Raw genomic sequence first — 106,755 nt, 5'->3', positions numbered from 1 at the left:
GATTCCCGGCAGGAAGGCGGCGTAGCATGCGCTAGAATGACGGCATTCTAGGTGATTCTCGGCTCCTCGGGCAGCCTGCGGCTACCCTCGAGAACCGAGCTCTACACCAACATTCGGGACACTACCGCGATATCACGCGCGATGTGAAGATAACCTCAATTCGCGATATCGACCGCGCCTTCGAGGAATTCGTCACGCGCGGATTCGGCGGCACCGATTTCCGCCCCGTGTTCAAATACGTCGACGAGCTTGTTCGCACACGCGAGCTCGCGAACCTGAAGGGGCTCATCTATTTCACCGATGGCCTGGGAAAATACCCCGTAACCCCACCTGCCTACGAGACGGCGTTCGTGTTTGTGGACGACACGCCGCGAGAAAGGAAGGTGCCACCTTGGGCAATGAAGGTAATCATGGACGAAGACGACGTATTCGAGCTGTAAGGAAAGCTCGGCAAAGATACCGACAACTAGGCGCCCTCCGCGCCGCGATGCGCGACGCTGGGCGGCCATTCCGAAAGGAGTTCCCTGTATGAACATCGCAGAAGCGAAAAACCAGATTGAGGAAACCGTCGAGGGATACCTCACCCGCGATGAAACCGGCGCCTATCTCATCGCGCCCGAAGCACAGCGTCCCTTGTTCCTCCTCGGCGCACCCGGCATTGGGAAAACAGCCGTGGTCGGACAGGTGGCAAGAGAGCTCGGCATCGGGCTTGTGTCGTATTCCATGACGCACCACACGCGGCAAAGCGCGCTCGGCCTGCCTTTCATCGTACACAAGCGCTACGGCGACGAGGAGTTCGACGTCAGCGAGTACACGATGAGCGAAATCATTGCATCGATTTACGATTACCGCGAGGAAACAGGGCATGACCGGGGAATTCTTTTTCTTGACGAGATCAACTGCGTGTCCGAGACGCTCTATCCCTCGATGCTGCAGTTTCTGCAGTTCAAGACTTTTGGGCGACATAAGATTCCCGACGGATGGATTGTGGTGTGTGCGGGCAATCCGCCCGAGTACAACCGGTCGGTGTACGATTTCGACGTGGTGACCCTCGACCGACTGCGCAAGATTGCCGTCGAGCCCGACCTTGAAGCCTGGCGCGCCTATGCGCTCAAAACAGGCGTTCATCCTGCGATTTTGTCGTACCTCGAGGTGAAGCCCGACCACTTCTACTCCGTCGAATCGACGCCCGATGGCAAGTCGTTCGTCACTGCGCGCGGTTGGGACGACCTGTCGCGCATCATCAAGCTTCGCGAGATGAAGGGCAAGACGGTCGACCGCATCCTCGTCGACCAGTTCCTGCAAGACGACTCGATTGCCGAGCGATTCGCCCAATACTACCTGCTGTTCACGAAATATCGCTCCGACTATCAGATTTCGGCGATTCTTGCAGGCAGCGCCCCCGACGAGATAAGGGAGCGAGCGAGAGCGGCGCGCTTCGACGAGAGGCTGGCGCTCGCACGTCTGATTCTCGACGCGCTCGACGCGCACACCGGAGCAGTCGTCGAGACCGAGCAGGTCGTGCGCGTGGTGCGCGACGCGATCAGGGAGGAAAAGCCCGCTATTCTGAGCGGCGAAAACGCGCAGGACGCACTCGAGGACACATCCTGCGCGCTCATGCAGCGAGCCGCGCTCGATGAAAAAGCAGGGGCACCCGCAAAGAAGCTGCGGCCCTATCGCCTTGGCGCAACATGGCTTTCCGAGTTCGCAGGCGCATGCGAAGGCGAGCGCGCGCTTTCCGGAAAAACGGCATTCTCCGTTATAGAGCGCGCCTATTCGGCTCGCGTGAGAGAAATGAAAGAGCGCTCCGAGGCATGCGCACGGGAAATTGAGTGCGCGTTCGGATTCATTGAGAGCACTTTCGGGAATGGGCGGGAAATGGTCGCCTTCGCCGCCGAGTTCGCCGCACGCGAGGGAACCTCGCAGTTTGCAAGCCGTTTCGGAAGCGAAGCCTACGCCGAACACGGGAAGGATGTTCTCGCCGCGAGCGGTCAATCCGACCTGGAGAAACGTCTCCAGGCAATCGACCTAGACGCACTCGCGACCGCCGACGAGGAGGCTCGCAAAGCCGAAGCATCCAAGAAATCGTGCGGGTGCGGAAGCTGCAGCGGCTGCTGACGCTAGCAGAACGCGGACGAGGAGCCACCCCATAAGCGCCCGTCGCCTGGGCAAAACACGAGCTCGCGCCCGCGGCAAAAAAGAAGAGACGCGCCTTCTTTACGGGGCGCGTCTCTTCGCGGAAAGAACTATGGGCCGCCAAGCTACTCGGCGGAGGATGCCTTCTGCTTCTTCGCAGTGGCGACAATCGTCTTCACGCCCTTCACAGCAAGCACGATAGCCAGCACAAACAGCAGCACGGCGAGAATCGCCTGCAGCACCGGCGCGAGCGCGATGCCGCTCGTCATGATGGTGGTGACCTTCTGGTAGAAGGTGATAGCAAGCGACGTCAACGTGGCGAGCAGCATAAACGCCATCGGCACGAAGAACATCTTGTTGTTGCGCCCGGCGTTGCCGAGCCATGCGCACACAGCAAGCAGGGCAAGAGCGGCGAGCAACTGGTTCGCGGCACCGAACAGCGGCCAGATGATGGAGTAGCCCGTCATGCCCAGGATGATGCCGATGACCACGGTGATGATGGTGGCCACGTAGGGGTTCGCCATGAACTTGTGCACGCCCGTGAGCTCCTCGGGCTTCTTGTCAACCGGCGTCCAAAGCTCCTGGAACATGTAGCGTGCAAGGCGCGTCGCCGTGTCGAGCGAAGTCAGGCAGAATGCGGAAACAGCAAGGATGAGCAGCGCATATGCGAGTCCCTGCACATCGGCAAGACCGGGGATGCAGGCGAGCATCTGCGAAAGGCCGTCCGCAAAGACCGCCGTCGGGGACGCATATCCGCCAGCCGCGTACTTGCTCCACACGAAGCCGACGGCACATAGCGAGATCACCGCGAGCACGCACTCGATGAGCATGCCGCCATAACCAATCGGCTGCGCCTGGCCCTCCTTGTCGAGCTGTTTAGACGTGGTACCCGAAGCGACGAGGCTATGGAAGCCGGAGATTGCGCCGCACGCGATGGTGATGAACAGCGCCGGGAACAAAAAGCCGGAAGCGGCGGCCTTGTTCGTGATGGTCTTGCCCGCCTCGTCGACGAGCTGCTGGCCGGTGGAGGTGTCGAAAGCGGCGTTGGAGGCGACAAAGCCGGTGAACGCCGGAATCTGCAGGTCGGTCGCGGCGCCCATGATGCTTGCGCCCACGATGCCGATGATGGCGAGGATGATCATGCCGTAGAGCAGGTAGCTTGAGAGGTAGTCGCGCGGCTGCAGGAGAATCCACACCGGGGCAACGGAGGCGACCAGGATGTACACGCCGAGGATGATCATCCACGTGTCATAGTCGAGCGAGATCGCAATGCCCATAAGCGGCAAGCTGTATCCGATGGCAACCATGATGACAATCAGGATGATCGCAGAGACAATGTTCACGGGGCCGGGGATGTTGCGGCCGCGCGTGACGAAGCCGTAGACGACGGCGACACCGATGAAGATGACCGAGATCATGGCCGTCTGCTCGTTGGCGAGGTTGGTTGCCGGGGCCGCCGAGGCGGAAACGACGAACGTATTCGCAACGATGGAGGCGAATGCAGCCACGACCAGCAGCAACGTCAAGTACGCGAAGATGCAGAAGAGCTTCTTCGCCGTATTGTCGATGTTCTCCGCGACGACGACGGCAAGCGTCTGGCCCTTATGACGAAGCGAGGCGAACAAGGCGCCGAAGTCATGCATGGCGCCGAAGAAGATGCCGCCAACGAGCACCCACAAAAGCACGGGCACCCAGCCAAAGACCGCCGCCTGAATCGGGCCGTTGATCGGGCCTGCGCCGGCAATCGACGAAAAGTGGTGGCCGAGCACCACATAGGGCGGCGCCGGCACGTAATCCACGCCGTCTTCCAGCTCATGGGCCGGAGTCGGGCGCTTTGGATCGACTCCCCATTGCTTGGCAAGCCAGCCACCGTAGCACACATAGCCGATGACCAGGATGACCATAGCAACAAGGAAGATAATCAATGCGTTCATTGAAGGTTCCTTACGTATGTCTGAAGTGCGTTTACGCCAGGCGCAGATTAGCCTCGATTGTCGAAGCCACCTGCTTCCCAGCAGCGTTCGCATAGACGCAACGAGTTGAAAGGTCGGCTACAATCACGCGAAGATCCGCCCAACCGCGAAACCCGAGAGCGAAGTTCTTTCGAAACCGAACCCTCCGGACCGCGCGCTTCGCGCCTTCCGTGCAATTATCGGCGATGACTACGAGGGCAAGCCCCGACGACATATGATTCGGCTCGGACGTAACCTTCTCAAGGCCGCGCTCCTTCATAAACCGAACCCATTTGTCGAGTTGGGCTTCGTCAAAGGTTTCCGCATAGGTGAAAAAGAGATACTCATGAGAGTTTGCTTCCCACAGCTTTGCGCGTTTGACCAGCACATATTGCTCGCCAAACGAATGAAATTCAGCAAAGCCGGGAAATGATCTCCCTGCGAACTCGTAATCCCGATGCACATCGAAGAATGCTTCATGTGCAGCGAGAATACGTTTCAGCACCAGCTGCTTTTCGTCCTGTGCCTTCAAAGCCTCGTCTGAAGACCGAAGGGCTGGCTTTCCGTCCGATGCGGCGACATGTTCGGCCACCGCCCTTTCGAAGTTGTCCGACGAACCTGCCTGTTCGACCTGCTCGCCAGTGCCTTTGGCATCTGGTTGAACTGCTGAACCCACGCTCAAGAAATCCGAAAACCTTTCTGCTCCGCAATCGTCGCACCCCACGCCTCAATGCGAACGGCTTATTTTATGTCCTAGGTAACCGCTCGGTAACATAAAAATCGGCATTTTTTTGCGAATGCACAAAGATTTTTCCCAAAAAGAAAGCGCTTGGGGTGAAATCCACTCCCAAGCGCTTTCATAACGTGCTTGCCGTGCATCAACTGAGCCCTCTGAGGCGAGCAAGCTCGCCCGCATCGACGTGCCGACGCGGCCTGTCGGCTACAGGCTGAAATCCTTCTCGCCGTTGAACACCGCAAGGGCGTCAGCCACTGAATAATCAGCCAGCGTAATGGCGCTGATCGCCTTCGTGAGGCGCACTGCCTCGTCGAGCGAACGCTGATGGATGTTGCGACCCGTTGCGTTTCCGCAGGCGCCGCCGACATGAATCTGATCGTAGAGCTGCGTCAGGAACGTCTTCGCGTCAACGGTCGAACCGCCTGCGCACACGAGACCCGTGCGGCCCGCGGCCATGGAGGCAACCTTCAGGGCTTCGGCGGGAGTGCGCGTATCGTCACCCTCGGGCTTCGGCGGGTTCACCTTCACGAAGTCGGCGCCGAGGCAAAGCGCCACACCGGCAGCGCCCGCGATGAGGTCGGGATCCTTCTCGGCGGTGACGGCCTTGCCGCGCGGGTAGATCCACAGCACAACGAGCAGGCCGTTCGCGTGCGCCTGCGCGATGAGCTCGCCAGCCTCGGCCATCATGGTGGACTCGTACTCGCTGCCCAGGTAGATGGTGTAGCCCAGGCCGACGATGTTCACGCCCGCTTCGCGCATGGCGAGGATGGCGTCCAAATCGTAGAGCTGGGGCGAGTAGGGATCGTCCTGCGAAGTCTTCACCAAGTTGGTCTTGGAGTTCATCTTCACGAGGTAGTTGATTTCGGGGTAATCGGCAGCATACTGGGCGATAAGACCACGTTGACCAGCCAAAACACCGCACACGCCCTGACGGCCGATCTCAAAGAGATGCTCGGGCTCGGCGTCGGCCAGGTCGATTCCCTCGCCGTAGAAGTCCTTGTTCAAATGCTCGATCTTCTGGTCGCATGCGAAGAGCATGAGTCGACCGGTTCCACGCGTGGCCTTCAGGTAATTGTCGATGTATTCCTCGCGGGACTCGGGCATGACGTCTGCGGGAACACGAACCTGATCACGGGTGATTTTCGGCATGTTGATCCTCCTTTTAGGATGCGATATAAGGCGCCGCGGCCGAAACATCGGCGATTCGTCGGGCGACGCACGGAAGATATTCTAGCAAAAGGGAGGCCCGCGCGCCGCGCGCGTCGGCAAGCGATATGCGACGCAGGCAAAAGCAGCCGGTGCCTGCCGTTAGAACCATTCCTTCTTATTGAAGACGTAGATTTGCTCGAATTCTGTCTGCGATTTGGAGAGGTACAGCACGCCTTCGACGATGGAGATGACCACCATGGCAAGGCCCGCGAGCCCCAAAGAAAAAATGCTGCCCACGATAGTGACGGCGAGCATGATGAAGCCCGGCGTGTTGTAGCCCAGGTAGAACTTGTGGATGCCGAGACTGCCGAGGAAGATGGCCAAAAGCCCCGCCGCTACATGGTCTTTCGTGTTTGGGGCAGCCTGCGCGTAGGGCTGCTGGTACGGCTGGCCATAGGGCTGGGAGTACGCCTGGTTCGCCTGCCAGGGACCTTGCGACTGCTGGTAGGCTTGACAGTTTGCTTGCCAGTGGGTTTGCCCCCAGACGTCGCTCGCCTGTTGGGAGGACTGGCTCCAAGCGTCGTGGCCTTGCTGGTAGGCCTGGCTCCAGGCATCGTGGCCCTGCTGATTCGACCGGCCTGCCCCGCCTGGCTGGTCCACCCCGCCGATTTCGCTTGATCCCTCGGGCTGGCCGCCTTGAGCCTGCTTCTCGCGCGCCACGCGAAGGCGCTCCTGCGCTTCTTTCAACGCCGCTTCGGCGGCGGCAATCTCATCGTTCGTGTTGTTGGAATCGCTCATGGGAAAACCTTTCGACCTGCGTCCTCGAACTCATGATAGCCGCAGGTAGGCGCAACCCGCGATTGCGTTACGTGCCCGTTATCGAGCCGACACCTCGCGGAATACCGGCGTCCACAGGCGTCACGCACTTGCCGCCTGCACCGACGTTATCAATCGTTTTCGCCTTTATCGTGATGGAAGAGGTTCATGATCTTGTCGCGGAAGACAATCGCAACGATTGCGATGACCGCAACGACCGCAAAGATGATGATGCTTTGCGTGATGTTACCGTCCACCAGGCCGTTTGCCGCATAGGTTGAGATGACGATACCCGGGATGCGGCCCACGTTCGACAGAACGAGGAAATCGCGCATGCGCATATTCGTGAGCGGGACCAGGTACGTGAACGTGTCTTTGGGCATTGCGGGAATCAAGAACAAGATGAACACCACGATGGACAGTTTGCCGCTTTCCTCGAAAGCGTTGAATTTGTCGAGGTATTTCGTGGGAACCATATCCCGCACGAACGGCGCGCCCAGACGATGAACGACCGCGAACACAAACGCGCTCGAGATGATGCATCCGAGCAAGACGACCGCGGCACCGAGCCAGGGGCCATACATCATGCCCGCTGCCATCTGAACGACCTCACCGGGAATGAACGCCACGACGATTTGCATGAACTGCATAGCCAAAAGGATGAGAAACCCTAGGGGGCCCGCGTTGCGCACGTCGTCGATCACGCGGCTGAGCCCGCCCGGCTCGAACGCCTCATGGATGTAAGGCCAAATCAGGATGACGACGATGACCATCAATGCGAAAAACGCGATAAGCCCGCCAAACTTGAAGATATCGCCGCGCGTCATCTCGCGACCGCGAACCGTAGTGACCTCCTGCGCTTTCTCGCGCGCGGCCTCGCGACGTTCGTGGGCACGCTCTTTCACCGTCTCGCGGTGCTCGCTTGCGCGCTCGGGCTGAGCCGGCGTCTCCACCTGTGCTCCTTTTCCACCCGACGAGGCTTTCACCTGCGGATTTTTCAGGCTGATGCTTCCATTGCTCACTTCAGAATCGCTTTCTGCATTGCTTTGCACGCGTCTCACCTAGTCGTCACGACGAGCTTTGTCGAATTCTTCTTTGAACGCCGAGAACATGCCGCCGGCAGCCTTGAGCTGGCTGCCGACCGCGCGCCCGATTCCCTCTGACGCCGAATCCTGAGAGGCCTTCTTCGCCGGCTTCTTCTTCGGGACCTCATCGGGGACGACCTCGGTTGTGTCCTCTTCAACGTCGTCAACGGCAAGGGCTTCCTCGTCGGTTGCGCGGTTCTTCTCGGGCTTGGGGCCGCGCGCCTTGTCGTATTCCTCTTTAAACTCGGAGAACATGCCCGTCGCCTTGCCGATTTGCTTGCCGGTCGCATAAGCTCCCTTGTTCACCGCGTCGCCAGCAGCGTGCGCAGCTTCGTTGACCTTGGGCTTCACCTTGTCGACCGCGGTATGCGCCTTGTCCATGGCGACGGCGGTGGCGGCGCCCGCCTTCTCGGCAGCGCCCCCTTCGATCGCGATTTCGGCCGCCTCATCCTTCACCAGAATGGCACCGAGGACGGGGTTCTCGTCCGATCCCTCGTATTCACCCGAGAGGGCGCATCCGATGCCGCGACGGAAGCCCAGCACGAGATCGCCTGGGACCGAGCGCGTGCCCAAAAGCGCGTTTGCCGTCGCCCCCGTATCGACCAAGAAAGACTCAACCTTGCCTGTCAACAGGCTAAACGTCACCACACCAACGGTGCCAAGCGTCGCGCCCGACTCGGTGACCACAGGCATTCCGCCCCAGATGACGCAGTCGTCCAAACGCACGTCAATCGCCTTGCAAGCCGCTTTGTCACGCGTTTTCGAGTCGTCTGACAAAACGACGCGCCCGTCCTCGAACTCGAAGCCGTCAAGCGAGACGAACAGGTCCTTGCGGTGGAACATCCAGAGCAAGTCGGGGCGCTTGACCATGATGCCGACGCACCGGCGCTCCTTGGGATGATAAACGAACGCGCGCACTTTGCCGATGCGCTTCGTCGCGTTCTTCCCGCCCATGACGCGAACGTTGTGGAGTTCCTTGGTTGTGATGAGATTGCTTGCCATTTTGTCCCCGGAAAATCAGAGGGGCGCGCTGTATGCAGTGGAAACCGCACACGAGCATGCGCCCTTTCACATGCGCTCTTGGTGCGAGCGCGTCGTCCTGCTGTTGGTTACGCCTGTTCGCCTTCGGAGGCACCCGCAGCCGGCGCCTCTTCCTGAGCGACCTCGACCGGAATCTCTTCGGAGGCCGCAGCCGCAGACTCCTCGGCGTTCTTGGCGACTTGCGCGGCGATGCGGGCACGGGCGGCCTCGATCTTCTCGCGAAGGTCATCGGTGCCATCGGGAGCAGGCTTCACACCGCTTTTCGCCTCCTGCACGCGGGAAGCAGCTGCGCCGTAGATTTCCTGCCCCTTCGAGGCGACGGCGGAAACGACGTTCTGTCCCTTGGCGACGGCGTCCTGCGCGAACGACTGAGTGCGCGTAGCAGCCTCAGGACCTGCGACTTCTTCCACAACCTGCTGTGCGGTGGAGGCGGTTTGGGCTCCCAGCTCCTGAGCTTCGCCCCACACGGCATTCGCCTTCTCAGCAACCATGTTGCGAGTCTCGCTGCCCGTGCGCGGTGCGCACAGAAGCGCTGCGACTGCGCCGACAAGACCGCCTGCCAGAAAAACTCCGAGTTTGTTGCCCATAACGGCCTCCTTCAAGACGTTTTCTCGATGCGCTCATTATAGGTGCTCACGGGGCAGCACCGCCCAAAATCGCGACCCCTCCACTATTCGGTTGCCGTTTCGTTGACGAGGGGCGGACTTTGGGTACAAGAAAGGCCCGCGAACGGGCCTTTCCCCTAAAACGATTAGTGTGCCAGCAGCTCGCCTAGCAGAAGACGGCGCCGCGCTCTTTCGCGTTGCTGACCAGCTCGTTCAGTACGGCTGACAGGCTCAAGCCGCCCGCCTTGCAAGCTGCGGGGAACAGCGAGGTCTCCGTCATGCCCGGGGACACGTTCGTCTCCATCACGCGCGCCTGCGCGCCGTCCCAGATTAAGTCGATTCGGCCCAAGTCGCGAAGGCCGTACGCGCGATACACCTCCAAGACCGCACGCTCGATCTCCGCGCGAATCGCCTGGGCATCGGCCTCGTTCGAGGACAAAGACTCATTGCGCACCGGCGCGTAGTAGTCGACCAAGCTCGCGTCCATGCGGGCGGCGGTGTCGTAGAGCCCACGCTTGGGAACGATTTCCACCGGAGGCAGCGCATGCGCGTCCCAGCCGGTGCCAATAACGGAAACTGCCAGCTCAACGCCTTCGATCCACTGCTCGATCACCACGTGGTCGTCGTAGGACAGCGCATCGAGGATCGCCTCGCCCAGATGGTCAATGTCGTCGACGCGGTGCACGCCCATCGCAGAACCGCCGTGAGCCGGCTTCACCGCCACGGGATAGCCGCCGTGAACGCGCTCCTCCACCAAATCGAGCGCCGTCGCGGCACCCATATCCTTGAAGGCATCTCGCGCGATGCAGATTCCCTGCGGCCACGAGGCGACCGCAGGCTCATCGGTGAGCTCGCGATATGCCTCCATCGTCGCGTGCAGCGAGTCCTTGTTCTGAGCACGACGGCACACGAGCGCATCGGATCCGACGTAGGGGATGCCCAAAAGCTCGAGCAGGCTTTGGATGGAACCGTCCTCGCCGTGCTTGCCGTGAAGCGCGCTGTAACACACGTCGGGGCGCTCGCTGCGCAGCGTGGGCACCAGCTCGCGCGTCGTGTCGAGCGGAACGACCTTATGCCCGGCTTCCTCGAGCGCGGCGCATACGTTCTTGCCGCTAGCCAGCGAAAACTCTCGCTCGAACGAGGTTCCGCCCATCAAAACCGCAACTTTGAGACCCATATTGCTCCCTTTCGATAGCGCCGTTCGCCCACGGCGCGGAATGTCTGCCGCTATTCTTCCGGCACCTTGATGGCGCCCGCATCGATGAACGCACGGTAAAGCTCCAGGCGCTCCTCGATCACCTTCGCCAGGCGACGAATCGCCTCCGTGATGTTCTCGGGCGTTTCGTAGCTGAAGTTCAGGCGCATGCAGTTTCTGCCCGTCACGCCGTCGACGTAGAAGCTATCGCCCGGGCAGAACGTCACGCCCGCCTCAAGCGCGTCGGCGAGCATGCTGCCCGTGTCCACGTACTTCGGCAGCGTAACCCACAAGAAGAAGCCACCCTCCGGGTGCGTCCAGGATGCCTCGGGCGGGAAATATTCCTCGAGCGCGGCGAGCATGGCATCGCGGCGCTCACCATAGGTCTTGATAAACTTCTGCAGCGTGCGCTGCCACGGCGTGTCCGTGAAGTAGTGCTCGACCACGACCTGGTCAAACGTCGAGCCGCACAAGTCGGCGCCCTGCTTCACCAGGCTGATGCGAGCGAGCACGTCGACAGGCGCGCAAATCCAGCCGATGCGAAGGCCCGGCGCAAAGATCTTCGAGATGGTGCCCAGGTAGATGACGCGATCGTCCTGCGCCTTCAGCGGGACCATGTGCCCACCTTCGTAGCGCAAACGGCCGTAGGGGTCGTCCTCGATGATCATGAAGTCGTACTCATGCGAGAGCTCGATGAGGCGTTTGCGGCGCTCGCCCGTCATGGTGACGCCGCCGGGGTTCTGGAAGTTGGGAATGGTGTAGAGCATCTTCAGGCGCTTGTTTCCCTTGCCGATGCGCTTGAGCTCCTCTTCCAGCAAATCCATGCGCATGCCCTCGTCGTCGAAAGGCACGGAGTGAATCTCGGGCTCGTAGGCGTTGAACGCGGAAAGCGCCGTTAAGTAGGTAGGGCCTTCTACCAAGACGATGTCGCCCTTGTCGAGAAACGTCTCGCCGAGCAGGTTCAATGCCTGCTGGGCGCCGGATGTGAGCAGCATCTCCTCGGGCTTCACGCGGACGCCGATGTCGCGCATGATGTCGCAAAGCGCCTGACGGGTTTCCAGTCGGCCGTTCGTCGAGCCGTACTGCAGTGCAACGGCGCGCTCGTCGGTGATGGCGGCGTGCACCGCCTTCTGGATGGCGCGCTGCGGGAGAAGCGACACGTCGGGCATGCCACCTGAAAGCGAGATGATGTCCGGGCGAACCGCCGCGGCAAAAAGGTCGCGCACGGCGCTCGAGCGCAAATTCCTCACACGGTCAGCGATTTTGTCGCTCGTTTGGTCGAATTTCATGTGTGCCGTAGTCATGATGCTTAGAGTACCACCGCCTCGTTAATCGCGCAGAGGGCATCCTTAAAAGCACGCAGGGCCACCAAATCGTCCGTGAAATTCACTTCCACGCGCGCGAGGCCTCGCTGCTCGTCGAGCCACTGCGTCGTTCCGACGTACGTAAAGCTTTGTGACAGAGTACCGCTTTTCTCGGCCACCACCTGCAAATCGATGACGAGGTGCTCAAGCAAGTGGGGCAACGGCGTATGATCGATCACTGCACCGAAAGTGGGGCCCTCGTCGTTCACGCACGCATGGTGCACCAGGTTGGGAAATCGCGCGCAGATTCGCGCGGCGAGCTCGGGCGTCGTTGTGCGGAATCCAGCGGCGACGTCGATGTTCGCCTCGATTCGCCGTGGGCGCACACAGATGCGCGAGGCGCGGATGACTTCCATCACGCGCCCTGGGATGCGACCTGGGATGCTGCCGCCCCAGACGCGCCCTCCGACGATAAGTCCTGTGGCGTGCGGGTGAGGACCATGGTCGAATCGCCTGAAAGCTCGGGGCTCGCCTGTTCTCCTTGGATGGCGCGGCCGAGGGCGGCGATTGTCCAAGAGATGTCCTCGGAGAGCGAATTTCCCCAGGTAGTTTCCCCATCACGTAAGGCAAGCGTCTGCCTGTCGAACGAGAAGCGATAGCGCGCCTCGCCTTCCATGTTGCCGAAAGAGATAGAAAGCGCCTTCGCGCCCTCGTCAATCGTGTAGGAATACGTGACGTCGTCGGCGAGCTTGATGCCGTCTGCCGTGACGTCGACCGTCTTCTGCGTGCCGGCGATGTACCACGTACCCTGGATATCCTGCGCGTCGTTCGCAAACGTCCAGCGCCAACAAGAGAAGGCGACGACGACGGCCGCCACAACGAGAACCACAGCACCAGCGACGACAAAAGGCCACTTCCTGCGCTTTTTCGCGGAAGAAGGGCGGGAGGCGCCCCCGCGATCACGCGACGATGCGCCCCCCGTGCGCGCGGACGAGCGAGCGCCCGCGCGTTGTTGATTGCGAGAATCCACGCTCGTTATTCCACCGGCTTGATGACGTCGGTGCCCATGTAGGGAACGAGCACGTCAGGTACCTTGATGGTGCCGTCGGCCTGCTGGTAGTTCTCCATGATAGCGGCCATGGTGCGGCCCGCGGGCAGGCCGGAGCCGTTGAGCGTGTGCAGGTAGCGCGAGCCCTTGAAGTTCGCCGGGTCGCGATACTTGATGTTGGCGCGGCGCGCCTGGAAGTCGCCGCAGTTCGAGCAGCTGGAGATTTCCTTGTAGCCGTTGTAGCTGGGCAGCCACACCTCAACGTCGTAGGTCTGGCGCGCGGAGAAGCCCAGGTCGCCCGTGCACAGCGAGATGACGCGGTACGGAAGGCCGAGCTGCTGGAGCAGGTATTCCGCCTCGGCGGTCATGCTCTCGAGCTGGTTGTCGGAATCCTCCGGCGTGGCGAACTTCACCATTTCAACCTTGTCGAACTCGTGCTGGCGGATGATGCCGCGCGTGTCGCGGCCCGCCGAGCCCGCCTCTTCGCGGAAGCACGGGGTGAACGCGGTGTACCAGCGCGGCAGCGTGTCGGCGTCGAGCACCTCGCCCGCGTGCAGGTTCGTGAGCGTGACCTCGGCGGTCGGGATGAGGAACATGTCGCCCGACACGTGATAGGCGTCGTCTTCGAACTTGGGCAGCTGGCCGGTGCCCACCATGGTCTCGCGCTTCACGACCACGGGCGGCCACCATTCCTTGAAACCGCGGGAGGTATGCGTGTCGAGGAAGTAGTTGATAAGCGCGCGCTCGAGGCGTGCACCCGCACCGCCGAGCACGGTGAAGCGGCTGCCGGAGATTTTGTTGCCGCGCTCGAAATCGAGGATATCGAGGTCAGTGCCGAGGTCCCAGTGGGGCTTGGGCTCGAAGCCCTCGGCCGCGAAGTCGCGCGGGGTGCCCCAGCGACGGCGCTCGGGGTTCTCGGTCTCGTCCTTGCCGACGGGCGTCGCGGCGCAGGGGATGTTGGGCACATGCAGCATGAGGTCGTGCAGCTCGGCGTCGATGGCCTCGCGCTTCGCGGAGATCTCGTCGAGCTCCTCGTTGATGGCGCGGACGCGCTCCTTGGCGGTCTCGGCCTCGTCCTTTTTGCCCTCGCGCATCATCTCGCCGATGGACTTCGACGCGGCGTTGCGCTCCTGCTGAAGCGCCTCTTCCTTCACGATGGCGGCGCGGCGGTTCTCGTCAAGGCTTGAGAAGCGCTCCGCATCCCATGAAGCGTTGCGGTTCTTCATCGCCTCGGCGACTGCTTCTTGGTTTTCGCGGACGTACTTGATGTCTAACATGAGACGCGCTCCTTCTTGCCTTCGGGCCGTCGCTGCGCACACCTCGCGCGCAGCCTTGTTTTACACGGTCGAACCAGTATAGCGCAGCGAAAACCCCACGGGGCCACATGCCCAAGCCTTCACGCGAAACGAAGACGTGAGCGGAGACATGGGCACAGACGGGGGCGGGAAGGCGAAGGAGGGCCCGCGGGTTTCACACGCAACCGCATGGCGGGCGAAGGGAGGACAGGCAAGCTCATAGGGAGACTCGCACGATCTTCCTTGTTGGCGCGTTGCATAAGATGAGCTCGAAATCGCGATCTGCGCCTACGGGCATGCGCAGTTGCCGGTCGTATTTCTCAAGGTAGCCTGGATTGGAAACGTAGCAGAAGGGAATATGCGTCACGAAAGACGTCCCCTTAACCAGACCGAAACCTCCAGAAAACCCGCTTTTCAACTGGGGTTCCGTCGAAAGCCATAACTGCTCATCGTAAGAATAGGCGACGTTTTTTCGCGCGGGAATCAATCGTTGGTTGTAAAGGGCAATGCCCCCGTTTTCGTTCGAGTCGTTACGAACCTCGTATTCCAGCACAACGACGTCGGCATCGGGTCCAATCGATGTGTTTTTGACCTCGACGTTCTCGGGGACCTCGGGATCGGCACTATAGCGAGCGAGATATTCGCTCGCATTCATGGCCTCGGCACTTACGATGCGAAGGGCATAGCCGGCCATGTCCTCGCCCGACAACTCGTTGAAAAAGCAGCCCGTCAGATCAGCCCATTCTCCTAGCGGGTAATATTCGGTTGGGATTGTCTCGGCATTCGCGTTTACAACGCCAATCCGGCACGCGATGAGCCCGAGCGCCGCCGCCCCGCCAAGCGCCAGGAACGACCTTCGCGCAACAGATTTGCCACCAAAAGCGTTGCCGCGAGCCTTGGCGCGGGCATCCTCAGTTTGATTACGCCTCATCGAAGCCACCTCCTTGGGAAATGGGCGTGCCCACAAAACTCACGATTCGCCCCTCCCGCAAGGTATGCACCTCGTCGGCGATTCCGTGCAGAAAATCCTTATCGTGGCTCGCAACCATGACAAGCGAGCCCTTCCCTTTCGCTTCAAGAATGAGCCGCCTCACCAATTCAGTCCCTTCAACATCGAGCGCATTTGTCGGCTCATCCAATAAGATGAGCTGCGGAAATCCCATTATTGCCGCAGCGATTCCCAGGCGCTGCTTCATTCCGAGCGAGTATTTCTTGTATTTCCGCTCGTCATCGGGATCGAGCCCCACCATACGCAGAGAATCTCGTGCAGCTTCCCGGAGCGAGGAGGAGTCAAGTCCACCCCGCTTCGTTGCTTTCCTCATCGCGCCAAGAATCATCAGGTTGGCAAGCCCCGTTCGCGATTCAAGAAATGCGGGGTTCTCAATAAGGATGCCGATGCTTTGGGGGAAGGGTACGTCTTTCCGCAGGCGCTTTCCGTCAATGCTCACAAACCCGCTAGTTGGTCGTATAAGCCCAGCTATAGCGCGAAGAAGCATCGTTTTACCCGAGCCGTTCACCCCTTCAAGACCCACGATTTCACCACTGGAAAGCTCCATGTTTATCCCGTCGAGGACAACCGAACCCTTCATCTCCTTTTTCAAATCCTGAATAACGAGCTTCATTTGAACCTCTCTTTGTCCGTAATGTCCATCCAGGAAAACAGCAAGCCACCCGCCAAAATAGAAGCGCCCGCAAGAGAAGAGGCAATGCACGCGCCGGCAAAAACCGAAATCCCGCCCTCCATCAGGCAATCGGATCGCGCAAGCATCATCGAGTTGCCGATGAGCAGCGGATCGAAGTAAAACGCCGACAGAAAGATAATCGAAATCGAGCAGGCAAAACTTATCACCGGGCCCGTGACCAGCGATAAGAGCAGCTGAAACAACGCGAGCGCAGCCAGCGAAGCGAAGGCGACGGCAATTGACGAGCCTATCGAGTAAGGCGGTTCAGCAAGCTGTGATTCCCGCAGCCCAAGCAAGAAAGGCATCTCCTCGGAAACAGTCAAAGAAATGCAGCCTCCGACAAGCAACGAGGACGTCGAAGCGACAACGAAAGCGCACAGGCAGAACACAGCAATTGCAACAACGACCCAAACGCACTTCGCAAACCACCACCGCCATCGGCTTCCCCCGACTACGACCGCCGCTCTCCCAAAGCCGAGCAAGTCGCGATAGGGATACCACAACACCAGGTAAAGCGCGAATAGGCAGACGAAAGCCCACATGACGGGCAGCCGAAACGGATCGCCGCCGAAAGCGAAAAATTGACTCGTCCCAGCAAAATAGTAGAGAAGGAAATCTCCGACCGAAAGGCTCGCAAGCGACATGCCGAGCGTCAAAGCCTGCAAAACCAACGACGCGGACATCACAGCAAACAGCGCCACTGCGCCTATATACCACCGCCAAAGCGACCAGAATCCTTCTGCCAAGTCAACAAGAAGAAGCCTCATAGCGCATCACGCTTCCCCCAGAAAACCCAGAACAAGCCCGTCATAAAAAGAAACGCAACTATTTCGCCCACGATGATCCAGCCGTTTTGAATATACATCGAGCAGCTTCCATGCAGGTTCTCGAAAAGGCTCAGCTGAAAACCCCTAACTTTCCCAATAGCGAAGAAAATGTTCTCATTCACGAATTGAATGGCAAGAAGGGCCAAGTAGGGGGCCGTAAGCAGAATAACTCGGTTGTGCACGACAAGCGATAACGCAAGCACAAAACCCGCCCATGCGCCGCAGAGCAGAAAGTCGATGAGCATGTACAGCGCAACGTAGGCAAGGGGCAAGTTGTAGAACAAAAACGACCCGACGCTTTGCCAAAATACTGGCGCGTAATAATTAGCATCTTGAATAGACGGCACATACCCCGGAAAAAAGCAGGCAAGCGTCATGAGATTGAGAATCTGCGGAAGAACCGCTACTGCACCAGCGGATAGAAACACCGCAACGTATTTTGAGAAAAAGTATTCGCCTCGCCCGACCCGCGTGTACGCGTGTGAAATATAGCCGTCTTTCCTTTCGGAAGCGAACGACCATGCATAGGGAATGACGCAAAGCAGCGGAAGCACTTGATAGAACAACAAAGCCCAAGACGTCGTATCGACGGAAATCCACGCGTTGAAACAGCTCTGGCTTGTTGGATGGTAAAACTTATCCGGATTGGGAACAAATGTCGAAAAGATGCTCGGAATAGCGTAGAGTGCCGCACAGCCAAGACCGAACGCGCAGCCGATGATGAGGGCGACAACAAACCACCCGTTGCGAAATGCCTTGCTTAGCTCTATCCGTAAACACGTAATCATTATCGGAATCACCCCTTTTCCTCAACGTCGAGCGGTACCGAATACTTGCCGGTTGTTCCCAAGAACGCCGTGTACGGCCCGCCGTTGTCCGGCACAAAAAATCCAACATGCAGCAGTAGCGACTCGCCCTTCGGAAGCTCGAAGCAATAAGCCTCGTGAGGCGTGGCATCGCCGAGAGCGCCATCGAAATAAGGGATGTCACCGTAAGGAGGAACTTTGAGAAAAGTGATATTGAAGACTTTCTCCCCTGTTGCCTCCCGCTCATACTCGCCCTCGGCGTTAATGTTAGAGATTTCGACCTCCAGCAAAAGAAAGCTTGTCCCCTCAGGCTGGGACAGGTACGACGAATCGGCGAGCCCGGCAGAATCGACAGATGGGTAAAGCTCCGCGTGCTTTATCGCGATGTCAACTACCCCCTCCCACGGCAACCCCGCCGAGGCAGGAACGCTTGAGTACGGCGCGACGTCCGACTCATCAACCTGAGAGTCAAGACGAATCGTTTCGTTCATGGAAAACGACTCTTTAACTGAGTCATAAAACAATTCTCTTTGCTCGGCTTTATATGATTTTACGAGGCTGTGCACACCGCAAGAAATACCGACTATAGCAATAAGAACAATTGCAACCGCAATCTCCCTGCGAGACAGCTTTCGAGAACGCTTTTCGCTCATTGCAGCCCAATCCGCCGACGCCCCTCTCAAAGAGAAGGGCGTCGACTTTATTCGCGACTGGTCGATTTTTTAATCGTTGATCTTTGGATAAGTCCCCCAGCTATCAGGGCTCCAATAGCCAGACAGTTCTCCAGGCTGAGAACATGCCCAGCCTGTAAGCCGCGCATATCCGAGCCCATTTTCATTAACCTTATTCATAATCCCAAATTGCCCCGTTGAAGTCACACTGCACGAATTGCCCGTGGCAGAGCCTGACCAATACGAAACCTGATTACTCCAGGGTCCATCGATGGTTCTTCCCCCATCGATATAAACCTTGCAATAGTCCATTGTCATAGTTATGACTTGAATATAGGCAGAGCTTGAATCCTCTTTAGCGCGCCCGCTTGTCGCCCATGTCGACCCGCTCTCGCTAAACGGGAAGTTGTACCACGTGTCTCCCGTATTGCTTCGTACGACGATTACACCGTCGTCTTGAACGGACGTAGATTCAATCACCGACGACCCCTCAGCCGCAAAAGCCATCTGAGCAGGCAGCGCCATGAGGGAGGCTATTGCTATTGCAGTGCCGATTTTTGTCTTTATTTTCATGTTGATCCCTTCTAAAAGACATTAAAAGCAGGGCGGTTGCAACCTCTTCCAATATGTCTTTTATCAGGGATGATGTCTGTAGTCAGCCGATATGCTGTTCAATAACCTATCGTGATTACGAACTGATGTTCTTGTCAAGAAGCTCAATAAGTTGGATTCGGCTGTTTACTTTCAGCAGCTTATAAATTGCCGCCCTTGCAGAGTTGATTGTCCCACGCGCGTAGTTTAGCTCTTCCGAGATCTGCCGCGATGGCATGCCCCTCGCAATGCGCATGGCCACCTCAACCTGCGTGGAAGTAAGCCCCTTGCTGTAAAGATAGTGCTCAGCCCGATCGCTGAATTTCGTCGAATCGAAGCGGACGATTTTTACGAGCTCAAGCGAACCCCGCGCTTCGTAAAGAGTCGTCAGGTGGAGCAACCCCGAAGCAATTGCCGCAACCCCGAAGCACATGGAAACGAATTGCAGCACGACATTGCGACCGCCCATATCGTCCATCCGAAACTGATTGAAGAAGAACACATCGGTAAGCATGTCCATTCCAACAAGAGCGGCGAGGCACCCCAGCCCGAAGCAACAGCAAGTCAACGCGATATCGCAGGGGCGAAAAATCGAACTCCGAAGCTCCAAGGCGACGACTCCGCAAAACGTAAGGACGATAAGCATCGCCATCGCGGGCAGGCACCCTTTCGCGCCAAGCACGAGCGCGATAAAAGCAACTGCAACAAACGCAATTCCGCCCTTTTTGCTAACGCTGAACCAAAAAATGGTGCACCCAACAATTGAAATCGCCCCGAACACGAGAAGGGAGCTGCTGGCAAAAGTTGGCAATGCGTGTCGCCACAGACTCTCAATCAGAGCGCCCAAGGTGAAAAACGCCAAACCATGCAAAAGGCGGGATGGCGTTACCTGGCTAGAGCGCACCTCGCAGAGAGAAAGCCGAAACAGCAAGATGCAGCTCAGAGACAAGGAGAAAAACAGGCTTCCTGCGAAAGCGGCCGAAAAGAGCCCACCAACGTCCCCGAAGCCAATCCCAAAAAATAAGACCACCTTATACGAGACAACAGGCACCGCCGACACAATCGCAGCACACGCAAGAACGACCAGGATTTTGGCACTTCCCCAAAAATGCACGCTCATTGCATCCAGGGAAAGAAATGCGGCTCCCGCTAGCGCAAAACCAAGCCCTGCGCCGAATAGCACCGGTCGCCCCTCGCCCCATGAACTTACTTCCCCAAACGGAACAAGGAGGGCGATGGCCAGCGCGATTCCGGCAATCGAGATAACCTGGTAGATTTTCGCTACGCGAGGACCCAGCTCAGATTGCCGAGAATCACTCGGATTCTCGCTCTTCGCTCTGTCTTTAGCTATTGAGCCCGCAAACCCCAAAGCGAGCAGCCCTTCTCGACTGGAGATACCCATCTTGCGATAAATCCGTCGTTGATACGACCTAACTGTAGGAGCTTTTATCTGGAGTTTGACAGCAATCGAATCCGATGTCGCTCCCGAAGCGGTTAGCACAGCAACCTCGGCCTCTCGTTCCGACAGGCCGTGTTCAGCGGCGATTGCCAACCAGGCCTCCGGCAAACCAGATTGAGGCTCACCTTCTATCTGAGCGCCTGCGTCCTCGGTCTCCTTCTGGAAAAAACGCAGCGAAGCAAAAGCAACGCATACGCCGAGCACAAAGAGAATGCACGCTATGACGGATATTTCGACATGGCTCGCGAGATTCATACCGCCAACAGGAATAGCCCTTGTGATGACATTCCAGGTCAAAAGCCCTACGGGAAAGGAAGAGAGAGAAACTACTCCGGCAATCCTCCGTTTCGCAGACAGGTTACCGTTCACGATTCGAGCAGACACTAGGCAGAGGATGGCCACAACGAACAGGGCAAGGGGAACCACCCAAAGGAGCAGAGCGGAAGTTCGCACTTCCGCAATCGAAGCGTCGGCGCCTTTCGCCACGAAGGGGACGAACAACGCCGCAGCCGCCGTTTCCGTCAATCCGCAAACAAAGATGGCGACCGTCGCAACTAAGACGGAAAATTCGCTTGCATCGCTTCCGCCAACTTCCCAACTCGCTTTCTCGCAGGCATCCTCTTCCCCGCCAGGACGATGAGGCGACTCCAATAACGCAACCGCCCCTGAAAAGGCGCAACAGCAACCCACTAGACAAACGAGAGGCTTTTCCCACTGCATAAGTAAACGGAGCTGATGCAAGGGAAGAACCTCGAAGCAGCCCGAGAAATAAGCCGGCAACGCGAGCCATTCATAAGCAAAAACGACAATCGAAAGGGCAGCACCGCAGATGGTGGCAGCAAATGAAACGGGACGAATCGTCGCAGACGCCAAGCGCGAGACAATCCCATAAGCGACAAGGCCCAAAAGAAATCCCAGCGCGCAATAGGCATAAACGCCCGAAGCCAAAGCTCCCGAGTACGGTTGCAACCTAAAATACGGCGTTCCGAAAAGGAGGGCAAACCAAACCGCCCAAACAACGAGGGCAAACTTCTTTTTTCCGCAAATCAAGCTTGCTCCAATCCCTAAACATATCTTCCGTCGATTTTAGCAACAACACCGCCAAGCGGCTAAGCATATGCCCGCCTGTCAAATAACCATCCATCGGAAATCGTTCATAAACATTTCATTTGTCTAGTATATTGAACAGCTTTGTAGCTTAAATTCTCAACAAAAAGCCCAACGAGGGGCGCTCGCTGCCCAGACCTTCCCCGAACGTGGAATCTTCGCGCGAGGCGTGCGCGGTATACTGGTTCACGTTATGCTTATGCGGTTGCGACAACGAGCCGCAACGCGCCACCTCCGAAGAAGCAACGAGGCCAACATGGATATTACCGAGCTGTACCATTTTCTTTTCGAGACACCTGAAGGTGTCGGATGCCTGGTCGGCATCTGCCTGGTGCTGAGCCTGATCGTCTGCGTGATCATGGAGCGCCGCACGCGCAAACGCTTCGCGGATCGCCCGAAGGGCGAGGACGATTGGTCGATCTTCGACGATGACGACGAGGACGAGGAAAAGGAAGACTAGCATCATGACAAGCGCGAACGACCTGCATCTCTACGAGCGCCGCGACGACTACATTCCGCGCGTCGCTGCCGTCCACGACCTGTGCGGGTACGGGAAATGCTCGCTCGGCGTGGCGATTCCCGTGCTTTCCGCCGCAGGTTGCGACGTGTGCCCCGTACCGACGGGGCTGTTCTCCAGCCATACCGCCTTCCCTGGCTGGTACATGCACGACACGACGAGCATCATGGAAGATTACACGAACGCGTGGAAGGGCATCGGGGTCGAGATCGACGCCGTGTACTCCGGCTTTCTGGGCGCGCCCGAGCAAGTCGATCGCATTCGCGATTTGTACGAGACCTACCCCAACGCACTGCGCGTGGTCGACCCCGTCATGGCCGACCACGGCAAGGTCTACCCCACCTACACGCCCGAGCTCTGCGACGCGATGGCCGAACTTGCCGCCGGCGCCGACATCCTCACGCCGAATCTCACCGAGGCCGCCATCATCTTGGGCGAGCCCATCGGCGACGACTGGTGCGGCACCGACATCTCCGACGCGGAGGCGGCGCGCATGATTGATGCGCTCGTCGCGAAGGGCGCCAAGCATGTGGTGCTCAAGGGCATCCAACGCGAGGGCGAGAGCGTCATCCGCAACTTCGTGGGCGGCGTGGACTGCGACATGTTCAAGGCCGCGAACGAGTATCTGCCCTACATGCTGCACGGCACGGGAGACCTGTACTGCTCCTGCCTGATGGCGGCCGTCATGGCTGGTCGCAGCCTACGCGACGCCGTCGTGTTCGCGGGCGACTTCACGCACGACGCGATGATCGTGTCAGCCAAGCAGCCCGATTTCAAGAACCGCGGCGTGAGTTTCGAGCCGCTTCTGGGGAAGGTTGCCCAGCTTTTAGGGTAGAAGCGCGCGACCTACTGCCTGATTTTGTCGGGAATGCCCAGGGCGGCAAGTACGACGCCCACAAGTCCGGGCACGATCGATCCGATGAGCGCCATCGTGCTCGGCGGCGTCCACGACGCGGGGTTCGCCGCCCACGCGGCAGCGCAGACGCCCAATACGAGGACGACAGTCCCCACGAGCGCAGCCGCGACATCAACCTTGCGCGACATCCCCCAGCGGGAAAGCGCACTCATCGCCGCCGCAGCGATGACCCAGCTCGCGAACACGCACCACGTGCCCGGCTTCAGCAGCATGCCGCCAAGGCGCGCCTGCGTCTGCGCACCGATCCCCGTACTCGAAAGCACCGCCGACGCTACCGCATCGGGGTCGGCGACGGCGTTGCTTCCCGCCGAAACCGCGCCCGACATCGTTGCGTAATCCCAGTACATCGGCGCGTTCCAGTCAATCATGCCCGATGTGCCCAAGCTGCCGAGCGCAAGCGCGCAAAGCCCGGCGAACGCCGCCGTCGCCGCCGCGCGGGCAACCGAGACGATGAGGCTGCCCGCAACAACCGGCGAGAGCGGCGCGAAACCGACCGCCCCCGAAAGCGGGCCCAAAAGAGCTGCGACCGCAGGCGCATCAGAACCGCGCGCGGCGAACCACCACCAGGCGACGGTGCCGAGGAAGAGAAGGATCCCCGGCGCGTAGGCGCCGTTCGCCGTGAGGGACACTCCCAAGATGGCGAACGACGCGAGCGCTCCCACATGGGGTTTTATCGCCGCGAGCACGCACACCGCCGCAAGCAGGCCCCAAAACACCGGGTTCGAAAACACGCCAGGGCCGAACGCGGGGAAGTTCACGAGCGCGACAGCGCCCACCAAGGCTGCCGCGGCGACGGACACCACGCGCGCAACCACTGCCATCACGCGGGGCGTCAAGTGGTCGACCAAGGGGACGCGCGGCGCGGCGGGCGCAGGTTCCCCTTCGCCGTCCTCGTCTTCCCCTTCCCCATCGACTCCGTTGACCAGGCGCGATAGTTCCGCTTTGCCCGCCTTCACATCGCCCAAGTAGGGCATGAGCTCCTCGTCGAATTCCCGTACCGTGGCGTAACGTTCCGCCGGGTCAGGGTCGAGCGCATAGAACATCACATCGTCGATGCCCTCTTCCACGTCGTCCCAGCATAGCGAGGGAAGCACGAGCTCGGCGTTTTCAATCGCCGCCGCGGCGCGAGGCAGGTCGCGCGCGAAGAAGGGATTGTCACCCACGAGCATCTCGTAGGTCAGGCTCGCGAGCGCCCATTCGTCGCAGCGAACGTCGAGCGCCTCGGAGCGCATCTGCTCGGGCGGCATGTAGCCGATCGTGCCGCCGCCTGCACGCCCCGTGCCGTTGGCGTCGGCGAGGGTCGCCAAGCCGAAGTCGGTCACCTTCACCTCGCCCTGGCGGTTGATCAGCACGTTTGCGGGCTTGATGTCGAGATGCAGCACGTTGTGGGAATGCGCGACCTCGAGCGCATGCGCGATGCTCGAGAAGACGTGCGCAACCACATCGAGTGTGAGGTCGCCGTCGTGCTCGCGCAAGAACCGTTCGAGTGTCGTCCCCTCCACGTACTCCATGATGAGGTACGCCGTGGAATCCTTGACCTCGAAGTTGTACACCGTGACGATGTTCGCATCGCTGAACTGGGCAATCGCCCGAGCTTCCGCGAGGCCGGGGATGTCGGAAGCAAGGGGATCGTCGAGAGAGCAGAAATCTTCGGGGCCTTCATTATTTTCGAAGTCGCCAGAGCCGACGGGGCCACAGTCCGGCCCGAAGCCCGAAGCAAAATCCCCCGGCAAAGCCGCGAGCGCGGAGGGCGCTGCCGCCCCCGCATCTTCGGGAACGTCTTCCCAGGGGGGAATGTCCTCAAGGCGAGCGACCTGCGTCGGCGCCGATGGCGCGGCCTCGCCTTCGACACGCGTATGACGGGCCGCCTTCGGCTGATCGGCGGGCGCGACCTGGTTCGAGGAGTCAGGCGACACCTTCGGCAGCTCGATGCACTTGATGGCGACCTTGCGGCGCATCTGCGTATCCCATGCGACCTGCACCGTCGCAAAACCACCCGCGCCGGCTTCCGACATCGGGCGATAACGATCGAGTATGAGCTGTTTGCCTGCCATGCGACTCCGAGTCCGTTTAAGCTGAGTTTGCTATCGAGAAGTATAGCCAAGCCGAGCCCGCGCGTCCCCTTCGAAAGCGAGATGCGACAGCGCACCGCCCTGAACACCAAGACGACACGAATGCGCGAACGCACCTCGCTGCGTTGGAAACCGCCTCGCCCCGCTACGGCACCGCGCACTCCGAAGCCCCTACATCAGGAGCAGACAGGCAACCACAAAGGCAATCGAAGCCAGCGCGAATCCTCCGACGATGACCCACGTCGCAGGACGCGCCCAGTTCATCGTCCAACCTACGCCGAAACGTTTGGGCAGAATCAGGCTCGCATCGTCTTTGTTCCAGTAGAAGACACCCGCCTTCCAGTGCTCGTCGTTGTCGGCGATTATGTCGCCGTTCTCTTCCAAGCGCTTGACCAGGCGCGACCCCGATTGTCCGTAGACAACGGAGACGGCGATCGTCGCGCCAACGAAAATCACAGTCACCGCAAAAATAAGCGCCATGGTCACGAGCAGCGACAAGACCTCCGTCATCATCAAAATCATCACGATTCCCAACACCACCGTAAGCACCGATCCGCCAACGAGAAGCAGGATGCATTCGGCGCGGGCAAAAGCCCCGTAGGCATACGCCGAGATGGCGGGTCGTGCAGGGTCGATGTCTTTCTTCGACCGAATCGTCATCCAGTGGCTGAAAATGAAGCACGCCGCCATGAACACTTCGAACAACAAGGGGAACGCGATGAGCGCAGGGCCTTTCGGCGTCCACTGGTTCACATTTCCCGCGAAGTCAAAATGCGTAGGGACCATATCGGGAGCGGACGGGTAAAGCGCAAGGCCAATGGCAAGCGTGATGAGCACAATGGGCACGTATACCACGTTCCATGCGAGCGATGGCGGCACGGGCGCCCCCTCAAAGCCGATGAGCGCAACGGCCTCATCGCGCTCGGCTTTCCAGCCCTCCTCCCTCTTGATGACCTCGACTCTTTTGCGATAGTGAAGCATCAGGGCAAACGATACAACCGGGGGCACCGTTGCCGCCACGACGATTGCCGCAGAGAGGATTGCGTTCGATGAAGCGGCGCTGGCTGCCGAACCCATCTTCCCGAGGGGGACGCTGGGAACGATGGCAAGCGCGAACGCGCAGATAAGGGTCACCGCGAGGACCGCCACCGCATAGCGCTTCCGAAAGGCGAGAAAGCGCACGTCGGCTTGCGCCGATTCGGGGATAGTCACCGCGAAGCACTCGTTTTTCTTCATGAACCATGGCGTTGCGGCGAGAAGCGCTCCAGAGAGAAAGACAATCGCGATGAGAAACGCCACAAGGATGAGGGAATCAGTCATTGCCGACCTCCTTTGGGGGCAAGTTGCCTTTGCTATTTGAGGGATCTTCGATCTCGAAGGCATGCGCGACCTGGGATTTCGCGATGGCCATAAAGCTTTCGGGCGTGCCACCTCGCGCGCGGTGTTCGAGCGCCAGACGGTAGATCCCACTCGCCATTCGCTCGTCGTCTATCGTCTGATGGCTTGGCGCGCCGATGCTTTGCGCGTTTGCGATGAAAGCGCCCTTGCGTCCCCGCATGGCAACGTACCCCTCGTCCCGCAAAACGGCATACGCCTTGTTGACCGTGTGGAGGTTGATGCCCAAATCGGCCGCAAGTTGACGAACGCTCGGCAGACTGTCACCCGGCGAGAGTTCGCCACGAGCGACTCCCTCGATAATTTGATTGCGAATCTGCAGGTAGATGGGGGCTTCGTTCGACTGATCGATCCGAATGACCACAGGTACCTCCTCGTATATTTGATGGGTTTGACTTTGCTGGCCGAGTCGTTTCTTCCATTGTCTTTTTTGTTCTATTGGTAATATAACAGATAGAACAACACTGCACAACCAGGAAGATGCGAAGGGGCAGCGTCTCAAACAATCGCGCCCCACTTTCGCCGCACAAGAAGGCCTAGTGGATTTCCGGGGAAGAAGGCAGCAGTGCGGCAATGCGGTTTCCGAGCGCAATTTCCGCCGGGGATGCCGCCTCGGCGCGGCGCGCTCCGCAGCCCTACACGAGAAGCATGCCAACTTGGGATATGCCAGCTTAACTTCTTGCTTGAAATCGCCCCGTCGTGGACAAAGACCGTCGATATGTGAGGAGTTAGTTTTGGGCAACTCGACCTTGAAAAAACCGACCTGGGCAAACGCAGAACTTTACGGAGGCAACCACTCGCATCGCGCTTTTCAGACTCACATATCGACGGTCTTTGTCCACGATATTGGATTTCCGCGAAAAAGGGGTCGCGTCGGTGGCCTCCCGAATGACGATGCATCAACCCATTTTGAAGGGAGGACGAGGGGTGGGCGACTGGCGGGCTTGCGGTTGGCTGGCAGGCTGGCTGGCGACAAGCTGGCGGCTAGCGGCGAGCGAGCTAACAGCGGGAGGCGACAACCGGGCAGGCGGAAGACAGTCGAACGCGGAAGGCCCCGCCCCACGCCCGACACAGAGCGAACGACAGAGCGCCCGATCCTGCCCTATGCCATGGTGTAGGGCGCGACGGCACGCACGACGGCATCCTTCACGAGAGAGTGCTTGTCGCCATCTTCAACCCACACGATGAGGCTCGCGCGGTAACCGCACTCCATAGCCTCCGTGAAAAGCACCTGCGGCTCTTGCGACATGCCTCCACCCACTTTTTGCGCTGCTTGACCTGCAGCTTTGACGATCTTCGCAGCAACGGCACCAAGGTCTGCGCCACCCGTGGTGACAATCAGGGGCACCACCACCTTTGTAAGCGGCGGCAGATGCGTGAGCGACGACTTGTTGATCACCGAGTTCGGCACCACGACGCGCTCGCCCGAAAGCGTCTCGAGCGAGGTGTGGCGCCACGTCACATCGTGCACGACGCCGCGCCGCCCGCCGACCTCGATATAGTCACCCGGCTCCACGAGCCCGGTGATGCTCACCTGCACGCCGCCGATCAGGTTCGAGAGCGTGTCCTGGAAGCCGAGCGAGATGGCGATGCCGCCGATACCGAGCGCGGTGATCGCCGCTGAGACGTCGATTCCGAAGCAGCTCGACAGCACCACGCTCACGCCGACGGCCCACACAGCGATGCGGGCGATATTGACGAAGATGCTCGACGAGGGCAGCGGCGAGTTGTCATGTGAGAGCACGCGGCGCAGCACCTTCGTCACGGCGCGAGCCACAAGCGCCGTGAAAGCGAGCGCAATCGCCACCGTCAGCGCAGTGGAAAGCCACTCGACATGGACGACGCTCTGGATGATGCCATAGAGGTCGGATGTCTGCTCTTCGGGATCCATCTTCTTCCCCTACCGACGCAGGGTTTCCGCGTCGCTCGCAGCGACCTGGGACTTCGTCTGGGCGGCGCATCCTTCCAAGAACAGCGTCACCGTGGTGCCTACCCCCAGCTCACTTTGCACGTCCATGTAGGAGTTCGGCCCGAAGAACCCGACGATGCGGTCGTGCACGTTCTTCACCGCGATGCCGATTCCCTTAGTTTCCTTAGGGTGCATGATACCCTGACGCGCTTCCTCGGTCATGCCCGTGCCGTTGTCGTTCACGCGCAGGTACACGTCGTCGCCATCGACCTCGCCGGTCACCGTGATGGTGAGCTTGCCTTCGGACGGCATCGCGTGCTGCACGGCGTTTTCCACCAACGGCTGAACGAGGAACGACGGAACCAGCATGTTCTCGCATTCGGGCACCAAATCGACGTCGAGCTCCACGCGCTCGGCACCGAAGCGCGCCACCTCAAAGGAGAAGTAACGCTGCGTCTGCTCCACCTCGCGCGAGAGGTAGATGAGGCTGTCGGAATTCTCCAGCGTGCGGCGGTAGAACACCGCGAACTCGCGCAAAAGCACGCGAGCCTCGTTGGGACTCGTGCGGATGAGCGAGGCAATCGTATTGATGGTGTTGAACAGGAAGTGCGGGTTGATCTGGTTCTGAAGTGCCTTGAGCTCCATGCTTGTGGCGAGGCGCGCCTGCTCTTCGAGCTGCGCCGCGGCCATTTGGGTGGACAGCAGCGTGCCGAAGCCCTCGGCAATCGACTTCTGCGTCTCGCTGATGCGCTTGGCGGAGCGATAGTAGAACTTCAGCGTGCCCACCACGTCGCCGCGTACCAAAAGCGGGACAACGATGGCCGCCTTGATCGTCGTGGCGTTTTCCGGGAAGCCGATGTCGATGCTGGTGAACAGCACGCGCATGTTGCCGTCATCGAGCGTCGCCTGCGTGGCGTGCGTGCGGATGTTACCACCAGCGGGGTTCTCGGCCTCCAGGTACCCGGCATAACCGAGGATCTGTTTCTTGTCGGTGATGGCCACCGCGATGGCAGCCGTCGAGGGCAAAAGCAGCTGGCAGATTTCCTGCGCAGATTCACGGTTCAGACCGTCTTGCATGCTTTCGAGCGTTTTGCTCGCCAGGCGCAACATGGCGTCAGATTGGCGTGCGCGCACCGAATCCGGGTCCATCGACAGGCGGATCACCAGCACAATCGAGAGCGTGAACATGGCGCCTGCGGTAATCATGATGGGGATGCTGTGGGAGGGGGCGAGCGCCGTCCAAAGAAGCGTTACGCCCGAGAGGACCGCTATGGTCGCAAGCAGCATCTCGACCGTGAACACACGTGCGACGCCTTTCTTCGGGGGGATGGTCCCCGGTGCCGCCGCATCGATCGAATTTTCCGCTCCGCTATCCTGCATGGCCGTTTCGCCCATCGTCTCGCTCCCCTATCGTCAGTTTGCGATAAGTATAGACGATTACCCGAAGATGCCGACCTCGTTCAACACAAGCATGACCGCCGCCACAATAAGAAAACACCCGAACAGCAGCCGAAGCGTACGCTCGGGCACCTTCGTCACGAGCCTCGCGCCGATGACGGCGCCGGGAATGGTACCGATGACGATGGCGATGCCTGCGAGATAGTTGATGTTTCTGATGATCCCCTGCTCGATCACGCCGGGGATGGCCAAAATCATGACCGCAATGAGCGAAGTGCCCGACGCCTTGCGCATGGGGATGCCGATAATCGAGAGCATGAGCGGCACCATGATGAACCCGCCGCCGACGCCGACATAGCCAGAGGCCAAGCCTGCGACCAGGCCGATTGCGGCGCCCTGCAAGAGCTGCTTTCGGGAAAGGGAAGAATCATCGGCGGTGGGAGCCGAAACCGCCGGCTCGCCCAAGGAAGTCAGCGAGGGTGTCGCGCTCGAAGAGTCACTGGTCGCCGAAGAGTCAGCGAGGGTTTCCCCAGTGCCCGAGATTCGGGCGGTCGCGGAGGCGACGCGTACTTCGGTACGCGAGCCTTCGGGAGCGCCCGAAGATTGGGTGCTGGGGGAAGCCGCAGCGTCGGCCCCTTCCGCGGGCTGGCCAGCCGGCCGCAACTTAAAGGCCTTCTTGAACATGTTGATGGCCGAATAGCCGATGATGAGCGCCGCGGCGAGCATCACGAGCCAGTCGGGGGAAAGCTGCGCGAGCCACACCCCCACAGGCGACAGACACGCACCTCCGAGGCCCGCGGCGATGCCGAGCGCGGGAATGCAGGTCTTGCCCTTCACGTGCGAAATCGCGCCCGAAATGGACGTCGGGATGATGGCGAACAGCGAGGTCGCCGTGCTCATGGTGGCGCTCATTCCGAACGCGAGGCGAAAAATCGGCACCATGACCGTGCCACCGCCGATACCGAGCAGCCCCGAGGCGATACCGATCAGCACGCCGACCAGAGCGGGAGCAACAAAATGAACGAGCACTTCCACCATCGTGTCTTTCTACTGCAGATTCACCCCAACAGGGCGCACGCCAAGGCCACCCCCAACGGGAGGCTTTCCTCGCATGCAGTGTATCGCCGAAATGCGCACCGATCCGCAGCGAGAAGCCGACCGCGCACATTCGCCATTAATCGGCGAGGTTCAGGCGAATCTCACTCGTCATGCCCGGGTCGATATTGGAATATTGGGCTGCAAGCTGCTCGGGAACGCCCGCTTGGGGAGCTGTAGGAGCCCCCGCTTCCACCACATCCCCCGCCTTCTCGACGCGGGGATCGCGCTCGGCAACTCGGCCGTTCGCATTCGCGCCCGCCACAGCCTCCGCGCGCGACACAGCGCTGCGGACAAGGGCGGTGCTTAAGATCTGATCGCCCTCGATGCGCGACATGAGCTCCGACCACACGAACTGGAACTCGAAGTACTTCGTGCAGTTCCGCTGGGCATATTGCGCCGCCTCGGTGCGCGCCGCCTTCGCCGCCTTGCGATACGCCTTTTTGTCGGGGCGAGCAAGGCTGCGCAGAAACGCCGTGATGCGGATTCGCCGCACGATGCTCGGCTCCAGAAACGGCCCCGGGTACGGCTCGAGGGACGAGGGCTTCACCTGCATGAGGTCAATCTGGGTGCGGCTGTACTCCATCTTGCGGTATTCGTAGAGCCAGCGATAGATGTCCTGGCGGAAACGCGTGCCCTCGCTCGCCGATTCGGGCGGAAGGTGATGCAGACTCCATTTGTTGTCGAACCAGATGTCGGAACCGTACATGCGCAGATCAAGCATGTAATCCAAGTCCTCACCGCGCGGAATCCACGGGTCGAACGACAGGCGCTTGAACGCCTCCTTGTGAAGCGCGAGGCACCCGCCGCACACGTGGTTCGAGCGCGAAAGGCGCGGCGCATTCATGGCCCGCTCGATCCATTTGTTGAACGCGCTTCCCTGCTGCCAGAAGCGGTTGTACCACTTGTTCTGGCTCTTTGACAGATAGGAGCCTTCCGAATTGTAGTAGAAACCCGTCTTCGCGAGAATGGGAATGCCCTTGCGCGTGAGCTTCCCCAAGCCGTACATCGCACGGCGCAGGAAGTCGGCATCAGTCACCACCTCGTCGTCGTCGAGGAACACCACCGCGTCGAACCCGAGCGCGCACGCCACGACAAGACCGAGGTTGCGAACGGCGCCGTAACCCGACAAGCCCACTTCACGCGTAAGTTTCCCCAGGCCGAGCTGCTCCATGCGCTGCTGCACCAGACCCGCCTCCGCGGCGCCAATGACCGCGATATGCAGTTCGGGAAAGCGCGCGGCGATGGCCTGGGTCTTCTGCGCGGCCTTGTGCGCGATGGAGGGCTCCGCCGCGACGAGCACGATAATCTGCCCGATGCCCTCGACCTTGGTGAGCGATTCGAGGCAGCGCGGCAGCTCGCCTTCCTGCGACAGGGGCGTCGGGTGATCGTATGTGGTGATGATGGAGCCGCCCTCGCGTTGCGAGCGCGTTGAAACAAAGGTGGGAATGACAACAACCGGGTTCATATGCTTCCTTTAAAGTTCGATGAGTCGGCCCCGTTTGGCCTGTTCACAGAAGCGCCTAGCGAACACCGCGGCGGATTTCACCATCCCGCGAGGGAAAGGCCCGCCACACGCCGCCCGCAAGCGAACCCCATGAACCGATTCATTATATCGCTACACGCTTCCCATGGCGAAAGCGCGCAAGCCCTTCCACCGAAAGCGGAAAACGGGAAACCTGGCACGGGAGGGGAATTGCCCGCTCGCGTCAGGCTTCTCGCGGCGAGCGCCGGAAACCCGCTATTGCGAGACGAGGCGATACCCCACCCCGCGCACCGTCTCGATGAGGGAAGCATGCTCACCGAGTTTCTGGCGCAGCGTGAGGACGTGCATGTCGACCGTTCGGCTGCCGCCCGCAAAGTCCCACCCCCACACGTGCTGCAGCAGCGCATCGCGGGAAAGGGCGACGCCTGGGTTTTCCATGAAATGAAGGAGCAGGTCGAACTCGCGCGCCGTGAGCGAAAGCGGCTCGCCGCCGCAGAACGCCTCGTGGCGCATCTCAGAGATGGAAAGCGGCCCGATCGTTATCTCGTCGCTCGACCCCTGGGGCGCTTCGTTACCCCAGTCGGGGGCGCGGCGAAGCAGGGCGCGCACGCGGGAAACCATCTCCATCATGCCGTAGGGCTTGGTGAGGTACTCATCAGCACCGCCGTCGAGGGCGGTCACGATGTCGAGCTCGGTGCTTTTCGCGGTCACCATGATCACGGGCACGCGCGAAAGACCTGGGGTGTTTCGGATGCGATGGAGGATTTCCAGGCCATCGGCGCCTGGCAGCATGATGTCGAGCATGACCACATCGGGAAGCCGTCGCGCGCAAGCCGCACGGAACTCCACGTCGTTCGCCATGCCCTCGGCCTCGATCCCCGCCTGCGTAAGAGCGTAAAGCGCCAGCTCGCGAATGCTCGCGTCGTCTTCCACGCAGTACACCATTGCTTGCCGCCTTCTCTCGCCGAAAACCCTTATTGGATTGATTATCGCACAGAGGGAAGGGTCCAGGCGAGAGGCGGTTCGCCCGCGCGTCGGGAGGGACGGGAGGCGGACGGCGAGCCCCGGTCGAGCCCACGCGGCTGCGTGGCGCCCGTGCGGAGCTCGGGGCGATGCGGGGCGGGAGGCTATTCGGCCGGAATCTCCCCAACCTTCAAGTCATGCGTGCCGGTCAGGCGGAAAATCGCCCACTTCGCGATGCGCTCGGCATCGTCGCCCATGCGCTCGAAGTACTTCGCGGCCATCAGCAGCTCGGGTAGATGTGTCGCGTCGGCATCCCCCTTGCGGATGAGATCGACCACCACCTGTTCAGCGCGCTCGTAAAGCGCATCGACCTCATCGTCGGAAGCGAACACCTCTTCGGCGCGGTCGCGGTCGGCGTCAGCGAAGCTCTCGAGCGCCGTCTTCACCATGTAGGCGACCTTGCCGGACGCCGTGGCGATCTCGGTCTCAATCGCGGAGGCGACCTCATGGGGAATCTGAGTTGCCAGATAGGCTACGTCGCGCGACTTCGAGTCGATGTGAGCCAAGTCGCTCACCAGGCGAAACGACCCAGAAACATAGCGCAGGTCGTCGGCGACGAGGGGCTGCTGCATAAGCATGATGTCAAGGCACGTGTCCTCGATTGTCGCACGAAGGCGGCGCATGCGCATCTCGCCCGAAATGACCTCCTCGGCGGCTTCAGCGTCGCCCTTCGCAAGCGCAAGACCAGCCGCCGTCACGTCGGCAATCGTCTTCTGGCCCAGATCCTCCATAGCGACAGACAAATCGTCAAGTTGCTTCAAATATTTCGAACGGGGAACCAACATTAGCTGAACCTTCCTGTCAGGTAGTCTTTCGTGCGCTCCTCGCGCGGTTGCGAGAATAGCTGCTTGGTTGGGCCTTCCTCAATGAGCTCGCCCAGATAGAAGAACGCGGTCTTGTCCGCAACGCGCGTCGCCTGCTGCATGTTGTGCGTCACAACGACGACGGTGCGATCGCGCGCCAACTCGACCATGAGCTCCTCGATGAGCGACGTCGAGATGGGGTCGAGGGCGCTCGTCGGCTCGTCCATGAGCAGGACCTGCGGCTCCACGGCAAGGGCGCGCGCGATACACAGGCGCTGCTGCTGACCGCCGGAGATGCCCAGCCCATTCTGGTCGAGCTTGTCCTTCGCCTCGTCCCAAAGGCCCGCATCGCGCAGGCATCGCTCCACGATCTCGTCGCCTTCCGCCTTCGAAATCTTGCGCATGCGGCGCGGCCCGTACAAGATGTTGTCGCGAATGCTCATCGGGAAGGGATTCGGGTGCTGGAACACCATGCCCACCATGACGCGAAGCTCGTTGGGCTCGGTCGCGAAGATATCGCAGCCCGCAACCTCGATGGTTCCCTCGGTGCGAACCGTCGGCACGAAGTCGCACATGCGGTTGAACGTACGCAGAAGCGTCGACTTCCCGCAACCCGAGGGGCCGATGAACGCGGTCGCCTTGTTCTTCGGAATCTCGAGCGAGATGTTCTTCAGCGCCTGGAAATCGCCGTACCACAGGTTGAAGTTGCGAATCGAGATGACCGACTCGCCCTCGGCGACCGAGAGCATGCTTGCCTGGGAATCCGACAACGACCTGCTCTTTTCCGTATTCTTTCGTTCCACCATGCTCATTAGCCAAACCTTCCGGTGAGATAGTCCTGCAAACGCTGGTCTTTCGGCGCCGAGAAGATCTGCTTGGTCGGGCCCGTCTCGACCATGTCGCCCACGTAGAAGAACGCGGTGCGGTCGGAGACGCGCGTTGCCTGCTCCATGTTATGCGTGACGATGATGGCGCAAATGCCGGTCTGCGCGATTTCGCGGATTGTCTCCTCGACCGAGAACGTCGAAATCGGGTCGAGCGCCGAGCACGGCTCGTCGAAAAGCACCACGTCAGGATGCATGGCGAGCGTGCGCGCGATGCACAGGCGCTGCTGCTGGCCGCCGGAGAGGGCGTGGGCGCTCTGATCGAGCTTGTCTTTCACCTCGTCCCACAGCGCACCCGCGCGCAGGGCCTCTTCCACAAGCGCATCGCACTCGTCTTTGCCCTTCACAAGGCCGTGGCGCTTCGGCGCGAACAGGATGTTGTCGCGAATCGACTTGCGAAACGGCGTCGGCTGCTGGAACACCATACCGATGGATTTGCGCAACTCGAAGAGGTTTTCCGAGCGCGTGTTGATATCGCGGCCGTGATAGTCGATGCTGCCGCCGACCTTGCACTTGGGAATCTCGCGGTTCATGAGGTTTAAGCAGCGCAGGAAGGTGGACTTCCCGCAGCCCGAGGGGCCGATAAGCGCCGTGACCTGCCCTTTCTCGAAGGTGAGAGAAGTCTTGTGCAGAGCCTCGAAAGTGTCGTAGGTCACCGTGACGTCACACGTGCGCAAAAGCGGTTCGGCACCTTCCCGTGCAGAAGCCTCCGCCCGCGATGCGACGGCAGGCGCACGATTCCCTTTTTCAGCGAGGGGTTTCTCTTGCGTCATCATTCGCTTGTCAGCCTCCTTTCCAGAAGCTTGCCCACGAAGCGGGCGATCAGGTTGAAGGCCAGGATGCACACCATGAGCACGGCCGCGGTGCCGTTCGAGATGGCCTCAAGATCGGGCACGACGCCTTCGGAGTTGATCTTCCAGATATGGACCGCGAGCGTCTCGGCGGGGCGGAAGATGTTCCACGGGCACGACGGACTCGAGAGGTCAAAGCACGTAAAGTCGAGCACCGGCGCGCTCTGACCTGCAGTGAAGATAAGTGCCGCAGCCTCTCCGAACACGCGGCCGGCGGAAAGCACGATGCCAGTGACGATGGCGGGCATCGCGGCGGGCAGCAGCACGTGGATCGTGGTCTCCCAGCGCGTGAGCCCCATGGCGAGGCCCGCGTCGCGCTGCGAGCGCGGCACGTCTTCGAGCGCCTGCTGGCAGGTGCGGACAAGGATCGGGATGTTGAACATCGTGAGCGCGACCGCGCCTGCGATGACCGAGAATCCCCAGCCCATAGTCAGCACGAAGAACAAAAAACCGAACAGGCCGACGACGATCGAGGGCAGCGACGAGAGCGTCTCGATGATCGTCTTCGCCACGTTGGTCACCCAGTTCTCGGGCGCATACTGCGACAGGTAGATCGCCGCGCCAAGCGAGAGGGGCACGCTGATGACGAGCGTCAAGAACAGCAGATAGAATGAGTTGAACAGCTCCGGTCCGATGCCGCCGCCCACCTTGAACTGCTGCGGCTTGGAGGTGAGGAAGCTCACATCGAAGAGCTTGCCCGCGCCTGCGACCAGAATGTAGATCACGATAGCGGCCAAGATGAGCAGCACGAGGCCCACGATGGCCGTGAGGATTCCCGTGGCAATCTTGTCCTGCGAGTTGATGCGACGAACGTGCGCCGCCATGTCGAACTTAGCCACGCTTGGTCCCTCCCTTGTGCCCAATCAGGTGGATGATCAGGATGAACACGAGCGACATGAGCAGCAGTAGCAGCGCAAGCGACCAGAGCACGTCGTTGTACACGGTGCCCATCGCCTCGTTGCCCATGCCCATGGTGAGCACGGATGTGAGCGTCGACGCGGGTGTGAACAGGCTCGTCGGCATCTGGATTGCATTGCCGACGACCATCTGCACGGCGAGCGCCTCGCCGAACGCGCGGGTCATCCCCAAGATGACCGCCGTCATAAGCGACGGGGCCGCCGAGCGCAGAACCACGTTCCACACCGTTTGCCAGCGAGTGCAGCCAAGTGCATAGGAACCTTCACGATATTGATTAGGCACCGCAGCAAGCGCATCGATCGAGAGGCTCGTGATCGTGGGGAGAATCATCACGGCGAGCACGATAGCGCTCGAGAAGATGCCGAAACCGGTGATGGTCTGGCCAGCCGCTGCAGCCATATCGCGGGTCCACGCCACCACGACGGTGAGGCCGATCAGCCCGTAAACGACCGACGGGATTCCCACCAGAAGCTCAATGAGCGGCTGGAACACGCGACGCCCAAACCGGGGGGCGATTTCAACGACGAAGATCGCCGAGCCGATGGCGATCGGCAGAGCGAACAACGTCGAGAGCAATGTGACCGCAAACGAACCGGAAATCATCGGCAGCGCGCCTACCGTCGGCATGCCGTTCACGTCATCTTGATGGGGGTTCCATGTGGTGCCGGTGAGGAATGCGCCCAAGTCGATGCCGTCAACGGCGAATGTCGCGATGCCGCGTTGCGCGACCATTGCAACGAGCGTAACAACAAGAAGCGCCACGAGCGCGATGCACGCACCCGTGACGCCCTTGCCGATAAGCTCGACGCGATGCTTTGGCAACTGAGCCATAAAGCCGCGTCTCCTTTCGAGTTATTTCTTAGTGACCTTGCCGGAAGCGTCCTTCTCGACCTTCATGCCGGAGACGGGGATATAGCCCTGCGCCTCGACGAGCTCGCCTTGGACATCGTCGCTCATCATGTACTCGATGAACGCCTTGGTGGCCTCGTCGGGATCGGCGGCAGTGTACATGTGCTCGTAAGCCCAGATGGTCCAAGAGTTGTCCTCGACATTGGCCTCCTTCGGCTCGACGCCGCCGACTTTCAGGGCCTTCACGGTGTCGTCGTAGTAGGAAAACGCCAGGTAGGAGATGGCGCCCGGGGTGGAAGCAACCATCTTCGCAGCGGTGCCCGAAGAATCCTGCTCCTGGGGCTTGAAGGTGTCGGGGACCTTGGTGTCGCCGAGCACGGCGGCCTCGAAGGTCGCGCGGGTGCCGGAACCGGATGCACGGTTGATAACCGTGATGGCCGCATCAGCGCCGCCGACCTCCTTCCAGTTGGTGACTTCGCCGGTGAAGATGGACTTCAGCTGGTCGATCGTCAGGTCGTCGACGGTGACGTCCTTGTTGACGATCGGGCCCATGCCGACGATGCAGACCTTGTTGTCGGCGATCTTCTTGAGATCGGCGGTGTCCTTCACCTTCGCCTCGGCGAACACGTCGGAGTTGCCGATCTGCACCGCGCCCTGGGTAATCTGCGTGATGCCCTGGCCGGAGCCACCACCCTGAACGGTGATCTGAACGCCGGAGTTCTTCTCCATGAACTGCTCGGCAGCAGCTTCGCAGAGGGGCTGAAGCGCCGTGGAGCCGACGGCGGTGATGGTGCCGGAGAGAGCCTTCGTCTCGGCCTTGTCTTCCTTCGCGTCGGACTTCGTGTCGCCCGAGCCGTTCGAACCGCAGCCGGTGAGGCTGAAGGCGGCGACCGTTGCGGCGGTGGCCGCGGCGGCTCCAACGAAGTTACGGCGGCTCATGAGGTTGCCCTGCATAGTTTTATTCTCCCTTCGAGATTTCCTTTTTGGCGAGCGTTGGCGTTGAGTTGGGTTTCGCCGTTTCTCGCTGATGAGAATAGTAGGGAGCAAATCCGCCCGATGGGAGCACAGCGGCAAGCCATGACGCAAGCATGACGCAGCTTTACCTGAGCATTACCCAAACATGCAGGAATCGCTTACATTGGGGAGCACAAGGTGGCCCGGGACGGGACGTGAAGCGCGCGTCTGGCGAGGCCGCGGGTCCGCGGGCTCGCGCTACTGGCCGTACTTTCGCCAGCTTGAGCCGCCGCTGCCTCGGCCCGACTTGTTGCGGCGCATCTTCGACGAGGCTGCCGATGTCTTTCGCCCGCCCGCGCTGCCGCCCGTTCCCGCCGCGCCTCCCGAACGACGGGAACCGCGCAATCCCGCCTGGGCCTGCTCGCGCTGCATCCAGCGCGCCTGCTCGCGGCGCTCGCGGACGACCTCGGTCTCGCGCTTCAGGGAAACGTAGGACTCGAAGCGCTCCCGCGCGAGATCGCCACGCTCGACAGCGGCGCGAACGGCGCAACCAGGCTCGTTCTCGTGTTTGCAATCGCGGAAGCGGCACTGCTCGGCAAGCTCTTCCACGTCGGCGAAGGCAACGCCGATACCTGCGTCGGCATCCCAGAGGCCCAAACCGCGCACGCCTGGCATATCAACCACATAGCCGCCATGGGGAATGGCCACCATCTCGCGGCTCACCGTGGTGTGACGGCCCGCACCATCGGTCTCACGCACCGTCCCCGTCTCTTGCACATCACGCCCAACAAGCAGGTTGACCAGGCTCGACTTGCCCACGCCGCTTCGCCCGATAAGCACCGCCGTTGTCCCCTCGGGCACGAGCGCGCGCACGGCTTCGACGCTTTCGGGCATCGCTTCCGACACGACGAGCGTCTCCACATCCGCGCCGACAAGCGCCCGAACGCGCTCGCGGACACGCTCGACCTCGTCTTCGCTTTCGGCGAGATCGGCCTTCGTGAGCACGACGGACACGGCGGCACCCGTTTCATGGGCAAGCACCAGCTCGCGCTCCAGCCTGCGCATATTCACTTCCACTGAAGGCTGCGTCACGATAACGCGATCGAAGTTGGCGGCAAGCACCTGGGGAACGGCACGCTCGGTGGGGTCCTTCCGCACAAGTTCGCGCGAACGGGGAAGCACTTCGACGATGAGCGCCTTGTCGTTTCGCTCGGCGAACGAGACGCGCACCCTGTCGCCGATCACCGCGCGGACGCGCTCTCCCTTCACGAGCGACGTTGCGTGCTTGCAGCGAAGCTCAGCCCCGTCCTCAAGACGCACCAAGGGGAACCCGCGGTCGAGCTTGACGACGCACCCGATAGCAACCGTTTCTTCCAACAACTTCCCCTAACGCTGGCGTTCCCGCAAGTAGCGGAACAGTCCCATGAGAGCAAACCCGACGACAGTGAGCGCGGCACCGACTGCAAACGCCTCGGGGCGGAACTCCTCGACATGGTGCGACCCTTTCGCAGCCACAGCAACGCTCGTCGCATGCACGTCGCTCAATCCCTGGTCTTCGGGGCAGGCGAGGTGGAACACCCCGCGAACCTGCAGCATCGTCCCTGTGGTGCCATAGCGTCCGAGCGTGTCGATATGCGACGCGGACTCGCGCGTCATCAGCACCGAAACCGATGCGTTGCTCGAGTTCGAGGCCTCGACGAGCGTGACCCAGACCATGCCGTCGCGCGCATCGATGATGTCTCCCACCGCCTCGCCGGTAATCTGCACGGTCTGCTTGTCGTAGTAGGAATCGGCGTTCGACAGGTCGATGATCGACGAATCGTAGATGAACGACGAGTCGGGTCGCTGCTGGGGGTTTATCAGGTTGGAATCATCTTCGCCGTCGCCGTCGTCCGCGAAAGCGACAACAGGCATGCATGCGAACAGACAAAACGCTACCGCGAGCGCAACCAAGAGCGCGCGTCCGAAAAGCGAGGCCCAAGGTGTCGTATCGTGCCTGCTCATTGGCGCACCCTCCTTTTTCGGGGAGCAAGCGACGCGATAATCTCGGCCAAAACGGCGAGCAGCGTGACGAACTCAAGACGGCCCGCCCACATCTGGAAGATGTAGAACGCCTCAAGGGAAGGCGACATGCCAGGCGTCACAATGCCGGTGATGATTCCGCCGTTCGAGGTCATGGAGACCGACTCCATGATGGCCTGGGATGCCTCGTACCCGTGCGCGATGCCCACGAGCGCGCCGACCGAGTACGTAATCACAAAGAGCACGAACACGGTCATCGCCTCCTTTACAGCATCGGAGGAAAGAACGCGTCGTCCCAGATGGTTATAGGAAACGACAACGCGAGCAGACGAGGGAGACACCGCCTCTTTCACCGTGGAGACAATCGACTTGAAGATGATGCCCACCCGGTGGAGTTTCACGCCGCCTGCGGTCGATCCCGCCGAGCCGCCAACCGCCGCAATCAGCGCGAGCGCGAGGAAGGCGCCCGACGAGAACACCGTCGTGAGCTGATTGGTTGTGACATTTTGGAACCCAGTGGTAGAGAAAGCCGACACCACCATGAACAGGCCGCGGCGAATCATCGCGGGCAGGTCGGAGAACAGGGCGCTCGCCGAAAGAGACGCTGCGACGACAACCGTCATCACGAGCAGCCAGATGAGCATCGTGCGAATCTCGATATCGCCGAAGAAGGATTGCAGGCGCCCCTTCCACACCTCGGCATGGACGACGAAACTGATCGAGCCCAAGATCATGAGCAGCATGAGGAATACCTCGATGGGAATCGAGTTGTAGTAGGAGACGCTTTCAGCCATCGGTGCGAAGCCGCCGGTGGTGAACGCGGAGATTGCCAGCCAGATCGATTGCAGCACAGCGCGGACAGGCTCCATGCCGATCGAGATGCACAGCGCGGTGAGCACCACCGCGGCGATGAAGATGATGACGAGCGTGATGCGCAAAATGAGCTGCGTCGTCTGGACGACGTTGGGAACCACGTGCTCGCTTCGGCCCTCGGCGGTGTAGAGCGACGACCCCGAACGCTTGCCGAAAATGCCAAGCGAGAGCGCGACGACAATGAGTCCCAAGCCGCCGACCAGGTGCATCATGAAGCGGAACATGTTGTCGGCGTTGGAGAAGTGGTCAATGTCGAGCGCGACGGTGGCACCTGTCGTCGTGAGGCCCGAGACGCCGTCGAAAAGCGCATCCATGTAGGTGGCGTAGTGCCCGGACAGGAAAAGCGGGACCGATGCGAAAAACGCGAGCACGATCCACGCGAAGCCCGTGACCGCAAGCGCTTGGCGGCGGCCCAAGCGACCAGGCTCGATGCGCAAAAACTGCAACAGCGTACCGACGACAAGCGCGATGCCAATGCCCAACAAGTAGCGCTCGGCGGGCTCCCATTCCTGGAACACGAGCGCCGTTATGAACGGCACCGCCATAAGCGCCGCAAAGAGCTGAGTGAGCGTACCGAGGTAATGTCCGATGACGCGCAGGTCGTAAAGCGAGAACCTCTGCCACATGGCGCTACCCCATCAGCACGCGAATGACGCTCACCAGGACCACCATCGCAAGAAGAAAGCACACGAGGAATAGCACGACGATCGTGAAGCCCATGAGGGGCGTCGTGATGGATTCGCGTATGTCAGACCAAGACTTTTGCATGGGGCATATTCTAGTACATTTGCCGAAAAAGGCACGTCAGGCGCGATGGGTTGTCCCATAGCGGACACAATCTCCCCCTTCAAGCGCAAAAGAGCCCGGATGCTTGAGGGTGCATCCGGGCCATAAGGGGATAGATCCGCCACATCTCAGACTGCGGCGAGGATCATTGTGAGGAATCGGAGCTCGATGGCTCCCTGAATTCTGCCGTTCCCTGCCAATCGGGATTCGGGACAGAACCCTTGATAAACTTTCTCTTGGTGCAGCCGCACTTCGGACAAGAGGGAATGCCGGGCGGCATGTCGGCACCACATTGCGAGCAGACAATATCAATCTTCGGAATCAATTTCCGACATTTGTTGCACTTGATGCAGGGAAAACATGTCATGGCAAAACTCCTTTCCCGAATCGTAGGGATACGGTTGCAACGCGTACCGCCAATCTTTCCTTCACGGCACGCAGATAAATCGGAGGGAGTGCGAGGACTCAGCGCTCGTTCGAAGGATGCGCCAAGCCCTCGCCAAATGGATTGCGGCCCAACCTGTGGAGAGTGGCCAGACCGCAATCGAACGGAAGAGACCTGCTAGTTGTTCGCAGCCCACTTCGCCTGGACGGTTGCCGCACGCGGCATCGCGAAGGCGATGAAGCAGGACACGATCATGGCGACGGCAACGATGACGAACGCGTAGGCGGTCTGGCCGGTTGCGTCGATCACGATGCCGGCAACCCACGGACCGAGGTAGCGGCCAACGATGTTGATGGTGCCGATCATGCCAGTGCCCGTTGCACGGCACTCATCGTTGTAGTACTCGCCAGCGCCCGACATGATAACCGTGATAACACCGGTGGATGCGCTGATAAGGGCAATGAAGAAGTAGCACGGAATCAGATCCGGAGCCGGGGTGTTCAGCAGGTAGATCGCATATCCCGCAGAAAGGACGCCCGTGCAAGCCACCATGATGCCAATCATGTTCTTGCGCTCAAAGCGGTCGGACAGGCTGCCGACGACAAGCTCGGTGATGATCGTGAGCACGCCGCCGATGGTGAGGGAGAACGCAGCGGTTGCCAAATCAAAGCCGTTGCCGGTCATCGACACGACATAGTACTGCGTTGCGGCCATGTAGCCCAACTGGTACACCGCGTAGAACAGGCCGAAGTGCCAGGTGATACCCATTCTCGCAACTTGACGCAGCGGGGAGACCTTCTTGCCGGAAGCCACAGCCTTCTCCTCAAGCTTCGGAGCAGGAGCAGCCTGGGTGCCCTTCGGAGCGCCATAGGGAGCAAGGCCCTTCTCCTCGGGGCCCTCGCGGAACGTCAAACCGACGAACACGGTGATAAGGGCGAAGTAGATGCCGAACGCCACATAAGCCATGTTCCAGCCGAGGCCGTTAATGACGAGCGGCGCAATAACGCCGAGGATGAGCGCTGCAAAGTTCGCGCCAGGCGTGCACAGCGACATGCCGAAGCCACGCTTGTTCGGCGCAAACCAGCGAGAGATGATCTTCGGGAGAATCGCCATCAGAAGGCCAGCGCAGCCGATGCCGCAGATGGACCACGTGACGATTGCGGCAGCAAGGCTCGTGCCGCCGAACAGACCGAAGAGAATCGTACCGACAGACGACAGAGCGCACGCCAGCGTCATCGCCCAACGCGTGCCGATCTTATCGCCAAGCATGCCCCACACCAGCGACAGGCCGGCGTAGAAAATCATGAACACCGAAGTGATCAGGCCAACCTCGGCGTAGCCGACGCCCAACGTCTGTCGCACGGAATCGAGTGCGATAGACGGTAGACGTTGTGCCGCCAAAACGATACCAGACAGCAGAAAGCCGCCCAGGCAAATCACGAATGCGTAGTGCAAGCCTCCTGATTTCGCTTGCAAATCTTGCTCAGTTTGAAGCATACTCACCCCTTTTTTTTGGGATCCTTTAATCCCACTCCTTTATTTGCACAGAAGAGCCTTGAAGAAACCCTTCCTGCGCTCAGCTTTCCGCTGGGAATTCCTCTTCTTGTTGGCAAGAGCCTCCTCATTAAAAGCGCGCGCATTCTCTTCCCCAGCAACGATTTCGAGCTCGGCGCATTCGCGAACGCGAGCCTCATCCGCTAATAGAGAAGCGGCCTTCTTCTTGAGTTTGGCGGGAACATAGATATCTACGCCGTAGTTCTTGTCCCTCTGCATGGGAATTCCCATTGCCATGATGGGGTGGTTCATCTTCATGGTTCCGCGGTCGATACCGTAGATGGGAATACGAGCCTCACGAAACAGATATGCCATGCCGTCATATTCCCAGGTCATGGTAATATTCTTAAGGAAGCTCCACGTTATCGTCTTGAACTCTTCGATATCGGTGAGCGTAGTCCATCCACGTTGCCTCTTAGCCATGCCGTCCCCCTCTTTCACAGCACTAGCGCGGTACTAAATCGGTTGCGCCCCACGCGTCTCGAATGGGGCGCAACCTCGATATCGTGGCGCGAGCGGACGAAGCGCTCGCCCGCACCACGCGAGCAATGCCTTTAAATCATGAAGATGGCGGTCTTGTCGCCGAGCTCCTCGGCTCGCTTCGCCATTTCCTCAGGCGTGCCATACTCCATGCAGAACGACTGGCAGTGCTTGACGCACGCCGGCTTCTCCCCCGCTTCGACGCGCTCGGCGCACTGATCGCAGAGCTTCGTGGGAACGGGAACATAGTCCCAGTTCCAGTCACCGGGATGGGCCTCAAACGGCTGGATCTCGGTCAGCTTGATGCCCCACTTGCCCAAACCGCACTGAAGGTGGTTGCGGCAAGCGATTTCGCAGCTGTGGCAGCCGGAGCAGTACTTGTAGTTGATAAGAAGTGCCTTCTTGCTCATTTTCTTCTCCTCTCTTTTCTCGGCTACCGACTAGTCGTCCAGGCCGGTGACACGGCGGATATTGCACATGTTCGATTTGTAGGGGCTGCCCTTGTACATGCGCCCGCAGCTGTCGTTGGGAAGCAGCGTGTTGATGTTCGACTTGAACGCGCCGAAGTAGTTCGGAGCCTCGCCGTCCTGCTCGGGGAACCACCATGCATGCGTCGCGTGCACCATACCAGGCTTGATAACCGGGGAAACCTTCACCTTGAGGCGTGCCTTGCCGGTGTCATTGAAGACCTCGGCCCAGTCGCCCTCGGAGATGCCGTATTCCTTGGCGGTCTCGGGGTTCACGGTCAGCACCGGCCACGGATCGATCTCACGCATACCCTTGACCTGACGCCATTCGGAGTGGAACTGCGTCCACTTGCGGCCGCCGGTGGTAAGGATGATCGGGTACTTCTCCGCCATCTCGGGGTTGGATTCCTTGCTGAAGGGAACGGGCTCGATCATCGGCAGCGGCTCCTCGCCCCAGGATTCAAGCTGCAGAGAGTACAGCTCGATCATGCCGGTGACGGTGTTGAAGCCGGGCTGGCCATCGCTGCGCAGCTCGCCGGTTTCGTACTTGCGATAGTTCCAACCGTTGAAGGAGAGGATGCCCTTGTGACGCAGCTCATCGAACGTCATGCCCGTCGGCTCGATCTGGTTGTCCATGAAGTCTTCGATCGTTTCGTACTCGGCCCAAGCTTCGGGGTTCAGGCGCTTGCCGAGCTCAAAGGTGACTTCCAGGTCGGACTTGGTCTCGCCGTAGTCGATAGCCTTCACCTCGGCGCCGAGGTAAGGGGTGTGGCGGCCGTAGTGAATCTGGACGACGCCGTCATGCTCGATGAACGTGGAAACGGGGAGGAACAGATCGCACAGGGCCATCGCCGTCGGCGTCATGAAGAGGTCCTGGACCACGTTGAAGTCCATCTTCTGGCAGGCGTTGATCCAGCGCTGCGGCTCTGCGGGCATGCACACGAGAGCATTGCAGCTGTTGAACCAGATCATGTGCACCGTACGCTGATCATCGGGGAGCTCGAGCTCAGGAAGGATGGCGTCGGACTGGACGTTGGAAAGCGCGTTGCGCTCGATCGGCTCGCGGTCGTTGCCGATACGGCTCTGCTTCTCCTTTTCCGCAACCCACTTGATCTGCTCGTAGCGCCACGCACCCGTGAAGGACGCCTTGGGGCCGAGCACGTTGCCGCCGGGAACGTCGACGTTGCCCGTGATGGCGATGAGGCTCAAAACAGCCTGGATGTCGGAAAGCGCGTCGGTCTGCATCTCCATGGCAACGCCCATGAAGATGGAGCAGTTGCGGCCGGTGCCGTCGGCGGTGGCGTATGCACGGGCGACCGTGCGCATCTGCTCGGTCGGAACCTGCGTCAGCTTCTCGATCTCCTCGTAGGAGTACTTGTTGATTCGCTCGACGAGCCAATCGAAGCCGTACACCCACTTCTCGACGAATTCCTTGTCGTAGATGTCCTCATCAACGATGACCTTCAGCATGCCGATAGCGAGCGCCGCGTCAGTGCCCGGGCGAAGCTGCAGCACGTGCTCGGCGCGAGAGCCCATCCAGGTGATCTGGGGGTCGACGACGATGAGCTTCGTGCCCATCTTCATCATGTCGATGATCTGGTGGCCGAAATAGCCCGCCGGATTGGAGACGAGCGGGTTCGAACCCCAAACGATCATGTACTCGGGGCGCTCGAAGCGCGGGTCGTTGTACTTGTCGTCGAAGAACATGCCGCTGTCGACCTCGGGATAGCCAGAGCCGAAGATGTTCGCCGCCATCATGCAGCGAGGGCCGTAGCAGGAGTCGCCGGAGATCGGCGCCGCGACGTTAGCCGAACGGAAGTCGGCGAACGAGATGACCGGGTAGAACATCGTCGCCTCGCGGCCGGTGCCACCAAGGGTCAGAACAGCATTCGGGGTTCCCGTCTTCTCGACAACCTTGTTGTAGTTCTCCTCGATGAGGTCGTACGCCTCATCCCAGGTGATGCGCTCCCACGCGTTCTTGCCGCGATCCTTCGGGTCGCGCTTCATCGGGTAGATGATGCGCTCGGGATGATACTCGAACTCAGTCATGTTCAGGCATTTGATGCACAAACGCCCCTGCGTGATGGGATTGCTCTCGTCGCCTTCGATGTCGACGAACTTGCCGTCCTTGATGTGGAGGATAGCGCCGCACGCTGCACCATGGCAGCCAGGTGCCGACCACACATTCGTGCGAACGTAGTAGTCGTCATCAGTGCCGACTCGATATTCCCCTTCTGGAATCTGCATTCCATTCCCCTCTCTCTTCGTCTTGGAGTGGTTTTTGCAGATGCCATTATGGGAAGCGGCGACGTCATGGGCTAAGCGATGAATATGCGCCCTCGAAAGAAAAAACGACGCCACTTGACGTCGTTTTGATTATTCTTCAGGCGGGATTAATGACGAAACGGAATAAATCCTCGTCAAGCGCCCATTCCGTTTCCTCTCGGTTGAGGCCGGGGTCGTGCGCCGCCGCCCTCATTCGCCGAAGCCGAGTGCGGGAGCCCTTAGCAGGTCCTTAGCGGTTCTCATCGTCGGCAAGGAACGCGCGGAACTGGGAGAGCGCCTCGTTGGTCTCAGCGTTGCGAACCGCCACGCAACAACGAACAGCAAACGTCTTGTCGTCGAAATGGCGCAGCACCATGTCATCGCGCAAACGGATGCGCTCGTCATTGCGCAGTTCCGGCGTGAAGACATAGACACATTCTGCCGGCGCATCGAAGAAAAACGACGCTTGCGACGTGGGGTTGAAGCGATAGAACCGCGGCTTGAACCCCCTTTGCGCACACATCTTCGTTATCGCAGTCGCCAGGGGATGGGCAAGCTCCATGCTACACATGATGGGCACACCTTTGAGGTCTTCGGGGAGCAGCTGCTCCTTCCGCGCAAGCGGATGCTCCTTCTTGCACCACAGTACAAGCGGCTCTTCCATCAAGCTGAACTCGGTAATTCCCTGAGGCGCCTCGCCCTCTGCTCCGAAAGGATGATAGCCGATGGCAACATCGACCAAGCCTTCAGCGAGCGACTCACCCGGAGTCTTGTACGCCTCGTTTCTCAAGGTGAAGTGGAAAGGAACCGAGCACTCTTTTGAAAACGCATGCATGATGCGCTCCAACTCGCGCATAGCACCCGAGAAGACGAAGGGGTCCCAAACGATGATCTCGTAGTCGGTCCTCTCCGCAATCTGCCGACTTTCCTCGACGGTCTTGTTGAGCCGTTCCATCACGTCGACGATGCCGTTGTAAAAGCGCACGCCCGCAGGAGTCAGGCGACCCTTGTCATGGCGATTGATCAAGCTTATCCCCAGTTCATCCTCAAGCGCAATGAGATGCTTGCTCAACGTGGACTGGGAGATGTGCATCTCCTTCGCCGCCGCCTCGATCGTCTTGCTCTCCGCCCAGACGATGAATTCCTGAAGCATGTCTGTTCTCACACAATCCCCCTTGTCCGCCTCGCGATACGCTAAACGGCTCAAGCGCACGCGTCAATCCCCTCTGCAACTCCGTATATATAGAGTATTGGCAGGGAGCAAAGCAATAACAATCCGAAATGGAACACTATCATTCCATTTCGGAATCCTCGAGTAGCGAAAAGTGCGCCGAGAAATCGCGCGGACCCGTTGCCCTAAACGAAAAAAAGGCTGCCAGGTCATTGAACCTGGCAGCCTTAAACTAACTATCGACCCTCAAGCCTTTACTCCACCGGCACGGCGTCCAAATCGAGCGGCGCCTCAACGCGGCAGGTGTAATCCCCCGCGGTGTCGTCGATATCGACCAGCACATGGCTGCGGTCGAGCAGCTTGCCGCGAACAGCCGCGTCGGCGATGCGATCGACCACTTCACGCTGGATCAAGCGCTTCAGCGGACGAGCGCCATACACCGGGTCGAAGCCGTCGATTGAGAGATGCTCAAGCGCCGCGGGCGTCACGTCGAGCGACACGTGGCGGTCGGCCAGGCGACGGCGCACGTCTTCGAGCTGGAGCTTCACGATAGGCTCCATCGACTCGATCGACAGCGGCTTGAACGTGATGATATCGTCGATGCGGTTCAGGAACTCGGGCTTGAACGTGGCACGCAGCGAATCCTGAATCCTGTTCGTAAACTCGGCGAGCTTCTTCGACGCGGTGGCCACGTCGGCCTTCAACATGCCTTCCATCATCTCGCCCATCGACTCGTTCTCCTTCGCGAAGTCGCGAATCTCCTGACTGGCGATGTTGCTCGTCATGATGATGATGGCGTTCTTGAAGCTAACCACACGCCCCTGGCCGTCCGTCAGGCGGCCGTCATCGAGCACCTGCAAAAGCACGTTGAACACGTCCGGGTGCGCCTTTTCAATCTCGTCGAGCAGCACGACCGAATAGGGCTTGCGGCGCACCGCCTCGGTGAGCTGGCCGCCCTCGTCGTAACCCACGTATCCCGGAGGGGCACCGATCAAGCGCTGGACGCTGAACTTCTCCATGTACTCGGACATGTCGATGCGCACCATGGCCTTCTCGGAATCGAACAGGTACTCGGCGAGTGCCTTGGCGAGCTCGGTCTTGCCAACACCCGTGGGACCCAAGAACATGAAGCTGCCCACCGGGCGGTTCGGGTCGGAAAGCCCCGCGCGGTTGCGGCGAATGGCGCCCGCCACCGCATGCACGGCCTCGTCCTGGCCGACGACGCGCTCATGCAGCTTGTCTTCCAAGTCGGCGAGCTTCTCCATCTCGCCCTGCATCATCTTCTGGACCGGGATGCCCGTCCACGCGGACACCACCTCAGCGATCTCGTCTTCAGACACCTCCTCCTTCAAGATCGCGCCGTCCTTCTGCTTGCCGACAAGCGTCTCCTCCGCCGTCTTCAAGCGCTGCTGCAGCTCGGGGATGGTGGAATAACGCAGCTCGGAGGCGCGCGAAAGGTCGCCCTCGCGCGTGACGCGCTCCTCTTCGGCCTGGGCGCTTTCCAGGTCGGCCTTGAGCGTCTGCACGTTCTCGATGACGTCTTTCTCGTTGCGCCATTCGGCCTTGCGACGGTCGAGGTCCTCTTGCGCGCTCGCGATGTCGCGGCGCAGCGCCTCCAGGCGCTCCTTCGAGGCGTCGTCGCTCTCCTTCATGAGCGCCTGCTCCTCGATCTGCATCTGCGTGAGCTTGCGCTCTGCCATGTCGACCTCTTCGGGCATCGAATCGATCTCGATACGCAGGCGGCTCGCCGCCTCGTCCATCAAGTCGATCGCCTTGTCGGGGAGGAAGCGGTCGGAGATGTAGCGGTCGGAAAGCTCCGCCGCGGCAACGATGGCGCCGTCGGTGATGCGCACGCCGTGATGGATCTCGTACTTCTCCTTCAAGCCGCGAAGGATGGCGATGGTGTCTTCCACCGTCGGCTCGCCGATCATGACCGGCTGGAAACGGCGGGCAAGCGCTTTGTCCTTCTCGACGTACTTGCGGTACTCGTCGAGCGTGGTCGCGCCGATGGCATGCAGCTCACCACGCGCGAGCGCGGGCTTAAGCATGTTGCCCGCATCGAGCGTGCTGTCGCCCGAGGAGCCGGCGCCCACGATGGTATGCAGCTCGTCGATGAACAAGATAACCTTGCCCTCGGACTGCTTCACCTCGCGCAGCACCGCCTTCAAGCGGTCCTCGAACTCGCCGCGGTATTTCGCGCCCGCCATCATCGCGCCCAAGTCGAGCGACACGATGTCGCGGTCCTTCAGGCTGGAAGGCACGTCGCCTGCGACGATGCGCTGCGCAAGTCCCTCGACGATGGCCGTCTTGCCCGTGCCCGGCTCGCCGATGAGCACCGGGTTGTTCTTGGTGCGGCGGGAAAGCACCTGGATGGTGCGCCGGATTTCCTCAGAGCGGCCGATCACCGGGTCGAGCTTGCCCTCGCGCGCCTGCTGAGTGAGGTTTTGACCATACTGCTCCAAGGCTTCGAACTGGGCTTTCTCCTGCTGATCGGTCACGCGCGTGTCGCCACGGAGCTCTTCGTAGGCCGCCTCGATGTTCTTGCGCGTGATGCCCACGCCGTTCAAGATGCGCCCCGCTGGGCCCTTGTCCTCCGAAAGCGCGATGAGCAGATGCTCGCTTGTGGCGTAGCTGTCACCGAGCTTCTCGGCTGCCTTCACCGCGTTGTCAATCGTCTTCATGAGGTCATTGCCCGGCATCGGCATGGGCATGCCGCCCTGCGACTTCGGGCCGCGCTCGACCTCTTCGTTCACGTTGCGCTCAAGCTGCGCCGGGTCGGCGCCGATGCGCTTGATGATTGCCGCGAGGTTGTTCTCATCGGCATCGAGCAATGCCTTCAGGAGGTGAATCGGCTGGATAACCGCCGATTCGGCATCGCTTGCCACGCCCATGGAGTTCTGGAACGCCTCCTGGGCGGTGATTGCTAGTTTGTCTAACCTCATAATCTAAGCCTCCTTCGTAAGGAGATGGTTTGCCATTTAAGAGAGGCGCCGAAGGACGATAGCGCCCGGGGTGACGCCGCCGACGTCGTTTTGCACGAGCGAGTTCACGCTTTCGCGCGTCTCGAGCTCATGCACGCGATCGGCCAAGCGGCGCACCCGCTTGTGCAGGTCGTCGATTTCCTCGTCGCGCGCGTCCAAGCGCCCTTGCAAATCGAGGATGCGCGTCACGCCCGCAAGGTTGATGCCCTCGTTGGTGAGCTCGTTGATAAGCCCGAGCCGCTCGATGTCGGCCTGCGAGTACATGCGAGTGTTGCCGCTCGTTCGCTGCGGCGTGACGAGGCCTTTCTGCTCGTACGCGCGCAGCGTCTGGGGATGCACTCCCGCAAGCTCCGCTGCCACGCTGATCATGTACAGGGGTCTGTTGCGGTCGTCCATTACCATGTCCTCACGTCCTCGCTCGTCGCAGCCTGGAATTCCTCCAGGGCCCTGCGTTGTCCATCGTTCAAATGCTCAGGAACCTTAACGACAACCTTGATCTTCAGGTCGCCCGAGCCCTGCCCCTTCACTCGCGGTGCGCCCTTGCCGCGAACCGTGAGCTTCGTCCCACTTTGCGTTCCGGCGGGAACCTTCACGCGCACCTTTGAGCCATCCGGCGCGGGAATGACGACGCTGCCTCCGAGCGCCGCCTCCGCCACGGTAACCGGCACGTCGACGAGCACGTCGGCGCCGTCGCGCGAGAAGTACGGATGGGGTTCGATCTTGGTGGTGATGAGCAGATCGCCCGCCTCGCCGCCGCCTGTGCCCAAGCCGCCCTTGCCGCGGAAGCGAAGCCTGCCACCGTCGACGGCCCCTGCGGGGACCTTCACGGTGAAGGTTTCGGGGGCGTCCTTGCCGGGAATGCGAACAGTCACGCGCTTCTCGGTACCGCAGAACGCCTCATCGAACGTCACGTTCAGTGTAACGTTCATGTCCTTGCCCTTCTGCGGGCGAGGGCCTCGACGCCCACCGCCACCGAAGTTGCCGAAATCCCATTCCGTTCCGAAAGCACCCTCGCCGCGGCGAATGCTCTCCAGAATGTCGGCCCAGCTGCCAGCGCCGCCCATGCCGCCGAAGATGTCCTCGACGTTCACGCCCTGGCCGCCGCCCCAGCCACGCGGAATCTGATTCTCATTCGCCGTGCCGTACTGATCGTAGAGCTTGCGCTTCTTGTCGTCGGAGAGAACCTCGTACGCTTCGTTGAGTTCCTTGAACTTGGCCTCGTCGCCGCCCGCATCGGGATGGTACTTGCGCGCAAGCTTGCGGAATGCCTTCTTTATCTCATCGGTGGACGCCGTGCGCGGAACGCCCAGCGTTTTGTAATAATCCGGAGTTGCCGGCATACACGACCACCTGCCTTTCTCACTTGAAAAACAAGGGCGGGCTCACGCGCCCGCCCCCATACATTACTCTTCGGTTTCGTCCTCTTCGGGCTTGGGTCGCTTCGGGCCGCCGGTGGTCACCGTGACCATCGCGGGCCTGATGACCTTCGCCCCAAGGCGGTACCCTTTTTGGTACACTTCGTGGACCGTCTCGTCGAACGCCTCCGTATCGGGAACAGTCGCGACCGCCTGAGCCTCCAACGCGTCGAATGCCTCGCCGGTCGGATCGATCACTTCCACGCCGTCCTTCTCGAGCACGCCGACGAACTTGGAGTGCACCGCGCGAACGCCTCCAAGCAGCTCGCCTTCGCCGTTCTTCTCAGCATAGTCGATCGTGCGCTCGAAATCGTCTATCACGGGAAGCAGGCTCGTGACCAACTTCTCCGCGGCGCGGGCCTTCTCGGCTTCACGCTGCTCGTTCGTACGCCTGCGGTAGGTGTCCCACTCGGCGTGAAGGCGCATGAACTTGTCTTTCCACTCGGCAGCCTCGGCCTTCGCGGCAGCAAGCTCGGCTGCTGCCTTCTCCGCCTCGGCCTTCGCATCGTCGGCAGGTTTCTCGCCCTCGGCACCCTCGGCGGGCTTTTCCGCTTCCTCGGGCTCGCCCTCGAGCACTTCTGCCTCTACCGGCTCGGCGGCAGCGCCCTCCGCAGCCGACTTCGCATCGGCCGCGGTGGCGCTATCGTTGGCGCAGGTTGGGGAGGAGGAGGGAGCCTCTGCGCCCGTGTTGGCATCATCGATGGGAATACTCACGGCGTCGTCCTTTCCAGATTTCGCCATAGCGATTACTTGCCTTCTTTCTTGTCGTCGTCGACGACTTCGTAGTCAGCTTCGATCGTATCGTCGTCGGCAGGAGCCGCGCCGCCCTGGGCACCAGCCGCTGCAGCCGCCGCAGCCGCGGGGTCGCCGCCGTTCTGCGAGTACACAACCTCAGCGAGCTTGTAGCCAGCCTGCTGCAGCTTCTCGACCGAAGCCTTGATGGCCTCGATGTCGTTACCCTCGAGCGCGCTCTTCGCCTCGGCGATAGCGGACTCGGCAGCTGCCTTCGCGTCGGCCGGCGCCTTGTCGCCCAGCTCATCGAGGGTCTGCTGCGTGGCGTTCACCAAAGAGTCGGCGTTGTTGCGCGTCTCGACTTCTTCCTTGCGCTGAGCATCCTCGGCGGCGTGCGTCTCAGCGTCCTTCACCATGCGATCGACTTCGTCGTCGGAAAGCGCGGTGGAGCCGGAGATGGTGATCTGCTGCTGCTTGCCCGTGCCCAGATCCTTAGCGGAAACGTTCACGATGCCGTTCGCGTCGATGTCGAAGGTGACTTCGATTTGCGGGACGCCGCGACGAGCAGCCGGGATGCCGGAGAGCTGGAAACGGCCGAGCGTCTTGTTGTCCTTGGCCATCTGGCGCTCGCCCTGCAGGACATGGATTTCCACAGACGTCTGGTTATCGGCGGCAGTGGAGTACACCTCGGTCTTGCGGGTCGGGATGGTGGTGTTGCGGTCGATCATCTTGGTCATGATGCCGCCCATGGTCTCAACGCCCAGGGACAGCGGGGTCACATCGAGAAGCAGGATGCCCTCGACGTCGCCGGCGAGCACGCCGCCCTGAACAGCCGCACCCATAGCGACGACCTCGTCGGGGTTCACCGACATGTTCGGCTGCTTACCCGTCATGCTCTTCACGAGTTCCTGAACGGCCGGCATACGAGTGGAGCCGCCGACGAGGATGACCTCGTCGATGTCGCCCTGGGACATGCTCGCGTCGCGAAGCGCCTGCTCAACAGGCTTGCGGCAACGATCGAGCAGATCCTTGGTGATGCGCTCGAACTCCGCGCGGGTGAGCGTGTAGTCCAAGTGCTTCGGGCCGGTGGCGTCAGCCGTGATGAAGGGCAGGTTGACGTTCGCCTGCGTGGTGGAGGAAAGCTCCATCTTCGCCTTCTCGGCAGCTTCCTTCAGACGCTGCAGCGCCATCTTGTCCTTGCGCAGGTCGATGCCGCCGTTGTCAGCCGCGAACTTGTCGGCCAGCCAATCGATGACGCGGTGATCCCAGTCGTCGCCGCCGAGCTGGTTGTCGCCAGCGGTCGCGGCAACCTCGAAGACGCCGTCGCCGAGTTCCAAGATGGACACGTCGAAGGTGCCGCCGCCGAGGTCGAACACGAGGATCTTCTCGTCCTTGTTGGTCTTATCGAGGCCGTAGGCCAAAGCAGCAGCCGTCGGCTCGTTGATGATGCGGAGCACTTCGAGGCCGGCGATCTTGCCAGCGTCCTTCGTCGCCTGGCGCTGCGCGTCGTTGAAGTACGCGGGCACGGTGATGACTGCCTGGGTGATGGGGCTGCCGACCTGCTTTTCCGCGTCAGTCTTCAGCTTCTGGAGCACCATTGCCGAGATTTCCTCGGGAGTGTAGGTCTTGCCCTCGATGTCGATGACCGTGCGGCCGTCCTTGCCCGCCTCGACCTTGTAGCTGACCTTGGCCTGCTCAGCCTTCGTCTCGTTGAAGGAGCGGCCAATGAAACGCTTGACGGAAGAAACCGTGTTCTCCGGGTTGGTGACCGCCTGGTTCTTCGCGGCCTTGCCGACGACGCGCTCGCCGTCCTTACGGAAGCCCTCGACCGACGGAGTGGTGCGGTCGCCTTCGGCGTTCACAAGGATTTCAGGCTCGCTGCCTTCCATGACCGCCATTGCAGAGTTCGTGGTGCCCAAGTCAATACCGAGAATCTTAGACATTATGTTTCCTCTCCTTTTAGAGATAGTTACCGTGGTTTCGAGGGGAGGCTTTCGGAAGAGCCGCTCCGAGTTTTCGCGGCTGCCCCATCGACCTACCCGTTCGATACTGCGTACTATAAAATCTAAGTGCGAAGCTGTCAAGTTTGCTTCTGGATTTCGCTAAGGTTTTTTGCAAAACTAGTGCTCAAACGATTGACCTGCGATAACGCAAATTATGGTATGCAGGAATTGTGAAGATATCACATACGAAATCTAAGTCAGGAAGACTCAAGGAGGCCAATCAAAGCGGGGGAAGAGTGCTTAAAGCCGAGGCGCTCCGACGAAAGGGGGCTCACATCCCCACGGTGAAGAGGAAGCCCCCTCGCGCCCCGCGGCTGCGAGCATTCCTCAAGCCCGCGGCAAACGAGGGCCCCGCCTCGCGCGGCGCTACGGCAAGACAAGTTCTTCGATGTTGAGGCTCTCGCAGTTGAGCGCGAAGACCGACTCCCCCGCTTGAGCATCTGACCAGGCAAGAGGGCCTTTCCCCAGGAAGGCAAGCTGCACGCCCGCCGCCTGCAGTGCCCCCACAACGCGGTCTTGCGTGCCTTTGCGCACGCGCATCGAGAAGTAAAGTCCCCGGTCGAGCCCTTCGAACGCGACTTCCTGCGCAAGGGAGCTCTCGCGCACGCGGCCCACCAGCCCGTCCTGCAGACGCTTCACATGGGTACGCAGGCGGTTCACATGCCGCTCGTAATGTCCCTGCTCGATGAAGCGGGCGAGGGCAAGCTGCTCGAGTGGGCTGACCGTGTTCGAGTAAAAACCCAGTTTGAGCTCGAATTGCGCAGCGAGGTCCTCGGAGAGGGCCATATAAGCGATGCGGAATGCCGCACCGAGGCTTTTCGTGAACGAGTTCAAATAGATGACGCGCCCCGCCACATCGACGCTCGCGAGCGGCGCGATCGGGCGCCCCGACATGCGGAATTCCGCATCGTAGTCGTCTTCGATGATGAAGCGGCCGCGCGGCCCGTCGGAGGAAAACGCCCGCGCCGCATCCATTCGCGACCAGTTGAGCAAATCGCGTCGGTGGGCGGCGGACATGACGACCCCCGTCGGGAATTGGTGAGCGGGCATCACATGCGCCACACTCGCGCCGCTTTCCCTCAATGCAGCGACGTGGATGCCTCCCGCCGCAAGCGGAACGCTCGCGCAGCGCACGCCCTGGGCATCGTACATGCGCTCGAGCAGCGGATACCCCGGGGATTCTATCGCGAAAGCGCGGTCGCGCCCCAGCAGCTGGATTATCAGCTGATAGAGCGTCTGCGATCCCGCAGCGACGACGATGCGCTCGGCGGGGACATCCATGCCGCGGTATTCGCGCAGGTAAGCGGCAATTGCTCGACGCAAACGCGGAGACCCAGCGCCGAGAGCGGCTTGCGCGAGCGTTGCGGAAGACTCCTCCGCAAGCGTCCGTCGCATCACGCGAGCCCAGGTTTGGTAGGGGAAAAGCGCCGTTGCCGCCGACTCTGACGAAGGTGCGGGGGTCGCCGGGCCGCCTCCCGAGGCGAAGGCCGGAACGCCCTCGACCATCCGCGCCGAAGTGCCTGGGGACGCGAGCCTTCGCTCTGGGGAGGCAGCGGGAAACTGCGTCAAGCCCGCAGAGGCGGGAGAGGGCCGCCGAATCGCGTTTTCGGGGATGCTGTCAGACGCCGCAATCCCGCGCAGGTGGTCTCCGCCGCGCTGCCCGTCACGTTTCCCGCCGCATTGCCAGCCGCGCGCAACGGGGGAAAGCTCGCACGCGAAGTAGCCCCTGCGCTCTTCGGCGCGCACATAGCCTTCCGCGATGAGCTGAGCGTAGGCCGCTTCGATCGTAATGACGCTCACGCCGAGATTGCGCGCGAGCGCCCGCTTGGAGGGAAGCTTCTCGTCGGGCAGGATGTTCCCATGGGCGATATCGTGGCGAATACGCCGATAGAGGTAGTCATAGCGGCTCGCGTTTCCTCGCTTGCCCATATCGTAGGACAGCATTTCCCGTCATCACACCAATCTGGTCTTATTAATTACTCGTAATTTGACCATATTAACAGGATCAAGTTCGACGTATGATGCCAAACTATCAAATGCCGATAGAAGGAGTAGGAAATGTCAGAATCGCAAACCGCAACCGAACGTGTTGCGTTGAATCGCCAGCTCGCCCAGATGCTCAAGGGCGGCGTCATCATGGACGTCACCACACCCGAGCAGGCGCACATCGCCGAAGAGGCCGGAGCCTGCGCCGTCATGGCGCTCGAGCGCATTCCCGCCGACATCCGCGCGGCGGGCGGCGTGTCCCGCATGAGCGATCCGAAGATGATCAAAGGGATCCAAGAGGCCGTGTCCATCCCCGTCATGGCGAAGTGCCGCATCGGGCATTTCGTGGAAGCGCAGGTGCTGCAGGCCATCGACATCGACTACATCGATGAATCCGAGGTGCTCTCCCCCGCCGACGACACCTTCCATATCGACAAAACCCAGTTCAATGTCCCGTTCGTGTGCGGTGCGCGCGACTTAGGCGAAGCGCTGCGCCGCGTTGCCGAGGGCGCCACGATGATCCGCACGAAGGGCGAGCCGGGCACTGGCGACGTCGTTCAGGCCGTGCGCCACATGCGCATGATGAACGCCGAGATTCGCCGCGTCCAGAACCTGCGCACAGACGAGCTGTTCGAGGCCGCCAAGCAGTTGCAGGTGCCCGTCGACCTCGTGAAGTACGTGCACGAGAACGGCAAGCTGCCAGTCGTGAACTTCGCCGCCGGCGGCGTGGCGACTCCGGCAGACGCCGCGCTCATGATGCAGCTCGGCGCTGAGGGCGTGTTCGTGGGCTCGGGTATCTTCAAGTCCGGCAACCCCGCCAAGCGCGCGCAGGCGATTGTGAAAGCCGTGGCGAACTATACCGACGCCAAGCTCATCGCCGAACTGTCCGAGGACCTTGGCGAGGCGATGGTCGGTATCAACGAGAACGAGATTGCCCTGCTCATGGCCGAGCGTGGCAAGTAAGCGGCCCCTCGAACGTCGATATCGCCTGAAAGGTTTGCATATGGGAAAGAAAGTTGCCGTCCTGGCTGTTCAGGGGGCGTTTGTCGAGCATGAGCGCGCGCTTTCGAAGCTGGGATGCGAATGCGTGGAACTGCGACAAGGGCCCGACGTTCGCCAGCCTTTCGACGCGCTTGTGCTGCCGGGCGGCGAGAGCACGGTGCAGGCGAAGCTCCTGCGCGAGCTCGGCATGATCGACGAGCTGCACCGCCGCATTGCGGACGGCATGCCCGTTATGGGCACCTGCGCGGGGCTCATCCTCCTCGCGAAAACCGTCGAGGAAGGCGTTCCCGGCGCAGGTGACCCTACCGCGGAAGTGGTCGGGGGAGCCGTCGCGCCAGGAGCTTTCGGCACGCTGCCCGTGACCGTGAGGAGAAATGCCTACGGCCGGCAGCTGGGGAGCTTCCACGCGAAAGCACCGTTTTCAGACATCGAGGGCGACGTCCCCATGACGTTTATCCGTGCGCCCTACATCGCCGAAGTCCACGAGGGCGCGACCCCGCTCGCCACGGTCGATGGACGCATCGTCGCCGTGAGAGCCGGCAACCAGCTCGGCGTAGCCTTCCATCCCGAGCTCGACGACGACCTGCGGATTCACGAGCTGTTCGTGAGCCTTATCGGGTAGGAGGGACGTCCTGCAAACAGAAAGGCCGGCTGCCCAATTGAACAGCCGGCCTTTTCTCGCTTTGTCTGTGAGGTTTATTCCTCGACAACCTCGGGGATAGCGCCCATCGGGCACTCCTCGACGCAATCACCGCATGCGATGCAGTTGTCCTCGTTCACGGGAGCCGCAACGCCGTTGACGACCTCGAGAACCTCCTGCGGGCAGGCGTCAACGCAAATGCCGCAGCCGATGCACTCATCTGCATCAATAACCGGGTGAGCCATGTCAAACTCCTTCTCGTCTCATTCAGATGAAAGCGAATCCCGGCGCCCTCTCGCAACTGACCGCCGCGCGCTCGGGAAACTACTGCCCGAAAAGATACCATTGCAGCCGTTAAATGCAAGAGAAATCGAGCGTTTTTCAGGGTACGGCGCGAATTGATACCGAGACGTCAAGATACGCCGAGCAAAGTCGGACACGCCTCGCGGCGCGTCCGATGATTATTCCCCATTTTGGGATGAAGCGCTCCATCCCGCTGCTTGAGGATCGCCGGAGGACGGGTTCGCGGCAGAGGCTCTCGCTCGCAAGGGCTCAGAAGAAGCGGCCCGCTAGCAAGGGTCGCTGGAGGGCAGGCTCACTAACGAGGATTCCCCCGGCGAGGACTCGCAGCTGGGGCTCGCTAGCGGAGAGTCTGCCGGCAAGGGCCTACTAGCAGATGCGCGGGAGCTGCTCGCCCACCAGCATGTCGAGGATGCGCTTGCCGCCGAAAGCCGTGCGCAGGTAGACCTTCGGCCCGCGCTCGGGCTGCATCTCGCCAACTTCGCCGATGATGGCCGCATCGACGCCGTACTTGTTCGCTCGCATGGCGCCAAGCGCGGCATCCGCCTCGTCAGCGGGGACGACGCAAACCATCTTGCCCTCGTTCGCCACTTGGAGCACATCGTAGCCGAGCATCTCGCAGGCGCCGCGCACCGCGTCCTTCACAGGCACGGAGTCCTCTTCGATGGTGATGTCGACCTGCGCCTGATCAGCGAACTCGTTGAGCGTCGACGCCAAGCCGCCGCGCGTCGGATCGCGAAAGCAGCGCGTATTGGGCGCGACTGCGAGAACCTCAGCGATCAGGTGGTTCAGCGGAGCCGCATCGCTTTGCAAGTCGGCCGAGAAGCTTAAGCCCTCTCGGCAGCTCATGACGGTGATGCCGTGGTCGCCCAAAGTGCCGCTGACGAGCACCTTATCGCCCGGTTTGCACTGCTCACCGCCCAGGCTCACCCCCTCGGGAACAACGCCCACACCCGCGGTGTTAATGAACACGCCATCACCGTGGCCGCGGTTCACAACCTTCGTATCGCCCGTGACCAAACGCACGCCCGCCTCGCGCGCCGTTTCTGCCATCGTGGAGCAAATGCGCTTCAAATCAGCCATGGGATAACCCTCTTCAAGGATGAAACCGCAGCTCAGATAAAGCGGGCGGGCGCCCGAAGTGGCCACATCGTTCACCGTGCCGCAAATCGCGAGCCGCCCGATGTTGCCACCGGGGAAGAACTGAGGGGTCACGACGAAGCTGTCGGTGGAGAAGGCCAGCCGCTCGCCAGGTTTGGGCGCCGGCAGAACCGCCGCGTCGTTCCCCTGCAGAAGCTCGTCGTTTCCGTAGGCCTCGTAGAAAACCTCATCGATGATGCGCTTCATCATCGATCCGCCGCTGCCGTGCCCGAGCATCACTTTCTCGTCCATGAGGACTCCCTTGTCTTCGTCGCCCGCCTTGCGCTTATCGCGCGCGGGGAAATCGTTCGTTTGCCCCATCATACGCCAGAACGCGCGGCGGAGACGCAATCGCCGCTCGGACAGAAGGCAAACAGCAGAAACAGGGCAATCGGCCAGCGCGGCAACGGCAAGAGCGGCACAGTATCACGCCTGCTTGAATGCCAATCCATGCTAGTTTATATAGGGAACTGCCTCATTAATGCATACCCATTCGATAGTGTTTCCTCAGATCATCCACTACCTATGCAAGATAAATAGTAACGTTTTAAATTATTGTTATATGTCTAATGCTGGCTTATGTGCTATATGTGAATCATGTCTTTATAGGGAACATCCCAACAAGCCAAGGAGGAACCGCATGGTCCAAACCATCGACAACCTTTCTCGCCGCACCTTCGTCAAGGGCGCGGCAACCGCAGGAGCACTCGCAGGCATCGCCGCCCTCGGCGGATGTGCAAGCGAGCAGAAAACCGAGGACAAGTCCGAGGCGAAAACCGACGCCCCCGAAAGCAAGTACGACAACACGATTTCGGCCGACATCGAAGACCTCAACATCGTGCTTCTGGGCAAGGACTCGAAGATCGCCGCCATCATCTTGGCCCTCAAGAAGGGTTACTACGAGGAAGAGAAGCTCAACGTCGCCACGCAGACCGTGTCGGGCGGCTTCCCCGAGGCAATGCCTGCGCTCTCCAACGGCACCGCCGACGTGCTTCCCTTCGGCTCCATCCCTTCCTGCACCTATATCGGACAGGGCGATGACCTGGTCATCTTCGGTGGCACCGTCGCCGATGGCTCCGAGTGCGTCACGCTCATCGAGAACAAGGACGCCTATAAGAAGCCCGAGGATTTCAAGGGGAAGAAGATCGGCTGCTTCCGCATGGAGACCGGCCACATGATCACCAAGAGCTGGCTGCGCCAAAACGGCATCGAGGACGGCAAGGACGTGGAATTCATCCTGCTGGAAAGCTCTGCTGCCGAAGTTGCCGCAGTTGAAAACGGCGAGATCGACATGTGCTTCGTGAACAGCGGCTACGGCTACGTCGCAACGCAGGGCGGCAAATGCGCCGTGGCGTTTCGCCCCAACGAGCTGACGGGCAAGGAGTTCCCTTGCTGCCGCCAGACCACGAATCGCAAGGCGTTCGAGGAGAAGCGCTCGGCGCTCATCAAGTTCGAGATCGCCAACCTGCGCGCCCTCTACGACATCGAGAGCGACCACGCGGGAACCATCGCAACCATCGTTGAGTACTCCGGCCAACCCGAGGAGTACATCGAGAACATCACGTACGGCAAGGGCGACTACGTTGCCGCGATGAAGTTCGAGATGGACCCCTACACCGACGACGTGAAAGCGTTCTACGGCGACATGGTCGACAACGGCGACATCGACGACACCAACAAGGAGCTCATCGTCGAGCACATGGACTCAACCATCTACAAGGCAGCGCTTGATGCGCTTATCGAGCGCGGCGAGAACAAGGACTTCTACGAGAAGCTCGCTGCCGAGTATGCGAAGCACAACACGCTCGGCATCTAACTACCTTCCCCAGCGCGCCCGCAGCCTGGCTAGCGGGCGCGCTTCTTTTCCATCCGATATCGCGAGGACTCCATGCCTGCCATCTCATTCAAAAACGTGAGCTACTCCTACGTCGACGGCGATGAATCGTTTCTGGCGCTCGAGGACATCGACCTTGAAATCGCCGACGGCGAGTTCGTATGCCTCATCGGCCATTCAGGATGCGGCAAGTCGACGCTGTTGTCCCTGCTCGCGGGCCTGTCGATGCCAACCGCGGGAGAAATACTCATCGATAATGTACCAGTTTCAGGGCCTGGGCCCGACCGGTCGATCGTGTTTCAAAGCTACTCTTTGTTCCCCTGGCAGACCGCCCTTAAGAACGTCATGTTCTCGATCCGCCAGACGAACAAGGACATCTCCAAGGAGCAGGCGAAGGTGCGCGCGATGGAGCTACTTGCCCAGGTAGGCATGGAAGACGCAGCGAACCGCTACCCTTACCAGCTCTCGGGCGGCATGCGTCAGCGGGTGGCAATCGCACGCGCGCTGGGCATCGATGCGCCCACGATGCTGCTCGACGAGCCCTTCGGGGCGCTCGACCCGCTCATCCGCGGCAAACTGCAAGAGCTTTTGCTGCGCCTGTGGAACGAGGGCGAAGGCTGCTGCAAGACGGCGGTCTTCGTGACGCACGACATCGACGAAGCGCTCATTCTCGCCGACCGCCTCATCTTCATGGAGCCCCGCCACATCACGCGCGAGTTCATCCTGCCGAAAGACCGCGCTCGCAGTGCCGATGCCATCGTGGAAGATGTGCGGCTGCGCGATGTCAAACGCGAGGTCATGGAGCTGTTCGACGCCACCGCAACGGGAAAGGAGGACTGCTGATGCCGTTCGGGAGAAAACCCGTCGCGGACGATTCCCCCCTCGCCGAAAGCGAGGCCACAAGCGTCGCGATGCCTTCGGTCGCACGCACCACAACACCTGCGCCCAGCTCGACCAAAAGCTTTGCACGTCAGGTGCTCACCGTGCCGTTTGTCCTGGCGAACGTGTTGTTCCTGGCGCTTCTCGCAGCAATCGCGATCCCAGGCAAGGTCCACCCGAAGACGAGCGTCCCCTTCTACGTCGCCGCGGCGATCATCGAGGCGCTGTTCTTGTGGCGCTATTTCGCGGGCGGGCGGAAGCGTTCGACGTGCCACATCGCGATCGTCGTGTTTCTGCTGCTCATCGTTTGGGAAACCGTCTCGACCGACTTAAAGCTCACGCACCCGGTGCTCATCCCCAACCCCGAGAACGTGTTCGCTGTGTTCCCCGCGCGATGGGAGGAGCTCCTCAAGAACGTAACGTCATCGATGATCCTGCTCGCAGAGGGCTTCATCACCTCGCTTATCGCCGGCAACATCATCGGGCTGTTCGTGGGCTGGATGCCCAAGGTGCGCGAAGCGGTCTACCCCATCGCGCACGTGCTCGCGCCCGTGCCAGCCATCGTGTTCGCGCCGTATCTGGTGATGCTTCTGCCCTCGTTCAAAGCCGCAGCTGTTGCCGTCATCTTCCTCGGCATTTTCTGGCCAACGCTTTTGAACACCATCCTGCGCGTGGAGTCCCTCGACAAGCACATCCTCGACTCGGCGCGCATGATGGGGCTTTCCACGCCCACGATGATCTTCCAGGTTCTTCTGCCGTATCTGTACCCCACGGTTGCGACCGGGTTGAAAACACAGCTGCCGACCGCCATGTTGATGCTGGTCATGGCCGAGATGTATGGCGCCACAAGCGGGCTTGGGTACTTCGTCATCAACTACACGAACTACGCGAACTACACGAACGTCGTCGCGGGCATTATCATGGTCGGGATCGTTGTCACCATTTTGGACTTCCTGGTGGGGCTTCTCGTTCGCAAGACAGTGAAGTGGAGCTAGCCTGGTAAAGGCAAGAGAGAGGGGATTTATGTCAGCAGGAAAGGGAATTTGCCTGGTATGCGGGGAGCCGCTTGCCTACTTTAAGGAGGCGCAAGACGTCACCTGCCAAATCTGCGGCAAGAAGGAGACGGGGCATTCCGTCTGCGTCGAGGGCCACTACGTGTGCGACGCATGCCATCGCGCGGGCGGGGTCAAGCATATCATGGCCGTATGCCGTGAAACCGACTCGAAGAATCCCATCCGCATCGCGCAGAAGATCATGAGCGACAAGTCGATCTACCCGAACGGGCCCGAGCACCACACCCTCATCGGAGCTTCGCTCATGGCCGCTTACAAGAACGCCGGCGGCGACATCGACTTGGAGAAGGCGCTCGCCGAGCTACAGAAGCGCTCACTTCTCGTGCCAGGCGGCACCTGCGGGTTCTGGGGCACATGCGGCGCCGCGACAAGTGCCGGGCAGTGGTGGTCGATCGTTTCCGGGTCGACGCCCATGACGCGCGACCCCTGGGCGCAAACACAGCGCTTGACCTCACGTATCTTGGGGAAGCTCGCCGATTTGGGAGGCCCGCGCTGCTGCAAGCGCACGGGATTCACGGCGATTCTCGAGAGCGTCGCCTTCGCCAAGGAGATGCACGGCGTGGAAATGGAGACTCCTGAAAAGGTGACCTGTGCGTTTTACGCGAGAAACGCCGAATGCCTCAAGGAAGGCTGCCCGCACTTCCCGAGCAAGGAGTAGCGCGAACAAGACGAAGCGCCCAGGCTACGACCGAACAGGCCGCCCATCTGGGCGCTTCTTGCGTCTTTTCCTTTATGGGAGCTCCTTGCGGGAACCCTCTGCAAAGTCCCCGACGAAACTCTTTGAGAGAGCCCTTCGCGGAAACTTCGCAGAACCTTTCACGAAAGCCCCTCTACAATCCTTCGCCCGCGGTGGTGAGGACCAGTCGCCCGTTCTTCACGCCCTTCGTGCCAAGGATCAGGTTCGCGATGGTCTGCACGAGCCCGGTCTCGCCACGCAGAATCACCACTTCCAAGCAATGATGCTGGTCGAGATGCACATGGAGCGTGGACACGATGTTGCCGAAATAGTCGTGCTGAATGTTGTGCAGCTTCTCCTGCACATCCGACGCATGATGGTCGAACACGATCGTCAGCGTGCCCATCACCTCCACGCCAGGAGTCGCGCACTCGTCCTCGACGAGCGCATCGCGCACCAGGTCGCGCACCACTTCGCTGCGGTTCTTCGCCAAACCACGGCGAGCGACCAGCTGGTCGAAGCGCATCAAAAGCTCCTCGGGCATCGCCACCGAGAAGCGCATGAGGTCATTGCTCATGATGCGCGCCGCTTACACGAGGTTGACGGTGACACCAGGAGCGTTTTCCGCGTCGTCCTCGAGCGCGTCTTTCGCCTCGTCGAGCATGGCGCGCACGTCGTCGAGCAGCGCCTGCACGTTGTGGAGCTTCTCGTTCGTCTGCGCAAAGCCGGCATCGCCCGCCTGGTGGGCAAGCATGTGGGCCCAGCGGCGCTCCAGCTTGATATGATCGTCGATCTGGTCGATCATCTGGGAGAATTGACCCGTGTTAATACCGTTCGTGCACATAAACAGCCTCCTTCATCGCGCCAGGCGGACAGGCGCACCTCGCGCATAATCGCAAAACCAGCACTTTGTTTCTTGCTATCATGGGTTCAGGTATACCCCTTCAAGCCACCCAATGGGGGATTGATGTGAAAGAATCCACAAGAAGTAACATTTACGAGGCGAACGGCAGCCTCGTTTGGGACCTGTACGCCGACTACGTGTCGGGATCGCACTCGACGCTCGCCTGCGCAATCGGCTCCCGCGAAGCAAGCGAGGCGGCACGGCATGCCCTTGAAAGCTCGATGGCTGCCCTCGGCTACGGCGGCGCGCTGGCCTTCGTGACCCTCGACGTCGACGATATCCCGCTCGGCGATGTCGACCTGTTCACCCTTGTGGAAGGAATCGATCCGCTTGCGATCGTGGCGACGGATGCCGCGGCAGCCGCCCGGCTCTCGCGCGCTTATCGGCAAAACATCCCAGTCGACGAGGCCTGCCGCATCTTCTGCCGCAACGGCGTGGCGTTTCGGGATTTGGAGGGCATGCTTGAGACCCCCGAGGGAAAGCAACACGCCTGGGCGCTGTTCAAGAAGCTTCCCCGCCTGGGGAAATAGAGGAAGGTCAATCGGCGCGCGAGGCTGCGCACCTGCCTGCCTCGTACATCCCCCACCCGCCTGCCACGGCGCGCCCACCGCGCGCATCCCGCGTCCGCGGGCATTCCAGCCCTCGCGACTTGTCTATCACTCACACTCTCACCGCGCACGTGCGCAAATCATCCCCAGAAACGAGAAAAGGCCGCGGGGGAGGCGGCCTTGTTCTCGGACGAGTGGAGTGAGGAGAAATCTTTGGAACGATTAGAAGAATACCCCTTTAATTATTCCAAGTCAAGAATATATTTATCCTCAAGACGAAATAGGACACATCAGACCGAAGCGTTCCGCAAATCGCAGAACGCTTCGGCCCTCGAAGCCCGTTAACCTTACAGAGAGGTCGATGAGAATCCCGAAGGTTCCTTACGAGAAGAACGTGGCGTTCAACCACGGGCCGTATTCGCCTGTCCACATGGAACCGAGCTGATCGAAGACGACCGCCCAGTCGATGGTCTGCCCGAAGAACAGCTCCAGGTAGTTATGACTGTCGATCACGCGCTCGGGCGCTGCGGACAGGTTCTCCTGCGCGATGGTGTACGTGCAGGTGGGGCACATGGTGACAAGCGTGTTCGCGCCCGTCGAATGAGCTTCGTCCACCACGCGCATGACACGGCGCTTCGTGATGTCGGGATCGTAGCCTGCAACGGCGCCACCCGCCCCGCAGCACAGCGTCTGCTTGCGGCGCTCGTCCATCTCGCGAATCTCGACCTGCGGCATATAGCGGCGCAGCACGCCGCGAATCGCCCGGCCATGGCGCCCGTCGTGACGGTCGTGGCACGAATCGAACACGGTGACGGAAGGCACGTTCGAAGGAGAAAGCCCCGCCGCCCGAACCGCCGCGTCAACATCTTGCGGCATGCCGTCGGCGCGCAGTGCGACCCCCGCCGCGCGCTCCATTTCGCGACCGCGCTCCAAGATGAGCTCGGGCAGCGGGATGATGTCGATATCGTCGGCCATAAGCTCGGCGAATTCCTCACCGCAACCAGGGCAAACGGTTACCATGCGCGTGATACCCGCGGCTTTTATCTGCTCGAAAATCTTCTCGCGATGCGCCGCAGCGCGATCGAAGAAGCCCGCGCTCATGAGCGGACTTCCGCAGCAGTCGTCGGACATGCACCATTTGAATCCCGCGGCGGTGAGCCATTCGCCCACGCGACGGGTCAGATCGGGCGCGTAGCTCACCAGCGAGCACCCGGGAAAGAACACCGTGTCGAACGTTCCCAGCTCGTACGCCGCCGCATCGCGCAGTGCGACGATTTCGGGATACCCTATGCCGAAGATGGCGCGGTAGGCGCTGAAGATGTGCCATTCGTTGTCGACCATCGTGAGCTTTTCGGGCTGGTAGAGCCCCGATTGCATGAACAGCTCGCGCCAGTCGCGCATACGGTCGGGAGCGAGCATGTGAACCGCGCAGTCCGCCGTGCAGTAACCGCAGAAGCAGCAGCGGCGAAGCGCATGGTACATGTCGTAGTTCGACTGCATGAGCTCGGCCACCGCGGCGGGGCGTTCGTCAGCGGGAAGGGACATGACGCGGTCGTACGCTTCCTGAACCGTGCCCACATCGAGGCCAGGCTCCTTGAGCACCTCGCAGCGAAGCGTGCAGCGCTTGCAATGCGCGCACTGCATCTTCTTGTTTGCCCAGCGCGAAAGCATGCTGAGCGCAGGAGAGGCCGCCTGGTCGATCTCGGCCAGCTCGTCTGCGGTCAATTTCCGCACCCTCGTTTGTTTGAATTGCCCCGTTTTCATGAGGAACAGTGTAGCGCACAAGAAACCCGAAGCATGCGAAGAAACGCCGCGAGAGCAGAGCAATCTCGCAAAAGGATAGGAAGCGAACCCGAATGCGGCTCCAGAAGCGAATGCGAGCGCCTTTTTTATCGCGCACGATTGCGCGCAGAGAAATCACGCGGCGGTAAGGGGCACGATAGTTTGATACCATGCAGCCATGAATAGACTCACGAACAAGGCAATCGTTCTCGCATGCTGCCTGGCGGTTACAAGCGGTGAACTTTCAGGAGAATGCAGAGACGCCACCGAGATCGCAAGAGGAACCCGCGAGCTGGCGCTTTCCCTCGCCGTCGAGCATCGCAAGGAGCGCGCATAGCATGAATAAAGCAGGCGTCATCCAAGACGCGATTCCGCAAGAAGACTTCCTCGAAACGAGCGGCCCCAACGAGGCGGGCATGGTCGCACAGCACTTCTTCGCGTTCAACACCGCGATCACGCTGCAGGCGTTCGCGCCCGAGCAAGCCTGCCTTTCGGCGTTCGGGCGCGTGCGCAAGGAGGCTCGCAGGTTCGAGCGACTCTTCTCAAGAACGCTTCCCCATTCCGATATTTCGCGTCTGAACAGGGCGGGAGGTACCCCTGTCGAGATTTCGCGCGACACGGCCGACCTTTTGGAGTGCGCGCTTTCCTACTGCGCCGACGGCGACGGGCGCTTCGACATCACGATGGGCTCGGCCGTGCAGCTGTGGGACTTGCGTCGCGCGATCATTCCCTCGCAGGATGCACTTCGCGAAGCTGTCGCCCATGTTGACTGGCGCGGCGTCCGCGTACGGGAAGAGAGCGGGCGCTATTTCGCCCAACTTGCCGACCCGCAAGCGGCAGTCGACGTCGGAGGAATCGCCAAGGGGTGGATCGCCGACAAATTCACGAGCGTGCTTCTCAAAGAGGGCTTGGAGGACTTCCTCATCAACCTCGGAGGCAACGTGGTGGCGCACGGGGAAAAGCCCGGCGGCATAGCGTGGAACATCGGAATCCGCGACCCACGCGACGAGAACTCTATCGTGGGAGCGGTGTCGCTTTGCGACGCATCTGCGGTGACGAGCGGCATTTACGAGCGCTGCTGCGAGGTCAACGGGAAGTTCTACCACCATATCCTCTCGCCCGAAACGGGAATGCCCGTGCAGACCGACGTCGCAGGAGCAACCGTCATCGCCGATCGGTCGATCGACGCCGAGGGATATTCCACCACCTTGCTCGCACTTGGCACCGTGCGGGGGCTCGCCTTCGCCCGCAAGCACCCCGCCATCCGCAAGGCAATCTTCGTCACGAGCAATGGGGATGTGCTCGAATCGTAGCGGAGCCCGCCGACGCTGAATTTCACCCCCTCGCGTTTCGCTCGAGAGGAGTGCGTTTGGATCGTGACGAGAGCGGAAAAGCCGGAAATACAAAAGACCCCGCCGAAGCGGGGCCTTGAGTTTATGGTGGTCAGAGGGGGACTTGAACCCTCGGCACGCGGATTTTCAGTCCGCTGCTCTACCAACTGAGCTACCTGACCATACGTGCTTGCCTTTCGCGGAGAATCCGTTCGAGCAAACGCAAGATAGTATTTTATGGCAAATGGCAAAGCGCGTCAATAGCTTTTTTCAAAGTATCGAAGCTATTACGACACCCACAAGAATCGCCGGGGCAAACGGGAACGTCTGGGAGCCGATTCCCTTCCCGCCTTCGCGAAAGCGCGACGCTATCTGTATCACAAAGACGACGAGACACGCCGCGAACAGGCACCACAGCCCCCGCTCCCAGCCCAGGAACAGTCCGACCACCGCAAGCAACTTGATGTCCCCGCCTCCCATGGAGGGGCGTTGGGCTAAGCGCTCGAACGCGATCGAGACCGCAAGCGAGCCACCCCCGAGCACAAGCGCCCCCACAAGCCCGTCGCCAAGCGTCAAGCCGAAGGGGGATACCCTTATCGTCGCGACGGATGCAGCCGACGCCGCATTTCCCATTTGTGCGTCCACGCCGAAGGCGCCGGCAGAGCAGGCGGCCGCCATCGCGGCAAGCAGAACGCGCACGGCAAGCCAGAGCACCGCCATCGCTGCCACTAGCTTGTTGGGAATCCGCCTCTCGCGCAGGTCGATCGCGCTCGCCCAGGCTAGCAGCACCAAAAAGAGCGCGAACGACGCCCCACCCGCATACGCGGGGGCGTTGCCAAGGACGACCGATACGCTCATCGGGCTCTCTTTCTGTAGGAGTACCGCGACTTGATGGACAACTAGAAGAGTTATGCGACGTTTTTCAGGCCTTGTTTACCGCGATTCGCGCCAAACAAAAGCAAAACCCCAGGGAAAAGCGAACGCCGGCGCACTTTTCCTGGGATTCCGCCTCGCAAACCAGTGCACAACTCGCTCAGTTGAACCAACTACCAGTTATGCTCCACGCGGCCGCTCGAATCGACGCTAGCAGCCGAACAGAAGCTCCTTCTCCTCGCCCGGAAGCGCCGCGCGCGCCTGATCGCGCAGATTGTTCACGCCGATGAAGAACTGGCGCATCATGACCACCATGAGATAGCGGCCCTTCGGCGTCAGCGTGATTTCCTCGTCGTTGTTGGTGGCAAACGCTCCCGCCGCGGTCATGAATGCCATCTCAGCGGGGAGGCCGGCCTCGATTGAGCAGCCGAAATCCTCCTTGAACTGCTTCTTGTCCAGGCGAAGGCCGAACAGCTGCATCATGAAGCGGTAGCGCATACGGTCGTGCTTGGAGAAGTGCGTTTTGCCCATGATGGACATGCGACCGCTTTCGATCTTCTCGTTGTACTGGCTGACGGAGAAGGTGTTCACGTACATGTTCTCGCCCAAATACGTGATGCCGCCCGAGCCGATCGCCGGGTACTCCTCGTAATCGACCACGTACTCGTCGATCATCGCGTCCTCGCCCGCAGCACCCGTGCCCAGGCGGTTGAACGTCCATGCGCTGCCGTTCTCGAACAGCGGCTTGTCGCCGCCGATCAGAAGCTCGCAGATGATCTCGTAGAAACGCTGCTCGCGCTTGTAGTCAACCTTGCCCACCGTGCGCGCAAGCGAGCGCTGCACGCTCGGCGACGCCATGAGCGGGTAGAACGTGGTTTGGCTCGCTCCGCTTTCGATTACGCGCTCGATGTCGTTGATCAGGATGTCCTCGGTTTGCGCCGGGAAGTTGAAAATCATGTCGGCGTTCATGGACACGAAGTACGGGCTTGCCTCCTGGATGCGCTCCATGATTTCCTGACCGCAGCCGTACTTTTCGTAGCGATCCATCTGCTTGAGCAGCCCGTCGTCGAAGCTCTGCACGCCGACGGAAAGGCGATCGACGCGACCTTTCAGCTTCTCGAGATAGCTCGGAATAAGATGGTTCGGGTTGGTCTCCGACGACACTTCCTTGATGGAGAAGTTCTCGCGCGCCATGTCGATCGTCTCGCACAGCTCATCGATCATGATGGTGGGCGTGCCCCCGCCGATGTAGACGCTCTCGAAATCGTAGCCCAAGTCCTTGAGCATCATCATCTCTTTGCGCATGTTGGCGAAATAGGGTTTCGCGCGCTCCTCCTTGAACGGGAAGCGGTTGAACGAGCAGTACGGGCACAGGCGCTCGCAGAACGGAACGTGCATATAGAGCATGTAGCGCTGCCCAGGCTTTGGCGAAGCGACCTTCGCGTCGTCGGTCGGCGTGAGCTTCAGATATTGGTTTGAGCACGCGCGAACCACCGTGCTCAGCATTCGTTCAGAAAGCATATTCTAACTTCTTCCCTGCTATTTCGCCTTTGGCCCCTTCGCGCTCGCAAAGGGGCCAGAACCAGACTCCGACCCTTGCACCACGCGCAGTTCCGCACGAGCGCGAACAGCCCCGTGGGCCGCTCGCGCAAGTCGAAACCGCCCGAGCATGGCGAAAGCGTCGGAGTCAAAGTACGTAACGTTCTTATTCCCAGGCGGAACGGCCGCGCGCGGCCTTCGCGCCGATGTCGGTGCGGAACTGCTTGCCCTCGAAGCTGATGAGGTCGCAGGCGGCGTAAGCACGCTCGCGGGCCTCCTCGAAGGTCTTGCCGAGCGCCACCACGTTGAGCACGCGCCCGCCTGCCGTGACGAGCTCGCCGTCGGCATTGTGGCTGGTGCCCGCATGGAAGACCGACACGCCGTCGAGCGCCTCGGCCTCGTCGATCCCCAGGATGACCTTGCCCTTCTCGTAGGCGCCCGGATACCCGGCGCTCGCAAGGACGACGCACACCGCCCATTCGTCGGCCCATTCGAGCGACAAATCGTCGACGCGGCCCTCGGCCACGGCACACATCACATCGACCAGGTCGGTCTTCAGGCGAGGAAGGATCACCTGCGTCTCGGGGTCGCCGAAGCGCACGTTGAACTCCACGATCTTCGGCCCCGCGGGGGTCAGCATGAAGCCGCCGTAGAGCACGCCGCGATAATCGCGCACGCCGTCGGTTGCCGCCGTGGCAGCTGCGGCCTTGTCCATGATGGCCACCATAGATGCCATCTCCTCGTCGGTCACGATGGGCACGGGCGAGTAGACGCCCATGCCGCCCGTGTTCGGGCCCTCGTCGCCATCGAACGCACGCTTGTGGTCCTGAGCAGGAGCCATGGGAAACGCCTTGCCGTTTGCCACGAAGGCGAGCAGCGAGCATTCCGGCCCCGTCATGCACTCCTCGATAAGGACGGTCTTGCCAGCATCGCCGAACTTGCCGTCGAAGCACTCGCGAACGGCGTCCTCGGCTTCTTCTACCGTCGAAGCGACGACGACGCCCTTGCCGGCCGCCAGGCCGTCGGCCTTCACCACGATGGGAGCGCCCTGCTCGAGAATGTAGGCGATCGCGGGATCGCACGAATCGAAGGTGGCGTACGCCGCCGTGGGGATGTCGTTCTTCTCCATGAACGCCTTGCTGTGCGCCTTGCTTCCCTCGAGCAGCGCGCCTGCGGCGTCGGGGCCGAAGACCGAGATGCCCGCGTCGCGCAGCTCGTCGGCAACGCCCGCAACGAGCGGAGCCTCAGGGCCCACGACCACAAGGTCGACACCGTGCTCGCGCACGAACGAGAGCACGGACGAGCCGCTCATCATATCGACGTCGTTGACGTTGGTCGCAACCGCAGCCGTGCCGCCGTTACCAGGGGCAACGAACAGCTCGTCGCACCGAGGCGACTTGGAAAGCGCCCATGCGATCGCATGCTCGCGACCGCCACTGCCAAGCACCAAAATGTTCACAACAAACCCTTTCTCTCAGGTTCGCAAATAACAAGCAAGGGGAAACACACGCGCCAAACCGCAAAGCCCGCAGGTTAAGCAAGAGTCAGCGAGCGCAGCTCTGGCGAGTGCAGATGGCGTGAAGAGATTTCGACGCGTACTTTAAGGTACGCAAGAAATCTATGGAGCGCCAGCTGCGCCGCCAGAGCCGCGCGCAGAGTCGGCTCATTGCGCGGGCCGCAAGGCCCGCGCAACCCGAAGCTTACCAACCGCGCATGATGGTCTGATCGCGATCGGGGCCGACGGCGACGATTGAGATTTTCACGCCCGTAATCTCCTCGAGATGCTCAACATATTTCTGCGCGTTCTCGGGCAGCTCCTCGAAGGACTTGCAAGCCGTGATGTCCTCGCCCTTCCAGCCAGGAAGTTCCTCGTAGATGGGCTTCGCGTGGAACAGCACGCTTTGCTGCATGGGGAAGTAGTCGTAGCGCTTGCCATTGCATTCGTAAGCCACGCACACCTTAATGGTGTCGAACGCCGAAAGCACGTCGAGCTTGGTGAGCGCCACGTCGGTGAGGCCGTTGACCTCAGCAGCATAGCGCGCGATGACCGCGTCGAACCATCCGCAGCGGCGCTTGCGGCCGGTGGTCACACCAAATTCGTGGCCCACAGAGCACAGAAGCTCGCCGGTTTCGGCCTCTTCGCCCACGCCACCGTCCTCGGGGAAGCGCTGCTCGGTCGGGAACGGGCCACCGCCAACACGCGTCACGTAGGCCTTTTCGATGCCGAGCACACGGTCGATGTTCACCGGACCCACGCCCGAGCCCGTCGCCGCGCCACCCGCGCAGCAAGAAGAGGAGGTCACGTAGGGATAGGTGCCATGGTCGATGTCGAGCAGCGTGCCCTGCGCGCCCTCGAACAGCACCGACTTGCCCTCGCGCAGCGCGCTGTTGAGCATGTGCGCGGTTTCAGCCATGTAGGGCTTCAGGATGCGCGCGTAGGGCAGATACTCCTCGCAGATTTCCTCAACCGTGTAGGTATGGAGACCGTAGATCTTGCTCAGGACGGGATTCTTCTGCTTGAGCGCAGTCTCGACCTTCAGACGGAAGATCTTCTCGTCGAACAGATCCTGGATACGGATGCCCTTGCGGGCGGCTTTGTCCTGGTAGCACGGGCCGATACCGCGCTTGGTGGTGCCGATCTTGTGCTCGCCGAGGCTCTTCTCATCGGCGCCGTCGAGATCTTTGTGCCACGGCATGATGACATGTGCATCGCAGCTGATCTTCAGGTTCTTGCACGAAATGCCCTCCGCCTGGAGCATCGCCATTTCCTTCACGAGCACACCCGGGTCGACGACGACGCCGTTTCCAATGACGGGAATAGCATTCTCGTACATGACACCCGAAGGCATCAGGTGCAGCGCCAGTTTCTTGTCACCGTGGACGACGGTGTGTCCCGCGTTGTTTCCACCCTGGTAGCGCACGACGTAGTCGTACTTGCTCGCAATGAGGTCGGTGATTTTACCCTTGCCTTCGTCGCCCCATTGGGCACCGACGAGAACTGTACTGGGCATGAGCTTTCATCCTTTCGCCGCCCCGCGCAAGCGAGGCCGATCGGCATTCTTCCTGCAACCCTTGCATTATAAGGTATGGGTTACACGGCGAGTTCGATGACGTTGGTAGCGTCACTAACTTCGCGTAGAACGGAAACAACCTCTTCGTGGCAGGTAAACATGATGACTTGGCGCGTCTTCGCGAGCTCGGCCAAGGCACGCGCGGCCCCGCGGCGGCGGCGGGAGTCGAAGTTTACGAGAATATCGTCGGCGAGGATGGGAATCGCACGGCCCACGTTGTCGGCGGCGAGCAGAAGCGCAATGCGCAGGCTGAGGTAGAGCTGCTGGCACGTGCCGAGCGAGAGATGGACCGGATCGCGCTCGGTATGCACGGAGTCGACGACGCGCAGATGACCGTCGGCCGTCATGTACACGCGCACCCAGCGGCCCTCGGTCATAAGCGACATGAGCTCGCTCGCCTGTGCATACACCTCGGGCTGGCTTTTGCTCTCCCAGGAGGATATCGCCATCTCGAGCATGCGACGGGCGAGAAGAAGCCTCGCGAAAGTTTGCAGCGACTCGTTGTAACGCGTTCGGATCTGCTGATAGGTCATGCGGACCTCGTCGAGCGTATGCTCGCCGCGCGCCGTCGCAAGCTCTTGCTTGAGCTCGCCGTACGCTCGGTTCGTGCTCTCAAAGGCCTCCATGAGGTTAGTGCGCTGCGAAACCTTGCGCGCGATCTTCGCGTCGAGCGCCGCAAGCGTCGCGTTCTCGCTCGGCAGATGCGCCTGCGTGTAGGCGCTCGCAAGTGCGTCGACGTTGCGCGCGATCTTCTCTTCGAGCGAGGTCAGGCGCGCAGTGAGCGCCTGGGAGCGCTGCTGGAGCAAGGCCATGTCACCGCGAGCGTCCTTCGCCTCGTCGAGAATCGTCCGCGCACGGCGCAAGTTCGATGAGGCCTCGCCCAGCCCGCGACTCTCGAGAAACGCACGAATCTCCCCCGAGAGCGCCTCCTGCTCGGCAAGGCACGACTCGTATTTCTTCTTGTCCTGCAACATGACCCATTGCGCGCTTTGAAGCTCGGCCTTTCGCGCTTCCTGCTCCTTGCTCGGGCGGAACAGCATCACAAGCGCCCCCGCAGCGAGAAAGACCGCCATGGCGACCAAGCCCAAACCGAGCGCCGTGAACGACAAACTCGAAATTTCGCGCCCATGTACCACAAGGGGAACGCCGGACCCGACGAACATGAGCGGCAGCGCGATGGAGAGCACCGCCTGCGCCGTGCGCTGATGGCGGGCACGCAGCTCCATCTCGCGCGTATCGGGGGCCTCGAGGCGCACCTCATAGGCCGCCTTCGACGCAGCGTAATTCGATTTCGCCAGTTCAATGCTGTGCGAACACTTCGACTCCTTGTCTGAGAAGACGTCGATGCGGTCGCGCAGCTCGCGATCCTCGGCAGCCGTCATGTCCATAAGCTCGCGGGAGACCGCATGTCTCCCGCGCCGTCTCGCGAGCGCCGCTTGCGTTTGCTCCTCGACAAGGCGCGCGTGCTCCTCGGTAATCTCCTCGCGCTCCGCCGCGAGCTTCTCGATGCGCGCGCGACACGCGGTAAGCTCCTCGATGCGCGCATTCAGTTTCGACAGGCGCGCGCTGAGCGACTCGCGCTCGGGCTCCATCTCGTGGAATTCCTTGTCCTTGCGACGCAAGCTCTCGGCTACCTCAGCGGCGCGAGCCATCTCCTCTTTCGCGTTCGCAAGCTGCGAGCCCAAGTTCACAAGCGATTCCTCGGCACTTGCGGCGCGCGAGGTGCAGGCAGCAAGGCGCCCTTGCACCACGGAGAGCGCGTGCGCGGGGGATGTCCCCGTGCCCGACCCCGCTGTGAGCAGGCGCGCCGTGACATCGGTGGTGTTGCGCAGGCGGCGCAGCTCGTCGCTGGTGAGCGAGAACATGGTAGAGAACGTCTCGCGATCGATATCGTGCACGAGGGAGGCGTCGCCCTTGAGGCCTTCTGCATTGCGGCTTCGGGAAAGCTCGATCTCGCCGCCTTCGCCATCGTCGAAGAACAGCGAGCCCGCGCGGTCTGCGGCCTGCGGCTTGTAGGTGTTGCGCACCCCGCGCGCCTCTTCCCAACCGAAGAGCACTCCGCGGACAAACGAGGCCGTCGTCGTCTTACCCGCCTCGTTCGGACCGAACACCACGTTCAAATGGGGTCCGAAGGGGCCGACAGCCTTGCCGGAAAACGCGCCGAAGCTTTCCATCTTAACGTGCTTCAAGAAGGGACTCATTCGTCATCGCCTCCGCACAAAAGGTCGATGACCAAGTCTTGCGCCTCTTCGGCAAGCGTCGGGATACTCTGCACGAGGGCGCTCGGCAGCGCGACGTTGCTTTTCAGGAACTCGTCCTGAAGAAACGCCGCCTCGCCGGCCTCGTCTTCGCGCATCGATTCGGCAACGCCGAGAAACACCGCAGGGAACATCCCCTCGCGGCGCGCCGCTTCGCGATCAAAGGGCCGACGCGTCTTGTCGATAAGCGCGTCACAGAAGAACTCCGGATGGGAATCGTTGATCTGGTTGCGCAAATCGTCGACCAGCCCGGGCCGCTTGAGCACCTCGTGCAGGGGCGTCGTGCCGCAAAGCACGATGCGCGTGCACATCTCCCCGCAGTGCGCCTTGCCGTTCACGCGGAAAAGCTCACGTGTGACCAGGTCCGACACATCGGGAACCGTAACGCACTCCGAGATGTCCACCTTCATGCGCTGCCAGACGACGCTTGCCGCGGGGATGAACTCGACCACGTTGCGTCGCCCCTCCTCGAGCGTGACCAGGTTCACGCCGCGCGGCCCCGTCTCCTTGATGTCGCGCCCCTGGATACAGCCGGAAAATGCGAGGCGCGGATTGTCCTCGGTGTAGATCAGGCGTTTGTGAACATGCCCGAGCGCCCAGTAGTCGAACCCCGCACGCAAAAGCTTCGCGGGCGCCACGGGGGCCTTGTTCGGATCCAGATCGAGCCCGGTGTGAATTACCCCGATGCCGAAGGGAGCCGATGCCGCGTCCTCCCCGAGGGCCTCGTTTGCGGCAGCTCGCGTAACGCCCTCGGCGATGCAGGCATCCCCAGGCCACGTTTGGTTGTAGTAGCCGCGCCCGCCGAGCACGCACGCAGGCTTGCCGTCCCGACGGTAAAGCGCAAAGCTCGGCTTGTCGGCGGAGAACATGGTCACGTTGCTCGGCAGGTTGAACAGGTCGCGCTGCCAGGTGGTATAGGGATCGTGGTTTCCCGTGCACATGTACACCGGAATGTCCTCAGCGTCGAGGCGCGAAAGGCCATCGAAAAACGTGAGGTAGTCGGCATAGGAGGGCCGCGCCGTATCGAAGATGTCGCCGGCAATCACCACGAAGTCGACACGATTGTCGATGGCGGCGGAAACCACGCGCTCGTACGCTTCGGGAATTGCCTCGACGAGACGGCTCGCCCAACGCTCGGAGAGAGCCCGAAGACCGCGGAAGGGGGCTCCGATATGAAGGTCAGCAGCATGGATGAATGTCAAGCGTTCCGCCATCGGCAGCCGCCCCTTACGCGTATCCGCCGACACGCGAGTCGTCGATGAGATCCATGAAGCGCGTGTACTCGGCGTTGAAGGCGAGCGGGATGTCGCGCGTCGGACCGTTACGGTGCTTGGCGACGATCAACTCCGCCGTGCCCCAATCAGGACGGTCGTCGCTTTCGCCCTCTTCCTCGTTCATGCTTCGGTCGATGAACATGACGATGTCGGCGTCCTGCTCGATGGAGCCCGATTCACGCAGGTCGGAAAGCATGGGGCGCTTCTTTCCTCGCATCTCGACGGCACGGGAGAGCTGCGAGAGGGCGATAACGGGCATGCCCATCTCCTTCGCGAGGATTTTAAGGCCACGGGAAATCTCGCCGACCTCGACGGCGCGGTTGCCGTCACGGCGCGTTTGCGGGGGCTGCATGAGCTGCAAGTAGTCAACGATGATCAGGCCGTTTCCCTGGGCATGGCGCAATTCGCGACGAGCCTTCGCGCGAGCTTCCAGGATGGACAAGCCCGGCGAGTCATCGATGTACATATCGAGCTTCGAGAGCGCATTCGACGCATCGGCGATGGCGCCCCAGTCCCCTTCCGCAATAAAGCCACCGCGAATCTTCGAGAGGCTCACGCGCGCCTCGGCGCACAGGATACGTTGCATAAGCTGGCTTGCAGACATTTCCAAGGAGAAGAAGGCAACCGAAGTGCCCGCCTTCGCCGCGTTCACGGCAAGGTTCAGCGCGAACGACGTCTTGCCGACGCCGGGCCTTGCAGCGAGGATGACCAGGTCGCCCGCGCGCAGGCCGTGGAACAGGTCGTCTGCGTCCTTGAAGCCCGTCGGAACACCCGCCATGTGGCTTTTCTGCTCCGCGAGCTTCGTGATTTCCTCGAACGCCTCAGTGAGCAGGGTGTCAACGCGTGCGAAGGTCGAGGACACGCGCTTTTCGGTGACGTTGAAGAGCGTCTTCTCGGCGGTCTCCACTACCTCGTTTAAATCGTCAGGGGCATCATAGGCAAGCGCGTTGATCTGCGCAGACGCGAAGATGAGCTCGCGCAGGATGGCCGTGCGCTTCACGATGTCGGCATGGTTTTGCCAGTTGGTAAGCGCGAACGTGTTGTCCGCAAGGTCAACGAGGTACGCCTTGCCGCCGACCGCCTCGAGCTGCCCCGACGCATTGAGCGTGTCGGCAAGCGAGATCTGGTCGATGGGGATGCGGCGGATGTTCAGGTCGCATATCGCCTCGAAGATGATGCGATGGGCAGGACGGAAGAAGTTCTCAGGCTTCAGCTTCAGCACCAGCTCCTCGACAGCCTCAGCGTCGAGCATGCATGCCGCCAGAACGGATTGCTCCGCTTCGATGTTCTGGGGCAATGGTCTGTTCTGCGGCGTTGACTGCGGCGCAAAATCTGAGTTGCGCGGAGTGTTGGAGCGGTTGTCGGGCATATGCGATGGCTTCCTTCTGGGTGCGTTGATGAGCGTCTTCGAGAATTCGTTTAACCGTTGTATCTTACCCCACCGCGAGCGCTCTTAGCGAGAGGTACCCCAAACACCAAGAAACCCCTCGCCCAAACGGGCAAGGGGTTTCGAAATAAGCGTGTTCGCAATGTGCGATGCGCTATTCGGCTGCAGCCTCGGTCTCTTCAGCAGGAGCAGCTGCTTCCTCGGCGGGAGCCTCGACAGCCTCTTCCTCTTCCGGAGCCTCGGGGGCCTTGTCGCTCACGACGCTCACGGTAACGGTGGCCTTGATGTCGCGATAGATGGAGATAGCGACAGCATGCTCGCCGGCAACCTTGATCGGGTTGCCAAGCTCGACACGACGACGGTCGATCTCGACGCCAAGGTTCTCCTTGATTGCGTCGGCGACGATCGAAGACGTGACGGAGCCGAACAGTTGGCCCTCTTCGCCCACGTTGGCAAGAACCTTGACGGTTGCACCATCGAGCTTGGCGCGCATAGCCTCAGCGTCGGCAAGGCGAGTCTCCTCGCGCTTAGCGATGTTGTGCTTGCGCTGCTCGAGCTGCTTGAGGTTGCCCTTAGTCGCCTTGATGGCGTAGCCCTGGGTCAGCAGGTAGTTGTTGGCGTAACCATTGGCAACTTCGATAACGTCGCCTTCGCCGCCCCTGCCTTTCAGTTCTTTAAGCAGAATGACTTTCATGGTACCTCCTTCGCCTAGCGGTTGCGGCGGTCGCCACGGCCGCTCACGGCGGGAACCGCGTAGGGCATCAAAGCCATTTCGCGGGCGCGCTTCACGGCGTTCGCGATGTCGCGCTGATGCTGGGTGCAGGCACCCGTCACGCGGCGCGGCTTGATCTTTCCGCGGTCGGTCACATATTTGCGCAGCATCTGCGTGTCCTTGTAGTCGATGTACTCAACATCGTCCTTGCAGAACTGGCAGAACTTGCGACGCGGCTGCTTCGCGTAATCTGACGTTTTCTTCAACTTACTCTTCCTTAGAACGGGATGTCTTCATCGTAGACAGAAGAAGAGGCATCGATCGTCGGTGCCGGCTGGGGCTGGTAGCTCGCCTGAGGTGCAGGCTGATAGCCGCCTTGTTGCCCATAGCTTTGACCGGAAGAATACTGTGCATCGCTGTTGCGGCTCGACATGAACTCAAGCTCGTCCACGATCACTTCGATCTTGGAGCGCTTCTGCCCGTCGCGTTCCCACTGGCTCCAGCGCAGCTTACCCTCGATCGCGACCTTCGTACCCTTGGACAAGTACTTGTTCAAGGCGTCGGCGCGAGCGCCGAACATGGTGCAATCGATGAAGTTGGGGTAGTCCTCCCATTCGCCGGTCTGCTGGTTCTTACGACGGTCGTTGACCGCCACGCCGAAACCGAGAACGGAAGTCCCGCCCGCAGTGCTGCGAAGCTCAGGGTCGCGAGTCAAATTACCGCTGATGATAACTCTGTTGATGCTCATAATTCTTGCCTCTTCCCATGTGCCGGACGCCAAAAGCGCCCATTAAGCTCCAGTTAGTCGCGGTCTTCGCGCTTCACGATCATGTGGCGGACCACAGCATCGTTGATGCGCAGAACGCGATCGAGCTCGGCAACGTTCTGAGGATCAGCGTGGAAATTGACGAGAGTGTAATCACCGTCGGTCAGACCATTGATCTCGTAAGCAAGTTTGCGCTTGCCCCACTCGTCGACGTTGTCAACCTTGCCTGCGCCCTCGGCGATCGTGGTCTCGATTCGCTTCATGACGGCAACGCGATCTTCGTCGGAAATGGTCGGGGCGACAAAAAACAGCAGTTCGTAAGCCTTCATCAGCTCACCTCCTTTGGACTTTACGGCTCTGGGTCTGGTGAAGGCATTCACCCAGAGCAGGATATAGCCTGACCATATTAACGTAGGCTTCCCGCTTCGGGTAGACTAAAGCTGTCTCCCATCACCTGAACCACACATCTTCTCGAGCCGCCGAGCTCGTTTTGGGGGCATCCTAGCATGTAAACCTGGCAGAATCCTTCCCGATTCCTTCCCGAATTTCGATGCGAGTTCTCCCAAAACGAAAACGAAAGCCCCGTGCATTTGCACGAGGCTCTCGCAGAAATTCAATCTAAGAGGAGGATTTATTCTCCGTCGGTGTCGATTCCCGCCGAAGGATCCTCGTCGACTTCCGTCAGATACTTCTCGTCGATCTCGTCCTCACCGTAGTCGACCCCGCTCTTGAGCTTCGCCATAAAGTTCGGAGCCTCGCCGATGTAGGCAGCCTCTTCCTCGAAGGTGTAGCCACCCTCATCATCGACGGTATAAAGGTAGCCAACCGCATAGCCGTCCTCCGCGCCCGGCACGCCGCCTTCCGCGATGATAACGTCTTTCGTGCCATCGTCGGTCTCGACGTAGCCGTCATAGCAGAACGCATACGCGTCTGCGCCGCGTGCGCCTTCCACCGTATGCTGCGCGAGGTTGTAGCATTCCTCGGAGGAATCGCCTGGATGCGACTCGATGAACAGGTTCTCCTTGACGACGAGCGTCGTGAACGGAACGAGCTCAGCGCCCTCCTCCATCTTCTCCTTCGCCTCGTCGAGCGCGAACAGAAGCACGTTTTCGAGCATCTCCGGAATCTCGGGGACTTCCTCAGATGAGTTTTCAACAGTGCGATCGGCCATAAGGTCGCTCCTTTGCTTTCGATAATCGATTGTCACAGTGTAGTCCACCGTATTCGCTTTGGGGAGGGGAGCACAGAAAAAGCCCCCGCGATTGCGAGGGCTTGTCGGTTCGTGGCGGAGGAGGAGGGATTCGAACCCTCGTTACCCGGGTTGCGGGCAAAACGGTTTTCGAGACCGCCGCATTCAACCACTCTGCCACCCCTCCGCATGGGGTGTGGGGCTTGTGCCCCTGATATGTGAAACGCGCCGAAGCGCGTTACTTTTTCTGGCGGAGAGATGGGGATTCGAACCCCAGATACCCTTTTGGGGCATACACGATTTCCAATCGTGCTCCTTCGGCCAGCTCGGACATCTCTCCGTTTTGCCAATTGCAGCAGCTAAATATTATACATAAGACCCTGTCTGTCCACAAGGATATTTTTCAAAAACTCGCAAACCCGCCCGCTGCGGCGGATCAAAACGAAAACGCGCACTCTACCAGGGCGTTCGCGTTTAGTACTCGCTTGTCAGCGAGTAATGGCCAGGCGTCACCTCGGCAACGCTCATCGGAACATCGAACAGCGAGGACATGGCCTCATCGCACAGGAGCTCCTCTTTCGACCCGTCCGCATGCACCGATCCATCCTTGATCAAAAGCAGCCGCTCGATTTCGGGAATGATATCCTCGGCATAGTGGGTGACCAGCAGGATCGCGCGCCCAGATTGCGCGATCGCGCGCATGGAGCGGCGCACGTAGTGCATCCCCTGCGGATCAAGACCCGTGCACGGCTCATCGAGCACAACGACGTCGGGGTCGTGAACGAGAGCGCGCGCAAACAACACGCGCCTCGCCTGCCCTGTGGACAGCGTCATCACGTCGCGATCTGCAATCGACTCGACACCAAGCGTCGCCATCGTTTTTCGGCAGCGCGCATAGTCGTCCTCACTCGCGTTCACCCGTTTCGGCACGCCGAGCGAACCGTACAGACCGCCCGCGACCACCTCGATAGCGGGCATGTGCACCGTGATCTGATCCTGCATCGTCGATGACACAATGCCGAGGCTCTTCTTCACGTCCTCGAGCGTCGCACGCGCGTTCCCGCGGAAAAGCACTGGCGGCTCGTCCTGGTAAAGCGGGAGAATCTCACGCGTGATCAGCTTGATGAAGGTCGACTTGCCAGCACCGTTCGGGCCGAGCAGCGCCATGCTCTCCCCCTCGGCAAGCTCGAAGGAGCCGACGTGCAAGATAGTTTTACCCGACCGTTTCACGATTGCATTGTTCAAGCAAAGAAAGGGAGGGCGCGAATCCGCTTCGCACCCTCCCTCGAACTGACTGTCAGCCATGTGGTTTATGCTGCCTTCTTGGTCTCGGAGTCACCGCTGTCCGAAGCAGTATCGCTCGAAGTGGAAGAAGCGTCAGTTGCGCTCACCTCGTTGTCGGCGGAGCCGCTGCTCCCATCGGTGGAGGAGCTATCGGAGGAGTCATCGCTTTGATACTTCGACATATCGAGGTCGTAGGGCAGCCCGCTCGGCATGTCCTTGATCTCGATGTCGGCGTTGTCCTTCGCATCTGAGAGCCACTGCTGGTAGGCCTTCGACTGGTTCGAGGACTTGAGCGAGCTTCTGAACTGCTCGACGAACTCGGAGGGCAGCTGATCGAGGCTCGTCAGCTCATCAGGAGCGTGGAACTCGTCGGTGCACTTGATGATATGGATGCCGTAGCTGCTCGTGACAAGGCCGCTTACCTGGCCCTTCGAGAGATCGGCAAGGCCTGCGGTGTATTCGCTCACAAACGAGTTGAGCTTATCCCAGCCCACATCGCCGCCGTTTTGGGCAGAGCCGTCCTTGGAGTAGGTCTTTGCAGCCTCGGCGAAATCGAGCGTTCCAGCATTAATCTGGTCGAGCACGCTCTGCGCCGTTTCCGTGTCGTCGGCGTCGAAGAGGATATGGGAAGAACGCTTCGCGCCATCGAAGCTGGAAATGTAAGTCTGGGCATAAGAGAGAACGTCCTCGTCAGAAGGATCGTCGCCCTCGAAGGACTTCATGAGGCCCTGCTGCAGAAGGGAGGTCTTGATGTTGCTCTTGTACTCGTCCTCGGTCATGCCGACCGCCTGGAGCGCCTCGTTCCACTTGTCGTCGCTCGCGTAGTTCTGCTTCATCTGGTCGACGTAGGACTGCACCTCGTCATCGCTCACTGTGACGCCCTTCTCCTCGGCGCCCTGGATAATCAACTGCTTGGTCACGAGGGAATCGATGACTTCCTCGCGCACCTTTTCGGGGGTGTAGTCGTATTTGACCATCCACTCGCCCCACGCGTCCTCGTCGGTCAAAGACATCTGGGAGCGAATGCTTTCGACGGAGGCCGTAACCTCTTCCTCTTGGATTTCGGCACCGTTGACGGTCGCCGCCACGCCTCCGACACCCTTCGATCCCGACGTTGAATTACCCGAGCACGCCGTAATGCCGACCACGCACAAAGCGGACAGGCTCACCGCGCAAACGGTTTTAGCGATTGTAGAAGCTTTCATGAAACCCTTCCCTTTACATGAAAACGTGCGGCAGCGGCAAGCAAAGTCGCACATGAGACGTCGATTCCGCACGAGATGTAATGCCGCGAAGTATTTTCGCATAGGAATATTTGGAAACATAAGGTCGCACAATTTGCCCACTTATGTTTCACAGAACGCAACACGTGACGCGAAGAGCTACGCCTCGGCCATGGCCGCCTTGAAGTCGATGATTTTCTGGCGGCAGCCATCGCAATTGGTGCCGAGCATCTGCACGGCGAGGATGGCGGCGTTCTTTGCGCCGTTGATGGCGACACAGGCAACCGGCACGCCGGAGGGCATCTGCACCATGGAAAGAAGGGAATCAAGACCGCCCAGATCGCTTGTCTTCATGGGCACGGCAATGACGGGGTCGGGCGTGTAGGCCGCAACGACGCCACCGAGGTGCGCGGCCTTGCCCGCTGCCGCGATGATCACCTTGATTCCGCGCTCGTGTGCCGTTGACGCCCATTCGTGCACTTCGAGCGGCTTTCGATGGGCGCTCGCTACTTTCACCTCATAGGAGATTCCGAATTCATCGAGCTGCTGCATGCACGGCTCCATCGCCGGCATGTCGGATTTGCTGCCCATGATAATGCCCACAACGGGCTTTTCGTCTGCCATGTCAAGACCTTTCACGCGTCCGCTAATTTGCCTTTTCAGTATACGCGCGGCGCGCAATCGATCGCGAAGGAGAGGGCGATAACGCGGAGTCTGCGCAAAGCTAGCTCGCGGCCGTGCGCATCAAGCGGGCTATGGCCTCGTAGCCGGAGCGCCCGCGCACGAACTCCTCCGTCAAATCAAGCAGGGGAATGTCCTCGGGAACGACGATCGAAGGGTTCTGCTTGAGGATTTCTATACGCGGAACATGGCAGTTGAACAGGCGACATACCTGCGGGCGCGCCTCCCAGATCATGCAGCCGCCTTCAGGGGACTGCAGCGGGCAGCGCTCGCCTTTGCGGTCGATCGGGTGCACGTGTTTGCGTTCGATGCACTCGTGCATGGCGTCGAGCTCTTCGGGCGTGATGGCCAGCACGTTCAGCCCACAGCACTGTCCGCAGCAAGTGCAATCGGGGTAACTATTATCGCCGTCGAAGCGCAACGGCTCGTCGTTCGGGGTGATTTTCATGGCTTGCCTTCTGATGGAACTCACGAATGGGACTCGTCTTTTGTTCGATGATAGCGCTCGTTGCGCTATGCAAGTATTTCGTTGTCGCAGCATCGACAAGCGGCCCGGAAACGCAGGGAAACGAGAGGAGAAAGCCACGAAGTCGCAAGAAGCACAAGGGAAGGGGAAAGGGCGCCCCAAGGACAAAAGTAAAGCGCGGCCCGCCTCTTCAGCGCAGGAAACACGTAGAATATGGAGCCTTCCGGAAAACCTTCTATCCCTTTTCGGATGCTTAGGGTATAATCCGAAACCTGATGCGGGTGTCGCCAAGTGGTAAGGCCCGAGCTTCCCAAGCTGGTATCACGGTGAAGCATTGCGAAACACGTGAAATGTGCATTCGCTAAATCCCCAGTTCAGAACATGCTTTTTAGAAACCTCTGAACGTCTTCGATTTCCTTCTCGATTTCTGCAACCCCGAATTTTCCAGTACGCTTCCAGTATTTGCGAAACGTACGGTTCATTCGCACATTCATTGAATGGGTTGTCTGACCTCCACGACGTGGCACATGCCACAGGAATGGAGGCGCATCATGACGTGCAAAACAATAGCGGTAGCGAATCAAAAAGGAGGGACAGGAAAGACCGCCACAACGCTCAGTCTCGGCATTGCCTTGGCAAAACTCGATAAGCGCGTGTTGCTGGTGGACACGGATCCCCAAGGAGATCTGACCAAATCGCTCGGCTGGTCAAACCCCGATTCTTTAGAGATCACCGTTGCCAATCATATCCAGGCGGTGATTGACGGCATAGATCTGCAGGCCAGGGAAGGAATACTCAGCCACAAAGAGGGCATCGACCTAATGCCTGCCAACATCGATCTTGCCAGCATGGAGATGGGTATCTTCATGGCGATGTCACGCGAGCAGATTCTCAACACCTGGCTTTCCTGCATCAAGGATAGCTACGATTACGTCCTTATCGATTGCGCGCCGACGCTCGGTATTTTGCCCGTGAATGCGTTCGTCGCATCAGATAGCGTGCTCATTCCGGTCTCGGCTGAGTTCCTGCCAGCATCCGCGATGACCGAACTCCTGAAGACCATCAACAGGGTCAAGCGGCAGATCAACCCCTCTCTTGATGTCGAAGGGATACTGATCACGCTCTTCGACACCAGAAACAACCTTGCTCGCGAGGTGGAACAGACCATCCGCAACCAATACGGCAATGCCTACCGCGTATTCGATTCAATCATCCCCCGGGCCGTATCAGCCGCAGAAACGCCTGCCGTCGGCGTAAGCATCTTCGCTTATGACAAACGGGGCAAAGTTGCGACCGCCTTCACCAGCCTTGCGGATGAGGTGGTCTGCAATGGTTAAGAAGAAAGTGAACATTAGCCTTCCGTCAGTAGACGAGCTCTTCACCTCGCAGGTCGAGCGAGACTCGAAGGGAAGTAGCGTCGTCCAGCTACTGCCTGTTGCCTCAATCGTCCCGTTCCCCAACCATCCCTTTGGCGTGCGCGACGACCAGGACATGGAACAGCTTGTAGAGAGCATCCAGGAACACGGCATCCTGTCACCCCTGACCGTGCGTGCCGCAAGCGATGGAACGTTCGAACTCATAAGCGGCCACAGGAGAAAGCATGCGGCTGAAATAGCGGGGCTGGTCGATGTGCCGTGCATCATCAAAGACCTCACCGACGATGAGGCCGTCATCGAAATGGTGGATTCTAATCTGCAAAGGGAGACCATCCTGCCGAGCGAACGGGCATTCGCTTATTCGATGCGCCTTGAAGCCATGAAGCGACAAGGTTTCCGCAGCGACCGAACTTGTGCGCAACTTGCGCACAAGTCGGGCGGCAGGAAGTCGAGAGATATCTTGGCTGAAGAGCTGGGCGTTAGCAAGGATATGATCCGGCGCTACATTCGCCTTACCAATCTCATACCGGAACTGCTTGCTCTCGTGGATGAGGGGCGCATGAAGATGCAGCCAGCGATAGCAATCAGCTACCTCAAAAAGGACGAGCAGCAATGGCTCCTCGAAGCGATCGGCTCTCAAGCCTGCACGCCGTCCCATGCCCAAGCAGTCAAGATGCGCCGCTACTCGGAAGAAGGAACCCTAACGTCAGCGCTTGTCCACTCCATTATGGAAGAGGAAAAGCCCAATCAGGTTGAGCAGTTCAAGATCCCAAGGAAGAGCATCTCGCGCTTCTTCAAAGAAGGCATGAGCAATATGGAGATGAACGCGCGCATCATCAAAGCCTTGGAGCTACTTGAAGCAGCCGAGACAAAGCGCGACTGCCTGGCCGAGGAAGAGGTGCATGATGGGTAACATGATGCACCGTGGGAAAGGATCGTTTACCCACGTCGAGAACACGGTCTTCTTCGATCACACCCTGAGCCTCAAGGCTAAGGGAATCTACTGTCAGATTCGCTCACTTGAGAACAACCCAGAATGGGTCTTCACCATTCGCGGCTTCGCAACGCTCGTTAAGGATGGAGTGGATGCCGTGACAGCCGGGCTCAAGGAGTTGGAGGGCGCTGGTTACATAATCAGAGCGAGGCGGCGAAGCGAGAACGGGCGCTTCCTCAAGGCCGAAGAGGCCACATGGATCACGCTCGATGACCCGGCTATGTATGCGAGCGTTGCTACCGAATTGAAGGAAGAAGGATACGCGATCCTCTCCGAATTCAAGCACGACCCCGCCAGCAACGTGGAAGTGGAATGGAAGAACACTCTTCCTGTTATGGATAAAGATGACCCCAAGAATGACCAGGTCAGCACCAGAACGGGAAATCCCGTATCTGGAAATCCCGTATCTGGGAAAACCATATCTGGGAAATCAGATCCAATAAATTACTTATCCGATAAACGAACTGATGAAGATAAACCCCTCTCTTGTCCCCCCAAAGCCGAGCCAGAGTCAGACCGCAAAGAGGAGAAGGGCGATTTTACAGCTTTCAGGAAGGGAGAGTTCACGGAGCCTTTCGAGGAGCTGTGCGAGATGTCCATCAAGCCGGTCTCCTCGCTCAAGTTCAAACGCGATTGCTTTGAGGCATGGAAGCGAAAGGTTGCAGACGGCTACACTCCAGAGCAGATAATCCACGCTTACGACGCCTACGCGAAGGCATACTGGATGAGAAATGCAGACGACAAGAAGCTTGCGAAGAACCTCATTCGCTGGCTCGAAGGAGAGGGCGGTCTCGAAGCTTTTGCTGACGAGCCGATACCGCCGAGCCTGCTTGGGCATGACGGCAAGCCGCTCACCATGGAGGAGCTTGCCGATGCCGACCCGGATTTCGCGCCTCTCTGGAACAAGCTCAAAAGCGCCCGCTGCGTCGTGCTTTCGCTCATGATCGCCGAGACGGAAGAGCGGCCTTCGCAAGAGGAGCTGGATGCAGCATGCGACAAAGACAGGCAATTCCAGCGATGCCTGGCAAAGTGCAGAGAACGATACGAGAGGTACCTGAAGCTCTTCGAGCTATTCAATGAGAAGTGTTCGGATAGTGATTAATCGATGTTTTCGGCTTCCGTATAGCCATGCATTCCGTGTCGCTTGGTGCACCCGAAGCGCATCGGCAGACCAATCGGGAATATAATTGATAGGTCACGCTAATTGAATACGTACACCAAATACCGGACAGAGGGGCATCTGCCGTATTGGGTATTTGGTGTACATTTCCCAACAGCGTGACAACTGAGGTGGATGCCTCTCTTTTTGAGGACAACGGCTACCATCTTTTCCAATGGTTGGAGGGAAGAAAAGGGTTCAACTAGATGGCAACCGAGAAAGACTATTCAATATCCGCCAGTGCGGTCAACGCCGTGGTCGAGTCAGCCGAGAAGATAGAAGGTGCAGCCTCATTGCTCCTTTTGCTGGAGGAGAAGGCCGGGGATGACGGTACCGTCACATCGTCGGAGCTGGCAGCCATAAGAAGCATCCTTGAAAGCTGCGCCAAAGACCTAAATAGCGCTTTTCAGGAAGTTTGATCGCTTAGCCGAGTAGCCTCAAACCAAGCTGCTCGGTTTCTCTTCTCTTAGAACTTCCTCTTCCAGGCGTTGTATTCCTCCTGGGTGATCTCGCCCGTTATCAAGCGGTGACGGATCTCGCCCCATGCGCCTATCGCCTCGACGGTTTTCTGGGCGTTCTTTGCTTTCGGGTCGATCCAGAGGCCGCCGTCGCACATGTCGGGAACGAGTCCGAACTCGTCTTCGAGCTGGAGCAGTGCTCCCACTAAGTCCCTCGCGCTTTCTATCTTGTGGTCTTCGAGCATCCTCGGCGACACGTCGAGGGCATGGGCGATCTTCTCCAGCTGGCTTTCGCCGGGCGTTCTTATCCCTCTTTCGTAGTGGAGGATCGCGCTCTCGGTCAAGCCGACCATCTCGCCAAGTCGCGCCGCGCTCAAGCCGTGCGCCTTTCGATATCGCCTTATGTTCTCGCCGGTGGTTGCCATGCATGTTCTCAATCGCTCGACTTTATCACTGCAATCATTATCGTACAGATTCGTACTGTAATGCTGGGCAAATCACGTATGGACAGAACTCTCGGACGCTTCAAGAAGGATTCCTGGATTACCATCTCGCGCCACAGCTTGGAAAGTGGTCTGCCATCGGAGGCATCTGCCAGAAAACCACAGTTTGTTCGATTGACGAAATCTCGATCTGGATGCATTATTGTCTAATCCATAATCGAACATATGTTCCCATTATAAGGAGGTGCCATGCGCGATCGCATCATCATGCACATAGACATGAATGCCTTCTATGCGTCTGTCGCGCAGCATCTCGATCCGTCGCTGCGCGGCAAGGCGGTCGCGGTCGCAGGCGACCCGAAAAAGAGAAACGGCATCATTCTCGCAAAGTCTCGCGAGGCCAAGGCTGCTGGCGTGAAGACCGCTGAGGCCATATGGCAGGCGAGACAGAAATGCCCCGATCTTATCGTCGTGCCGCCGAACTACACAGCGTACAAGAGATACTCAAAGCTCGCACGCATGATCTACTACGATTACACAGACAGGGTTGAGCCCTTCGGCCTGGACGAATCTTGGATCGACGTAACGGGATCGCTCCCGCTGTTCGGAGGCGACGCGATGCTCGTTGCCAAGGAGATATCCGAGCGCGTGAAATCCGAACTCGGGCTCACGGTTTCTGTCGGCGTTTCCTGGAACAAGGTGTTCGCCAAGCTCGGCAGCGACACCGATCCGGGCGACGGGATCATCGCCATCACAAGAGATAACTACAGGGCTTTCGCATGGCCCATGGCGGCATCGGAGATGATCTACGTCGGTCCCGCAACGATGCGGAAGCTTCATTCCGCCGGATACGAGACCATAGGGGACCTGGCACACGCGGAGGATTACTTCTTGACCAAGCGGTTCGGCAAGATCGGCCCCATGTTGCGAGCCTTCGCTAGAGGCGAGGACACAAGCCCCGTGAAGGTGATGGATCCGGCCAAAGCCGACGTGGACTACGTGGTGAAGGGCATCGGGAACGGTCTCACCGCCCCGCACGACCTTGAGTGCGAATCGGACGTGAAAGCGCTCGTCTGGCTTCTCTCGGAATCCGTCGCGCAGAGGCTTCGCGAGTCCCGCTTACGCTGCCGCACCATCTCGGTCGGTGCCCGTTGGGCACGCGACCTGACAGGCTATTCGAGGCAGACCACGGTTCGCGTGCCGACATGCCTTACAAAGGACGTCGCCAATTTCGCCATGGGGCTTCTTCGCGCCAACCAGACCTTCGACAAGGATCACGCCCTGAGGGCGATCCACGTGCGCGTCACCAACCTCGTGCCCATGGATGCACCCGTGCAGTGCGACCTATTCGGGGACGCTGCGGAGGTCGTGCGAATGGAGCGGCTCGACCTCGCCATCGACGCATTGCGCGTCCGCTTCGGGAACACGTGCGTCAAGCGGGCCGTCGAGCTCACCGACGACGTCATGTCCGGCCTCGACATCAAGCGCGACAACACCGTCCACCCAATCGGGTTCTTGAGGTAGGCGATGGCTGTGGTCCAAGGCATATCCGGAAGGGTCAAGCGATACGTGAGCGTCACCGCTCGCATGGACGAGGACGGCCATGTGCGCCCGCTGTCCATCCAGTGGTACGACGGCAAGACATACCCCATCGATGAGGTGAAGTCCGCACGCCGCGCCTCATCTCGCAAGGTGGGAGGGGACGGAATCTGCTACACCGTTCGCATCGGCAGCAACGTCACCTACCTCTACTACGAGGATCCGCGCTGGTTCGTCGAAGAAATCGTGCCCGACGCGCCGCCTGCCTGACATCGCAGAACTCAAGAAGTAAGCATCCGCACTCCCCAAGCAGAGCGCCAGGAGATTCCGTGCATCGCCATCGTCGAGATGCTGCCGCTTCGCAAGATGCCCTCAGAAAGCTTTCGCCCAGCCCCGCCTCTCATCCAGGCACTCTCGCGCGGAACCCGCCGAATGCGCCGCAAGGCGCGTCCTTCCTGCGCAAAACCCGCACAAGCAGATTCCCCTTCGCAAGCCTCTCGTGCAGGTTGCGGGCATGCGCCCTTTGCGAAGAAGCCCGCTTTGCTCCTTGCACCGCAGGCGGAACCCGCGCACGGCCCCGGATCACGAGGCGGTGGCACAGGGCGACCGCCGAAAAACTAGGAGGTCATCATGGGAAATCGGGCAGTCATCACCACGAAGGAGCGAAAGATAGGGCTGTACCTGCACTGGAACGGCGGCCGAGACACGGTTGCGCCGCTTCTCAAATACTGCGAGCTTCAAGGCTACCGCCCTCCGAGCCAGGACTGCTACGGCTGGGCGCGCATGTGCCAAGTGATGGGGAACTTCTTCGGTGGCTCCTTGTCCCTCGGCATCGGTTCCTACACCACGGACCGGCAGATGGACCCCGGAGACAACGGCGTCTACGTCATCGAGGGCTGGCGCATCGCCGACCACCTGCGAACGGAGTACGACTCGGACTGGAACCCCATCGGGATGCGCTCCTTCGAGCCTTCCGAAGAGGAAGACTGGCACAAATTCAACGAGATGCTCCACGCCTTCGACGAGGCGATGCCCGAGGGCTTGAGGCTCGGCGACTTCCTCGATGCTCCCGAGATTCCCACCTCCGAGGTTCGCTTGGGCGACAAGGTCTGGATGCGCGAGTACGAATCCGGATACAAACTTTTCGAGGTCGTCGGCTTCGGCGCTGACGACGCGCCCAGGAGCCTCAAAGGCGCTCCATTCGTGAATCGCTACGAGCACGACGGCGATTACTCGTGGAACAGCAACAACTACATTGACTCGGACACCTGCCGGATAGCTCCCCGCGAGTGATCGGCCTTCTCGCTGCCAGCCCCACGCGGGCTGGCAGCCGCCTCTCCGCATACGACACCGTCAGAAAGGATCGCGAACATGGGATACAGAAGCGAAGTGAAGATAGCCACGACCTGCGAGGGCTACGACCAAATGTGCAAGCGCGTGGATGCACTCAGCGAAGGCTCGGGGACATCTCCCCTCATGGGTTCTCGTCGCAAGCCGGATTTCTTCGAGGAGAGCGACGGATGCGTGGTCTTCGGCTGGGACTACATAAAGTGGTACGAGGGCCTTCTCGCAGATGTGGACAACGTCGCAGACGCGCTCAACGAGATCAACGAGTGCGGGCTTCCCTACGAGTTCTGCCGCATCGGCGAGAGCTGGGACGATATCGAGTTCCGGGCGTCTTGCAACAACGAAGAGCTCGCAGTGCACGTCGAGCCGTCGGTCGCCATCGAAATCGTGTAACCGCATCGCTGGCGGGGCGCGCCTGGCACTATCGAGATTCCCCCGATGCCCTCCTGCGCGCCTCGCCCTTTCCTGCCTTATCACACGCACGCTCGCACGGAACCGCTCAGAGCTTTGGCAAGGGCCGCGATACTTTTCCCATTTCTTTTCATGGAAGAGGCACTCTCGCAATCCCTGAAAACAAATGCGAAAACTAGCACGGCGGGAATCGGTCTTCGACACGCCGCTTCGCTTCCCCCCTTGCAAAGCACGCGAACCCGTGCGCCCTCCCGTGTCACAAGGCAAGGCAAAGGGCCGAGCCTAAGGCAACCAGGAGGTCATCATGAAAGAATTCATCGAGAAGTCGAACCAGGCAGCAGCGGCGTACCTTAACCGCCGTGGCTACGAGATCGTCGAGCAACCCTGGGAGGACGACATCGACTCACCCGTGAGCATTGTGGCGCAAGACGAAGACGCCCTCGTTTTCGTATCCGTCGCAGCCCGCAGGAACTCAGACTCGTTCCCGCCGGAGCACGTGAACCAAGAGGAGCTCGAAGGCTTCGCAATCAGCTGGCTGAAGGACAACCGCGACCATGCCGACTGCGCCATCCGCTTCGACCGCATCGGCCTGCTCCTCATAAGCCCGGACAGAGCGCTCATCAGGCACCACGTCAACGCTTGGGGTTCATGTGTCTAAGACGTTTGCCATTTGCGCAAACACGTGCTGGACGCTCGAAAGCGTCCAGCACGTGCCACCCTAGCGCATTATGGTCACATTCGGGGCCTGTGGAGTCGACCTCGATTTCGCAACTCGCTTGAGCTCCTCGTTCTCCATCCTGAGAAGCTCCATCTCGGCCAGCTGAGCCACGAGCATCAGCTTCTGCTCCTCCAGCTCTCTGACTCTGTCCGCGAGCTCGGTCAGCCGCCGTGAACCGTCTCCTCGGGATTTCTCTGATGCTCGGTCGGGGGCGGCTTCGAGTGCCTTAAGACTCTGGATACGCACCTTGACATAATCATTGCTGTACAAAGACGACCTGCTCAGGCCCGACTCCCTGGCAACGGCGGCAAAGGTTATCCTCTCGCCACGACCTTTGAGGGTCTCTATGGCGGCTTCGGCTCTGGCCCTGGTCTCTTCGGCCCTCGATGCAGCGTGCGCCCTGATGCCCTCGGTGTTTCTATTGCTCATCGATCTGCTCCTCCAAATCTCTGACGAGGGGCTCAAGATGAGCGCGCTTCGCGTACTGGCGTTGCCATTCGCGTTCCCGCCCCAGCGCCTTCAGGCGAGACATCTCCTCTTCGATGAGGTCGAGTTCTCGCTTGAGGACGGGGTAGAAGCGCTTCTCGGTCACGTAGTTCGGGCAATTGTAGAAAAAGCAGCTCTCGCCCTTCGAGCAGGGGCCGCGGCGCAGGTCGTATAGGCAAACGCCCGTCGGCAGCGGGTTAAAGCTCATGGAGTCCGCAAGGGAGGCAATGACGTCCTCGACGCTCTCCTCGGCCCTGGCCTTGAGCTCTTTGGCCACCGCGGCCCTTATCTGCTTCGCCCGCTTGCCGGCAATCGTGGAGTCGGGCGACAGTATCGCTTTGCCCCATGCGCTGCGCAGGTCCTCTCGGCTGAGCTGAAGGTAGTGCGCCGTCATGTCTATGGAGACGTGGGCGTAGTGTTCCATGATGAACGCCAGAGGGATGCCCTGCATGACCAGCGACCGCACGAACGTGGTCCTGAACATGTGGGGGTGTATGGCGGGCTTGCCGTCGGCATCGGTTATCGACCAGCGCAGGCAGAAGCTCTTCAACCTGTTCGCGACGTCGGACGCCGTCATTCTCTTTACCTTGCCCCTGACGGGACGCACGAACAGCGGGCCCTCGGAAGCGGGATTTCGCTTCTCGAGCTCCCTCACCGCGTCGACGACAAGGCTGTTGACCAGTATCCTGTGCGGAGTTGGGCCCTGCTTGACGGTCTTTGAGATCAACACCTCCATGGTGTGCATACCGGCGGGCGCCTGCTCTATGCAGCCCCTCTCTATCGTGACGACCTCGCTGGCTCTTAGCCCTGTCTGGCTGAGGATGATTATCAAGGATTTGTTTATCGTGTCTTCCTCCATGAGGGCGCACTCGAGGACGCGCTCCATGGTGTCGTCCGGTATCACCTTGGTCTTCTTGTGGGGCGGGTCCCCCTTTGGCCACTCGGGCCGGGCCTTTACTGCGGCCATGTTGACGCTTTCGGGAACGTCCCAGCCCCGCAACTGGCCGATTCTTATGATCTCGTCTGCCACTTGGAGAACGTGAACCTGGGTGGCTGGCTCGATTCCGCAGGAGGAAAGCCAGAGGGGCAGGCCAAGTATGTCCTGCTCGTCGAGGTCCGATAGCCTATCCGCACCCATCACGGTGCAGTATCCGAAGAGTCTCAAGATGTTGCTCCTCATCGACGTTACGGTCGATGCCTTGACGCGTCCGAGCTTCCAGTAGGCGTAGTGCCGCCATACTTCCCGGAGCCCGGGCTCGGCAACGGCGGTGAAGTCTATCTTCCTGCGATGGTCTTGGACCCAGTCGGGCGTAAGGTCCGTCAGGTCCCATACGTCGTCGCGAAACCGCGATCTCCCGACCTCCGGGTTCCACTCGGTCTCGGCTCGCTCGTTCTTCTGCACCGCCAGGATGTCAATTGCGATGGCTTCCATCTACATCGCCTCCAGTTGCCTTATCAGGGCCTCTAGCAGATCGGCTGTCGCCTGGAGGTGCTGGCGGTAGTGCTCGCCGTAGGCGGCGCCCGCTTCCATGTCGGCCCTGATGCCGGCCAACCGCTCCCTGTGGGCATCCAGAAACTCCGGCGTGGTAACGAACCTCGCGCAGGTTAGGCATTGGCCTGACCGCATGAGCCTGCTGCAGACCTCGCCGTCGCTAAACGGCTTCGCGCAGTACCCATCCGAGAGGAGGGCCTTCGTGTCGCCGTTCTCGGCGAGCCACGCACGCTCTTCCACCGTCAGGGCATCGGTCGGCCTCGCGCCCACCGGCCGCAGCCCGGAGAAGGCCTTCGCCATGGCGGGGTCCTTCACTTTGGCGTAGTAGCCCTTGGTGGTGGAGGCGAAGGCGTGGCCCATAACCTCCTTCACGACGACTAGGTCGACACCCTTGGAAACCATGTCGGTGGCGAGCGTGCGTCTGAAGGAGTGAACGGTGAGGCTGGCGATGCTGCCGTCTTGCTCCCTGATCTCGTGCCTCTCCGCGAACTTCTTGAGCCAGGCCCTCACGAGATGGGATCGTATGCGCTTGCATGCGTACGAGCGGTGGGGGTCCTTGAAGACCATCAGGAAGCCACGGTCCTTCTCCGGCATCTCCCTGCGGGCCTCCTCGGTCAGCTCGGTGATCCGGGAGACGGCCGCGACGCACTGCGGGGACGCCGGGATCGGCTTCCTCTGGACGCCGTTCTTGAGGTCGAACCACTCGATCATGTGGCCGTTTACGGGGTGTTTCCTCACGCAGTCGACCTTGAGGTTCTCGAGCTCGCTGGCGCGCATGCCCGTGCTCTCCAGGATGAGGATGGCGTTGCGCAGTATCTCGTTGTCTTCGTTTGGCAGTGCCGCGTTGACCTGGGAGACGACGTCGTCGGATAGATAGGCGATGTCTGTCGGCTGGTTTATTCCGAGGTACTCGCCTCCCTCGTACAGGGCCGTCTGCGCGATGCTCTCGGGCCTGTTCACCTGGAGCCAGCAGACGATGCTCCTGATGTCCTTGAATATACTGTATTGGCTCCTGTAGCCCAGGGGCCTGCCCTCCCTGTAGGAAATCGCGGACGCAAGGTAGGAGCGGAAGCCATCCATTAGCTGGGGGGTTAGGTCGCGCAGGTCGTCGACGCCGCTCAACTTCAGGTAGTCTGCGAAGTAGCGGGCGTTCCTGCAGTGAGTGGCTACGCTTCTCGCGCTCACGGTCCTGGCCGTGTAACACGCCCATGCATAGTCTCCGACGGCGCGCCTGACCTGGTCGGGCAGCTGGTCAAGGGTGAACCCGAACCTCTTGCCGCAGGACGCGGATTCCTGCCTCGTCTCGACGAGAACCCATTGGCCGCTCCTCGGCCTGGTCCTCGAGGGGGTCAGCTCTGCGGGCATGACATCACGCTCCTCTCCCAGTAGGATTCCAACGCCTCGCAGGCGCGCTTGCTGGAGAGGTGGGTGTAGCGATCGGTGGTGGACGCGTGGGCATGCCCCAAGAGGAGCTGCCTCACCGCAACGTCGACGCCCGCCTCGGCTAGGTTCGTGTTGAACGTGTGCCTCAGATCGTGGAAGCCGAACGATATGCCCGTCTTCTCGCGTATGCGGGTCAGGGAGTCGTAGGCGGCGTTGTAGGTAAGCTTGCGCCCGCGCCACGGCCCGTGGTCGGCCACGAACAGGAAGTCGTGGTCGGTAGCGATGTCGGCTCTCCCGCCGATTATGTAGGCGTCGATGAGCTCCAGGCACCTGAGCGGGACGTACAGGTCGCGCCGCTTCCCCTTTGACTTGATGTTTTCTACAACGGAGACGGGGGCGAACTGGTCGGGAATGGGTATGGAGCCGATCTGGAGGTCGAGGGCCTCCTGGATCCTGGCGCCGGTCATGTACAGCAGTGAGAGCAGGAGCTTGTCGCGTTCGCTATTGGCGGCGTCCAGTATGGCGGACATCTCCTCGTCGGTGACGATGCGGACGCGCCTGGGGCTCTCTTTGACCTTGAAGACGCCCTGGACGGTCCTGCTGTCTCTGCGAGCGTGGTGGAGCATGCCCTTGTGCATGCCGGGCGGCATAGCCACCGCCTGGGAGAGAACGGGGTTGAGTTCGACGGCCCCCAGTAGCTCGCACCAGCCGTAGAAGCCCTTGAGCGTGCTGAGCATCCTGTTGATGGTCGACCCGCAGCGCACGCTCTCCAGGTAGAGGACGAGGGCGTCGGGGTCATTTGACTGCAAATAGGCCTTGTACTCGTTGATGGTGGCGGGGGTTGCCTCGTCGTAGGCGTAGCCCTTCTGGGAAAGGAAGACCCAGTAGGTTTTGAGGTCCTGGGCGTAGGACGCGAGAGTGCTGGGTGCCCGGTTCTTCAGCCTCAGGAACTCGAGGTACCTGAAGACGGGCCGCACGGGGGCCATGCGGTCGTCCAAGAGGATGACGCGCGGGCTTCCGTGCACGGCGACTGTGTGCAACTCCATGTTGCTCCTTCCTGTCGTACGGGTGTCTTCGACGCTGGCCCGTCCGTTTGCCCAGGTTGGAGCTGGGTGACCGCGGCCTTGCGCCTCGGACACAATCTAGAAGATAAGAGCGGGAGCCACCGCTCGAAAGTATTAATAAAAACACGTTTGAAGCATGCCCTGAGCTGGGCATATGAATCAGAAAGATAAGGTGAACGTCATGAACAAAACAACCTACAGATATCACATCAACGTGATGTCCTGCAGCGATATCCCGGAGGAGGAATAACCGACCTCCTTTCCTCCTCTTGAGGAATCCCGCATGCGCCGCCGGGTCGATGGGCTCGGCGGCCTTCGGGGAACAATCCGCCAACCATCAGAAAGGATCATCATCATGGGACTCGATATGTATCTGACGAAGCGCAGCGCCGCCGCCCGAGACGAACAAGGCGAGATGGTCGCTTACTGGCGCAAGGCCAACCACATCCACGGCTGGTTCGAGCGCAACGTGGCTTACGGCGAGCTTGAGAACTGCGAGCTCTACCCCGTGAGCTTCGAACAGCTGATGTCGCTCGGGATCACGTGCCAGCTCGTTAAGGCGAACCCCGAGAGCGCGCCGGTGCTGCTGCCGCGCCAGGAGGGATTCTTCTTCGGGAGCAGCGAATACAATGACGACTACTTCATGGATGTTGACGACACCCTCGAAATCATCCGCCAGGTTTGCGATGCGCTCCAGGACGGCGACGAGCTCTTCTACCACGCCTGGTGGTAGGGCTCATCCTCCTAATGATTTCTGAAGTCAAATGATCCAGGAGTGGTTGATCATTCTGACCAATCACTCCTGACCTTCTTTTCAAGACAGAAATGACACACTCAGATCGCTAGATTGGCGTGTTGCCAATTTGATAGAGCCAAAAGATCAATATGCCCACCCATATGAGTAGCAAAACCACTGCTGTGCCACAGAGGAACGGACGGGAGGCTTTCCGGCTGATGCCATGGACGAGCCCATAATCGAAAAGCTTGTCGATGAAGACGTAAGAAACCGCCAACAGAGAATTACAGGCCGCCATGATGAAAGAGACGGGCAGCATGTCCCATGGTGAGCCGAAACGGTCAACTTGACCCTGCGCATTCCAGTGCATCGGGATTTGGGCGTCTTGGGGTAACTGCATGATGGCTACTATGCTGCTCAAGATGGGCAGAGCGATCATCGCTATCCAAAAGACGACTATGGGCAAGTGCTTCCGATCCAACGAGAGGTAGCCTTTCCGCTAAGTTGGCTAACGTGTTGAGGGGTCGGCCAAAACGGAATAAGGCACTCCACCCATAGGAGTAGTGTAAACCATCAAATAGCTCAGGAGCTTATCCCAACCCCAAACGAATTCGCCTCACCAAACGAATAACACGTTGACGAAGAAATAGAGGATGAGTAGAAGCACGATTCCCACAGCAATACCCACGATTATGATCCACCACTTCACACATTTCTTTGCAAACCCGACATCGTTGTAGATGGAATTCAGCCGTTCCGCGCTAAGGTTCTTGTCTCGAACGTCTTGCACGTCAAGATCATGCACGAGTTCGTGCAGTGTTAGACCATAGTAGTCGCTCAAGAGCACCAGCCGCTGGAAATCAGGGTATGACTGTCCGGACTCCCATTTTGATACCGTCTGGCGAGACACACCTATCTCGTGCCCTAACTCCTCCTGGGAAAGGTGTTTGGATTTCCTGAGCTCTATTAGCTTCTCGTTGAAATTCATGCTTAATCACTCCTTTATTCATTCTAAGGCTTCAACGACGAGTCGAATGTATCGAGGATGTCGGTTGGCGCTCAACCAACAAAGGTTGGAAATGTGTCAACCAGCTTTGTCATTTGGAAAAGAGATGACGCTACAGCAAAATCCCTTGAATGCTTCAAATGTATAACAGTACGATTCTGTACGGTTTTGGTGTACAATGGGAATGTAATACAAACCAGACCGCATCTCATTCCACCATCCGGAGGTGCGGTGAAGACGCAAGAAACGAGGCGATCCCATGCTCGCACATGAGTCCCAACTCCCTTCCTCCAGCACGGCGGCTAAGCGCCCCGAATGCAATTCCCAGGATAAATACCAAACTTGGATGCCATAGGCGCTTAGACGCCGAATCCAGCAAGTATCGCATGGCGTATTACATCTTCGATTCATCGCGCCATGCAACTTGTCCCCGGGATGCGTTCGAGCAGTTATGTCGCCGAGCAATTTGCGGGCTCGGCTCCGATGAATCCCGGGGAGCGCAGCTTGTCGACATCCGGCTCAGAGCCGAATGGGCACAAGCTGGCGGGGGATCCCCCGCGCCCCTAGGAAAAGACAAACACGTCAGGAGGAAACGATGAGCAAAACCAACAAAGTTCGGACACTGAGCTTTCGGCTTGCCGAAAACGATTACCAGAAGCTGGTGGAGCGCTGCCGCAAGGCCGAGCTCTCCAAGTCAATGTACCTTCGCTACCTCATCCGCATCCCGATTGTCTGCGATGAGGCAACCGGGGAATCCGCGCCATGCGTCGTCCTGGACAAGAGGTCGATCCGTGACATCTCGCGCGAGCTCACCCGCTGGGGCTACCACTATAACCAAGCGGTGCATGCGATGAACTCCATCAACTACTACATCGCGCATGGAAAGAACGATTCTCGGCTTCTGGACGCAAAGGCGGAATGCATCGAAGTTGAGCTCGCCGCTGTGAACCGCAATGCGGAGCGCATCGTCTACGAGATCGCGAAGCTCCAGGACAAGATGATCGTCGAGGCGCGGTGATGCCGATCCTGAAGGCCATAGCGGGGCACGGGGGAACGGCTGGCATACGCCGATACCTTGAGAAGGGAAACCGGGCGCTTGCGCGGGACGTGATGAACCTCCCCATGGAGGAATGGGTCGGCGAAGCGCCTGGCGAGCATTCGATCTTCGTCGATTGGGACGTCGAGATGGACAGGACGCGCGAAGCCTACGGGACGAACGCCCCATGGCGCGGCCTGGATGCCAGGACGTTCGAGCATTTCGTAATCTCGCCCGACCCTGGAGACGGCATCGATTTGGATGCGCTGCGCCGTCTTTCCCGTGCTTGGGCGGAAAGGCACTTCAAGGACTTCGAGGTGGCTATCGTCTACCACGATGACAATGAGAGGGGAATCCCGCATGCACACGTCGTCGTCAACAACGCGAATCTCAAGACCGGCTACCGCTGCCACATAAGCAAACCGGAGTCTCTTAACCAAGAGCTTCAAGACATGGCGCGGGAGATGGGCCTGTCGGGTCTTTCCAACGTCATGCCGAAGCGGGGTAGCAAGGAGCGGGAGTCTGGGCCGAGAAGCCGCCAGGCAGTCTACTTCGGACGCGCAGAGAGGGAGATCATACGCTCGGGCGGCTACTCGTGGGTTGGCGACATCAGGGCGCGGGTCGCCCTTGCGAAGAACACCTCCAGAACCGAGGGCGAGTTCAGGACCGCCCTTGCTAAGCTCGGCATCTCGGTTGAGGATAACTCCGAGAAGGCACGCCGCGACGATTGGATATTCGCGCTGGCCGATGATCCGACCAGGCGCGTGTCGGGAGAGCGCCTCGGCTTCACCTACGGGAAGCAGATGCTGCGCAACCGCTTCGCGCGCCAAGGGGCGTACATCCCCGAAGCTCGCACCGCCGCCCAGATCCGCCAGAGGGCCGCAAGCGCTGTGGCGCTGAACGACCTCGCCGACCTCTCAAGGCTCTCCGCCGTGTTGGAAACATGCGCGAAGTTCAATGTGAGGAGCCTAGACGATTTCGATCGGAGGCTCTCGACCCTGCAGCGTCGCGGAAACGAGGGTAGCGAGGGCTACAGGAGGCTTATTGAGGCTCGATCCTACGCAACGGAGAAAGGCCTTATGCAGCACGATGGCGGTACGCCTGCCGCAGCGACGAGAATGCGCGGAAACCAGGGTTCTAGCCAGCGAGTTCGCGAACAGGAAGCAGAGCGCGCAAGGGCGAGAGAAAGAGGTGACAGATGATAGTGAAGATCACCTATGACGACCAGCGGCTCGACGTGTTCGACACATCCACATTCACGGCAGGCCTCCCCCTTGGCAAGGCCAACATGCTCACGAATTTCGAGGTCCGCTTTGACACCATGGGAGAGGGAGGACTCTGGCTTGCCGCCCACAGCTATCAGGCATGCGGCGAACACGAGGATGAAGACGGCGAAATCCCGGTCGCAAGGCGAACGAAGGGATGGCGCTTCCTCCTATCCTCGGCCGAGGAGCTTGAGCATGTGGAGCTCGTGGTGGTCGATGGCGAGGCGATCATCAAGCGGGTACTCGGCCACCTGATAGACCTCCAGAGCTTTGACGAGGCAGCTTACGAATGCATGGGGACATCCTCTGCCGGACTGCATGCGCGGATAGCAGAGCTCTACGAATACATGCAGGCAATAAGCGGGGAAGAGTCCCCGGATATTCCGGGTGTGGACAGGGAGACGGTCGCCGCGTGCGTGAGGGCACACGCGAAGGCACAAGCCGAAAGAGACAGAGGAGACGAGATGGATTGGGGCGACGTTGATGAAGTTGGTTGGTAGCTTCGTGCGTTGGCTTATCAAAGCGGTATTCCGCTTCATGTAGGAAGGTGAGGCAGATGGCAATCAGAGAAATGGCTGTGAGTAAAAGTGGAAAGCTCGCGATAATCTGCGCCGTAATCGGGTTAGCGCTTGTTCTGGGCATCGGACTCGTATCCTGTTCAGGCATCGCCAGCGTTGGGGGAATAGGTGCGAACCAGGCAGTCGCTGATGCGGCTGGTGGTGTGGTTGAGGACGTTGGCTTGCTAGAACCCGAAACAGAACCTATTGGCCAGGAGGTGGATGACGGCGCAGAGGTGGAAAAGGCCGAGAGTGTACCCAGCGACGAAGCAGCAGGCCATGATGAAGCTGCATATTCCCAGGGTTCTGCCGAGGATTCGCAACGTCGAGGATCTACGGCCAAATCAAAAGACAACTCCACAGCTCCGTCCCAGAACACCTCACAGAAGACCTGGGTGGAGGAAACGGAGCGCGTCTGGGTCATCGACAAAGAGGCTTGGACTGAGAACGTTCCCATCTACGGCACGGTAGAGGTCTCCGTCTGCAACATCTGCGGAACCGACATCACCGGCAATACCTCCGCCCATGCAAAAGAACACATGAAGGCCGGTGAAGGATCTGGGCATCATAGTGAAACCCGTCAGAAAATCACCGGCTACAACACTGTGAATCATAAGGAAGAGGGACATTGGGAGACCAAGGTTGTGGGTGGTCATTGGGAGTGAGAAAGAGCTTTTGTTTGGGACAGCTAGCTGGAGCATTTATGGCGTAATGCCTATAAATAGCAAAGGAGACAGACGTGACACCAGAAGAAGAACTATGCCTTCAAGACTCTCTCGACATCAATTTGTTTCACCTTGTAGGAGTTCAGCAAGCACTTTGGCATGTTCGGGACGACTCATCCGAATATCCCATGTGTCATATGCTTGCTGAGGCCATGTCAAACAGCATCAAAGCGATTGCAATAGCCATGCCTGAAGAATGGCGTAAAGAATACTTATTCTTTTAATCGACTCCCTGCGATTAGGTTCCACATTCTCACCCCCTTTCTCGTTGGAAAGTTGGTGGTGCTTCCCCCTTTTCGCGGGGCAATACTGCCTTTTGAAAAAAACGCCGAAGATTTTCGGATTTTTTTCAAAAAATTTTTTGAGCAGCAAAATACGCCTGTCCGAAAAGCCCGGACAGGCGTATAGGTATTGTAAGTAGTATTTAGATGATTAGACAGTTCATATTCAAGGGTGGAGAGGTTCCCGACGGTGGTCGGGCTTTTTTTGATAAGTCAATGACCGTCGGATTTTGTGGGTTAAGGCTCAAAAAGTGTGCTCTTTTTGACGAACAATCGCGAGGTCAGAACTGATAGATCGATGCTTCAAGTTGTGTCGCGCCAACTTTTCACTGGCTCAAAAAGTGTGCTCGATTAAGCATTGACACGCCTGCTCAGGCAAGCTTTTTCGCAAGAGAAGTTGCCTTGAGACAGGAAATCCGCGTGAATAATCCAAGATGCGATCTGTGTGGGCGTGCCATGCGCAAGAACGGGACCACCTCATCAGGCAGACAGAGGTGGCGATGTGGCAAGTGCGGGTCATCTTCCGTGAGGAGGATAGACTCGCGGGCCAAGCGCCTTGATATGTTCCTGCGCTGGCTTCTCTCCAAGCAGACTCAGTCCGACATGGGATGCTCGCGCTCTACGTTCAAGAGAGCGACGAGAGAGTTCTGGGAGATATGGCCCATTGCTCCCTGCACCGGGGAGATCTGTGATGTCGTCTTCTTGGATGGCATCTGGATCGGACGGGATGCGGTCGTGCTCATAGCCTGCACCAAAGACCATGTGCTCGCGTGGCATCTGGCCGAGACGGAATGCGCGAGCGCATGGGCGGCCCTCATGGTGAGGATGCCAGCCCCTGCCATGGCGGTGACAGATGGAGCGCCTGGCTTCGGGAAGGCAGCACGAGCGGTGTGGCCTGCCACCCGCATCCAGCGCTGCACCTTCCATGCCTTTTGCCAGGTGAGAAGATGCACCACAAGCCGCCCCAAGCTGGATGCGGGAGTCGAGCTCTATTCGCTCGCCAAAAGGCTGCTCAAGGCAAAGGATGCAGACAGCGCCGCTGCGTGGCTCGCTGACTATGCGACATGGTGCGCCAAGTGGGAGCGCTTCTTGTGTGAGTTCACGATAAAGGATGGCAGGAAGCAGTACGTGCATGAGAGGCTCCGGAAGGCGAGGCGCGCCTTGAACAAGCTCGTCCAGTCAGGGGAGCTCTTCACATTCGTGGAGATGGCAGAGGAGCGGGGTGGCGTGTGGGACTCGACCAACAACATGATCGAGGGCGCCATCAACGCGCGTCTTCGCGAGATGCTCCGGATGCATCGAGGACTCTCTGCGATCAGGCGAATCAAGGCGATCTTCTGGTGGTGCTACATGCACACCGAATCACCGCTTCCTGCATCTGAGATCCTGCACGTCATGCCGACAGATGATCAGGTGGATGGGCTGTTCGCATCGGCTTCAAACGAGCACAAGCGAGATGACGGAGCACCCGAGGAATACGGATCGGGGATCGTCTGGAACGAGTTCCATATGCCTACTGAACACAGGCGGTGAATAATTGCCAGGAGCACACTTTTTGAGCCTTAACCCGATTTTGTCGATAGGGTATGTGCTTCATGGCGGCTACCTCCTTTAGCCGCCGCTTTTGATCGCGTGCCGAATGTTGGTGTAAGGGGCCGCTTCCCTGTCCGTAGAAAGCAGGAAGCGGTTATCGCCTAGAATCTTAATTGCTGAAGTTAGGATTCGTGGAAAGGCAATAACCGCATATGGATA

The 106,755-nt window shown here is 60.1% G+C and carries 105 protein-coding genes and 3 tRNA genes; 29 read left to right on the top strand and 79 right to left on the bottom strand.

What is annotated here, in order from left to right; all coding sequences use genetic code 11:
• Positions 1-143 precede the first annotated feature (143 nt).
• Entirely contained in the window at positions 144-440 is a 297-nt protein-coding gene (locus F8C90_RS04155; RefSeq protein ID WP_158049186.1) for a hypothetical protein, read from the top strand.
• 88 nt (positions 441-528) lie between these two features.
• Positions 529-2,118 (top strand): ATP-binding protein, encoded by a 1,590-nt coding sequence (locus F8C90_RS04150; protein ID WP_158049185.1) that lies wholly within the window; start codon positions 529-531, stop codon positions 2,116-2,118.
• Positions 2,119-2,261: 143 nt separating this feature from the next.
• Here F8C90_RS04150 and F8C90_RS04145 read toward each other — a convergent pair whose 3' ends face one another.
• The 19 genes from F8C90_RS04145 to F8C90_RS04055 all read right to left on the bottom strand — a co-directional run bounded on the left by F8C90_RS04145 (position 2,262) and on the right by F8C90_RS04055 (position 21,448).
• Positions 2,262-4,070 carry a carbon starvation CstA family protein gene (locus F8C90_RS04145; RefSeq protein WP_158049184.1) on the bottom strand — a complete coding sequence of 603 codons (1,809 nt, stop codon included), beginning with the start codon at positions 4,068-4,070 and terminating at the stop codon, positions 2,262-2,264.
• A 31-nt stretch (positions 4,071-4,101) separates the two neighbouring features.
• Positions 4,102-4,764, bottom strand: a complete 663-nt coding sequence (locus F8C90_RS04140) for a DUF8052 family protein (RefSeq protein WP_170264537.1) — start codon at positions 4,762-4,764, stop codon at positions 4,102-4,104.
• A 264-nt stretch (positions 4,765-5,028) separates the two neighbouring features.
• Entirely contained in the window at positions 5,029-5,973 is a 945-nt protein-coding gene (locus F8C90_RS04135) for a beta/alpha barrel domain-containing protein (protein ID WP_158049182.1), read from the bottom strand.
• 159 nt (positions 5,974-6,132) lie between these two features.
• Positions 6,133-6,771 (bottom strand): TM2 domain-containing protein, encoded by a 639-nt coding sequence (locus tag F8C90_RS04130; RefSeq protein WP_158049181.1) that lies wholly within the window; start codon positions 6,769-6,771, stop codon positions 6,133-6,135.
• A gap of 149 nt (positions 6,772-6,920) precedes the next feature.
• Complete coding sequence (locus F8C90_RS04125) at positions 6,921-7,811, bottom strand: TVP38/TMEM64 family protein (RefSeq protein WP_246155778.1); 891 nt, start codon at positions 7,809-7,811, stop codon at positions 6,921-6,923.
• A gap of 39 nt (positions 7,812-7,850) precedes the next feature.
• Complete coding sequence (locus tag F8C90_RS04120) at positions 7,851-8,876, bottom strand: PRC-barrel domain-containing protein (protein WP_158049180.1); 1,026 nt, start codon at positions 8,874-8,876, stop codon at positions 7,851-7,853.
• A gap of 107 nt (positions 8,877-8,983) precedes the next feature.
• The gene (locus F8C90_RS04115) at positions 8,984-9,502 is read right to left on the bottom strand and encodes a YtxH domain-containing protein (RefSeq protein ID WP_158049179.1); all 519 of its coding nucleotides are present in this window, start codon (positions 9,500-9,502) and stop codon (positions 8,984-8,986) included.
• 184 nt (positions 9,503-9,686) lie between these two features.
• Complete coding sequence (locus F8C90_RS04110; RefSeq protein WP_158049178.1) at positions 9,687-10,697, bottom strand: D-alanine--D-alanine ligase family protein; 1,011 nt, start codon at positions 10,695-10,697, stop codon at positions 9,687-9,689.
• Positions 10,698-10,747: 50 nt separating this feature from the next.
• Positions 10,748-11,965, bottom strand: coding sequence for an aminotransferase-like domain-containing protein (locus F8C90_RS04105; RefSeq protein ID WP_246155777.1), 1,218 nt, complete (start codon positions 11,963-11,965; stop codon positions 10,748-10,750).
• Positions 11,966-12,024: 59 nt separating this feature from the next.
• Positions 12,025-12,435: a cyanophycin synthetase family protein gene (locus F8C90_RS04100; RefSeq protein ID WP_158049176.1), complete on the bottom strand. Its 411-nt coding sequence runs from the start codon at positions 12,433-12,435 to the stop codon at positions 12,025-12,027.
• On the bottom strand, positions 12,435-12,908 hold the full coding sequence (locus F8C90_RS04095; RefSeq protein ID WP_211361015.1) for a hypothetical protein: 474 nt from the start codon (positions 12,906-12,908) through the stop codon (positions 12,435-12,437). The genes F8C90_RS04100 and F8C90_RS04095 overlap by 1 nt, the downstream gene beginning before the upstream one ends.
• Positions 12,909-13,054: 146 nt before the next feature.
• Positions 13,055-14,344, bottom strand: coding sequence for a serine--tRNA ligase (gene serS, locus F8C90_RS04090; protein ID WP_158049174.1), 1,290 nt, complete (start codon positions 14,342-14,344; stop codon positions 13,055-13,057).
• Between the two features lie 235 nt (positions 14,345-14,579).
• Positions 14,580-15,293, bottom strand: coding sequence for a DUF5028 domain-containing protein (locus F8C90_RS04085; RefSeq protein WP_158049173.1), 714 nt, complete (start codon positions 15,291-15,293; stop codon positions 14,580-14,582).
• Complete coding sequence (locus F8C90_RS04080) at positions 15,283-15,984, bottom strand: ABC transporter ATP-binding protein (RefSeq protein ID WP_158049172.1); 702 nt, start codon at positions 15,982-15,984, stop codon at positions 15,283-15,285. Before F8C90_RS04080 ends, F8C90_RS04085 begins: the two co-directional genes overlap by 11 nt.
• Positions 15,981-16,790: a hypothetical protein gene (locus F8C90_RS04075; protein ID WP_211361014.1), complete on the bottom strand. Its 810-nt coding sequence runs from the start codon at positions 16,788-16,790 to the stop codon at positions 15,981-15,983. The genes F8C90_RS04080 and F8C90_RS04075 overlap by 4 nt, the downstream gene beginning before the upstream one ends.
• Positions 16,791-16,807: 17 nt before the next feature.
• The gene (locus tag F8C90_RS04070) at positions 16,808-17,659 is read right to left on the bottom strand and encodes a hypothetical protein (RefSeq protein WP_158049170.1); all 852 of its coding nucleotides are present in this window, start codon (positions 17,657-17,659) and stop codon (positions 16,808-16,810) included.
• 8 nt (positions 17,660-17,667) lie between these two features.
• Positions 17,668-18,330 (bottom strand): hypothetical protein, encoded by a 663-nt coding sequence (locus F8C90_RS10910; RefSeq protein WP_211361013.1) that lies wholly within the window; start codon positions 18,328-18,330, stop codon positions 17,668-17,670.
• A 69-nt stretch (positions 18,331-18,399) separates the two neighbouring features.
• Complete coding sequence (locus F8C90_RS04060) at positions 18,400-18,921, bottom strand: hypothetical protein (protein ID WP_158049169.1); 522 nt, start codon at positions 18,919-18,921, stop codon at positions 18,400-18,402.
• 115 nt (positions 18,922-19,036) lie between these two features.
• Entirely contained in the window at positions 19,037-21,448 is a 2,412-nt protein-coding gene (locus tag F8C90_RS04055; RefSeq protein ID WP_158049168.1) for a helix-turn-helix transcriptional regulator, read from the bottom strand.
• 313 nt (positions 21,449-21,761) lie between these two features.
• Between F8C90_RS04055 and F8C90_RS04050 the strand changes: the two genes are divergently transcribed.
• Positions 21,762-21,965, top strand: coding sequence for a DUF6724 family protein (locus F8C90_RS04050; protein ID WP_158049167.1), 204 nt, complete (start codon positions 21,762-21,764; stop codon positions 21,963-21,965).
• 4 nt (positions 21,966-21,969) lie between these two features.
• Positions 21,970-22,857 (top strand): PfkB family carbohydrate kinase, encoded by an 888-nt coding sequence (locus tag F8C90_RS04045; protein WP_158049166.1) that lies wholly within the window; start codon positions 21,970-21,972, stop codon positions 22,855-22,857.
• 11 nt (positions 22,858-22,868) lie between these two features.
• Here F8C90_RS04045 and F8C90_RS04040 read toward each other — a convergent pair whose 3' ends face one another.
• From F8C90_RS04040 to pdxR, 29 genes are all read right to left on the bottom strand, one after another.
• Positions 22,869-24,992, bottom strand: coding sequence for a serine/threonine-protein kinase (locus tag F8C90_RS04040; protein WP_158049165.1), 2,124 nt, complete (start codon positions 24,990-24,992; stop codon positions 22,869-22,871).
• Positions 24,993-25,181: 189 nt separating this feature from the next.
• Complete coding sequence (locus F8C90_RS04035; protein ID WP_170264535.1) at positions 25,182-26,330, bottom strand: DUF1648 domain-containing protein; 1,149 nt, start codon at positions 26,328-26,330, stop codon at positions 25,182-25,184.
• Entirely contained in the window at positions 26,323-26,769 is a 447-nt protein-coding gene (locus tag F8C90_RS04030; protein WP_158049163.1) for a GntR family transcriptional regulator, read from the bottom strand. Before F8C90_RS04030 ends, F8C90_RS04035 begins: the two co-directional genes overlap by 8 nt.
• A gap of 738 nt (positions 26,770-27,507) precedes the next feature.
• Complete coding sequence (locus F8C90_RS04025) at positions 27,508-28,296, bottom strand: mechanosensitive ion channel family protein (RefSeq protein WP_158049162.1); 789 nt, start codon at positions 28,294-28,296, stop codon at positions 27,508-27,510.
• A gap of 9 nt (positions 28,297-28,305) precedes the next feature.
• Positions 28,306-29,694 (bottom strand): sensor histidine kinase, encoded by a 1,389-nt coding sequence (locus F8C90_RS04020; protein WP_158049195.1) that lies wholly within the window; start codon positions 29,692-29,694, stop codon positions 28,306-28,308.
• Between the two features lie 57 nt (positions 29,695-29,751).
• On the bottom strand, positions 29,752-30,750 hold the full coding sequence (locus tag F8C90_RS04015; protein WP_211361012.1) for a sulfite exporter TauE/SafE family protein: 999 nt from the start codon (positions 30,748-30,750) through the stop codon (positions 29,752-29,754).
• Between the two features lie 136 nt (positions 30,751-30,886).
• Positions 30,887-32,275 (bottom strand): glycosyltransferase family 2 protein, encoded by a 1,389-nt coding sequence (locus tag F8C90_RS04010; RefSeq protein WP_158049161.1) that lies wholly within the window; start codon positions 32,273-32,275, stop codon positions 30,887-30,889.
• A gap of 273 nt (positions 32,276-32,548) precedes the next feature.
• Entirely contained in the window at positions 32,549-33,238 is a 690-nt protein-coding gene (locus tag F8C90_RS04005; protein ID WP_158049160.1) for a response regulator transcription factor, read from the bottom strand.
• 182 nt (positions 33,239-33,420) lie between these two features.
• A complete protein-coding gene (gene phoU, locus F8C90_RS04000; RefSeq protein WP_158049159.1) occupies positions 33,421-34,101 on the bottom strand; it encodes a phosphate signaling complex protein PhoU in 681 nt (226 codons plus the stop codon).
• Positions 34,101-34,931 carry a phosphate ABC transporter ATP-binding protein PstB gene (gene pstB, locus F8C90_RS03995; RefSeq protein ID WP_170264534.1) on the bottom strand — a complete coding sequence of 277 codons (831 nt, stop codon included), beginning with the start codon at positions 34,929-34,931 and terminating at the stop codon, positions 34,101-34,103. Before pstB (F8C90_RS03995) ends, phoU begins: the two co-directional genes overlap by 1 nt.
• A complete protein-coding gene (gene pstB, locus F8C90_RS03990; protein WP_246155775.1) occupies positions 34,931-35,779 on the bottom strand; it encodes a phosphate ABC transporter ATP-binding protein PstB in 849 nt (282 codons plus the stop codon). The genes pstB (F8C90_RS03995) and pstB (F8C90_RS03990) overlap by 1 nt, the downstream gene beginning before the upstream one ends.
• Positions 35,776-36,693 (bottom strand): phosphate ABC transporter permease PstA, encoded by a 918-nt coding sequence (gene pstA / locus F8C90_RS03985; protein WP_211361010.1) that lies wholly within the window; start codon positions 36,691-36,693, stop codon positions 35,776-35,778. The genes pstB (F8C90_RS03990) and pstA overlap by 4 nt, the downstream gene beginning before the upstream one ends.
• Positions 36,686-37,603: a phosphate ABC transporter permease subunit PstC gene (gene pstC / locus F8C90_RS03980; protein WP_158049158.1), complete on the bottom strand. Its 918-nt coding sequence runs from the start codon at positions 37,601-37,603 to the stop codon at positions 36,686-36,688. Before pstC ends, pstA begins: the two co-directional genes overlap by 8 nt.
• Before the next feature lie 21 nt (positions 37,604-37,624).
• Positions 37,625-38,575, bottom strand: coding sequence for a phosphate ABC transporter substrate-binding protein (locus tag F8C90_RS03975; RefSeq protein WP_211361009.1), 951 nt, complete (start codon positions 38,573-38,575; stop codon positions 37,625-37,627).
• A 258-nt stretch (positions 38,576-38,833) separates the two neighbouring features.
• On the bottom strand, positions 38,834-39,952 hold the full coding sequence (gene rsgA, locus F8C90_RS03970) for a ribosome small subunit-dependent GTPase A (RefSeq protein ID WP_158049157.1): 1,119 nt from the start codon (positions 39,950-39,952) through the stop codon (positions 38,834-38,836).
• A 9-nt stretch (positions 39,953-39,961) separates the two neighbouring features.
• On the bottom strand, positions 39,962-40,579 hold the full coding sequence (locus F8C90_RS03965; protein ID WP_158049156.1) for a hydrolase: 618 nt from the start codon (positions 40,577-40,579) through the stop codon (positions 39,962-39,964).
• Positions 40,576-42,096: a TrkH family potassium uptake protein gene (locus tag F8C90_RS03960; RefSeq protein WP_158049155.1), complete on the bottom strand. Its 1,521-nt coding sequence runs from the start codon at positions 42,094-42,096 to the stop codon at positions 40,576-40,578. Before F8C90_RS03960 ends, F8C90_RS03965 begins: the two co-directional genes overlap by 4 nt.
• Positions 42,097-42,100: 4 nt before the next feature.
• Entirely contained in the window at positions 42,101-42,238 is a 138-nt protein-coding gene (locus F8C90_RS10905; RefSeq protein WP_170264533.1) for a hypothetical protein, read from the bottom strand.
• 580 nt (positions 42,239-42,818) lie between these two features.
• Positions 42,819-44,138 (bottom strand): MFS transporter, encoded by a 1,320-nt coding sequence (locus F8C90_RS03955; RefSeq protein WP_158049154.1) that lies wholly within the window; start codon positions 44,136-44,138, stop codon positions 42,819-42,821.
• Positions 44,139-44,177: 39 nt separating this feature from the next.
• Complete coding sequence (locus tag F8C90_RS03950) at positions 44,178-44,618, bottom strand: hypothetical protein (RefSeq protein WP_158049153.1); 441 nt, start codon at positions 44,616-44,618, stop codon at positions 44,178-44,180.
• Positions 44,619-44,749: 131 nt separating this feature from the next.
• Complete coding sequence (locus F8C90_RS03945; RefSeq protein ID WP_158049152.1) at positions 44,750-45,085, bottom strand: 4Fe-4S dicluster domain-containing protein; 336 nt, start codon at positions 45,083-45,085, stop codon at positions 44,750-44,752.
• A 30-nt stretch (positions 45,086-45,115) separates the two neighbouring features.
• Positions 45,116-47,389, bottom strand: coding sequence for a molybdopterin-dependent oxidoreductase (locus F8C90_RS03940; RefSeq protein WP_158049151.1), 2,274 nt, complete (start codon positions 47,387-47,389; stop codon positions 45,116-45,118).
• 268 nt (positions 47,390-47,657) lie between these two features.
• A complete protein-coding gene (locus F8C90_RS03935) occupies positions 47,658-48,572 on the bottom strand; it encodes a LysR family transcriptional regulator (protein WP_158049150.1) in 915 nt (304 codons plus the stop codon).
• A 260-nt stretch (positions 48,573-48,832) separates the two neighbouring features.
• Complete coding sequence (clpB, locus tag F8C90_RS03930) at positions 48,833-51,520, bottom strand: ATP-dependent chaperone ClpB (RefSeq protein WP_158049149.1); 2,688 nt, start codon at positions 51,518-51,520, stop codon at positions 48,833-48,835.
• Between the two features lie 36 nt (positions 51,521-51,556).
• Positions 51,557-51,955 (bottom strand): heat shock protein transcriptional repressor HspR, encoded by a 399-nt coding sequence (locus F8C90_RS03925; RefSeq protein WP_158049148.1) that lies wholly within the window; start codon positions 51,953-51,955, stop codon positions 51,557-51,559.
• On the bottom strand, positions 51,955-52,899 hold the full coding sequence (locus tag F8C90_RS03920; protein ID WP_158049147.1) for a DnaJ C-terminal domain-containing protein: 945 nt from the start codon (positions 52,897-52,899) through the stop codon (positions 51,955-51,957). The genes F8C90_RS03925 and F8C90_RS03920 overlap by 1 nt, the downstream gene beginning before the upstream one ends.
• A 63-nt stretch (positions 52,900-52,962) precedes the next feature.
• A complete protein-coding gene (locus tag F8C90_RS03915) occupies positions 52,963-53,715 on the bottom strand; it encodes a nucleotide exchange factor GrpE (protein ID WP_158049146.1) in 753 nt (250 codons plus the stop codon).
• A gap of 5 nt (positions 53,716-53,720) precedes the next feature.
• Positions 53,721-55,649 carry a molecular chaperone DnaK gene (gene dnaK, locus F8C90_RS03910; RefSeq protein ID WP_158049145.1) on the bottom strand — a complete coding sequence of 643 codons (1,929 nt, stop codon included), beginning with the start codon at positions 55,647-55,649 and terminating at the stop codon, positions 53,721-53,723.
• A 426-nt stretch (positions 55,650-56,075) separates the two neighbouring features.
• Positions 56,076-57,653: a MocR-like pyridoxine biosynthesis transcription factor PdxR gene (pdxR, locus tag F8C90_RS03905; protein WP_158049144.1), complete on the bottom strand. Its 1,578-nt coding sequence runs from the start codon at positions 57,651-57,653 to the stop codon at positions 56,076-56,078.
• Positions 57,654-57,767: 114 nt separating this feature from the next.
• Here pdxR and pdxS point away from each other — a divergent pair, with 114 nt between their 5' ends.
• Both pdxS and pdxT read left to right on the top strand, forming a co-directional pair.
• Positions 57,768-58,658: a pyridoxal 5'-phosphate synthase lyase subunit PdxS gene (pdxS, locus tag F8C90_RS03900; RefSeq protein ID WP_158049143.1), complete on the top strand. Its 891-nt coding sequence runs from the start codon at positions 57,768-57,770 to the stop codon at positions 58,656-58,658.
• A gap of 40 nt (positions 58,659-58,698) precedes the next feature.
• Entirely contained in the window at positions 58,699-59,319 is a 621-nt protein-coding gene (gene pdxT, locus F8C90_RS03895) for a pyridoxal 5'-phosphate synthase glutaminase subunit PdxT (RefSeq protein ID WP_158049142.1), read from the top strand.
• 74 nt (positions 59,320-59,393) lie between these two features.
• Here the strand turns inward: pdxT and F8C90_RS03890 are convergent, their stop codons facing one another.
• Complete coding sequence (locus tag F8C90_RS03890) at positions 59,394-59,582, bottom strand: 4Fe-4S binding protein (RefSeq protein WP_158049141.1); 189 nt, start codon at positions 59,580-59,582, stop codon at positions 59,394-59,396.
• 424 nt (positions 59,583-60,006) lie between these two features.
• Positions 60,007-61,029 carry a hydrogenase expression/formation protein HypE gene (gene hypE, locus F8C90_RS03885; protein WP_158049189.1) on the bottom strand — a complete coding sequence of 341 codons (1,023 nt, stop codon included), beginning with the start codon at positions 61,027-61,029 and terminating at the stop codon, positions 60,007-60,009.
• 388 nt (positions 61,030-61,417) lie between these two features.
• Here hypE and F8C90_RS03880 point away from each other — a divergent pair, with 388 nt between their 5' ends.
• The 4 genes from F8C90_RS03880 to F8C90_RS03865 all read left to right on the top strand — a co-directional run bounded on the left by F8C90_RS03880 (position 61,418) and on the right by F8C90_RS03865 (position 65,221).
• Positions 61,418-62,593, top strand: coding sequence for an ABC transporter substrate-binding protein (locus F8C90_RS03880; RefSeq protein ID WP_170264538.1), 1,176 nt, complete (start codon positions 61,418-61,420; stop codon positions 62,591-62,593).
• Positions 62,594-62,665: 72 nt separating this feature from the next.
• A complete protein-coding gene (locus tag F8C90_RS03875) occupies positions 62,666-63,454 on the top strand; it encodes an ABC transporter ATP-binding protein (RefSeq protein WP_158049139.1) in 789 nt (262 codons plus the stop codon).
• Positions 63,454-64,485 (top strand): ABC transporter permease, encoded by a 1,032-nt coding sequence (locus tag F8C90_RS03870; RefSeq protein WP_158049138.1) that lies wholly within the window; start codon positions 63,454-63,456, stop codon positions 64,483-64,485. The genes F8C90_RS03875 and F8C90_RS03870 overlap by 1 nt, the downstream gene beginning before the upstream one ends.
• A 28-nt stretch (positions 64,486-64,513) precedes the next feature.
• Positions 64,514-65,221, top strand: coding sequence for a DUF5714 domain-containing protein (locus F8C90_RS03865; RefSeq protein ID WP_158049137.1), 708 nt, complete (start codon positions 64,514-64,516; stop codon positions 65,219-65,221).
• Between the two features lie 172 nt (positions 65,222-65,393).
• On the opposite strand, the gene nikR is transcribed toward F8C90_RS03865, so the two are convergent.
• Together nikR and F8C90_RS03855 are read right to left on the bottom strand one after the other, a co-directional pair.
• Complete coding sequence (gene nikR, locus F8C90_RS03860; protein WP_158049136.1) at positions 65,394-65,816, bottom strand: nickel-responsive transcriptional regulator NikR; 423 nt, start codon at positions 65,814-65,816, stop codon at positions 65,394-65,396.
• Between the two features lie 12 nt (positions 65,817-65,828).
• Positions 65,829-66,083 (bottom strand): dynein gamma chain protein, encoded by a 255-nt coding sequence (locus F8C90_RS03855; RefSeq protein ID WP_158049135.1) that lies wholly within the window; start codon positions 66,081-66,083, stop codon positions 65,829-65,831.
• Between the two features lie 125 nt (positions 66,084-66,208).
• Between F8C90_RS03855 and F8C90_RS03850 the strand changes: the two genes are divergently transcribed.
• Positions 66,209-66,673 carry a hypothetical protein gene (locus F8C90_RS03850; RefSeq protein WP_246155774.1) on the top strand — a complete coding sequence of 155 codons (465 nt, stop codon included), beginning with the start codon at positions 66,209-66,211 and terminating at the stop codon, positions 66,671-66,673.
• A 399-nt stretch (positions 66,674-67,072) separates the two neighbouring features.
• Here the strand turns inward: F8C90_RS03850 and F8C90_RS03845 are convergent, their stop codons facing one another.
• The gene (locus F8C90_RS03845) at positions 67,073-68,416 is read right to left on the bottom strand and encodes a (Fe-S)-binding protein (protein ID WP_211361008.1); all 1,344 of its coding nucleotides are present in this window, start codon (positions 68,414-68,416) and stop codon (positions 67,073-67,075) included.
• 235 nt (positions 68,417-68,651) lie between these two features.
• Between F8C90_RS03845 and F8C90_RS10900 the strand changes: the two genes are divergently transcribed.
• Both F8C90_RS10900 and F8C90_RS03840 read left to right on the top strand, forming a co-directional pair.
• Positions 68,652-68,810, top strand: a complete 159-nt coding sequence (locus F8C90_RS10900) for a hypothetical protein (protein ID WP_170264531.1) — start codon at positions 68,652-68,654, stop codon at positions 68,808-68,810.
• A gap of 1 nt (position 68,811) precedes the next feature.
• Entirely contained in the window at positions 68,812-69,786 is a 975-nt protein-coding gene (locus tag F8C90_RS03840) for an FAD:protein FMN transferase (protein WP_158049133.1), read from the top strand.
• A gap of 124 nt (positions 69,787-69,910) precedes the next feature.
• Here the strand turns inward: F8C90_RS03840 and F8C90_RS03835 are convergent.
• From F8C90_RS03835 to F8C90_RS03745, 19 genes are all read right to left on the bottom strand, one after another.
• Positions 69,911-69,986, bottom strand: a tRNA-Phe gene (locus F8C90_RS03835).
• Between the two features lie 88 nt (positions 69,987-70,074).
• Positions 70,075-70,662: a prepilin peptidase gene (locus F8C90_RS03830; protein WP_158049132.1), complete on the bottom strand. Its 588-nt coding sequence runs from the start codon at positions 70,660-70,662 to the stop codon at positions 70,075-70,077.
• 225 nt (positions 70,663-70,887) lie between these two features.
• Complete coding sequence (locus tag F8C90_RS03825; RefSeq protein WP_158049131.1) at positions 70,888-72,198, bottom strand: coproporphyrinogen III oxidase family protein; 1,311 nt, start codon at positions 72,196-72,198, stop codon at positions 70,888-70,890.
• A gap of 184 nt (positions 72,199-72,382) precedes the next feature.
• Positions 72,383-73,675, bottom strand: a complete 1,293-nt coding sequence (purD, locus tag F8C90_RS03820; RefSeq protein WP_158049130.1) for a phosphoribosylamine--glycine ligase — start codon at positions 73,673-73,675, stop codon at positions 72,383-72,385.
• Positions 73,676-73,916: 241 nt separating this feature from the next.
• Positions 73,917-75,227: an adenylosuccinate synthase gene (locus F8C90_RS03815; protein WP_158049129.1), complete on the bottom strand. Its 1,311-nt coding sequence runs from the start codon at positions 75,225-75,227 to the stop codon at positions 73,917-73,919.
• Positions 75,228-75,307: 80 nt separating this feature from the next.
• Complete coding sequence (locus F8C90_RS03810) at positions 75,308-77,476, bottom strand: ATP-binding protein (RefSeq protein WP_246155773.1); 2,169 nt, start codon at positions 77,474-77,476, stop codon at positions 75,308-75,310.
• 8 nt (positions 77,477-77,484) lie between these two features.
• A complete protein-coding gene (locus F8C90_RS03805) occupies positions 77,485-78,759 on the bottom strand; it encodes a metallophosphoesterase family protein (RefSeq protein WP_158049127.1) in 1,275 nt (424 codons plus the stop codon).
• Positions 78,760-78,772: 13 nt separating this feature from the next.
• A complete protein-coding gene (gene dnaB / locus F8C90_RS03800; protein ID WP_158049126.1) occupies positions 78,773-80,188 on the bottom strand; it encodes a replicative DNA helicase in 1,416 nt (471 codons plus the stop codon).
• A 172-nt stretch (positions 80,189-80,360) separates the two neighbouring features.
• Positions 80,361-80,900, bottom strand: a complete 540-nt coding sequence (gene rplI / locus F8C90_RS03795; RefSeq protein ID WP_158049125.1) for a 50S ribosomal protein L9 — start codon at positions 80,898-80,900, stop codon at positions 80,361-80,363.
• 14 nt (positions 80,901-80,914) lie between these two features.
• Positions 80,915-81,184, bottom strand: a complete 270-nt coding sequence (rpsR, locus tag F8C90_RS03790; RefSeq protein WP_158049124.1) for a 30S ribosomal protein S18 — start codon at positions 81,182-81,184, stop codon at positions 80,915-80,917.
• 11 nt (positions 81,185-81,195) lie between these two features.
• The gene (locus tag F8C90_RS03785; protein ID WP_158049123.1) at positions 81,196-81,666 is read right to left on the bottom strand and encodes a single-stranded DNA-binding protein; all 471 of its coding nucleotides are present in this window, start codon (positions 81,664-81,666) and stop codon (positions 81,196-81,198) included.
• 53 nt (positions 81,667-81,719) lie between these two features.
• Positions 81,720-82,013, bottom strand: a complete 294-nt coding sequence (rpsF, locus tag F8C90_RS03780) for a 30S ribosomal protein S6 (RefSeq protein WP_158049122.1) — start codon at positions 82,011-82,013, stop codon at positions 81,720-81,722.
• A 302-nt stretch (positions 82,014-82,315) separates the two neighbouring features.
• Positions 82,316-82,855 (bottom strand): hypothetical protein, encoded by a 540-nt coding sequence (locus F8C90_RS03775; protein WP_158049121.1) that lies wholly within the window; start codon positions 82,853-82,855, stop codon positions 82,316-82,318.
• 112 nt (positions 82,856-82,967) lie between these two features.
• A tRNA-Ser gene (locus tag F8C90_RS03770) sits at positions 82,968-83,060 on the bottom strand.
• A gap of 61 nt (positions 83,061-83,121) precedes the next feature.
• Positions 83,122-83,213: transfer RNA gene (locus F8C90_RS03765), tRNA-Ser, on the bottom strand.
• A gap of 134 nt (positions 83,214-83,347) precedes the next feature.
• On the bottom strand, positions 83,348-84,118 hold the full coding sequence (locus tag F8C90_RS03760; protein WP_246155772.1) for an ABC transporter ATP-binding protein: 771 nt from the start codon (positions 84,116-84,118) through the stop codon (positions 83,348-83,350).
• A 65-nt stretch (positions 84,119-84,183) separates the two neighbouring features.
• Complete coding sequence (locus F8C90_RS03755; RefSeq protein WP_170264530.1) at positions 84,184-85,362, bottom strand: SurA N-terminal domain-containing protein; 1,179 nt, start codon at positions 85,360-85,362, stop codon at positions 84,184-84,186.
• A gap of 177 nt (positions 85,363-85,539) precedes the next feature.
• Complete coding sequence (purE, locus tag F8C90_RS03750; protein ID WP_158049118.1) at positions 85,540-86,004, bottom strand: 5-(carboxyamino)imidazole ribonucleotide mutase; 465 nt, start codon at positions 86,002-86,004, stop codon at positions 85,540-85,542.
• A 100-nt stretch (positions 86,005-86,104) separates the two neighbouring features.
• Positions 86,105-86,509, bottom strand: coding sequence for a YkgJ family cysteine cluster protein (locus tag F8C90_RS03745; protein ID WP_170264529.1), 405 nt, complete (start codon positions 86,507-86,509; stop codon positions 86,105-86,107).
• 569 nt (positions 86,510-87,078) lie between these two features.
• On the opposite strand from F8C90_RS03745, the gene F8C90_RS03740 reads away from it, so the two are divergent.
• The 4 genes from F8C90_RS03740 to F8C90_RS03725 all read left to right on the top strand — a co-directional run bounded on the left by F8C90_RS03740 (position 87,079) and on the right by F8C90_RS03725 (position 90,475).
• A complete protein-coding gene (locus tag F8C90_RS03740; protein ID WP_158049116.1) occupies positions 87,079-87,864 on the top strand; it encodes a ParA family protein in 786 nt (261 codons plus the stop codon).
• On the top strand, positions 87,797-88,816 hold the full coding sequence (locus F8C90_RS03735) for a ParB/RepB/Spo0J family partition protein (protein WP_246155771.1): 1,020 nt from the start codon (positions 87,797-87,799) through the stop codon (positions 88,814-88,816). The genes F8C90_RS03740 and F8C90_RS03735 overlap by 68 nt, the downstream gene beginning before the upstream one ends.
• Positions 88,806-89,999, top strand: coding sequence for a helix-turn-helix domain-containing protein (locus F8C90_RS03730; protein ID WP_158049115.1), 1,194 nt, complete (start codon positions 88,806-88,808; stop codon positions 89,997-89,999). Before F8C90_RS03735 ends, F8C90_RS03730 begins: the two co-directional genes overlap by 11 nt.
• A 263-nt stretch (positions 90,000-90,262) precedes the next feature.
• Positions 90,263-90,475, top strand: coding sequence for a hypothetical protein (locus F8C90_RS03725; RefSeq protein ID WP_118350005.1), 213 nt, complete (start codon positions 90,263-90,265; stop codon positions 90,473-90,475).
• A 47-nt stretch (positions 90,476-90,522) separates the two neighbouring features.
• On the opposite strand, the gene F8C90_RS03720 is transcribed toward F8C90_RS03725, so the two are convergent.
• A complete protein-coding gene (locus tag F8C90_RS03720) occupies positions 90,523-90,939 on the bottom strand; it encodes a helix-turn-helix domain-containing protein (protein ID WP_158049114.1) in 417 nt (138 codons plus the stop codon).
• 267 nt (positions 90,940-91,206) lie between these two features.
• Between F8C90_RS03720 and F8C90_RS03715 the strand changes: the two genes are divergently transcribed.
• From F8C90_RS03715 to F8C90_RS03695, 5 genes are all read left to right on the top strand, one after another.
• Positions 91,207-92,481: a DNA polymerase Y family protein gene (locus tag F8C90_RS03715; protein ID WP_158049113.1), complete on the top strand. Its 1,275-nt coding sequence runs from the start codon at positions 91,207-91,209 to the stop codon at positions 92,479-92,481.
• 45 nt (positions 92,482-92,526) lie between these two features.
• Positions 92,527-92,766 (top strand): hypothetical protein, encoded by a 240-nt coding sequence (locus tag F8C90_RS03710; RefSeq protein WP_343030123.1) that lies wholly within the window; start codon positions 92,527-92,529, stop codon positions 92,764-92,766.
• 360 nt (positions 92,767-93,126) lie between these two features.
• Positions 93,127-93,789 carry a hypothetical protein gene (locus tag F8C90_RS03705; RefSeq protein ID WP_158049111.1) on the top strand — a complete coding sequence of 221 codons (663 nt, stop codon included), beginning with the start codon at positions 93,127-93,129 and terminating at the stop codon, positions 93,787-93,789.
• A 78-nt stretch (positions 93,790-93,867) separates the two neighbouring features.
• Positions 93,868-94,236 carry a hypothetical protein gene (locus tag F8C90_RS03700; RefSeq protein WP_158049110.1) on the top strand — a complete coding sequence of 123 codons (369 nt, stop codon included), beginning with the start codon at positions 93,868-93,870 and terminating at the stop codon, positions 94,234-94,236.
• Positions 94,237-94,558: 322 nt separating this feature from the next.
• Complete coding sequence (locus tag F8C90_RS03695; RefSeq protein ID WP_158049109.1) at positions 94,559-94,912, top strand: YraN family protein; 354 nt, start codon at positions 94,559-94,561, stop codon at positions 94,910-94,912.
• Positions 94,913-94,972: 60 nt separating this feature from the next.
• Here F8C90_RS03695 and F8C90_RS03690 read toward each other — a convergent pair whose 3' ends face one another.
• The 4 genes from F8C90_RS03690 to F8C90_RS03675 are packed head-to-tail and all read right to left on the bottom strand — an operon-like array spanning position 94,973 to position 99,379.
• Complete coding sequence (locus tag F8C90_RS03690) at positions 94,973-95,401, bottom strand: DUF6262 family protein (protein WP_158049108.1); 429 nt, start codon at positions 95,399-95,401, stop codon at positions 94,973-94,975.
• Complete coding sequence (locus F8C90_RS03685) at positions 95,391-96,890, bottom strand: tyrosine-type recombinase/integrase (RefSeq protein ID WP_158049107.1); 1,500 nt, start codon at positions 96,888-96,890, stop codon at positions 95,391-95,393. Before F8C90_RS03685 ends, F8C90_RS03690 begins: the two co-directional genes overlap by 11 nt.
• Positions 96,891-98,315, bottom strand: a complete 1,425-nt coding sequence (locus tag F8C90_RS03680; protein WP_158049106.1) for a tyrosine-type recombinase/integrase — start codon at positions 98,313-98,315, stop codon at positions 96,891-96,893.
• A complete protein-coding gene (locus F8C90_RS03675) occupies positions 98,300-99,379 on the bottom strand; it encodes a tyrosine-type recombinase/integrase (RefSeq protein ID WP_158049105.1) in 1,080 nt (359 codons plus the stop codon). Before F8C90_RS03675 ends, F8C90_RS03680 begins: the two co-directional genes overlap by 16 nt.
• A 373-nt stretch (positions 99,380-99,752) precedes the next feature.
• Here F8C90_RS03675 and F8C90_RS03670 point away from each other — a divergent pair, with 373 nt between their 5' ends.
• Entirely contained in the window at positions 99,753-100,130 is a 378-nt protein-coding gene (locus tag F8C90_RS03670; RefSeq protein ID WP_158049104.1) for a hypothetical protein, read from the top strand.
• 109 nt (positions 100,131-100,239) lie between these two features.
• Here F8C90_RS03670 and F8C90_RS03665 read toward each other — a convergent pair whose 3' ends face one another.
• On the bottom strand, positions 100,240-100,572 hold the full coding sequence (locus tag F8C90_RS03665; RefSeq protein ID WP_281350317.1) for a DUF1648 domain-containing protein: 333 nt from the start codon (positions 100,570-100,572) through the stop codon (positions 100,240-100,242).
• Positions 100,573-100,749: 177 nt separating this feature from the next.
• On the bottom strand, positions 100,750-101,121 hold the full coding sequence (locus F8C90_RS03660; RefSeq protein ID WP_158049102.1) for a helix-turn-helix domain-containing protein: 372 nt from the start codon (positions 101,119-101,121) through the stop codon (positions 100,750-100,752).
• 613 nt (positions 101,122-101,734) lie between these two features.
• Between F8C90_RS03660 and F8C90_RS03655 the strand changes: the two genes are divergently transcribed.
• The 6 genes from F8C90_RS03655 to F8C90_RS03630 all read left to right on the top strand — a co-directional run bounded on the left by F8C90_RS03655 (position 101,735) and on the right by F8C90_RS03630 (position 106,536).
• A complete protein-coding gene (locus F8C90_RS03655) occupies positions 101,735-102,157 on the top strand; it encodes a CopG family transcriptional regulator (protein WP_158049101.1) in 423 nt (140 codons plus the stop codon).
• Positions 102,157-103,377 (top strand): relaxase/mobilization nuclease domain-containing protein, encoded by a 1,221-nt coding sequence (locus F8C90_RS03650; protein WP_158049100.1) that lies wholly within the window; start codon positions 102,157-102,159, stop codon positions 103,375-103,377. The genes F8C90_RS03655 and F8C90_RS03650 overlap by 1 nt, the downstream gene beginning before the upstream one ends.
• A complete protein-coding gene (locus F8C90_RS03645; RefSeq protein WP_158049099.1) occupies positions 103,374-103,940 on the top strand; it encodes a hypothetical protein in 567 nt (188 codons plus the stop codon). The genes F8C90_RS03650 and F8C90_RS03645 overlap by 4 nt, the downstream gene beginning before the upstream one ends.
• Before the next feature lie 56 nt (positions 103,941-103,996).
• A complete protein-coding gene (locus tag F8C90_RS03640; RefSeq protein ID WP_158049098.1) occupies positions 103,997-104,662 on the top strand; it encodes a hypothetical protein in 666 nt (221 codons plus the stop codon).
• 74 nt (positions 104,663-104,736) lie between these two features.
• A complete protein-coding gene (locus F8C90_RS10895) occupies positions 104,737-104,946 on the top strand; it encodes a hypothetical protein (protein WP_170264528.1) in 210 nt (69 codons plus the stop codon).
• A gap of 477 nt (positions 104,947-105,423) precedes the next feature.
• A complete protein-coding gene (locus F8C90_RS03630; protein WP_158049097.1) occupies positions 105,424-106,536 on the top strand; it encodes an IS1249 family transposase in 1,113 nt (370 codons plus the stop codon).
• The last annotated feature ends 219 nt before the right edge of the window (positions 106,537-106,755 follow it).

Source organism: Ellagibacter isourolithinifaciens (assembly GCF_008831035.1).
GTDB lineage: Bacteria > Actinomycetota > Coriobacteriia > Coriobacteriales > Eggerthellaceae > Ellagibacter > Ellagibacter isourolithinifaciens.
This window is presented reverse-complemented; position numbering and strand designations above follow the sequence as displayed.

Coding starts and splice junctions, on each gene's coding strand:
- F8C90_RS04150 (WP_158049185.1), top strand. CDS start 529: ATGAACATCGCAGAAGCGAAAAACCAGATTGAGGAAACCGTCGAGGGA.
- F8C90_RS04145 (WP_158049184.1), bottom strand. CDS start 4,070: ATGAACGCATTGATTATCTTCCTTGTTGCTATGGTCATCCTGGTCATC.
- F8C90_RS04135 (WP_158049182.1), bottom strand. CDS start 5,973: ATGCCGAAAATCACCCGTGATCAGGTTCGTGTTCCCGCAGACGTCATG.
- F8C90_RS04130 (WP_158049181.1), bottom strand. CDS start 6,771: ATGAGCGATTCCAACAACACGAACGATGAGATTGCCGCCGCCGAAGCG.
- F8C90_RS04120 (WP_158049180.1), bottom strand. CDS start 8,876: ATGGCAAGCAATCTCATCACAACCAAGGAACTCCACAACGTTCGCGTC.
- F8C90_RS04115 (WP_158049179.1), bottom strand. CDS start 9,502: ATGGGCAACAAACTCGGAGTTTTTCTGGCAGGCGGTCTTGTCGGCGCA.
- F8C90_RS04110 (WP_158049178.1), bottom strand. CDS start 10,697: ATGGGTCTCAAAGTTGCGGTTTTGATGGGCGGAACCTCGTTCGAGCGA.
- F8C90_RS04100 (WP_158049176.1), bottom strand. CDS start 12,435: ATGGAAGTCATCCGCGCCTCGCGCATCTGTGTGCGCCCACGGCGAATC.
- serS (WP_158049174.1), bottom strand. CDS start 14,344: ATGTTAGACATCAAGTACGTCCGCGAAAACCAAGAAGCAGTCGCCGAG.
- F8C90_RS04085 (WP_158049173.1), bottom strand. CDS start 15,293: ATGAGGCGTAATCAAACTGAGGATGCCCGCGCCAAGGCTCGCGGCAAC.
- F8C90_RS04080 (WP_158049172.1), bottom strand. CDS start 15,984: ATGAAGCTCGTTATTCAGGATTTGAAAAAGGAGATGAAGGGTTCGGTT.
- F8C90_RS04070 (WP_158049170.1), bottom strand. CDS start 17,659: ATGATTACGTGTTTACGGATAGAGCTAAGCAAGGCATTTCGCAACGGG.
- F8C90_RS10910 (WP_211361013.1), bottom strand. CDS start 18,330: ATGAGCGAAAAGCGTTCTCGAAAGCTGTCTCGCAGGGAGATTGCGGTT.
- F8C90_RS04060 (WP_158049169.1), bottom strand. CDS start 18,921: ATGAAAATAAAGACAAAAATCGGCACTGCAATAGCAATAGCCTCCCTC.
- F8C90_RS04050 (WP_158049167.1), top strand. CDS start 21,762: ATGGATATTACCGAGCTGTACCATTTTCTTTTCGAGACACCTGAAGGT.
- F8C90_RS04045 (WP_158049166.1), top strand. CDS start 21,970: ATGACAAGCGCGAACGACCTGCATCTCTACGAGCGCCGCGACGACTAC.
- F8C90_RS04040 (WP_158049165.1), bottom strand. CDS start 24,992: ATGGCAGGCAAACAGCTCATACTCGATCGTTATCGCCCGATGTCGGAA.
- F8C90_RS04035 (WP_170264535.1), bottom strand. CDS start 26,330: ATGACTGATTCCCTCATCCTTGTGGCGTTTCTCATCGCGATTGTCTTT.
- F8C90_RS04025 (WP_158049162.1), bottom strand. CDS start 28,296: ATGGATCCCGAAGAGCAGACATCCGACCTCTATGGCATCATCCAGAGC.
- F8C90_RS04020 (WP_158049195.1), bottom strand. CDS start 29,694: ATGCAGGATAGCGGAGCGGAAAATTCGATCGATGCGGCGGCACCGGGG.
- F8C90_RS04015 (WP_211361012.1), bottom strand. CDS start 30,750: ATGGTGGAAGTGCTCGTTCATTTTGTTGCTCCCGCTCTGGTCGGCGTG.
- F8C90_RS04010 (WP_158049161.1), bottom strand. CDS start 32,275: ATGAACCCGGTTGTTGTCATTCCCACCTTTGTTTCAACGCGCTCGCAA.
- F8C90_RS04005 (WP_158049160.1), bottom strand. CDS start 33,238: ATGGTGTACTGCGTGGAAGACGACGCGAGCATTCGCGAGCTGGCGCTT.
- phoU (WP_158049159.1), bottom strand. CDS start 34,101: ATGTTGGTTCCCCGTTCGAAATATTTGAAGCAACTTGACGATTTGTCT.
- pstB (WP_170264534.1), bottom strand. CDS start 34,931: ATGAGCATGGTGGAACGAAAGAATACGGAAAAGAGCAGGTCGTTGTCG.
- pstB (WP_246155775.1), bottom strand. CDS start 35,779: ATGATGACGCAAGAGAAACCCCTCGCTGAAAAAGGGAATCGTGCGCCT.
- pstC (WP_158049158.1), bottom strand. CDS start 37,603: ATGGCTCAGTTGCCAAAGCATCGCGTCGAGCTTATCGGCAAGGGCGTC.
- F8C90_RS03975 (WP_211361009.1), bottom strand. CDS start 38,575: ATGCAGGGCAACCTCATGAGCCGCCGTAACTTCGTTGGAGCCGCCGCG.
- F8C90_RS03965 (WP_158049156.1), bottom strand. CDS start 40,579: ATGAGCAGGCACGATACGACACCTTGGGCCTCGCTTTTCGGACGCGCG.
- F8C90_RS03960 (WP_158049155.1), bottom strand. CDS start 42,096: ATGTGGCAGAGGTTCTCGCTTTACGACCTGCGCGTCATCGGACATTAC.
- F8C90_RS10905 (WP_170264533.1), bottom strand. CDS start 42,238: ATGCAAAAGTCTTGGTCTGACATACGCGAATCCATCACGACGCCCCTC.
- F8C90_RS03955 (WP_158049154.1), bottom strand. CDS start 44,138: ATGCTTCAAACTGAGCAAGATTTGCAAGCGAAATCAGGAGGCTTGCAC.
- F8C90_RS03950 (WP_158049153.1), bottom strand. CDS start 44,618: ATGGCTAAGAGGCAACGTGGATGGACTACGCTCACCGATATCGAAGAG.
- F8C90_RS03945 (WP_158049152.1), bottom strand. CDS start 45,085: ATGAGCAAGAAGGCACTTCTTATCAACTACAAGTACTGCTCCGGCTGC.
- F8C90_RS03940 (WP_158049151.1), bottom strand. CDS start 47,389: ATGCAGATTCCAGAAGGGGAATATCGAGTCGGCACTGATGACGACTAC.
- clpB (WP_158049149.1), bottom strand. CDS start 51,520: ATGAGGTTAGACAAACTAGCAATCACCGCCCAGGAGGCGTTCCAGAAC.
- F8C90_RS03925 (WP_158049148.1), bottom strand. CDS start 51,955: ATGGACGACCGCAACAGACCCCTGTACATGATCAGCGTGGCAGCGGAG.
- F8C90_RS03920 (WP_158049147.1), bottom strand. CDS start 52,899: ATGCCGGCAACTCCGGATTATTACAAAACGCTGGGCGTTCCGCGCACG.
- F8C90_RS03915 (WP_158049146.1), bottom strand. CDS start 53,715: ATGGCGAAATCTGGAAAGGACGACGCCGTGAGTATTCCCATCGATGAT.
- dnaK (WP_158049145.1), bottom strand. CDS start 55,649: ATGTCTAAGATTCTCGGTATTGACTTGGGCACCACGAACTCTGCAATG.
- pdxR (WP_158049144.1), bottom strand. CDS start 57,653: ATGCTGTCCTACGATATGGGCAAGCGAGGAAACGCGAGCCGCTATGAC.
- pdxS (WP_158049143.1), top strand. CDS start 57,768: ATGTCAGAATCGCAAACCGCAACCGAACGTGTTGCGTTGAATCGCCAG.
- pdxT (WP_158049142.1), top strand. CDS start 58,699: ATGGGAAAGAAAGTTGCCGTCCTGGCTGTTCAGGGGGCGTTTGTCGAG.
- F8C90_RS03890 (WP_158049141.1), bottom strand. CDS start 59,582: ATGGCTCACCCGGTTATTGATGCAGATGAGTGCATCGGCTGCGGCATT.
- hypE (WP_158049189.1), bottom strand. CDS start 61,029: ATGGACGAGAAAGTGATGCTCGGGCACGGCAGCGGCGGATCGATGATG.
- F8C90_RS03880 (WP_170264538.1), top strand. CDS start 61,418: ATGGTCCAAACCATCGACAACCTTTCTCGCCGCACCTTCGTCAAGGGC.
- F8C90_RS03875 (WP_158049139.1), top strand. CDS start 62,666: ATGCCTGCCATCTCATTCAAAAACGTGAGCTACTCCTACGTCGACGGC.
- F8C90_RS03870 (WP_158049138.1), top strand. CDS start 63,454: ATGCCGTTCGGGAGAAAACCCGTCGCGGACGATTCCCCCCTCGCCGAA.
- F8C90_RS03865 (WP_158049137.1), top strand. CDS start 64,514: ATGTCAGCAGGAAAGGGAATTTGCCTGGTATGCGGGGAGCCGCTTGCC.
- nikR (WP_158049136.1), bottom strand. CDS start 65,816: ATGAGCAATGACCTCATGCGCTTCTCGGTGGCGATGCCCGAGGAGCTT.
- F8C90_RS03855 (WP_158049135.1), bottom strand. CDS start 66,083: ATGTGCACGAACGGTATTAACACGGGTCAATTCTCCCAGATGATCGAC.
- F8C90_RS10900 (WP_170264531.1), top strand. CDS start 68,652: ATGAATAGACTCACGAACAAGGCAATCGTTCTCGCATGCTGCCTGGCG.
- F8C90_RS03840 (WP_158049133.1), top strand. CDS start 68,812: ATGAATAAAGCAGGCGTCATCCAAGACGCGATTCCGCAAGAAGACTTC.
- F8C90_RS03830 (WP_158049132.1), bottom strand. CDS start 70,662: ATGAGCGTATCGGTCGTCCTTGGCAACGCCCCCGCGTATGCGGGTGGG.
- F8C90_RS03825 (WP_158049131.1), bottom strand. CDS start 72,198: ATGCTTTCTGAACGAATGCTGAGCACGGTGGTTCGCGCGTGCTCAAAC.
- F8C90_RS03815 (WP_158049129.1), bottom strand. CDS start 75,227: ATGCCCAGTACAGTTCTCGTCGGTGCCCAATGGGGCGACGAAGGCAAG.
- F8C90_RS03805 (WP_158049127.1), bottom strand. CDS start 78,759: ATGGCGGAACGCTTGACATTCATCCATGCTGCTGACCTTCATATCGGA.
- dnaB (WP_158049126.1), bottom strand. CDS start 80,188: ATGCCCGACAACCGCTCCAACACTCCGCGCAACTCAGATTTTGCGCCG.
- rplI (WP_158049125.1), bottom strand. CDS start 80,900: ATGAAAGTCATTCTGCTTAAAGAACTGAAAGGCAGGGGCGGCGAAGGC.
- F8C90_RS03785 (WP_158049123.1), bottom strand. CDS start 81,666: ATGAGCATCAACAGAGTTATCATCAGCGGTAATTTGACTCGCGACCCT.
- rpsF (WP_158049122.1), bottom strand. CDS start 82,013: ATGAAGGCTTACGAACTGCTGTTTTTTGTCGCCCCGACCATTTCCGAC.
- F8C90_RS03775 (WP_158049121.1), bottom strand. CDS start 82,855: ATGGCCGATCGCACTGTTGAAAACTCATCTGAGGAAGTCCCCGAGATT.
- F8C90_RS03755 (WP_170264530.1), bottom strand. CDS start 85,362: ATGAAAGCTTCTACAATCGCTAAAACCGTTTGCGCGGTGAGCCTGTCC.
- purE (WP_158049118.1), bottom strand. CDS start 86,004: ATGGCAGACGAAAAGCCCGTTGTGGGCATTATCATGGGCAGCAAATCC.
- F8C90_RS03745 (WP_170264529.1), bottom strand. CDS start 86,509: ATGAAAATCACCCCGAACGACGAGCCGTTGCGCTTCGACGGCGATAAT.
- F8C90_RS03740 (WP_158049116.1), top strand. CDS start 87,079: ATGACGTGCAAAACAATAGCGGTAGCGAATCAAAAAGGAGGGACAGGA.
- F8C90_RS03735 (WP_246155771.1), top strand. CDS start 87,797: ATGACAAACGGGGCAAAGTTGCGACCGCCTTCACCAGCCTTGCGGATG.
- F8C90_RS03730 (WP_158049115.1), top strand. CDS start 88,806: ATGATGGGTAACATGATGCACCGTGGGAAAGGATCGTTTACCCACGTC.
- F8C90_RS03725 (WP_118350005.1), top strand. CDS start 90,263: ATGGCAACCGAGAAAGACTATTCAATATCCGCCAGTGCGGTCAACGCC.
- F8C90_RS03720 (WP_158049114.1), bottom strand. CDS start 90,939: ATGGCAACCACCGGCGAGAACATAAGGCGATATCGAAAGGCGCACGGC.
- F8C90_RS03715 (WP_158049113.1), top strand. CDS start 91,207: ATGCGCGATCGCATCATCATGCACATAGACATGAATGCCTTCTATGCG.
- F8C90_RS03705 (WP_158049111.1), top strand. CDS start 93,127: ATGGGAAATCGGGCAGTCATCACCACGAAGGAGCGAAAGATAGGGCTG.
- F8C90_RS03700 (WP_158049110.1), top strand. CDS start 93,868: ATGGGATACAGAAGCGAAGTGAAGATAGCCACGACCTGCGAGGGCTAC.
- F8C90_RS03695 (WP_158049109.1), top strand. CDS start 94,559: ATGAAAGAATTCATCGAGAAGTCGAACCAGGCAGCAGCGGCGTACCTT.
- F8C90_RS03690 (WP_158049108.1), bottom strand. CDS start 95,401: ATGAGCAATAGAAACACCGAGGGCATCAGGGCGCACGCTGCATCGAGG.
- F8C90_RS03685 (WP_158049107.1), bottom strand. CDS start 96,890: ATGGAAGCCATCGCAATTGACATCCTGGCGGTGCAGAAGAACGAGCGA.
- F8C90_RS03680 (WP_158049106.1), bottom strand. CDS start 98,315: ATGCCCGCAGAGCTGACCCCCTCGAGGACCAGGCCGAGGAGCGGCCAA.
- F8C90_RS03675 (WP_158049105.1), bottom strand. CDS start 99,379: ATGGAGTTGCACACAGTCGCCGTGCACGGAAGCCCGCGCGTCATCCTC.
- F8C90_RS03670 (WP_158049104.1), top strand. CDS start 99,753: ATGGGACTCGATATGTATCTGACGAAGCGCAGCGCCGCCGCCCGAGAC.
- F8C90_RS03665 (WP_281350317.1), bottom strand. CDS start 100,572: ATGATCGCTCTGCCCATCTTGAGCAGCATAGTAGCCATCATGCAGTTA.
- F8C90_RS03660 (WP_158049102.1), bottom strand. CDS start 101,121: ATGAATTTCAACGAGAAGCTAATAGAGCTCAGGAAATCCAAACACCTT.
- F8C90_RS03655 (WP_158049101.1), top strand. CDS start 101,735: ATGAGCAAAACCAACAAAGTTCGGACACTGAGCTTTCGGCTTGCCGAA.
- F8C90_RS03650 (WP_158049100.1), top strand. CDS start 102,157: ATGCCGATCCTGAAGGCCATAGCGGGGCACGGGGGAACGGCTGGCATA.
- F8C90_RS03645 (WP_158049099.1), top strand. CDS start 103,374: ATGATAGTGAAGATCACCTATGACGACCAGCGGCTCGACGTGTTCGAC.
- F8C90_RS03640 (WP_158049098.1), top strand. CDS start 103,997: ATGGCAATCAGAGAAATGGCTGTGAGTAAAAGTGGAAAGCTCGCGATA.